General features: G+C 68.8%; 127 protein-coding genes, 1 tRNA gene, 1 other RNA gene and 1 pseudogene (2 of these 130 only partly in view). 62 read left to right on the forward strand and 68 right to left on the reverse strand.

Annotation, left to right across the window (positions count from 1 at the left end):
- The 5 genes from JMO03_RS07025 to hrcA all read right to left on the reverse strand — a co-directional run.
- Nucleotides 1-625, reverse strand: the 5' end (the start) of a protein-coding gene (locus tag JMO03_RS07025) for a sensor domain-containing phosphodiesterase (protein WP_202841920.1). 680 nt of this gene lie to the left of the window's left edge; only the first 625 of its 1305 coding nucleotides appear in the window; its start codon is at nt 623-625; the stop codon falls past the left edge of the window.
- Between the two features lie 167 nt (nt 626-792).
- Nucleotides 793-1926 carry a molecular chaperone DnaJ gene (dnaJ, locus tag JMO03_RS07030; protein WP_202841921.1) on the reverse strand — a complete coding sequence of 378 codons (1134 nt, stop codon included), beginning with the start codon at nt 1924-1926 and terminating at the stop codon, nt 793-795.
- Between the two features lie 123 nt (nt 1927-2049).
- On the reverse strand, nt 2050-3969 hold the full coding sequence (dnaK, locus tag JMO03_RS07035) for a molecular chaperone DnaK (RefSeq protein ID WP_202841922.1): 1920 nt from the start codon (nt 3967-3969) through the stop codon (nt 2050-2052).
- Between the two features lie 108 nt (nt 3970-4077).
- On the reverse strand, nt 4078-4584 hold the full coding sequence (gene grpE / locus JMO03_RS07040) for a nucleotide exchange factor GrpE (protein ID WP_202841923.1): 507 nt from the start codon (nt 4582-4584) through the stop codon (nt 4078-4080).
- A gap of 44 nt (nt 4585-4628) precedes the next feature.
- Nucleotides 4629-5690, reverse strand: coding sequence for a heat-inducible transcriptional repressor HrcA (gene hrcA / locus JMO03_RS07045; protein WP_202841924.1), 1062 nt, complete (start codon nt 5688-5690; stop codon nt 4629-4631).
- A gap of 248 nt (nt 5691-5938) precedes the next feature.
- On the opposite strand from hrcA, the gene recN reads away from it, so the two are divergent.
- The 4 genes from recN (at nt 5939) to JMO03_RS07065 (ending at nt 15714) form a co-directional block, all read left to right on the forward strand.
- Nucleotides 5939-7609 (forward strand): DNA repair protein RecN, encoded by a 1671-nt coding sequence (gene recN, locus JMO03_RS07050; RefSeq protein ID WP_202841925.1) that lies wholly within the window; start codon nt 5939-5941, stop codon nt 7607-7609.
- Between the two features lie 214 nt (nt 7610-7823).
- Nucleotides 7824-13268 carry a HAMP domain-containing protein gene (locus tag JMO03_RS07055; RefSeq protein ID WP_202841926.1) on the forward strand — a complete coding sequence of 1815 codons (5445 nt, stop codon included), beginning with the start codon at nt 7824-7826 and terminating at the stop codon, nt 13266-13268.
- On the forward strand, nt 13253-15028 hold the full coding sequence (locus tag JMO03_RS07060; protein WP_202841928.1) for a response regulator: 1776 nt from the start codon (nt 13253-13255) through the stop codon (nt 15026-15028). Before JMO03_RS07055 ends, JMO03_RS07060 begins: the two co-directional genes overlap by 16 nt.
- Nucleotides 15025-15714, forward strand: coding sequence for a HAMP domain-containing histidine kinase (locus JMO03_RS07065; RefSeq protein WP_202841930.1), 690 nt, complete (start codon nt 15025-15027; stop codon nt 15712-15714). Before JMO03_RS07060 ends, JMO03_RS07065 begins: the two co-directional genes overlap by 4 nt.
- A 41-nt stretch (nt 15715-15755) precedes the next feature.
- Here the strand turns inward: JMO03_RS07065 and JMO03_RS07070 are convergent, their stop codons facing one another.
- Entirely contained in the window at nt 15756-16160 is a 405-nt protein-coding gene (locus JMO03_RS07070; protein ID WP_149104457.1) for a Fur family transcriptional regulator, read from the reverse strand.
- A gap of 119 nt (nt 16161-16279) precedes the next feature.
- On the opposite strand from JMO03_RS07070, the gene JMO03_RS07075 reads away from it, so the two are divergent.
- Complete coding sequence (locus JMO03_RS07075; protein WP_202841931.1) at nt 16280-16669, forward strand: outer membrane protein assembly factor BamE; 390 nt, start codon at nt 16280-16282, stop codon at nt 16667-16669.
- On the opposite strand, the gene JMO03_RS07080 is transcribed toward JMO03_RS07075, so the two are convergent.
- Nucleotides 16666-16929 carry an RnfH family protein gene (locus JMO03_RS07080; protein ID WP_337926377.1) on the reverse strand — a complete coding sequence of 88 codons (264 nt, stop codon included), beginning with the start codon at nt 16927-16929 and terminating at the stop codon, nt 16666-16668. The two genes, JMO03_RS07075 and JMO03_RS07080, sit on opposite strands and share 4 nt — an antisense overlap.
- A 7-nt stretch (nt 16930-16936) precedes the next feature.
- Nucleotides 16937-17365 (reverse strand): type II toxin-antitoxin system RatA family toxin, encoded by a 429-nt coding sequence (locus JMO03_RS07085; protein ID WP_202841933.1) that lies wholly within the window; start codon nt 17363-17365, stop codon nt 16937-16939.
- Nucleotides 17366-17405: 40 nt separating this feature from the next.
- On the opposite strand from JMO03_RS07085, the gene smpB reads away from it, so the two are divergent.
- Entirely contained in the window at nt 17406-17900 is a 495-nt protein-coding gene (gene smpB, locus JMO03_RS07090) for an SsrA-binding protein SmpB (protein ID WP_202841934.1), read from the forward strand.
- A 129-nt stretch (nt 17901-18029) separates the two neighbouring features.
- Here the strand turns inward: smpB and JMO03_RS07095 are convergent, their stop codons facing one another.
- The 34 genes from JMO03_RS07095 to JMO03_RS07260 all read right to left on the reverse strand — a co-directional run bounded on the left by JMO03_RS07095 (nt 18030) and on the right by JMO03_RS07260 (nt 57812).
- Entirely contained in the window at nt 18030-20264 is a 2235-nt protein-coding gene (locus JMO03_RS07095) for a CHASE domain-containing protein (RefSeq protein WP_202841935.1), read from the reverse strand.
- Nucleotides 20265-20569: 305 nt separating this feature from the next.
- On the reverse strand, nt 20570-20776 hold the full coding sequence (locus JMO03_RS07100; protein WP_202841936.1) for a hypothetical protein: 207 nt from the start codon (nt 20774-20776) through the stop codon (nt 20570-20572).
- Nucleotides 20777-20910: 134 nt separating this feature from the next.
- Nucleotides 20911-31182, reverse strand: coding sequence for a PLxRFG domain-containing protein (locus tag JMO03_RS07105; RefSeq protein ID WP_202841938.1), 10272 nt, complete (start codon nt 31180-31182; stop codon nt 20911-20913).
- Complete coding sequence (locus JMO03_RS07110) at nt 31183-32109, reverse strand: hypothetical protein (protein ID WP_202841940.1); 927 nt, start codon at nt 32107-32109, stop codon at nt 31183-31185.
- Between the two features lie 332 nt (nt 32110-32441).
- On the reverse strand, nt 32442-34331 hold the full coding sequence (locus JMO03_RS07115) for a coiled-coil domain-containing protein (protein ID WP_202841942.1): 1890 nt from the start codon (nt 34329-34331) through the stop codon (nt 32442-32444).
- A gap of 21 nt (nt 34332-34352) precedes the next feature.
- Nucleotides 34353-35831, reverse strand: a complete 1479-nt coding sequence (locus tag JMO03_RS07120) for a hypothetical protein (protein ID WP_202841944.1) — start codon at nt 35829-35831, stop codon at nt 34353-34355.
- A 14-nt stretch (nt 35832-35845) separates the two neighbouring features.
- Nucleotides 35846-36352, reverse strand: coding sequence for a hypothetical protein (locus JMO03_RS07125; protein ID WP_202841946.1), 507 nt, complete (start codon nt 36350-36352; stop codon nt 35846-35848).
- A complete protein-coding gene (locus tag JMO03_RS07130) occupies nt 36349-37608 on the reverse strand; it encodes a hypothetical protein (protein WP_238345976.1) in 1260 nt (419 codons plus the stop codon). The genes JMO03_RS07125 and JMO03_RS07130 overlap by 4 nt, the downstream gene beginning before the upstream one ends.
- Nucleotides 37609-37864: 256 nt before the next feature.
- Nucleotides 37865-38344, reverse strand: a complete 480-nt coding sequence (locus JMO03_RS07135) for a hypothetical protein (protein WP_202841951.1) — start codon at nt 38342-38344, stop codon at nt 37865-37867.
- Between the two features lie 3 nt (nt 38345-38347).
- Nucleotides 38348-38827, reverse strand: coding sequence for a hypothetical protein (locus JMO03_RS07140; protein ID WP_202841953.1), 480 nt, complete (start codon nt 38825-38827; stop codon nt 38348-38350).
- An 8-nt stretch (nt 38828-38835) separates the two neighbouring features.
- A complete protein-coding gene (locus tag JMO03_RS07145) occupies nt 38836-40749 on the reverse strand; it encodes a hypothetical protein (protein WP_202841955.1) in 1914 nt (637 codons plus the stop codon).
- A complete protein-coding gene (locus JMO03_RS07150; RefSeq protein ID WP_202841957.1) occupies nt 40746-41360 on the reverse strand; it encodes a hypothetical protein in 615 nt (204 codons plus the stop codon). The genes JMO03_RS07145 and JMO03_RS07150 overlap by 4 nt, the downstream gene beginning before the upstream one ends.
- Before the next feature lie 186 nt (nt 41361-41546).
- A complete protein-coding gene (locus tag JMO03_RS07155; RefSeq protein WP_202841959.1) occupies nt 41547-42866 on the reverse strand; it encodes a hypothetical protein in 1320 nt (439 codons plus the stop codon).
- 2 nt (nt 42867-42868) lie between these two features.
- Nucleotides 42869-43537 (reverse strand): phage adaptor protein, encoded by a 669-nt coding sequence (locus JMO03_RS07160; RefSeq protein ID WP_202841961.1) that lies wholly within the window; start codon nt 43535-43537, stop codon nt 42869-42871.
- Nucleotides 43537-44058: a hypothetical protein gene (locus JMO03_RS07165; protein ID WP_202841963.1), complete on the reverse strand. Its 522-nt coding sequence runs from the start codon at nt 44056-44058 to the stop codon at nt 43537-43539. The genes JMO03_RS07160 and JMO03_RS07165 overlap by 1 nt, the downstream gene beginning before the upstream one ends.
- Nucleotides 44059-44119: 61 nt before the next feature.
- Nucleotides 44120-44593, reverse strand: a complete 474-nt coding sequence (locus JMO03_RS07170; protein WP_202841965.1) for a hypothetical protein — start codon at nt 44591-44593, stop codon at nt 44120-44122.
- 88 nt (nt 44594-44681) lie between these two features.
- Nucleotides 44682-45788 carry a N4-gp56 family major capsid protein gene (locus tag JMO03_RS07175; RefSeq protein ID WP_202841967.1) on the reverse strand — a complete coding sequence of 369 codons (1107 nt, stop codon included), beginning with the start codon at nt 45786-45788 and terminating at the stop codon, nt 44682-44684.
- Nucleotides 45789-46090: 302 nt separating this feature from the next.
- Nucleotides 46091-47074 (reverse strand): hypothetical protein, encoded by a 984-nt coding sequence (locus JMO03_RS07180; RefSeq protein WP_202841969.1) that lies wholly within the window; start codon nt 47072-47074, stop codon nt 46091-46093.
- Nucleotides 47074-49266: a portal protein gene (locus JMO03_RS07185; protein ID WP_202841971.1), complete on the reverse strand. Its 2193-nt coding sequence runs from the start codon at nt 49264-49266 to the stop codon at nt 47074-47076. Before JMO03_RS07185 ends, JMO03_RS07180 begins: the two co-directional genes overlap by 1 nt.
- Complete coding sequence (locus JMO03_RS07190) at nt 49266-49763, reverse strand: hypothetical protein (RefSeq protein WP_202841973.1); 498 nt, start codon at nt 49761-49763, stop codon at nt 49266-49268. The genes JMO03_RS07185 and JMO03_RS07190 overlap by 1 nt, the downstream gene beginning before the upstream one ends.
- Nucleotides 49760-51169 (reverse strand): terminase large subunit domain-containing protein, encoded by a 1410-nt coding sequence (locus JMO03_RS07195; RefSeq protein ID WP_202841974.1) that lies wholly within the window; start codon nt 51167-51169, stop codon nt 49760-49762. Before JMO03_RS07195 ends, JMO03_RS07190 begins: the two co-directional genes overlap by 4 nt.
- Nucleotides 51156-51968: a terminase small subunit gene (locus tag JMO03_RS07200; protein ID WP_202841975.1), complete on the reverse strand. Its 813-nt coding sequence runs from the start codon at nt 51966-51968 to the stop codon at nt 51156-51158. Before JMO03_RS07200 ends, JMO03_RS07195 begins: the two co-directional genes overlap by 14 nt.
- Nucleotides 51965-53668, reverse strand: coding sequence for a hypothetical protein (locus JMO03_RS07205; RefSeq protein WP_202841976.1), 1704 nt, complete (start codon nt 53666-53668; stop codon nt 51965-51967). Before JMO03_RS07205 ends, JMO03_RS07200 begins: the two co-directional genes overlap by 4 nt.
- Before the next feature lie 17 nt (nt 53669-53685).
- Nucleotides 53686-54129 (reverse strand): phage tail fiber protein, encoded by a 444-nt coding sequence (locus tag JMO03_RS07210; RefSeq protein WP_202841978.1) that lies wholly within the window; start codon nt 54127-54129, stop codon nt 53686-53688.
- Between the two features lie 12 nt (nt 54130-54141).
- Nucleotides 54142-54531, reverse strand: coding sequence for a hypothetical protein (locus JMO03_RS07215; RefSeq protein ID WP_202841980.1), 390 nt, complete (start codon nt 54529-54531; stop codon nt 54142-54144).
- Between the two features lie 3 nt (nt 54532-54534).
- The gene (locus JMO03_RS07220; protein WP_202841983.1) at nt 54535-54840 is read right to left on the reverse strand and encodes a hypothetical protein; all 306 of its coding nucleotides are present in this window, start codon (nt 54838-54840) and stop codon (nt 54535-54537) included.
- On the reverse strand, nt 54837-55049 hold the full coding sequence (locus JMO03_RS07225) for a hypothetical protein (protein ID WP_202841985.1): 213 nt from the start codon (nt 55047-55049) through the stop codon (nt 54837-54839). The genes JMO03_RS07220 and JMO03_RS07225 overlap by 4 nt, the downstream gene beginning before the upstream one ends.
- A complete protein-coding gene (locus tag JMO03_RS07230) occupies nt 55049-55186 on the reverse strand; it encodes a hypothetical protein (RefSeq protein ID WP_202841986.1) in 138 nt (45 codons plus the stop codon). The genes JMO03_RS07225 and JMO03_RS07230 overlap by 1 nt, the downstream gene beginning before the upstream one ends.
- A complete protein-coding gene (locus JMO03_RS07235) occupies nt 55186-55488 on the reverse strand; it encodes a hypothetical protein (protein WP_202841989.1) in 303 nt (100 codons plus the stop codon). The genes JMO03_RS07230 and JMO03_RS07235 overlap by 1 nt, the downstream gene beginning before the upstream one ends.
- On the reverse strand, nt 55485-55862 hold the full coding sequence (locus JMO03_RS07240; protein WP_202841991.1) for a hypothetical protein: 378 nt from the start codon (nt 55860-55862) through the stop codon (nt 55485-55487). Before JMO03_RS07240 ends, JMO03_RS07235 begins: the two co-directional genes overlap by 4 nt.
- A 9-nt stretch (nt 55863-55871) precedes the next feature.
- The gene (locus tag JMO03_RS07245) at nt 55872-56363 is read right to left on the reverse strand and encodes a hypothetical protein (protein ID WP_202841993.1); all 492 of its coding nucleotides are present in this window, start codon (nt 56361-56363) and stop codon (nt 55872-55874) included.
- A gap of 232 nt (nt 56364-56595) precedes the next feature.
- Complete coding sequence (locus JMO03_RS07250) at nt 56596-56937, reverse strand: hypothetical protein (protein ID WP_202841996.1); 342 nt, start codon at nt 56935-56937, stop codon at nt 56596-56598.
- 17 nt (nt 56938-56954) lie between these two features.
- The gene (locus JMO03_RS07255) at nt 56955-57425 is read right to left on the reverse strand and encodes a M15 family metallopeptidase (protein ID WP_202842196.1); all 471 of its coding nucleotides are present in this window, start codon (nt 57423-57425) and stop codon (nt 56955-56957) included.
- 310 nt (nt 57426-57735) lie between these two features.
- A tRNA-Met gene (locus JMO03_RS07260) sits at nt 57736-57812 on the reverse strand.
- Between the two features lie 197 nt (nt 57813-58009).
- Here JMO03_RS07260 and JMO03_RS07265 point away from each other — a divergent pair.
- Nucleotides 58010-58282, forward strand: coding sequence for a hypothetical protein (locus JMO03_RS07265; protein ID WP_202841998.1), 273 nt, complete (start codon nt 58010-58012; stop codon nt 58280-58282).
- Here the strand turns inward: JMO03_RS07265 and JMO03_RS07270 are convergent.
- The 18 genes from JMO03_RS07270 to JMO03_RS07355 all read right to left on the reverse strand — a co-directional run bounded on the left by JMO03_RS07270 (nt 58273) and on the right by JMO03_RS07355 (nt 67442).
- Nucleotides 58273-58557, reverse strand: coding sequence for a hypothetical protein (locus JMO03_RS07270; protein ID WP_202842000.1), 285 nt, complete (start codon nt 58555-58557; stop codon nt 58273-58275). The two genes, JMO03_RS07265 and JMO03_RS07270, sit on opposite strands and share 10 nt — an antisense overlap.
- Nucleotides 58558-58559: 2 nt before the next feature.
- Entirely contained in the window at nt 58560-59378 is an 819-nt protein-coding gene (locus JMO03_RS07275) for a hypothetical protein (protein ID WP_202842002.1), read from the reverse strand.
- Entirely contained in the window at nt 59375-59545 is a 171-nt protein-coding gene (locus JMO03_RS07280) for a hypothetical protein (protein WP_202842004.1), read from the reverse strand. The genes JMO03_RS07275 and JMO03_RS07280 overlap by 4 nt, the downstream gene beginning before the upstream one ends.
- A complete protein-coding gene (locus JMO03_RS07285; RefSeq protein ID WP_202842006.1) occupies nt 59542-59910 on the reverse strand; it encodes a hypothetical protein in 369 nt (122 codons plus the stop codon). Before JMO03_RS07285 ends, JMO03_RS07280 begins: the two co-directional genes overlap by 4 nt.
- Nucleotides 59907-61127, reverse strand: coding sequence for a DNA methyltransferase (locus tag JMO03_RS07290; RefSeq protein WP_202842008.1), 1221 nt, complete (start codon nt 61125-61127; stop codon nt 59907-59909). The genes JMO03_RS07285 and JMO03_RS07290 overlap by 4 nt, the downstream gene beginning before the upstream one ends.
- Nucleotides 61124-61363, reverse strand: a complete 240-nt coding sequence (locus JMO03_RS07295; RefSeq protein WP_202842010.1) for a hypothetical protein — start codon at nt 61361-61363, stop codon at nt 61124-61126. Before JMO03_RS07295 ends, JMO03_RS07290 begins: the two co-directional genes overlap by 4 nt.
- On the reverse strand, nt 61360-61629 hold the full coding sequence (locus JMO03_RS07300; protein WP_202842012.1) for a hypothetical protein: 270 nt from the start codon (nt 61627-61629) through the stop codon (nt 61360-61362). The genes JMO03_RS07295 and JMO03_RS07300 overlap by 4 nt, the downstream gene beginning before the upstream one ends.
- A complete protein-coding gene (locus JMO03_RS07305; protein ID WP_202842014.1) occupies nt 61629-62453 on the reverse strand; it encodes a hypothetical protein in 825 nt (274 codons plus the stop codon). The genes JMO03_RS07300 and JMO03_RS07305 overlap by 1 nt, the downstream gene beginning before the upstream one ends.
- On the reverse strand, nt 62450-62686 hold the full coding sequence (locus JMO03_RS07310) for a hypothetical protein (protein ID WP_202842017.1): 237 nt from the start codon (nt 62684-62686) through the stop codon (nt 62450-62452). Before JMO03_RS07310 ends, JMO03_RS07305 begins: the two co-directional genes overlap by 4 nt.
- Nucleotides 62683-63501 carry a hypothetical protein gene (locus JMO03_RS07315; protein WP_202842019.1) on the reverse strand — a complete coding sequence of 273 codons (819 nt, stop codon included), beginning with the start codon at nt 63499-63501 and terminating at the stop codon, nt 62683-62685. The genes JMO03_RS07310 and JMO03_RS07315 overlap by 4 nt, the downstream gene beginning before the upstream one ends.
- A 17-nt stretch (nt 63502-63518) precedes the next feature.
- The gene (locus JMO03_RS07320; RefSeq protein WP_202842021.1) at nt 63519-63749 is read right to left on the reverse strand and encodes a hypothetical protein; all 231 of its coding nucleotides are present in this window, start codon (nt 63747-63749) and stop codon (nt 63519-63521) included.
- Nucleotides 63750-63803: 54 nt separating this feature from the next.
- On the reverse strand, nt 63804-64211 hold the full coding sequence (locus tag JMO03_RS07325; protein ID WP_202842023.1) for a hypothetical protein: 408 nt from the start codon (nt 64209-64211) through the stop codon (nt 63804-63806).
- Nucleotides 64208-64738, reverse strand: a complete 531-nt coding sequence (locus JMO03_RS07330) for a DUF1064 domain-containing protein (protein ID WP_337926378.1) — start codon at nt 64736-64738, stop codon at nt 64208-64210. Before JMO03_RS07330 ends, JMO03_RS07325 begins: the two co-directional genes overlap by 4 nt.
- Nucleotides 64735-65268, reverse strand: a complete 534-nt coding sequence (locus tag JMO03_RS07335; RefSeq protein ID WP_202842025.1) for a MarR family transcriptional regulator — start codon at nt 65266-65268, stop codon at nt 64735-64737. Before JMO03_RS07335 ends, JMO03_RS07330 begins: the two co-directional genes overlap by 4 nt.
- On the reverse strand, nt 65265-66170 hold the full coding sequence (locus JMO03_RS07340) for a hypothetical protein (protein WP_202842027.1): 906 nt from the start codon (nt 66168-66170) through the stop codon (nt 65265-65267). Before JMO03_RS07340 ends, JMO03_RS07335 begins: the two co-directional genes overlap by 4 nt.
- Entirely contained in the window at nt 66167-66682 is a 516-nt protein-coding gene (locus tag JMO03_RS07345; protein ID WP_202842029.1) for a hypothetical protein, read from the reverse strand. Before JMO03_RS07345 ends, JMO03_RS07340 begins: the two co-directional genes overlap by 4 nt.
- Nucleotides 66683-66684: 2 nt before the next feature.
- On the reverse strand, nt 66685-67086 hold the full coding sequence (locus JMO03_RS07350; RefSeq protein WP_202842031.1) for a hypothetical protein: 402 nt from the start codon (nt 67084-67086) through the stop codon (nt 66685-66687).
- 71 nt (nt 67087-67157) lie between these two features.
- The gene (locus JMO03_RS07355; RefSeq protein WP_202842033.1) at nt 67158-67442 is read right to left on the reverse strand and encodes a transcriptional regulator; all 285 of its coding nucleotides are present in this window, start codon (nt 67440-67442) and stop codon (nt 67158-67160) included.
- A 74-nt stretch (nt 67443-67516) separates the two neighbouring features.
- Here JMO03_RS07355 and JMO03_RS07360 point away from each other — a divergent pair, with 74 nt between their 5' ends.
- From JMO03_RS07360 to JMO03_RS07625, 54 genes and pseudogenes are all read left to right on the forward strand, one after another.
- Nucleotides 67517-67975 (forward strand): hypothetical protein, encoded by a 459-nt coding sequence (locus JMO03_RS07360; protein WP_202842035.1) that lies wholly within the window; start codon nt 67517-67519, stop codon nt 67973-67975.
- Entirely contained in the window at nt 67932-68177 is a 246-nt protein-coding gene (locus JMO03_RS07365) for a hypothetical protein (protein ID WP_202842037.1), read from the forward strand. The genes JMO03_RS07360 and JMO03_RS07365 overlap by 44 nt, the downstream gene beginning before the upstream one ends.
- A gap of 106 nt (nt 68178-68283) precedes the next feature.
- Complete coding sequence (locus JMO03_RS07370) at nt 68284-68775, forward strand: hypothetical protein (RefSeq protein ID WP_202842040.1); 492 nt, start codon at nt 68284-68286, stop codon at nt 68773-68775.
- Between the two features lie 193 nt (nt 68776-68968).
- Nucleotides 68969-69187 (forward strand): hypothetical protein, encoded by a 219-nt coding sequence (locus JMO03_RS07375; protein WP_202842042.1) that lies wholly within the window; start codon nt 68969-68971, stop codon nt 69185-69187.
- A gap of 106 nt (nt 69188-69293) precedes the next feature.
- Nucleotides 69294-69578: a hypothetical protein gene (locus JMO03_RS07380; protein WP_202842044.1), complete on the forward strand. Its 285-nt coding sequence runs from the start codon at nt 69294-69296 to the stop codon at nt 69576-69578.
- Nucleotides 69578-69943 (forward strand): hypothetical protein, encoded by a 366-nt coding sequence (locus JMO03_RS07385; RefSeq protein WP_202842046.1) that lies wholly within the window; start codon nt 69578-69580, stop codon nt 69941-69943. Before JMO03_RS07380 ends, JMO03_RS07385 begins: the two co-directional genes overlap by 1 nt.
- On the forward strand, nt 69940-70260 hold the full coding sequence (locus JMO03_RS07390; RefSeq protein WP_202842048.1) for a helix-turn-helix domain-containing protein: 321 nt from the start codon (nt 69940-69942) through the stop codon (nt 70258-70260). The genes JMO03_RS07385 and JMO03_RS07390 overlap by 4 nt, the downstream gene beginning before the upstream one ends.
- Nucleotides 70257-70568, forward strand: a complete 312-nt coding sequence (locus JMO03_RS07395; protein ID WP_202842050.1) for a hypothetical protein — start codon at nt 70257-70259, stop codon at nt 70566-70568. The genes JMO03_RS07390 and JMO03_RS07395 overlap by 4 nt, the downstream gene beginning before the upstream one ends.
- Nucleotides 70565-70978: a hypothetical protein gene (locus JMO03_RS07400; RefSeq protein WP_202842052.1), complete on the forward strand. Its 414-nt coding sequence runs from the start codon at nt 70565-70567 to the stop codon at nt 70976-70978. The genes JMO03_RS07395 and JMO03_RS07400 overlap by 4 nt, the downstream gene beginning before the upstream one ends.
- A complete protein-coding gene (locus tag JMO03_RS07405) occupies nt 70975-71142 on the forward strand; it encodes a hypothetical protein (RefSeq protein WP_202842054.1) in 168 nt (55 codons plus the stop codon). Before JMO03_RS07400 ends, JMO03_RS07405 begins: the two co-directional genes overlap by 4 nt.
- On the forward strand, nt 71139-71507 hold the full coding sequence (locus JMO03_RS07410; RefSeq protein ID WP_202842056.1) for a hypothetical protein: 369 nt from the start codon (nt 71139-71141) through the stop codon (nt 71505-71507). Before JMO03_RS07405 ends, JMO03_RS07410 begins: the two co-directional genes overlap by 4 nt.
- 60 nt (nt 71508-71567) lie before the next feature.
- The gene (locus JMO03_RS07415; protein ID WP_202842058.1) at nt 71568-72401 is read left to right on the forward strand and encodes a DUF2303 family protein; all 834 of its coding nucleotides are present in this window, start codon (nt 71568-71570) and stop codon (nt 72399-72401) included.
- A gap of 258 nt (nt 72402-72659) precedes the next feature.
- On the forward strand, nt 72660-72854 hold the full coding sequence (locus JMO03_RS07425) for a hypothetical protein (RefSeq protein ID WP_202842063.1): 195 nt from the start codon (nt 72660-72662) through the stop codon (nt 72852-72854).
- Nucleotides 72854-73396, forward strand: coding sequence for an OTU domain-containing protein (locus JMO03_RS07430; protein ID WP_202842065.1), 543 nt, complete (start codon nt 72854-72856; stop codon nt 73394-73396). Before JMO03_RS07425 ends, JMO03_RS07430 begins: the two co-directional genes overlap by 1 nt.
- The gene (locus JMO03_RS07435; RefSeq protein ID WP_238345977.1) at nt 73393-74067 is read left to right on the forward strand and encodes a J domain-containing protein; all 675 of its coding nucleotides are present in this window, start codon (nt 73393-73395) and stop codon (nt 74065-74067) included. Before JMO03_RS07430 ends, JMO03_RS07435 begins: the two co-directional genes overlap by 4 nt.
- A complete protein-coding gene (gene csrA, locus JMO03_RS07440; RefSeq protein ID WP_202842067.1) occupies nt 74061-74258 on the forward strand; it encodes a carbon storage regulator CsrA in 198 nt (65 codons plus the stop codon). Before JMO03_RS07435 ends, csrA begins: the two co-directional genes overlap by 7 nt.
- Complete coding sequence (locus JMO03_RS07445) at nt 74255-74830, forward strand: 3'-5' exonuclease (RefSeq protein WP_202842069.1); 576 nt, start codon at nt 74255-74257, stop codon at nt 74828-74830. The genes csrA and JMO03_RS07445 overlap by 4 nt, the downstream gene beginning before the upstream one ends.
- Entirely contained in the window at nt 74823-75626 is an 804-nt protein-coding gene (locus JMO03_RS07450) for a hypothetical protein (protein ID WP_202842071.1), read from the forward strand. The genes JMO03_RS07445 and JMO03_RS07450 overlap by 8 nt, the downstream gene beginning before the upstream one ends.
- A complete protein-coding gene (locus tag JMO03_RS07455; protein WP_202842074.1) occupies nt 75619-76752 on the forward strand; it encodes a DUF5131 family protein in 1134 nt (377 codons plus the stop codon). The genes JMO03_RS07450 and JMO03_RS07455 overlap by 8 nt, the downstream gene beginning before the upstream one ends.
- Nucleotides 76745-76966 carry a hypothetical protein gene (locus tag JMO03_RS07460; RefSeq protein WP_202842076.1) on the forward strand — a complete coding sequence of 74 codons (222 nt, stop codon included), beginning with the start codon at nt 76745-76747 and terminating at the stop codon, nt 76964-76966. The genes JMO03_RS07455 and JMO03_RS07460 overlap by 8 nt, the downstream gene beginning before the upstream one ends.
- A complete protein-coding gene (locus JMO03_RS07465; protein WP_202842077.1) occupies nt 76966-77256 on the forward strand; it encodes a hypothetical protein in 291 nt (96 codons plus the stop codon). The genes JMO03_RS07460 and JMO03_RS07465 overlap by 1 nt, the downstream gene beginning before the upstream one ends.
- Nucleotides 77256-77852, forward strand: a complete 597-nt coding sequence (locus tag JMO03_RS07470; protein WP_202842079.1) for a hypothetical protein — start codon at nt 77256-77258, stop codon at nt 77850-77852. Before JMO03_RS07465 ends, JMO03_RS07470 begins: the two co-directional genes overlap by 1 nt.
- The gene (locus JMO03_RS07475) at nt 77845-78438 is read left to right on the forward strand and encodes a hypothetical protein (protein ID WP_202842081.1); all 594 of its coding nucleotides are present in this window, start codon (nt 77845-77847) and stop codon (nt 78436-78438) included. The genes JMO03_RS07470 and JMO03_RS07475 overlap by 8 nt, the downstream gene beginning before the upstream one ends.
- On the forward strand, nt 78435-78821 hold the full coding sequence (locus JMO03_RS07480; RefSeq protein ID WP_202842083.1) for an ASCH domain-containing protein: 387 nt from the start codon (nt 78435-78437) through the stop codon (nt 78819-78821). Before JMO03_RS07475 ends, JMO03_RS07480 begins: the two co-directional genes overlap by 4 nt.
- Entirely contained in the window at nt 78818-79402 is a 585-nt protein-coding gene (locus JMO03_RS07485) for a hypothetical protein (protein WP_202842085.1), read from the forward strand. The genes JMO03_RS07480 and JMO03_RS07485 overlap by 4 nt, the downstream gene beginning before the upstream one ends.
- Nucleotides 79399-79542 (forward strand): hypothetical protein, encoded by a 144-nt coding sequence (locus tag JMO03_RS07490; RefSeq protein WP_202842087.1) that lies wholly within the window; start codon nt 79399-79401, stop codon nt 79540-79542. The genes JMO03_RS07485 and JMO03_RS07490 overlap by 4 nt, the downstream gene beginning before the upstream one ends.
- Nucleotides 79535-79939 (forward strand): DUF7694 domain-containing protein, encoded by a 405-nt coding sequence (locus JMO03_RS07495; RefSeq protein ID WP_202842089.1) that lies wholly within the window; start codon nt 79535-79537, stop codon nt 79937-79939. Before JMO03_RS07490 ends, JMO03_RS07495 begins: the two co-directional genes overlap by 8 nt.
- Nucleotides 79936-80250 carry a hypothetical protein gene (locus tag JMO03_RS07500; protein ID WP_238345979.1) on the forward strand — a complete coding sequence of 105 codons (315 nt, stop codon included), beginning with the start codon at nt 79936-79938 and terminating at the stop codon, nt 80248-80250. The genes JMO03_RS07495 and JMO03_RS07500 overlap by 4 nt, the downstream gene beginning before the upstream one ends.
- On the forward strand, nt 80250-80531 hold the full coding sequence (locus JMO03_RS07505; RefSeq protein ID WP_202842093.1) for a DUF4031 domain-containing protein: 282 nt from the start codon (nt 80250-80252) through the stop codon (nt 80529-80531). Before JMO03_RS07500 ends, JMO03_RS07505 begins: the two co-directional genes overlap by 1 nt.
- Nucleotides 80528-81067, forward strand: coding sequence for a hypothetical protein (locus JMO03_RS07510; RefSeq protein WP_202842095.1), 540 nt, complete (start codon nt 80528-80530; stop codon nt 81065-81067). The genes JMO03_RS07505 and JMO03_RS07510 overlap by 4 nt, the downstream gene beginning before the upstream one ends.
- Nucleotides 81064-81321, forward strand: a complete 258-nt coding sequence (locus JMO03_RS07515; RefSeq protein ID WP_202842097.1) for an excisionase — start codon at nt 81064-81066, stop codon at nt 81319-81321. The genes JMO03_RS07510 and JMO03_RS07515 overlap by 4 nt, the downstream gene beginning before the upstream one ends.
- Nucleotides 81273-81374, forward strand: a pseudogene (locus JMO03_RS21075) (Arm DNA-binding domain-containing protein); the annotation flags it as partial. The gene JMO03_RS07515 and the pseudogene JMO03_RS21075, both read left to right, overlap by 49 nt.
- A 102-nt stretch (nt 81375-81476) precedes the next feature.
- A complete protein-coding gene (locus tag JMO03_RS07520; RefSeq protein ID WP_238345988.1) occupies nt 81477-82388 on the forward strand; it encodes a tyrosine-type recombinase/integrase in 912 nt (303 codons plus the stop codon).
- 169 nt (nt 82389-82557) lie between these two features.
- The gene (locus JMO03_RS07525) at nt 82558-82737 is read left to right on the forward strand and encodes a hypothetical protein (protein WP_202842100.1); all 180 of its coding nucleotides are present in this window, start codon (nt 82558-82560) and stop codon (nt 82735-82737) included.
- Nucleotides 82737-83030 carry a hypothetical protein gene (locus JMO03_RS07530; RefSeq protein WP_202842103.1) on the forward strand — a complete coding sequence of 98 codons (294 nt, stop codon included), beginning with the start codon at nt 82737-82739 and terminating at the stop codon, nt 83028-83030. The genes JMO03_RS07525 and JMO03_RS07530 overlap by 1 nt, the downstream gene beginning before the upstream one ends.
- A complete protein-coding gene (locus tag JMO03_RS07535) occupies nt 83030-83254 on the forward strand; it encodes a hypothetical protein (protein WP_202842105.1) in 225 nt (74 codons plus the stop codon). The genes JMO03_RS07530 and JMO03_RS07535 overlap by 1 nt, the downstream gene beginning before the upstream one ends.
- Nucleotides 83255-83285: 31 nt before the next feature.
- Nucleotides 83286-83561, forward strand: coding sequence for a hypothetical protein (locus JMO03_RS07540; RefSeq protein ID WP_202842107.1), 276 nt, complete (start codon nt 83286-83288; stop codon nt 83559-83561).
- 38 nt (nt 83562-83599) lie between these two features.
- Entirely contained in the window at nt 83600-83740 is a 141-nt protein-coding gene (locus tag JMO03_RS07545; protein ID WP_238345980.1) for a hypothetical protein, read from the forward strand.
- A gap of 95 nt (nt 83741-83835) precedes the next feature.
- Nucleotides 83836-84188: a transfer-messenger RNA gene (gene ssrA, locus JMO03_RS07550) on the forward strand.
- 162 nt (nt 84189-84350) lie between these two features.
- Nucleotides 84351-85574, forward strand: a complete 1224-nt coding sequence (locus tag JMO03_RS07555; RefSeq protein ID WP_425491811.1) for a tyrosine-type recombinase/integrase — start codon at nt 84351-84353, stop codon at nt 85572-85574.
- 66 nt (nt 85575-85640) lie between these two features.
- Entirely contained in the window at nt 85641-85910 is a 270-nt protein-coding gene (locus JMO03_RS07560) for a hypothetical protein (RefSeq protein WP_202842111.1), read from the forward strand.
- 27 nt (nt 85911-85937) lie between these two features.
- Complete coding sequence (locus tag JMO03_RS07565; RefSeq protein WP_238345981.1) at nt 85938-86213, forward strand: helix-turn-helix transcriptional regulator; 276 nt, start codon at nt 85938-85940, stop codon at nt 86211-86213.
- A 5-nt stretch (nt 86214-86218) separates the two neighbouring features.
- On the forward strand, nt 86219-86929 hold the full coding sequence (locus JMO03_RS07570) for a hypothetical protein (protein WP_202842113.1): 711 nt from the start codon (nt 86219-86221) through the stop codon (nt 86927-86929).
- A gap of 74 nt (nt 86930-87003) precedes the next feature.
- On the forward strand, nt 87004-87219 hold the full coding sequence (locus JMO03_RS07575; RefSeq protein ID WP_202842115.1) for a helix-turn-helix transcriptional regulator: 216 nt from the start codon (nt 87004-87006) through the stop codon (nt 87217-87219).
- Complete coding sequence (locus JMO03_RS07580; protein WP_202842117.1) at nt 87216-88136, forward strand: helix-turn-helix domain-containing protein; 921 nt, start codon at nt 87216-87218, stop codon at nt 88134-88136. Before JMO03_RS07575 ends, JMO03_RS07580 begins: the two co-directional genes overlap by 4 nt.
- Nucleotides 88133-88930 carry a phage antirepressor KilAC domain-containing protein gene (locus tag JMO03_RS07585; RefSeq protein ID WP_202842123.1) on the forward strand — a complete coding sequence of 266 codons (798 nt, stop codon included), beginning with the start codon at nt 88133-88135 and terminating at the stop codon, nt 88928-88930. Before JMO03_RS07580 ends, JMO03_RS07585 begins: the two co-directional genes overlap by 4 nt.
- A gap of 32 nt (nt 88931-88962) precedes the next feature.
- Entirely contained in the window at nt 88963-89172 is a 210-nt protein-coding gene (locus JMO03_RS07590) for a hypothetical protein (RefSeq protein WP_202842125.1), read from the forward strand.
- Between the two features lie 90 nt (nt 89173-89262).
- Nucleotides 89263-89535, forward strand: a complete 273-nt coding sequence (locus JMO03_RS07595; RefSeq protein WP_202842127.1) for a helix-turn-helix transcriptional regulator — start codon at nt 89263-89265, stop codon at nt 89533-89535.
- 61 nt (nt 89536-89596) lie between these two features.
- A complete protein-coding gene (locus tag JMO03_RS07600) occupies nt 89597-90205 on the forward strand; it encodes a hypothetical protein (RefSeq protein ID WP_202842129.1) in 609 nt (202 codons plus the stop codon).
- Nucleotides 90205-90678: a hypothetical protein gene (locus JMO03_RS07605; RefSeq protein ID WP_202842131.1), complete on the forward strand. Its 474-nt coding sequence runs from the start codon at nt 90205-90207 to the stop codon at nt 90676-90678. Before JMO03_RS07600 ends, JMO03_RS07605 begins: the two co-directional genes overlap by 1 nt.
- Nucleotides 90679-90849: 171 nt before the next feature.
- Nucleotides 90850-91068: a hypothetical protein gene (locus tag JMO03_RS07610; protein WP_202842133.1), complete on the forward strand. Its 219-nt coding sequence runs from the start codon at nt 90850-90852 to the stop codon at nt 91066-91068.
- On the forward strand, nt 91069-94272 hold the full coding sequence (locus JMO03_RS07615) for a phage tail tape measure protein (RefSeq protein ID WP_202842136.1): 3204 nt from the start codon (nt 91069-91071) through the stop codon (nt 94270-94272).
- Nucleotides 94269-94637: a hypothetical protein gene (locus tag JMO03_RS07620; RefSeq protein WP_202842138.1), complete on the forward strand. Its 369-nt coding sequence runs from the start codon at nt 94269-94271 to the stop codon at nt 94635-94637. Before JMO03_RS07615 ends, JMO03_RS07620 begins: the two co-directional genes overlap by 4 nt.
- A gap of 1597 nt (nt 94638-96234) precedes the next feature.
- The gene (locus JMO03_RS07625) at nt 96235-96999 is read left to right on the forward strand and encodes a hypothetical protein (protein ID WP_202842140.1); all 765 of its coding nucleotides are present in this window, start codon (nt 96235-96237) and stop codon (nt 96997-96999) included.
- A gap of 148 nt (nt 97000-97147) precedes the next feature.
- Here the strand turns inward: JMO03_RS07625 and JMO03_RS07630 are convergent, their stop codons facing one another.
- The 6 genes from JMO03_RS07630 to alr form a co-directional block, all read right to left on the reverse strand.
- Nucleotides 97148-97858 carry an SAM-dependent methyltransferase gene (locus JMO03_RS07630; RefSeq protein WP_202842142.1) on the reverse strand — a complete coding sequence of 237 codons (711 nt, stop codon included), beginning with the start codon at nt 97856-97858 and terminating at the stop codon, nt 97148-97150.
- Complete coding sequence (locus tag JMO03_RS07635; RefSeq protein ID WP_202842144.1) at nt 97855-99216, reverse strand: APC family permease; 1362 nt, start codon at nt 99214-99216, stop codon at nt 97855-97857. Before JMO03_RS07635 ends, JMO03_RS07630 begins: the two co-directional genes overlap by 4 nt.
- 381 nt (nt 99217-99597) lie before the next feature.
- Nucleotides 99598-100275, reverse strand: coding sequence for a YiaD family glycine zipper/OmpA-like lipoprotein (locus tag JMO03_RS07640; protein ID WP_202842146.1), 678 nt, complete (start codon nt 100273-100275; stop codon nt 99598-99600).
- Nucleotides 100276-100395: 120 nt separating this feature from the next.
- Complete coding sequence (locus tag JMO03_RS07645; protein ID WP_202842149.1) at nt 100396-101895, reverse strand: WS/DGAT/MGAT family O-acyltransferase; 1500 nt, start codon at nt 101893-101895, stop codon at nt 100396-100398.
- 48 nt (nt 101896-101943) lie between these two features.
- On the reverse strand, nt 101944-103374 hold the full coding sequence (locus JMO03_RS07650) for a cryptochrome/photolyase family protein (protein WP_202842151.1): 1431 nt from the start codon (nt 103372-103374) through the stop codon (nt 101944-101946).
- Nucleotides 103375-103407: 33 nt separating this feature from the next.
- Nucleotides 103408-104604: an alanine racemase gene (gene alr, locus JMO03_RS07655; RefSeq protein WP_202842153.1), complete on the reverse strand. Its 1197-nt coding sequence runs from the start codon at nt 104602-104604 to the stop codon at nt 103408-103410.
- A 120-nt stretch (nt 104605-104724) separates the two neighbouring features.
- Between alr and JMO03_RS07660 the strand changes: the two genes are divergently transcribed.
- Nucleotides 104725-105432: a hypothetical protein gene (locus JMO03_RS07660; protein WP_202842155.1), complete on the forward strand. Its 708-nt coding sequence runs from the start codon at nt 104725-104727 to the stop codon at nt 105430-105432.
- Nucleotides 105433-105445: 13 nt separating this feature from the next.
- Here the strand turns inward: JMO03_RS07660 and JMO03_RS07665 are convergent, their stop codons facing one another.
- Together JMO03_RS07665 and rplI are read right to left on the reverse strand one after the other, a co-directional pair.
- Entirely contained in the window at nt 105446-106846 is a 1401-nt protein-coding gene (locus tag JMO03_RS07665; protein WP_202842157.1) for a replicative DNA helicase, read from the reverse strand.
- An 802-nt stretch (nt 106847-107648) separates the two neighbouring features.
- Nucleotides 107649-107845 carry the end of a 50S ribosomal protein L9 gene (gene rplI, locus JMO03_RS07670; RefSeq protein ID WP_202842159.1) on the reverse strand. The gene runs 256 nt beyond the window's last position, so 197 of the gene's 453 nt are visible here — the last part of the coding sequence; the start codon falls outside the window, past its right edge — the gene reads right to left on this strand; it ends in the stop codon at nt 107649-107651.

Raw genomic sequence — 107845 nt, forward strand, 5'->3', positions numbered from 1 at the left:
GCTGGGCGGCGGCGTCCCCGCTGTCGCGATCGGCATCAGCGCCTGCACGGCCGGCGACTTCCGCCTCCTGGCGCGACGCTTCGACCGCACGGTGCAGGCTGGCACCGGCAAGCGTGGCCAGATGCTCGAGCGCGAGCGTCTCCGCCGGGCCGAAACGATGCGGCTCGCACGAGGCGACCTTGAGCACGCCGACCGGCTGGTCGCGAAACTGCAGCGGCACGACCACCATCGACCGCAGCCCGACGCGCCGGCAGGCGTCGCGGTCGACCCGCGCATCCTCCTCGCTGTCGTCGCAACGCAGCACGCACCCGCGCTCCATGCTCAGGCCCGACAGGCTGCCGGCGACGGGGATGCGCAATCCCAACCGCGCTTCCGCCATGCCGGACGCGAACCAGTAGACCATCGCGTCGCCGTCGCGGATTTCCAGGACAGCGCCTTCCGCGCCGGTCAGTTCCTGTGCGTACACGGTCAACGCGGCAAGCACGTCCGACGGACCCGGCCCGGACGCCATGATCGCGCCCTGCGCCTCGACCACCCGCGTCAGCAGCGCCAGCGCCTCGGCGTCGGACAGAGCATCCGCTCCCGGCGCGGCGCGGCGCCGACGCTTGTCGACAAGGAACTGCATGGCCGCCTGCTTCCGTGGCATTCTCCGCCCCCCCCTGCGGACACCATGCATACGGCGCCCATCGCGGACACGACGACCCTCCCACCGGCATGGTGGGCTGTCAAGTTGCAGGGCCGCATCGGCTGGCGCCCGCTCATCCCCCGCGGATCATGGCGCGGAGGGCTGCCTCAGGAGGTCATCCGCTCCCAGAAACCGCGGACGCCGTCGACGAAGGTGCTGGATTTTGGCGAATGCCGGCGGGCGCCGTCGCCGACGAAGGTGGCCTCGAACCTGTCGAGCAGGTCGCGCTGCTCCGGGGTCAGGTTGACCGGTGTTTCGACCACCACCTTGCAGTAGAGGTCGCCGGGCGCGCGGCTGCGCACCGACTTCACGCCCTTGTCGCGCAGACGGAACACCTTGCCGGTCTGGGTTTCGGCGGGAACGCGGATTTCCGCCTCGCCGCCGAGGGTAGGCACGCGCACCGTGTCGCCGAGTGCGGCCTGCGAGAACCGGATCGGCACCTCGCAGTGCAGGTCGTCGCCGTCGCGCTCGAAGATCGGGTGGGGACGCACCCGGACTTCCACGTATAGGTCGCCGGGCGACGACCCGGGCGGCCCGGCTTCACCCTCGCCCGCCAGGCGGATGCGGTCGCCGTTGTCGACGCCCGCCGGGATCTTGACCGAGAGCACCTTCTCCTCCTCGACGCGGCCATTGCCATGGCAGGTCTTGCAGGGATTGGCGATGGTCTGGCCACGACCATGGCAGTGCGGGCACGGCTGCTGCATCGAGAAGATGCCGCGCTGGAAGCGCACCTGGCCGCGGCCGTGGCAGGTGCCGCAGGTCTCGAGCTTGCGGTCCTCCGAACCGGTGCCGGCGCAGTCGCCGCATTCGGCCAGGGTCGGGATCTCGATGCGCTTGTCGAGGCCTGCCACCGCCTCCTCGAGATCGAGCTCCATCACGTAGCCGACGTCGGCGCCGCGGCGCGGCCCGCCGCGCGCGCCACCGCCGCCGAAGATGTTGCCGAAGATGTCGCCGAAGATGTCGCCCATGTCGGCGCCACCGAAGCCGCCCGGGCCCGCGTTGCCGCCGCCCATGCCGTGCTCGAACGCGGCGTGTCCGTGCTGGTCGTAGAGCCGGCGCTTGCCGCCGTCCGACAGCACCTCGTAGGCCTCCTTGCACTCCTTGAAGCGCATCTCGGCCTCGTGGTCCCCCGGGTTGCGGTCCGGGTGGAACTTCATCGCGCAGCGGCGATAGGCCTTCTTCAGGTCCTCCTCGCTGGCATCGCGCGGGACGCCGAGGGCTTCGTAGTAGTCGCGTTTCATGGAGACGGGATTCGTGATTCGTTATTGGTGATTCGGAACGGCGAAAGCGGACTCCAGGGGATCGTGACGGAAAAAGCGGAGCCGAAACCCCGCTTCTTCCGGTCGCCAATCACCGATCACCAATCACTGCTTCTTCTCGTCGTCCTTGACCTCGGTGAACTCGGCATCGACCACGTCGTCGTTGTTGTTGTTCGAGCTCGCACCGGCATCGGCGCCCGGCTGCTGCGCGGCCGCGGCGGCCGCGAACAGCGCCTGCGCAGCCTCTTCCAGTCCCTTGGTCTTGGCTTCGATCTGGCCCTTGTCGTCGCCCTTCATCGCGGTCTCGACCTCGGCGATCGCGCCTTCGACGCGACCGATGACGTCCCCCGGCACCTTGTCGCCGTTGTCCTTGATCGCGCTGCGCGCGCTGTGGATCAACGCATCGGCCTGGTTGCGGGCGGCGACCAGCTCGTGGAACTTCTTGTCCTCCTCGCGATGCGCCTCGGCATCGGCGACCATGCGCTGGATCTCGTCGTCCGACAGGCCGGAACCGGCCTTGATCTCGACCTTCTGCTCCTTGCCGGTCTTCTTGTCCTTCGCCGTCACGTGGACGATGCCGTTGGCGTCGATGTCGAACGACACCTCCACCTGCGGCATGCCGCGCGGGGCGGCATCGATGCCGGTCAGGTCGAAGCGCGCCAGCGACTTGTTGTAGCGGGCCTGCTCGCGCTCGCCCTGCAGCACGTGCACGGTCACCGCGGACTGGTTGTCCTCGGCGGTGCTGAAGGTCTGCGAGGCCTTGGTCGGCACCGTGGTGTTCTTCTCGATGATCTTGGTGAACACGCCGCCCAGGGTCTCGATGCCCAGGCTCAGCGGGGTCACGTCGAGCAGCAGCACGTCCTTGACGTCGCCGGCCAGCACGCCGCCCTGCACCGCCGCGCCGATGGCCACGGCCTCGTCGGGATTCACGTCCTTCTTCGGCTCCTTGCCGAAGAACTCGCTGACCGCCGCCTGCACCCTGGGCATGCGGGTCTGACCGCCCACCAGGATGACCTCGGCGATGTCGCTGGCGCGCAGGCCGGCGTCGTTGAGCGCGACCTTGCACGGCTCGATGGTCTTGCGCACCAGGTCGTCCACCAGCGCCTCGAGCTTGGCCCGGGTGAGCTTGATGTTCAGGTGCTTCGGGCCCGACGCGTCGGCGGTGACGTACGGCAGGTTCACCTCGGTCTGCTGCGCGCTGGACAGTTCGATCTTGGCGCGTTCCGCGGCGTCCTTCAGGCGCTGCAGGGCCAGCGGATCCTTGCGCAGGTCGATGCCCTGATCCTTCTGGAACTCCTCGACCAGGTAGTCGATCACGCGCTTGTCGAAGTCCTCGCCGCCGAGGAAGGTGTCGCCGTTGGTGGCCAGCACCTCGAACTGCTTCTCGCCATCGACTTCCGCGATCTCGATGATCGACACGTCGAACGTGCCGCCGCCCAGGTCGTAGACCACGATCTTGCGGTCGCCGCCGGCCTTGTCCAGGCCATAGGCCAGCGCCGCCGCGGTGGGTTCGTTGATGATGCGCTTGACGTCGAGGCCGGCGATGCGCCCGGCGTCCTTGGTCGCCTGGCGCTGGCTGTCGTTGAAGTAGGCCGGGACGGTGATGACCGCCTCGGTGACCTTCTCCCCCAGGTAGTCCTCGGCGGTCTTCTTCATCTTCTCCAGGATGCGCGCGGAGACTTCCTGCGCCGACAGCTTGCGGCCGTCGCTGGTCGCGACCCAGGCATCGCCGTTGTCGTGCTGGACGATCGCGTACGGCACCAGGTCGAGGTCCTTCTTGACCTCGGCGTCGCCGAACTTGCGGCCGATCAGGCGCTTGACCGCGTAGAAGGTGTTCTTGGGGTTGGTGACGGCCTGGCGCTTGGCGCTCGCGCCGACCAGCACTTCGCCGTCCTTGGTGTAGGCCACGATCGACGGCGTGGTGCGGTCGCCCTCGCTGTTCTCGATGACCTTGGCCTTGCCGCCGTCCATGATCGCCACGCACGAGTTGGTCGTGCCGAGGTCGATGCCGATGATCTTTGCCATTGTGGTTCCCTCTGGGATCTGGTTCTGGTGGGCGGCGCAGCCGCCGATGACGCGTATCTGGGGCTGCCGCGGCGGCGCTTCAAGCGTCGCCGGGCGGTTCTTTCAGCATCAGTCGTGCTTGGCCACGGCGACCAGCGCGGGGCGCAGCAGCTGCTCGTTGAGGATGTAGCCCTTCTGGAACACCTGGACAACGGCCCCCGGAGCCACGTCGGCGGACTCGACCGCGCTCATCGCCTGGTGGCGGTCGGGATCGAAACCGTCGCCGGGCGCGGGAGCGACCTCGACCAGGCCGGCGTTCTCGCAGACGCGGGTGAGTTCGCGCAGGGTCAGCACCACCCCGTCGCGCAGCGGGTCCTCCGCCGGGGCGGTGTTGAGCGCGGCCTCGAGGCTGTCGAACACCGGCAGCAGTTCGCCCAGCAGCTGCTTGTTGGCGAAGCGGCAGGCGTTGCGCACGTCGCGTTCGAGGCGTTTGCGCTGGTTCTCGATGTCTGCGCGGTCGAGCAGCGACTGCGCGCGGAGCTGTTCGAGTTCGGTCTCGAGGGCCCGGATCCGGCCGTCGCGGCCGTGTTCTTCTTCGGCCGCGGTGGCGGCGTCCTGCATGGGTTCGGTGGTCATGTCCTGGCGTGGGCTGGGCGGTCGTCAGGCCGCCGACCCGCCAGCTATGGGGCCGGCGGTTCCGGATTCAAGGCGGCACCGAGCACGTCGGCGGCCGCCTGCACCACCGGGATCACGCGCTCGTAGGCCATCCGGGTCGGGCCGATCACCCCCAGCACGCCCAGCACCCTGCCGCCGGCGCCGTAGGGTGCGGTCACCAGCGACACGCCCTCCAGCGGCGCCAGCCCGGTCTCCTCGCCGATGAAGATGCGCACGCCCGGCGCCTTGATCGTGCGCTCCAGCAACTGCAGGATCTCGCGCTTGCGGGCGAAGGCCTCGAACAGCTCGCGCAGGCGGTCGAGGTCGGACAGATCCTGGACCCCGATCAGCCGGGTCTGGCCGGCGACCAGCATGTCGTCGCTGTCGGCCGGGGCCAGCGCCTGCTCGGCCAGTTCCACGGTGTGCGAGAGCAGCGCTTCCATCTCGTCGCGCGCGGCCTGCAGCTCGTGCACCAGGGTGGCGCGGATCTCGGCCACCGGACGGCCGGCGAAATGGGCGTTCAGGTAATTGGCGACGCGCTCGAGCTCCGAGGCGTCGTAGGGACGGCGGGTCTGGATGATGCGGTTCTGCACGTCGTGGTCGGCGAACACCAGGATCGCCATCACCCGCTGCCCGTCCAGCGGCACGAAGTCGATGTGGCGGAAGGCGAACTGCTCGCGCCGGGGCACCGAGACCACGCCGACGAAGTGGGTCATCGCCGAGACCAGCTCCGAGGCGCTGCCGAGCAGCGACTGGGTGGTGCCCGACCCTCCGGCCAGTTCGCCGCGCAACCGCGCCATCTCCGTGTTGGCCAACGGCTGCACCTGCAGCAGCGAATCGACGAACACCCGGTAGCCCTGGGCCGTCGGGATCCGCCCGGCCGAGGTGTGCGGGGCCGACAGCAGGCCCTGGTCCTCGAGGTCGGCGAGGATGTTGCGGATCGTCGCCGGGCTCACGTCCAGCCCCGAGTGCCGGGCCAGGGTCTGCGAGCCCACCGGCCCGCCGTCGCGGATGTGCCGCGCGATCAGCGTGCGCAGCAATTGCCGCGCGCGCGGGTCGAGGTGGGTACCGGGCGGAGAGACGGCCATCGCCGCGATTAGATCGCCGATCGTCCGTGCGGAGCAAGCGACGGGTGATTCCGCCGTGCGCAGCCGGGCGGCAGCCGGGCGGCGCACGTCGAAGGCGCGGCGGGTGCGCGGCAGGGCGGGGCCCGGAGTGCGCACGACAGCCGGACGACCACGCGGCCTCGCCGCGCCGATCCCCGGCCTGGCGCGGACCGCGCGCGGCCCGCATTGCGTCTCGGCGGTTGAGAACGCGCGCACTACAATGCCCGACCATGCTCAGGCGCCTCACCCTTCGCGATTTCGCCGTCGTCTCGGCCTCCGAACTCGAGTTCGGCCCGGGCATGACGGTGATTTCCGGCGAGACCGGCGCCGGCAAGTCGCTGCTGGTCGACGCCCTCGGCTTCCTATCCGGGCTGCGCGCCGATGCCGGGATGGTCCGGCACGGCGCGGCGCGCGCCGAGCTGCATGCCGACTTCGACCCCGCCGATGCGCCGGTCGCGCTCGACTGGCTGCGCGAGCAGGAGTTCGACGACGGCCAGGCCTGCACCCTGCGCCGAACCCTGCGCGCGGACGGCGGTTCGCGCGCCTGGATCAACGGCCGCCCGGCGACCCTGTCGCAACTCTCGCAACTGGCCGGCCTGCTGGTCGAGATCCACGGCCAGCACGAACACCAGGCGCTGCTGGAAAAGTCCAGCCAGCTCGCCCTGCTCGACGCCTTCGGCCGCCACGACGCGCCGCTGGCAGCGGTACGGGAAGCCGCCGCTGGTTGGAGCGCCCTGCTGCGCGAACGCGACGCGCTGTCCAGGACCGGCGACGTGTCCGAGCGGATCGACTGGCTGCAGCACCAGCTCGGCGAGCTCGAGCGCGAGGACCTGCGCGCCGACGCGATCGACGCGCTGATCGCCGGCCACCGCCGGCACGCGCATGCGGCCAGCCTGATCGCGGCCTGCGACGAAACCCTGGCGGGCCTGGCCGGAGACGACGGTCCCTCGCTCGAACGCCGCCTGCAGCAACTGCGCGGCGGCCTGGCGCGCGAGCGCGCGCACGAGCCGAGGCTGGACGAGGTCGACGCCATGCTCGAGTCGGCCGCGATCCAGATCGACGAGGCGGCGCTGCTGCTGCAGCGCGTGCGCGACGACCTCGACCTGGATCCGGTGCGGTTCGAGGCGATGGACGCCACCCTGGCGCGCCTGCACGAACTGGCGCGCAAGCATCGGGTCGCGCCGGACGCGCTGGCCGACACCCAGGCCGCGTTCGCCGCCGAACTCGAATCGCTGCGCGAGGCCGGCACGCGCCTGCAGACGCTCGATGGCGAGATCTCCGCCGCCGCCGCCGCATGGCGCCAGGCCGCGGACGCCCTGGGCGAGGCACGCACCGCGACCGCCGCGCGCCTGTCGCACGCCACCACCGCGCTGATCGGCGAACTGGGCATGGGCGGCGGCCGCTTCGAGGTGGCGCTGGAGGCGGTCGACCGCGACCGGCCCGACCCGCAGGGCGGCGAGCGCGTCGAGTTCCTGGTCTCGGCCAACGCCGGCCAGCCGCCGCGGCCGTTGCGGCGGGTCGCGTCCGGTGGCGAACTTTCGCGCGTCTCGCTGGCGATCGAGGTCGCCGCGCTCGGCTCGGACGCGGTGCCGACGATGGTGTTCGACGAGGTCGATTCGGGCATCGGCGGCGCCGTCGCCGAGATCGTCGGCCAGAAGCTGCGCGCACTCGGCGACAGCCGCCAGGTGCTGTGCGTCACCCACCTGCCCCAGGTCGCCGCCCAGGGCCACGCCCACTACCGGGTCAGCAAGGCCGACCGCGACGGCCTCACCCACAGCGCGGTCCAGCGTCTCGACCCGAAGCAGCGCCAGGAGGAACTGGCGCGGATGCTCGGCGGCGTGGAGGTCTCGAAGGAAGCGCGCGCGGCGGCGAAGCGGCTGCTTGGCAACGCCGGGACCTGACGCACACCACCCGGGCCCTGCACCCGGTGCACGACGCACCATGCCGAGCGCGCCGTCGGTCCGCCCGAGACGGGCAGCGGTTCCGATCGTCGGCAGGCGTGCGGCACCCGGCCCGCCTGACTGCGCCAGCGTGATGGCTGCGTGAGCGCCGCCATGGCGGCGCACGCGTATCTTTTCCGGTTGAATGGCGATCCAGTCTGAGGGGGAAGGCGGGATGGTGAATCACACGACGCTGGCGCGCGACGGCGCGGCGGACGGGGATCCGGGTGCGGGCAGGTCCGACGCTGCGATGCGCAGCATGCTGGCGGCCCTCCAGGCCGTGGCCCAGGGCGACTTCACGGTGGAACTGCCGGGCCATTGGGAAGGCCTGGACGGCCGCTTGGCCGATGCGTTCAACACGGTGGTGCGCAGCAACCGCGGCCTGGCCCTGGAACTCGCGCGGGTCGGGGAAAAGGTCGGCCGCGAAGGCCTGACCCGGCAGCGCATCGCGCTGACCAATCGCCACGGCTGCTGGGGCGAGATGGAAAGCTCGGTCAACGACCTGGTCGACGACCTGGTGCGTCCGGTGGCGACCATCACCGAGGCCATCGCCGGCGTCGCCAAGGGCGACCTGACGCGCAGTGTGCCGCTGGAGGCCGAAGGTCGGCCCCTGCAGGGCGAGTTCCTGCGTTCGGCAACGATCGTCAACCGCATGATCGAGCAGATGGGCGAGTTCAGCTCCGAGGTCACGCGCGTGGCGCTCGAGGTCGGCACCGCCGGCCGGCTCGGCGGCCAGGCCCAGGTGGCGGGCGTGTCGGGCGTGTGGAAGGAACTCACCGACTCCGTCAACCAGATGGCGTCCAACCTCACCGCCCAGGTGCGCAACATTTCCGAGGTGACCATCGCGGTCGCCAATGGCGATCTCTCGCGCAAGATCACGGTGGACGTGCGCGGCGAGATCCTGCAGCTCAAGGAGGCCATCAACACCATGGTCGACCAGCTGCGCGGATTCGCCTCGGAAGTCACCCGCGTGGCGCGCGAGGTCGGCACCGAGGGCAAGCTCGGGGGACAGGCCATCGTGCCCGGCGTGGCGGGAACCTGGAAGGACCTGACCGATTCGGTCAACGCGATGGCCTCCAACCTCACCAGCCAGGTGCGCAACATCGCCGAGGTCACCACCGCGGTCGCGCGCGGCGATCTGTCGCGCAAGATCACGGTCGACGTGCGCGGCGAGATCGCCGAGCTCAAGGACACCATCAACACGATGGTGGACCAGCTCAACGGTTTCGCCGCCGAGGTCACCCGCGTGGCGCGCGAAGTCGGCACCGAGGGCAAGCTGGGCGGCCAGGCGCAGGTGCCCGATGTCGCCGGCACCTGGAAGGACCTCACCGACCACGTCAACTCGATGGCGTCCAACCTCACCAGCCAGGTGCGCAACATCGCCGAGGTCACCACCGCGGTGGCCAAGGGCGACCTGTCGCGCAAGATCACGGTGGACGTGCGCGGCGAGATCGCCGAGCTCAAGGACACCATCAACACGATGGTGGACCAGCTCAACAGCTTCGCCGCCGAAGTCACCCGCGTGGCGCGCGAGGTCGGCACCGAAGGCAAGCTCGGCGGACAGGCGCAGGTGCCCGGCGTCGACGGCACCTGGGCCGACCTGACCGATTCGGTCAACGCGATGGCCTCCAACCTCACCAGCCAGGTGCGCAACATCGCCGAGGTCACCACCGCGGTCGCGCGCGGCGACCTGTCGCGCAAGATCGCGGTCGACGCGCAGGGCGAGATCCTGCAGCTCAAGGACACCATCAACACGATGGTCGACCAGCTCAACGGCTTCGCCGCCGAAGTCACCCGCGTGGCGCGCGAGGTCGGCACCGAGGGCAAGCTCGGCGGGCAGGCGCAGGTGCCCGGCGTCGCCGGCACCTGGAAGGACCTGACCGACAACGTCAACTCGATGGCGACCAACCTCACCACCCAGGTGCGCAACATCGCCGAGGTCACCACCGCCGTCGCGCGCGGCGACCTCTCGCGCAAGATCGCGGTCGACGCGCAGGGCGAGATCCTGCAGCTCAAGGACACCATCAACACGATGGTGGACCAGCTCAACGGCTTCGCCGCCGAAGTCACCCGCGTGGCGCGCGAGGTCGGCACCGAGGGCAAGCTCGGCGGACAGGCGCAGGTACCCGGCGTTGCGGGCACCTGGAAGGACCTGACCGACAACGTCAACTCGATGGCGACCAACCTCACCACCCAGGTGCGCAACATCGCCGAGGTCGCGACATCGGTGGCCAGGGGCGACCTCTCGCGCAAGATCGCGGTGGACGCCCAGGGCGAGATCCTGCAGCTCAAGGACACCCTCAACACGATGGTGGACCAGCTCAACGGCTTCGCCGCCGAGGTCACCCGCGTGGCGCGCGAAGTGGGCACCGAGGGCAAGCTCGGCGGACAGGCGCAGGTGCCCGGCGTCGCCGGCACCTGGAAGGACCTGACCGACAACGTCAACTCGATGGCGACCAACCTCACCGCGCAGGTGCGCGGCATCGCCAAGGTGGTGACCGCGGTGGCCACCGGCGACCTGCAGCAGAAACTGACGGTGGAGGCCAAGGGCGAGATCGCCGAACTGGCCGACACCATCAACGGCATGACCGACACCCTCGCCATCTTCGCCGACCAGGTGACCACGGTCGCGCGCGAGGTCGGCGTCGAGGGCCGCCTCGGCGGCCAGGCCAACGTCCCCGGCACCGCCGGCATCTGGAAGAACCTCACCGCCAACGTCAACCAGCTCGCCGCCAACCTCACCACCCAGGTGCGTGCGATCGCCGAAGTCGCCACCGCGGTGACCCAGGGCGACCTCACCCGCTCGATCACGGTCGATGTCCGCGGCGAACTCGCCGATCTCAAGGACAACATGAACCTGATGATCGGCACCCTGCGCGCGACCACCGAGAGCAACAGCGAGCAGGACTGGCTCAAGACCAACCTCGCCAAGTTCAGCGGCATGATGCAGGGCCAGCGCGACCTGCTCACGCTCGGCCAGATGCTGCTCTCGGAGCTGGCGCCGCTGGTGAACGCGCAGCAGGGGCTGATCTACGTGGTGGAGGCGGACGCCACCCCGCGCGCGCTGCGGCAGCTGGCCCGCTACGCCGATGCACCCGGCGCGCCCCACCCCGGCACGCTGGCCTTCGGCGAAGGCCTGGTGGGGCAATGCGCCGCCGAAGGCCGGATGATCCTGATCGACGAGGTGCCGGCCGGGTCGGTGCAGATCACCTCGGGCCTGCTCAACGCGGTGCCGCGCAGCGTGATCGTGCTGCCGGTCCTGTTCGAGAAGCAGGTCAAGGCGGTGCTGGAACTCGCCTCGCTGTCCGGCTTCACCCCGTCGCAGCGCATCTTCCTGGAGCAGCTGTCGGGCAGCATCGGCATCGTGCTCAACACGATCGAGTCGACGATGCGCACCGAGCGCCTGCTGGCGCAGTCGCAGCAGCTGGCGGGCGAACTGCAGGCGCAGCAGGACGAACTGCAGCAGACCAACGAGGAGATCGCGCTCAAGGCGCAACTGCTGGCCGAGCAGAAGGCCGAGGTCGAGCAGAAGAACCAGCAGATCGAGCATGCCCGCCGCGAGTTGGAGGAAAAGGCCGCCGAACTCGCGCTCACCTCGCGCTACAAGTCCGAGTTCCTGGCCAACATGTCGCACGAGCTGCGCACGCCTCTGAACTCTATCCTGATCCTGGGCCAGCAACTGGCCGAGAATCCCGACGCCAACCTCAGCGCGCGCCAGGTCGAGTTCGCCAGGACCATCCACGCCGCGGGTACCGACCTGCTGAACCTGATCAGCGACATCCTCGACCTGTCCAAGATCGAGTCCGGCACGGTGACGGTGGAGAGCGAGACCGTGCGCTTCTCGCACCTGCGCGAGAACCTGATGCGCGCGTTCCGCCACGAGGCCGAGCGCCGCGATCTCGACTTCAGCATCGAGATCGACCCGTCGCTGGGCCCGGCCCTGAGCACCGACCCCAAGCGCCTGCAGCAGATCCTCAAGAACCTGCTGTCGAACGCCTTCAAGTTCACCCAGCACGGCAGCGTGCGGATGCGTGCCCGGCGCGCCGACGCGGGCTGGTCGCCGGACCACGACGTGTTGCGCGACGCCGCCACCGTGGTGGCGATCGAGGTCAGCGACACCGGCATCGGCATCTCCCCGGACAAGCAGCGGATCGTGTTCGAGGCCTTCCAGCAGGCCGACGCCGGCACCTCGCGCCAGTTCGGCGGAACCGGTCTGGGGCTGGCCATCAGCCGCGAACTGGCGGGCCTGCTCGGCGGCGAACTGCAGCTGGAGAGCGCGCCGGGCACCGGCAGCACGTTCACCCTGTACCTGCCGCTGCACTATGTCGGTGCCGACCGCGCGCACAGCGCGCGCGCGGTGCAGGCGCTGCGCGGCGCGGGCGCGATCGAGGCGCCCTCCCCGCCGGCCGAGGCGGTGGCCGACGACCGCGACCTGCCGCCGGACGGCGCGCCGGTCCTGCTGCTGGTGGAGGACGACGCACGCTACGCCTCGGTGCTGCGCGACCTCGCCCGGGCGCAGGGCTTCCGCGTGCTGGTGGCCGCGACCGGCGCCGAGGCGCTGGGGCTGGTGCACGGCTATCGCCCCACGGCCATCTGCCTGGACATCTTCCTGCCCGACATGCTCGGCTGGACCCTGCTGGCACGGCTGAAGCAGGACGCGGCCACCCGCCACATCCCGGTGCAGATCCTGACCGTCGAGGAGGGCCGACACCAGAGCCTGGAGCGCGGCGCCTTCGCCTACCTGGCCAAGCCGGCGACCACCGAGTCGATCGACGCATCGCTGCAGCGCATCCGCGACTACGCGCTGCCGCGGGTGAAGCGTCTGCTGGTGGTCGAGGACGACGCCAACGAGCGCCTCGGAATCGAGGCCCTGATCGGCCACGACGACGTGGCCATCGAGACCGTCGACAGCGGCGAGGCGGCGCTGCGGGCATTGGCGGGCGGCCGCTACGACTGCGCGGTGGTGGACCTGCGCCTGCCCGACATGGACGGCTTCGAACTGCTCGACCGCATCCAGGCCCAGCCCCCGCTGCGCGACCTGCCGATCGTGGTGTTCACTGGCAAGGAACTGACCGCCGAGGAATCGCAGCGGCTGCGGCACGCCGCCAAGAGCGTGGTGATCAAGGACGTGGAGTCGCCGGAACGGCTGCTGGACGAGACCGCGCTGTTCCTGCACCGGGTGATCGCCGACCTGCCCGCCGACAAGCAGCGCATGGTGGAGCGCCTGCACGCCTCGGACGAAGTGCTCGCCGGCAAGCGCGTGCTGGTGGTCGACGACGACGTGCGCAACATCTTCGCCATGTCCAGCGTGCTCGAGCGGCACGGCATGGACGTGGTCACCGCCGGCACCGGCCAGGAGGCGATCGCGAAGGTGGCCGCCGACCCCGCCATCGCGGTCGTGCTGATGGACATCATGATGCCGGGCATGGACGGCTACGAGACCGTGCGCGCCATCCGCCGCCTGCCGGCCTCGCGCGCGCTGCCGATCGTGGCGGTCACCGCCAAGGCGATGAAGGGCGACCGCGAGAAATGCCTGGAAGCCGGGGCGTCCGACTACCTCGCCAAGCCGGTGGTGACCGATGAACTGCTGGGAGTGCTGCGGCAATGGCTGCATCGCTGACCACACAGGCCATCGCCCGCGTGCCGGACGCGCGCCGCGATGCTGCCGCGGAGCCGGTGAACATCCTGCTGGTCGACGACCAGCCGGGGCGCCTGCTCACCTACCGCGCCATCCTCGAGCCGCTGGGCGAGCGCCTGGTGCAGGCGGGTTCGGGCCGCGAAGCGCTGAAGCTGCTCATGGAGGACGAGTACGCGCTGATCCTGCTCGACGTCAACATGCCCGACATGGACGGCTTCGAGACCGCCAGCCTGGTGCACCAGCATCCGCGCTACGAGAACACGCCGATCATCTTCGTCACCGCCGTCAACGTCTCGGACATGGACCGCCTGCAGGGCTACAAGCTCGGCGCGGTCGACTACGTGATGGTGCCGGTGATCCCCGAGATCCTGCGCAGCAAGGTCGAGGTGCTGGTCGAGCTGTACCGCAAGCGCCGCGAACTCGAGCTGCTCAACGCCAGCCTGGCGGCACGCAACCAGGAACTGCAGCGCGAAAAGGCCCGCGAGCTCGAGACGCTCAACGAGTCCCTGCGCCTGGCCAACGAGGCGCTGGAAAGCCGCAACGCCGAACTGCAGAACGAGGTCGCCGAGCGGACCCGCGCGGAGGAACGGCTGCGCGGCGTCGACCATCGCAAGAACGTATTCCTGGCGACGCTCGCCCACGAACTGCGCAACCCGCTGGCGCCACTGCAGAACGCGCTCAGCATCCGGCGCCTGCAGTCCGCCGGTGCCGGGGATCCGCTGCAGGAGACCATGGAGCGCCAGCTGGCGTTGCTGGTGCGGATGATCGACGACCTGCTCGACATCGCCCGCATCAGCCAGGGCAAGCTCGCGTTGCGCCCCGCCAGGGCCTCGCTCTCCGACGTGCTGGACGCGGCCGTTGAGATCGCCCGGCCGTGGCTGGACGGCGGCGGGCACAGCTTCCTGATGAAGCTTCCGCCCGCCGACGTGGTGCTGCATGCCGACCAGGCGCGCCTGGCGCAGGTGTTCGCCAACCTGCTCAACAACGCCGCCAAGTATTCCGACCCCGGCAGCCGCATCGAGCTCGAGGCCGTGCTGGACGAGCTTCGCGACGAGGTCGTGGTGGACGTGCGCGACAGCGGGATCGGGCTCGCCCCGGACAAGCTCGGGGAGGTGTTCGAAGTGTTCCGCCAGGTCGACACCGCGGTCGAGCGTTCGCAGGGCGGGCTGGGCATCGGCCTGACCCTGGTGCAGAAGATCACCGAGATGCACGCGGGCAGCGTGGAGGTGGAAAGCGCGGGCCTGGGTCACGGCAGCACCTTCCGCGTGCGCCTGCCGCGTCGCGCACCTGCCGTGGGGGATTCGATCGACGTGCCGGCGGCCGCCGGGGTGCAGGCAGTCGAGGCCGGCGAAGGCCCGCCTGGCAGGAGCCGCGTGCTGGTGGTCGACGACAACCGTGATGCCGCCGATACCCTGGCGATGATGGTGCGGATGCTCGGCCATGAGGTCAGGCAGGTCTGCGATCCGGAGCAGGTCGAGGCGGAAGTCGAGCGTTTCGCGCCGGACCTGCTGTTTCTCGACGTCGGCATGCCGGGCCGCAGCGGCTACGACATCGCCAGGAGCCTGCGCGCGCGTCCCGGGCGCGGGGCGCTGGCGATCGTCGCGGTCACCGGCTGGGGGCACGCGGAAGACCGCAACCGCACGCGCGAGGCCGGTTTCGACGAACACCTGGTCAAGCCGCCCCAGCTCGACGCGATCCGGCGGCTGTGCGCGGACGCCATCGGCAGGAACCCGACGCGGTGAGCGTCCCATGGGCGCACGACTGGATGGACCGCGTCGCCCACGACCTGCGGGGGCCGCTGGCGCCGATGCAGACGGCGGTCTACCTGTTGCGCGAACCGGGGCTCGGCGACGCCCAGCGCCACGAGTTGCTTGCCGTGCTCGAACGCCAGATCCAGCGCCTGGGCGGCATGATCGACGAGTTCGGCGATCTCGGTCGGGCGCAGATGGACCGGCTGGTGGGCCGTCGCGAAGCGATCGACATCGAGTCGCTGGTGGCGGACATCACCGAACGGCTGGGCGCGCGCCCTCCGCAGGTCAGCCTGGCCCCGGAGGTGCGGGGATTCGCGATCGAGGGCGACGCGCTGCGCATCGCCCAGCTGTTCCATGCCCTGCTCGGCGTGCGGCTCGCGCGCGGTGCCGTAGCGCCCGTGCGTGCCCGTCTCGAGCTCGCCGGCGGCTGCCTGCGCCTGACCTGCACGGCGTATTGCAGCGGCGCCACGAACGCGCTCGTCGGGGCCCTGCTCACTTCACCGCATCCGGATCCGCCCGACGACAGCCTGGGGCTGGGCCTGGTGCTCGCAGCCGCGATCGCGCGTGCCCATGGCGGCCGCATGCACGGCCGCGCGAGCGCGTCCGATACCGCGGAACTCGTGCTCGAACTGCCGCCGGATGGCGGCTCGTCCCCACAGGAACGGGCGCGGGGCTAGGCGGCCCACGCAACAGGAAGTCGGTGCACCCGCTCGTCCGTTCAGCGCTTCCTGCGCACGTACAGCACCAGGGAATGCTCGTCGAGCGCGTAGCCATGCTCGCCGGCGATCTTGTTGAGCAGCGCCACGATCTCGGGGCTCTCGAACTCGGTGATGTGGCCGGTGCCGACGTCGACCATGTGGTAGTGGTGGTCGCCGCGGTCGATCTCGTACAGGGCGTGGCCGCCCTCGAAATTGTGCTTGACCACCAGGCCCGCGGCCTCGAACTGCGTGAGCACTCGATACACCGTGGCCAGGCCGATCTCGTCGCCCTGTTCCAGCAACTGCCGGTAGATGTCCTCGGCGGTCATGTGCTGGCGCGGGGTCTTGAGTTCGAGCAACTCGAGGATGCGCATCCGCGGATGCGTCACCTTCAGCCCGGCCTTGCGCAAATCCATCGATTCCATGGGGTCTCCGTTCACGGGCGGTTTAGCGCCAGCTGCCTGGATGCCGGTCGCGATGCGCACGGGGGAGTGTATCATCGCGCCACCCCCAGCCGATCCTCGCAGGCCCCCGTTCCATGCCCATGTCCCGCATCGCGCTCGTCGTCCTGATCGCCGTGGCCACGGCCGGTTGCGGCATGCTCTACAAGCAGCCGATCTACCAGGGCAACCTGATCGAGAAGGCCGCGATCGACCAGTTGCAGCTCGGCATGGACAAGCAGCAGGTGCTGACCCTGCTCGGCTCGCCCTCGATCGCCGACCCGTTCCACCACCAGCGCTGGGACTACACCGCGACGCAGCGGACCAACCGCCGCGGCCACACCGAGGTCAGGAACATGACCCTGTGGTTCGAGAACGACCAGCTCGCGAAGTGGGAAGGCGAATATTTCGCCGAGCAGGACAAGGAGCTTTCCGAACGCATGCGCCGCTTCGGCAATCTGCCGAAGGAAAAGGGCGGCCAGCGGCGCCGCTAGGGCGGCGGCTTTCCCGCCTGCACGCGGGCACGTCGCCGGCGGTTGTCCTTGGGATCCGCCAGCAGCGGCTCCAGCAGTTCCAGCCTGTCCCCGTCGCGCAGCGGCGCGTCCCGTGTGGTCCGCTCCCCGTGGATCGCGTAGCCCGCAAGTCCCGCCTGGGTGATCCGGGTCGCCGCCAGCGCATCGGCGACGATCGCGCCCGCAGGCAGGTCCAGTTCCTGCGCCTCGAACCGCCCGTGCCAGGCACGGATCACCTGCACGCGCACGTCAAGCCTCGGTGCCGGCCACGCGCACGAAATCGTCGACCATGCGGTCGGCCAAGCCGCGCAGCCCCAGCGACAGCACCGGCAGCATCAGGCTGCTCTGCGGTTCGAACTCGAGCGACAGCGAGACCTTGCACGCGGTCTCGTCCAGCGCGTGGAACTGCCAGCGTCCACGCAACCGCCTGAACGGCCCGTCGCGCAGGTCCATGTCGATGTGGTGCGGCGGCGACAGCGTGTTCTCGGTGGTGAACCAGGTCCGGAACCCGCCGATCCCGAGTTCGAGGCGGGCGAGTACCCGCGCCTCCCCCGCCTCCAGCACCTCGGCGTGCTCGCACCACTCGAAGCGGCGGGGATAGGCGGCGATGTCGTTGACCAGGGCGAACATCCGGTTCACGGAGTGTTCCACCAGCGCGCTGCGTTCGATCGTGGGCATGTGGCTCGCGTACGTGACCGGCTTCGGGGACAATGGAAGGATGGGCAAGCAGAGCGGCAAGGATAAGGCAAACGGCGACCGGACCATCGCGCTCAACAAGCGCGCGCGCCACGACTACCACCTCGAACAGCGCTTCGAGGCGGGCATGGCGCTGCAGGGCTGGGAGCTCAAGGCGATCCGCGCCGGCCGCGCCAACATCGGCGAGAGTTACGCCGTGGTGCGCGACGGCGAGCTGTACCTGTTCGGCGCCCAGATCACGCCGCTGATCCAGGCCTCCACCCACGTCGTCGCCGATGCCCATCGCACCCGCAAGCTGCTGCTGCACCGGCGCGAGATCGACAACCTGATCGGCCGCGTGCAGCGCGACGGCTATACCCTGGTGCCGACCGCGCTGTACTGGAAGGGCAACAAGGTCAAGGCCGAACTGGCGCTGGCGAAGGGCAAGCAGAGTCATGACAAGCGGCAGGTGGCGAAGGACCGGGATTGGGCCCGCGACAAGCAGCGCGTGATGCGGGCGCACAACAAGCACGCCTGACCACCGGGTTCCGGACAAGCCGGTGTCCACGCGCGCGGCGGCGCGCGACACTCGCATCGCGCCCTGGGTCGCACGCGGCGCGGCACACGACAGGCACACCTGACCCGGTTCCGGGCAGGCGCGCGGCGCTCAATCGTTCGGGTGCGAACCGTCGTCCGGGTACGGGGCGTCGGCCCGCACCGGCAGCGTGAACCGGAACGTCGCACCCCGGCCCACCGCCCCCTCGGCGCGGATCGCGCCGCCGTGGCGCTCGACGATGCGCTTCACCGTGGCCAGTCCGATGCCGTGGCCTTCGAACTCGTCGGCACCGTGCAATCGCTGGAACGGCCGGAACAGCTTCGACGCGTAGGCCGGATCGAAGCCTGCGCCATTGTCGCGCACGAAAAACCCGACCGTGCCGGGCGGGCATTCGTCGCCGGCCGCGCGACCGAACTCGATGCGAGCGTGCTCGCAGCCGCCGGTGAACTTCCAGGCATTGCCCAGCAGGTTCTGCAACAGGTTGCGCAGCAACGCGGTGTCGCCGCCGGCCTCCAGGCCGGGTTCGACCACCGTCTCGACCCGGCGCGACGGCTCGGCCTGCCGCAGCTCGGCGAGGATCTCGCCGGCCATGCGACTGAGGTCCACGCGCGCGTGCTGCAGCGGTTCGCGCGCGATACGCGACATCTTCAGCAACGCATCGATCAGCTCGTCCATGCGGTTGGCGGCATTGCGCACCCGCGCCAGGTAGTCGAGCCCGTCCGGACCGATCGCGCCACCGAAACGCTCGCCCAGCAGCCGGCTGAAGCCCTCCACCGTGCGCAGCGGCGCGCGCAGGTCGTGCGAGACGCTGTAGGCGAACGATTCCAGCTCGTGGTTGGCCAGGGTCAGCTCGCGCGTGCGCTGCTCGACCCGCGCCTCCAGCGTGCGGTTGAGCATGCGCACCTCGCGCTCGGCGCGCAGGCGATCGGTCACGTCGTCCACCTGCACCAGCGCGGCGACATCGCTGCCGACATCTCCCGGCACCGGCGAGTGCACCAGTTGCACGAGGCGGATGTCGCCATCGCTGCGGCGGAATTGCAGGGTGACCGGCTCGGTGTGCTTGCCTGCGAGCACGGTATCGGTGACGGGATCGACGAACTGTGCGGCGAAGGCCGTGCCGGGCAGGCTCCCGGGCGGCATGCCGAAGGTCCGTGCCAGTGCCGGGTTCGCCTCGACGATGCGGCCGGCACCGTCCAACAGCGCGATGCCGCTGCCCGAGTAGAGCATCGCATTGCGGAAGCGCTGTTCGCTGCGCCGGTACGATTCGCTCATCGCTTCCGCCAGTCGTTCCGCCCGCGACTGGGTATGCGCCAGCGTCAGCACCACCGCGAACAGCAGCAGCGACACGATCAGGCCGGCGCCGACGATGGCCGGCACGCCGGAGGGCCGCCCTGCCGCGTCCGCCGCCGGCAGGCTCGACCGGAAATCCATGCGCCAGCGACGGCCGTACAGGGCGAAGGTCTCGCTGTGTCGAAGCACGTCGGCGTCGACGTCGTCGGTGAATCCGGCGTCCTCGTGGATCAGGGTTCCGCGCCCGCCGCCGTCGTCGAGATCGACGATGCGCACGATCTGGCCGGCGCCGAACGGTTCGAGCGCGCTGTCGATGAAGGTCCTGGAATGGAACGGTGCGTACACCCAGCCGGAAATGGCCGTGCGCCGGGCTTGCGGGTTGCCCGGCTGGATGCCGTTGGCGTAGACCGGGGCGTACATCAGCAGCCCGTTGCGCCGGCCGTCGTCGCCCCGCTGGATCAGGTCGATCGGAGCGGTCAGACGCACTTCGCCGGTGTCGCGCGCATCCGCCATCGCGTGGTGGCGGGTCGCGTCCGCGAACATGTCGTAACCCAGCACGCTGCGGTTGCCGATCGTCTGCGGCTCAAGCATCAGCACCGGTCCGTAGATCTCGCGCACGCCGTGCGGCCGGATCCGGAACAGCCCCTGCCCCTCCTCGCGCATCGCCAGTTGCAGCGCTTCCAGGTCCGACCGGCGCAGGTAGGGCACGTAGCCGAGCCCGAGCAGGCCGTGGAACTGGCGTTCGATGTCCAGGCCTCCGACGTAATCGCGCCACTGCCGGTGGGTGGGCCGCGACACCGACCAGTACAGCGACACGCCGCCGCGCAGGGCGAGTTCGTAGTGCAGCAGGCGTTGACGCAGCAGTGTCGCGATCTCGCTGCTCTGGGCGGCGAATTCGGCCTGACGCGCGCGTTGCTCGCGCGCGCCGGCCTCGCGCGCGTACAGCCAGACCATCAGCAGCGAGCCGATCAGCACCACCACCGCCAGCACGTAGCCGCGGCGCAGCGACGGACGGCTGCGATCGGCCCTGGCCTCCCCGGACGGACTACGCGACATGGCGCGCAGCATACCGTCCCGCCCCGGGCGGTCGCGCCTGAACGTGCTCCGCAGCGCCGCCGGGTCGCGCCTTGCATGGGCGCCGACCGCCCCTATACTGGCCCGGTCAGCGTGATCGACGCTCCCGGGGGTGCACTGTCTCCGCTACCCCCGCCGCACCTGAAGCGGCCCCGTCTCCCTTCCTTGCGTATCAGCAACTTACGTTGCCGGTCGCGGCGCGCCGTGCGCGCCGCATGTCTGGATTCGGTCTGTTTCTGTCACCGCGTGGTCGACATTTGGTCAGTCGGTAAAACTGACCACGGTGCTCAGAGCTGCGTCATGCCCAGGCGATGCCGGGCCATGAAGATCAACTTCAGCGAGGCGTTCGCCGCGGCATGCAGGTTGCGCATGGCCTCGTCGAGCACCTCCAGCGCCGGCGCCGGCTCCGGCATCGGCTTCGGCTCGGGTGGCCGCCGGCGCCTGTCTCGATAGCGGTCCAACGACACGATCTTGCTTTCACTTCGGTGTGGCATCCCATCTCCCCTCCCCTGTAACGCGACCTCGGGGGACCCCAGGGCGGGGAAGTCGCGGTTCGCCACCATGCCCGAATACTCCACGAGCCGGTGTAGGGGAACGGTGCGCCGCCGTGTAGGGATTGTCCTACAGCCTATTCCACGCCGACCTGAGCACGAATCTTTGCCGCGATCTTCGGGTTCAGGACGATGCCGGCCTCGGCCTTCGCGCTGTAGCGCGCGCGCGACTGCATCGAGCGGCGGATCGACGCCGGGGTGATGCCGATTTCCGGGTGCGTCCGGTTGAACTTGCCGATCGCCTCCATCGTCTCGGCACGGCTCTCGGGGTCGTTGAGCCGGTAGGCCATGGCGAGCGCGTTCATCAGGTGCTGGCGCCTGTCGAGGATGTGCTGCTCGTAGTTCTTCAGGGAGCGGTTCGTTTCGTACTGCTGGGCCACCTTGGCCGGCGTGAAGCCCTGCAACTGCAGCAAGCTCTGCCAAAGGCTCGGCTCCGCCAGCAGCGGGTCGCCACGCAGGTTGTTGACGCCCTCGCGACCGTAGCGCGCGGCCTTCATCATGTCCTTCAAGGACTTCGGCAGCATCGTCTCGACGCCGCGCCAGACATGCCCCTCGTCGATCATGCCCTTGCCGACCAGCACGTTCTTCAGCACCCCGCCCATGGGCCCGGCGGCCTGCTCCAGCAGGTGGTAGTAGTAGCCGCGGCCGTCGAGCTCGCGATCGGCATCCCTGAACCACAACTCAGAAAGGCTGACGCGGCTGTGGATGTCGGCACCGGTGGCCGCGTTGGTCGGGCCGGTCAGCACCACCTCCGCCGCCTCTCGGCCGAGCATGTCGGACAGCCAGGCCCGGAACTCCGTCTCGGCATCCCACGGCTCGTCATCGCCGCCGAAGCTGGCCGCGACCGCGTTCAGCACACCCATGCTCAGCTTCACCATGGGCAGGCCCAGTACGCCGGCGAAGATGCTGGCCATGCCGAGCACGCCGGCGAGGTTGCGCCGCGCGATCTTGCGTACCTCCGGGTCCTGCCCCTTCGTCGCCTGCCACGTGGTGCGAGCCAGGAACCACGTCATGTTCAGGCTGTACTGCCGGAACATCAGTAGCACCTTCGCGGTGCCGCTCTGCATGAACCGGGCGCGGTTGGCATTGCTGTAGTCGAAATGGGTGTCGTAGATCGCGTCGGCCGCCGTCTTGATCGCCTGCTCGAAGCTCTCGCCGGCGGCCCGGGCCAGACGGAAAGCGGCCATGCTGGTTGCCTCGCGGTTCACCACTTCCGTCTTGTGGAAGCCCCAGCCGATGATCTCCATCGCCTTCGCCCACTTCGGGTTGTAGCCCACCATCCCGCCCTCGGCGATGCCCGCGAGGTTGTGCGCCTGGGTCTTGTCGATCGCGCCCATCTGCTGCAGCACTGCGTGAGCCTGGCGTTCCACCGGGTCGGTCAGCGTGTTCTGGATGTTGCCGACCGTGCGCACGGCCGCAGCGCCGGCGCGCAGCAGCTCGTTCATCGACTTGACCGCGCCGTAGCGCGCGGCGAGCCATGGGTACGACACCATGCCGGTCTGGCTCAGGTTGACCAGCGCCGCCGCGGGCGTGGCGCCCAGGTACCAGGCGAAGCCGAACGACGACACCAGGTTCGTGGTGTTGCTGTCCTGCGGGTTGTTGATCCACTCGTCCCGCTTGTTCAGCTCTTCGATGATGGCGTCGCCGGCGGCGATCTTGCGCGTGTCCGCGCCTTCCTCCCTGCGCGCCGCGTCCTGCTGGCGCTTCAGCAGGTCCAGCACGTTCTGCATCTTGTGGCCCCAGCGCAACCGCGCGAGCTGGTGCGAGCCGTGGTGCATCGCATGGGCGTAGGCACGGACCGCGTCGGGGTCGAAGCCGGGCACCACCTTGCGGTGGATCGAGTGCTTGCGCATCGACAACTCGGGCAGGGTCTGCAGGTAGATCTGGTAGATCTGGTCCTGCGTGGTGTCCGACACGCCGGCCTTCCGGAGCTGCTCGATCACGTCCGCGACGAAGCTGCCACTCGGCGCGTCCTTGGCCTTGCCCTTGGCCTTCATCCCCTGGGCGGTGATGCGGAAGCCGCGGCCCTTCAGGTTCTTCACCGCGCGATCGAGGGCCGACAGGCTGCGGAACATCAGGAACGTGTTGCTGTCGCCCTTCTCGGCGGCGACGAAGTAGCGACCGTCACGACTGAGCGGAAAGTACACGCCCTGCAGGCGCTGGGTTTCGAACTGCATCCGGATGGTGTTGATGAGCTTGCGCTTCAGGTTCTCCGGGGCATCGGTGTCGTTGATCCGGGCGACCAGTGCCTTCTCGACCTCGTCGGAACGCTCCGCGTACGAGTCCCGGAACTGGCGGTAGATGGCCTTCGCTTCCGGCGAGAGCTCGTTCCAGCGCTCCACCAGCGTCGGGTACTTCGTGCGGCGGACGCGTTCCCGGGACGGCATTTCGCGGATCCGCTTCGCCTCGGCCAGCATGTCCTTTTTGTTGTCGCCACCGCGGCCCAGCATCTGCTCGCGGATTGCGCGCAGCGCGTCCTTGACGTTCTTCTGGGTTGCCTCGTACACCTGGCCGCCGTACTGGAAGCTCAGCGGCTTGTAGCCCTCGGCCGGGTCGACACCGTCGATCGTCGCCTGGTGCATTAGGTCGAACAGCCGGCGCGCCTCGGCGCGGTGCTTGCCGGCCCACTTCCGCGCGCCCTCGGCGATCGCCTCGGCCTCGGTCGCCAACGTGTTGCGGTCGGCCTGCTGCCGCGCGAGGAAGTCGCTGTAGTGCTGGATGTTCTGGAAGTAGTCCGCGCCAAGCTCGGTCAGGTGCCTGGTCGTCAGGGCGCCCAGCCAGGTGCCGCGCAGCTCGTCCTTGATCTTCTTCGGGGTCGCATCTTTCAGGAACTGCTTCGCGCGCTCGAGCAGGCCCTCGCGGTGCGACTCAGCCATCACCGCATCGATGTCCTCGAGCACCTCGGCCGGCGCCTTCGAGAACAGAGGCCGCTCCGCGCCGGCAGCGCGCGCGACCGTCTCGGGTACCGCTACGCTCCAGCTCGGGCGCTCGCCCTCGATCGGGTCGTTCAGGACTACCTGCCCGCCGGTGCGCGCCGCGGCTTCGGTCGCCGCGCCCAGGTTCGTGAAATCCTTCGGCCGGCCGGTGCCGTTCACCATGTAGAAGCGCCGGCCGACCTCGAGGAACGTTTCGCCGCCCAGCTCGATCCGCCGATCGCCACGGCCGTCCATCTGGACCTGCGCCGGTGGCTGCGAGAACGCCAGCGCGGCCGTCGCAGCGCGCGACTCGGCCTGCGGGCGCCCGGCACGAAGGAAGCTGTCCGCGGCGCCCAGGAGCGCGCGCACGTCGCCGTCGGTCCACTTCAGCGACGGCATGATCTTGCGCAGGTAGGCGCGCACGGCGGCGACCACGCGCGCCAGCAGGCCGTTCTGTGCGCCCTGCTCGGCCATGACCGCGATCGTCTCCCGGGCGAACGTCTCCGGGTCGAGCTGGCCATAGCGCTGGTGCACGCTGCGCATCGCGCGCTTCAGGCTTTCGGCGCCGGTGCCGTTGCGGTCGTGATTGCCGATCGACGAGACGATGCCGGTCCACTGTTCCGGGTCCAGGATGCTCTCTACGCCGTAGTGACCCACCGCCTCGTGCGCCAAGACCTCGGCCAGGCGCCTCTCCGTCGCGATCGCGCCGACGTTGACCCAGATCGTCTGGCGACCACCCCAGACCCCTTCCCCGCGGCGGTAGTCCGGGTCGACCTTGGCGAACTCGGGGAAGCCTTCGGCATCCTCCACCAGCACCACGTTGGGCGCGTTGTCGCCCCACTTCCCGGTGAGCTCGGCCTTGACCTTCATCGCGCGGTCGAACGTGAGCGTTCCCGCCTCGGCGCCCGCCGCCATCGAGAAGAGGCGCACCTGCCCCTCGGCGGTGTCCTCTGTCTTGATTTCGCCCAGCAGGGTGTCGAATCCCTCGTTGATCCGCTGCCGCTCGGCGCCCCGCGGGTACTGGTCGCCCTTCAGCAGCCCCGCCTCCTTCAGCGCCTTCGCAGCCGCCTCGCTCGGCTGGGGCCAGGTCAGGTAGTCGCTGCGGCGCTTGCCGCTGGCCAGCCGGTCGATGACATAGCTCTCGAACGCACGGGCGAACAGCTCCCACGGCGTGGTCCAATACCGCTCACCGGTGCCTCGCTGCGCCGACTTGCTCTCCAGCGCGACCGCTTCCTTCAGGTATTCGCTGCGAACCTCGCCCGTCTGGGGGACGTGGTCCTCGCGCTGCGCCGCCTGCTGGGCTTGGTATGCAAGCAACCCGGCGCGGCCGTCGGCTTCCAGGAGGTTGGGCAGCATGTAATCCATGGCCGCGCCGTGCTCGCGCAGCAACCCAAGCATCTGGCCAGCCACCTGCGACACTTCCTCGTCGACCCGGGTACGCGGCTTCAGTCCCTTCACCTTGCGGCCCGTCGGCACGTGTCCTTCGCCTTGGTCGCCGGCGCGCAGGCGCGCGGCCAAGTCATCGAAGTTGGCCAACGCCTCCGCATCGCTTTCCGGGATCTGCTTCCGCAGCGTTTCGAGTGCTCGATTCAGGCCAGCCCGGATCTGCTTGTCCGCGCGCTCCTGGCGCTCCGCGATTTCCTCCGCGGTCTGCGGGCGCTTCTCCATCGAGTTGACGATCGAGCGCACGGCCCGCGCGATTTCGGGCCGAACGCCCAGTTCGGCGCGCGTGTCTTTGCTGACCTGAGTCAGGTACGGGCGCTCTGCTCGTGCCGCGGCCTCGCCTGCCTGCACGGCGAAGTAGTGATCGAGCGCGTGCGCCCACTCGTGCGCGATCCCGCCAGCACCATTGGTGCGGGTCAGGTTGATTTCGTTGACCCCGGGCACGAAGTGCGCGGCTCCGCGCCCGCCGCTGCCCTGGGCGCCGAAGGCGAGTCCGAGCTTGCCCTCGAGGCTGATTGCTTTCGGCGGCAAGCCGGTGATTTCGGACAGGTCGAGCAGTGCGTCGTAAGCGTGATTCAGGTGGAGCTGGCGCTCGCGCCGCTTCGCCGCACTCTCGCCCTTCATCCAATTCCCGAAGTTCACGCCGCGGAAGCCGAACGCCTCCATCAGGCGCTCGCTGGTGATGTCCTCGTCGGGGCGCCGGTGCGCGGGGCCGACGCGCTTCGCTTGCTCCACAGCGCGCGCCTCGACGGCCATGGTGGTGTCGCCGGCCTTCCGGCTCTGCTCGTAGTGCGCCTTCGCCGTGGCCTCGGCCGCCTCGCGCGTCGGCAGGTCGCGCTCGATGGTCCGCCCAGCGCGCGCCACGGCGAACCCGCTGCCGTACTGGCGAATCTTGTAGATCCGCTGCCAAGCCTCCTGCGGCGTCGGCCAGCCCTCGCCGACCGCCTTGATCGCGGCGCTGAACTCGTCGATCCCGAGCTGGAGCGCGCCAACCAGCCTGTTGCCCCCGACCAGGTTGGCGGCCGCGTTGTTCTCGTTGGTGCTGCCGGCGGTTCGCCAGCGGCTGCTGCTGCCGTCCGGCATCGGGAAAACAGCATCGAGCAGGGTGGCGTCCTGCTTGACCATGCTCGTGATCGCGACGGTGCGCCCGGTCATCGCGGCCGCGCGGGCTACCACCGCATTCAGCGCCGCCCCGACCTTCTCGGAGTCGCGCACGAAATCGAACACGGCATCGCGCACCTTCGCGACCGTGTCGATGTAGGCCTGAAGCTGCTGGTCGGTCGGCACGCCGCGTACCTGCGGCTTGGTGGCCAGCTTGTCGTACACCTGCTTGACCAGGTGCGCGAACTCGGGGCGCAGCCCATCGGCGATCAACTGTTCGTAGTCCGGGCGCGGCCAGACCTTCGACTTCACGACCTCCTTCACCTTCAGGGTGTCGTTCAGCCCTTCGACGTCGGACCATTGCAGCCCGGCGCCAGTGCGGTTGCGCCGGTTGTACCAGAGCTCCTGGCCGGCGTCCTCGGTAGCGGTGGAAGCAGCAGCCTCGCCAGCGGGCGAGGCGGCGGGGTCTAGAACACCCTGACCTTGCTCAGGTCCGCCTTCTGCAGGCGCATCTCGTCCTCGTCCAGGGTCTGCCTCGAGTGCTCGAACTTCGGCTCGAGCTGGTGGCTCGGCGCGCGCGACGGCTCGGTATTCGGCTTCGTCGATGCGGCCTTCGGCGTATTCGGTGTCGAGGATTTCATGGAGCTTCTCCTTCAGGCCATTGTATTCCTGAACGGGCAACGCGTCCACTTTCCGGCCAGCGCGCGCCGTGTTGTCGTACAGGATGAAGTCCACCCGGCTGTCGCCGGCGTACTGCTTCTGCAGCTCCTGGATGGCCTTGTAGGCGCCCTCGTGGGTACGCGTGAAGGCGGTCAGGTTCACGAACCGGCCGATGCCCTGCCCGCGCTTGATCGACTCGCGGAACGCGTCGACCGGTTCCCGGAACACGAACCGGTAGCGCACGCCGCGCCCGCTGGCCAGCACCAGGTCGATGTTGCGCTTCGCCGAAGCGGCGTCGTACATGGTCGAGTCGTAGACGATGCCGCGCTCCGGCCGCATCGTGGACTTGCCGGAGCTGGTGCCACCTGCCATCAGCACCACAACCCGCTCCCCGTCGACCGGGGCTTCCTTCAGCCGTTCCGCGAACGCGTTGAACGCGATCTTGCTCGCCTGGCTGCCGACCTTCTCGTTGTTGTCCCGACGCGCCTCGTTGCTGGCGTTGTACTCGGGGAACAGCTCCTTCGCGAGGTCGGCGTTGTAGTAGTCGGGGTTGCCTGCCAGATCGGTGGCCAGCGCGCGGTACCGCTGCGTGTCCTCCGATGCAGCTTGCTCAGGCTCGACGCGTGCTGCCTGCCCTTCGATGACGTTGGGATCCGGCAGCGCCGCGCCCGCCGGCGGGGTGTAGACCGGCGTCGGGTCGTCGCGGCGGTTGCGCCACTCCGCGATGTTGCCCTCGTAGACCTCGCCCTTGGGGCCGATCCAGCCGACCGCGCGCCCGGCCTGGTCGATCAGCTCGACGACCGACATGCCGCCAACGTCGACGGCGGAGCGCAGCTCGCGGAACTTGGCCGATGCGTCCTCGTAGGAGTCCACCGGGTACTCGTTGCCGTCCATGCGAACGGACAGCGGCGGGCGGGCGACCTCGAGGGTGGTGCCCTTCGCCGGCGCGCGCGACACCCGATGGATGCCCACCCACCCGGTTCCGCGGCCGTCCGGCTTCGCGTCGTCCTGCGCCACCTTGAACGCGGTGCCCTGGTACACCGGGGCCGCGTTGGCCTCGATCTCCATGACCGTCGCCTCGTACTGCCCGCGGCGATCGTCCTGCACCACCACCCGCTCGCCCACGCGGATCCCGTTCGGGCCTTCGTTGACGAGCTGCCGCTTCGGCGCGTCGAGTTTCGGCTCGGTTCGGCCTTCAACTGACGTAGCCTTGTGCGCGCCGGCGGGCTTGGTCAGCTTGCCGGCTGGCTTCCGCGTCAGCTTCGGGTCGCGCACCCAGGCCTTGAACTCGTCCTGCGACATCTGCTTGATGCCGCCCAGGCCGGTCCAGCCCTTGCTGTAGTTGCGCTGATAGGTCGCGCGGGCCTCGGCCTCGTCGGCGGCCCCCATCACCACCTTGTGCTCGTCGAAGCTGCCGTCCTTGTTCACCTGGTCGACGATGAACACCGGACGCGCGGGATCCTGCGCGTTCTCGGTCATAAACACGTCCACGTGGTCCTTGTCCCTCCCGACGGTGCCCTTGATGTAGCCGTAATGGTCCTTCAGCGGCGGCCAATCCGGGTTGCGCCTGCTGCCGGCGGGGTTCTCGATGCTGATGTCGTGGCCGTTGAGCCGGACGTGGCCCTTCCGGTAGTTGCCCGCCTCCTGCCCGTCGGTCGGTGTCGGCAGGTCGTTCTTCGGGCTGGTCGCGGCCTCGTTTGCACGCGCGGCGATCTGCTCGGCCGGCGCGGCGGCAGGCTTCCGGCGCAGCACGAAACCGCGATCGTCTCCGAGCGGTGACACGTCGTGCGTGTCGGCGTGGCCTTGCTTGGTCGCGTAGGCCTTGGCCGCGGCCTCGGTCTTGAACGCACCGCCATCCCTGTTCGTGACCACCTCGAAAAGCGGGTTGTCCGCCTCGGCTGCCAGTTGCTGCGTCCGCTGCTCGCCCGTCGTGTCGATGTTTCCCCGAACGATCACGGCGTTGGGGCCGGTCTTGCGGGTGCCGTTCTTGTTGTACAGGCGCAGGTTCTGACGATCGCCGCTCAGGTCTGCTTGGCGAACGCGATGCGTCACGCCATAGCGGTCCTTCACTTCGACCAGGGCATCCGCCTCGGTTTGCGCGGCGTCAGCCACCGGCGTAGCCTGCGCCGATGCACCAGAAACAGCCGCAGGCGACTGTGACGTTTGACCCTCCGAAGCCAGAGTACCGGGGGGCGGCGGCGCTGCGCGTGCCTGGGCAGTCGGCGCCTGTTCGGCTGGCGTCGATTCGATTTCACCCGCCGCTGCAGGTGCTTCCTGAAGAGACGGTGGAGCAGGCCCTTGTTCGGCAGCCGCACGTCCAAGTTCAGGCCGAGCCGTAGGCGCTTGCACCGGCTGTTCACCCTGAGCGCTGGTAGCATCCGCCGCTGAAACCCCCGGAGCCTGCGCCAGTGCGCCTCCCTCCCCTCCACCTGCCGCCGCTTCACGATCAGCCGGTGCTGTCGCCAGCGCAGCGGGCGCTGCTGGCTGCGCATCTGCGTCGGAAGGCGCGGCCGCGGCGTCGGCCGCCGGCGAAGCGTCGGACCCAGTAGCGGCTGGTGCTCCGAGCCGGCGGCTGTTGCCCGCCGCGGCGTTCATTTCGTCCAGTGCGCGGTTGCGCAGCGCGCGCGCGGTGTCCTTGCTGACGTTGAACGTCGACGCGATCGCGGTGACGCCCGCGGGCTTGTTCTTGTTCTGGGCGGCCTGCGCCTTCAGCGCGCGCACGATCGCGGCAGGCTGCTGGTGGTCGGCAGCCAGTGGCCAGCGCTCGGCGTCGATGCCCAGTTCCTCGCCCGTCTCCTGGTCGAGGTTGATCGGCGTCGGCGCGCCCAGGTCGGTGTCCTCGCCGGTGGACACGTCCCGTTCCTCGAACGCGGCATTGCCCGTCTCGTCCGAGCGCGGCAGCGGCGCTGGTGCTGGTGCTGGTGCTGCAGCGGCCGGCATGTCCGGCATCGTGTTCGCGGCGTCGGACAGCGAGCCAGGCCGGGCGATCGGATAGCGCGGGGCGGTCGGAGCGTTCGGCGCCGCGGCCGGATGCTGTGCGCGCGCGGCGTTGACGTCCGGGGTCAGGCCCATGTCGGCGCGGCTGCTGACGAGGTCCGCATCCACCGCCTGGGCGCGCTCGTCCTTGAGCTGCTGGCGCCGGAAGATTTCCGACTCGTGCGCGGCCTTGCCGTCCGGGCGGACGCGGATCACTGGCGCCGGCAGCGCCAGCGGCTGGCCCTGCGCCGCGCTGGCCGCGGCCGGATCCTCAACAGCGCGCGCAGCGTCCTCGAGCGTGCCGGGCACCGGGATTTGCGGGCGCGCGATCGCGGCCGAGAATCCGCCCACGGGCCCGCCCATGGCGCCACCTGCCAGCAGGCCGGTCGCGGCCGCTTCGGGCACGCCCTCGCCCAGCGGCCGATCGAGCGCGAAGTTCTGCCACGCCTGTTCCTGGATGGACTGCGGCAGTTCCTCGAACACGCCCTCGGACACCGCGCCAGCGGCAGTGCCGCGCGCCGCGCGCATCGCGGTAGATCCCGGGCGCTGGATCAGCGGCGCCCCACCGCCGGCGGCGAGCACGTCGACGTCGGCGATGCCGAGCTTGCGCGCGAGGCCACCGCCGGCAGCGCCGAACGCGGCGGTACCGATGCCGGAGCCGACCGCGGCAGCCATCTGGCGCGCGGTGAGGTCGCCGTCCTGGGACTGTTGGCGGATGCTCTCGGCCGACTGGCCAGCGCCGATGGTGCCCTCGCCGATCGCACCGGCAGCGATGCCGCCGACGGCAGGCACCACGCGGCGCACGGCCTGGCCGATCGCGCCACCGCCGAGCATGGACGGCAGGGACTCGACCACGGTGCCCGCGATCGTGCTCGGGTTCTGGATCATCGCCTTGGCGGTACCGACGAACCCCTCGGCCTCCTGCACGCGCTGCTGCGCTTCCTTGCGCTCCGGCGAATACAGCTCGCCGATCATGCCCTTCGCGGTTTCAGGGTCGAAGCCGACCGCGTCCATCAGCTTGCCGGTGTTGCCACCGGTCGCGAGGTTGGACAAGCCGGCGACGGCCTCGCCCACGCCCACCACGCCGCGGCCGATGTCGACGGCGGAGTCGCCGAGCACGCGGCGCACGGCGCTCGACTTCGGGCGCTGGATCGGCGCGGCCGGCTGCGGTGGCGCCGCATTCGGCGCGGAAAACTCGCTCCACGGACCATCGGCTGCAGGTGCACCCGCGAAGTCCTTCCAGGGCTCGGCCATTTACTTGATCCTCTCCCACGAAGCGCGGTTCGACGGGTCCCCACCCTTGAACCTGTAGCCGGCGCGTTCGGTCCCCACCGGGATGGATGCGCCTCCAGCCGGCTGCTGCTGCGCGAACAGCGTACCGAACATCGGATCGGATCGGAGCGCCTGCTGCTGCAGGACCTTCTCTTCGGGCGTGCCCAGGCCTTCGTTGATCGCGCGCGACTGTTCGCTGTAGGCCTCGAGCAACGCGGCCGGCGTGATCTGCCCGGCCAGCGGCGGCTGCGCGAGCTGCACGCCAGCGCCGTCGGCACCGGTCACCGGCGCAGCCGTGGTGCCGCTGATGGACAGCAGATTGCCGGAAGCGTCCGCCTGCAGCGTCGGGCGTGCGATGTCGGCGGCCAGCGCCTGGCGCCGGTAGCCGTCGTCGGCGTTGAACATGCTCGCGTCGATCTGCCGGCGCGCAGCGCCTTCAGCCGCGAACCCCTCGCCCACTGCCCCCTGCTGCAACGTCGCGTTGCCGGCGGCCTGGCCCTGCGCGCTCGCCGCGTTGCGCGCGCCGAGCTGTCCCGCGATCGCTTCGCCAACGAGCCTGCGAGCCTGCGGGCTGCCCTTGTGGAAGTAGCTGCCCTGGCTGTTCTCCAAGCGCCGCAGGATTTCGGCGTCGGCGCTCATCGGGTTCAGGATCGAAGCGGCATCGGCGCGCGCGGTCTGCGTCTGTCCGCGCTGGCCTTCCAGCGCGCGCGCGGTCGCCTGCTGCACCAGCGGTGCGTTGCTCGGTGGCGCGGCCACGTTCGCGGGCTGCAGCAACGGCGGTTGCGCGACCGCCGGCGTGGCAGCCGCGGCCGGCGCGGGCTGGATCCGGCGCGTCACGCCGTTGGCCCCGGTAAACGTGTTCGTGTCGCCGGGCGCGACCGTCGCCACGTTGGCGAACGACGGGCGCACAGGCGCCGCAGGTTGCGCGGCTGCCGGTGCCGGTCCGATTGCAGGCGTGGGCGACGCGGGGCTCGCCAGCGGCGTTGGGAGCGCGCTGGCGGCCGCTGCAGGGCGTGCGGGCGCCGCCGGCGCGGCGGGCCGTGGAGCGGACGCAGGCGCGCCCATGCCCACGTTGACCGGCGCCGCGGGCGGAGCCGATGGTCGCGCCACCTGGAAGTCGCCGCGCAGCGCGCGTGCCGCGAGGGATGGCTGACGCGGCGCGGCGAAGTCCGCCGGGTACTCGCCCGTGAATCCGAACGGCTTACGCTTTTTCTGTTCGTCTGCCATGGTCCTGCCCTCGGTTAGATACCTGCGTCGGCGATTTCGCCGGCGAAACTGAAGTTCGCCGAGCACGAGTTGCTGCGGCTCTTGGAGCTGCCCACGCTGGCGCTGTAGCCGACGGCGGACATGGTGCTGGCGGCGAGCTGGCTGGCCACGCGCGCCTTCGCCTCGGCGATCGCGATGGACTGGTCGATCAGCCCCTTGAACTGGGCGATCATCTGCTGGCCATAGGCCAGCCGCCCCTCGAGCTCGGCCTTCGCGCGCTCGAGGCCAAGCTGGTAGGACCGGTCAGTCGCCGCGGACGCGGCCTGCTCGACCGACGCGTCGGCCACGTACAGCCGCGTCTTGGCGTCCTCGCGCGACGCCACTGCCGCCAGCCGCGCCCGCTCGGCATCCAGGAACGCGGAGAAGCGGCGGATCCGACTGTCGAAGGCCTGGAGCTGCTGGCCATGCTGCTGGATGCGCAACCGCTCCTGCTCGATCTGCTGGTTGTTCGTGGTCGCCCAGGCGTCGACCTTCTTCATGCGGCCGTCCATCAGGGTGCGGAACACGTCGGCGCGTTTGCCCTCGGCCTCGATGCCGGCTCCCCATGCCTGCATTTCGGCCACGTGTGCGCGCCAGCGACTGTCGTAGGCGTCGACCTGGGCCTTGAACCGCTCCACCACGTTGCGGTCGACCTCGGTCTGCACCTTCACCGCGTTCACGCGTTCCCGGTAGAAGTCGGCCATCACGCCGAGGCCGCGCAGCAGGCCCTCGTACAGGCGCACGCGCTGTTCGTTGACCTGGCCCTTCGCCAGCTCGCCCTCGATCTGGGCCCGGTACAGCTCGATGGTGGCCATCGACGCGCGGATGCGCGCCTCGAGCACCTGCGCGTCGGTCGCGTAGGCCTGCTGCCGGGCGTTGAACACGCTCAGCCGGACGTTCAGGACTGCGATCGCGGACTCGCGCAGGAACGTTGCCGCCTGCAGGGCGTTGCGGTTGTCCTCGATGTGGAGCTGGATGAACACGCCCTCGAGCGCGGCCCCCTGCACGATCGCGAAGCGCAGGTTGGCCAGCGTTTCCTCGTACTGCTTGATGACCGCGTCGCGGTTGAACTCGGCGATGCGGTTCTGCCCACCCTGGCGGATCTCGAGCAGGCGCGCGGACAGCATGCCGGCCGGCTCGGAGAAGCCGCGGTTGGCGAACTCGGCGTAGGCCTGGTCGACCTCGCGCTGCGTCTCGACCTCGGCGCGGCTGCGCCCCTTCTGGAAGATCGCCGATTCGATGTGCTCCGGCAGTGCAGGGTTCGACTGCAGCATCGGGTCCAGCGCGGCGACCAGGCGGTCGAGCATCACGCTCTCGTAGGCCTGCGGGTCGAACGCCCACGTCTCGGCGAACGGCGGCTCCACCCAGACCGGGCGCTCACCCTCGAACTCCGGCAGTTCCAGCGTCGGGACGGTCGGCAGGTTCAGGCTCTCGAACGTCGGCACCGGTGGCAGCTCGTAGTCCGGCTCGATCGGCATTTCGATGTAATCGGGCGGCGGCGGCGCGATCGGTAGCGCAATGTTCGGCGTGTTCGGACGCGGCCCGTAGGTGAGCACCGGTTCGGGCAAGTCCAGATCCGGCGCGGTGGTGAAGGTGAGCGGGTTTCCGACAAAGCCCGGTGCAGCCCCCGGATCCGGGGGCTGCTGGAGGGTGAAGTCGGTTGTGTCGAGCGTCGGTCGTCGAGGTCGGATGAACGGCGCCAGCGACTGGTCGAAATCGAAGCTGACCGTGTAGTCGTAGGGCGACAGCGGGATGTCACTCAGGTCGTTGAGCGCATTGATCGCGGTGTTGTACGTCTGCGTGCCACGGTTCATGAACAGCGTGTGCGCGTTGTCCACAAGGATCGCGGCAAGGTCGCCGGACAGATCGGGGCACCAGGTCGCCATTGTTCTGGATCTCCGAAGGGATCAGCCGCGCGTGCGGCGGTCGAGGTAGAGGGGGCGAAACTCGATGCTGCTCAGGTCGAAGTTCGCGCCATCGACGTTCTCGATGACGAAGTCGAAGTCGACGGCCCGCAGGCCTCGCCCGACCTTGAAGCGGTTCTCGCGCTTGCTGCCAGCCGCACGCGGCGACAACCGGTAGATCGCGGCCTCGCGCTCCCCGCTTTCCTCGTCGGCGCGCACCACCCATAGCAGCAGCGTGCCGTCGCTGGTGTAGCCGACGAAGGCCTCCGGGATGCGCTTCAGGCGCCGGCTGCCCAGCGCGTCCAGGCCAAGGCGGATCCGCGCGTCGATCGGTGTGCCGTTGTCGGTATCGGCATCGAGCCAGTGCAGGCCGTCGCTGGCGCACCCGACGTAGCGCCCGCCGAGCTGGCCGAAGCTGTTGAACGGGTACTGCGTGTACCGGCTCATCGCCTTGGTCTGCGTGTTCATGACCCAGGCGATGTACTCGCCGTTGTCGATCGACAGGGTCATCGAGAAGCCGATGGAGTCGCGAATCAGCGCGACCAGCTCGGCGGCGTGACTCAGGTCGACGCCCAGCAGCAGCCGCTCCTGCACCAGGATGGTCGCAGTGTGCGTTCCAGTCGCCGGCGCGGACAGAAACACTCGGTCCAGCAGCCGCGCGAACGCGGTGTAGAGCGATTCGATGTGGCTGCTCAGCAGCAGCGTCTCGGCGGCCTGGCCGTGGTGATAGGCCTCCACCAGGGCGTTGAACACCAGCCCGTCGACCAAGGCGGCGATCGCTTCCGGCAGGTTGCGCGCCTGCCCCGACAGGATCAGCCGTTCCAGCGCGCGCGCGATCGCCAGCGACTGCGTCTCGATCGAGGTGCCCAGCAGCACAACGTCCGCGGCGACCGCATAGATCAGCCAGTTCGGGTCATCGCCCAGGGCAATGGCGTCGGCGATGGTGACTTCGCCCTCGAACACCCCACGCCGCACCTCAAGTAGCGCTAGCACCTCGCGCAGACGGACGGTCGGACGCGTGCGCACGGTTTCACCGAGCACGATGCCATCGAATATCTGCTGGAACAGGATCCCGCCGTAGGCGACCATCAGGGGGGCAGGCTCGGTGAAGAACCCGTAAGCCACCATTGGAGGCAGTTCGTACGCCGAGCCCCGGTATCCAACACTGCCGCCGGCTACGCCCAGCATGTCGATCCCGAACGCGGCCCCTCTGAACCCTGTGCCGCCATCCGCGATGCCTGGCTCGTAGACGAAGCCAGTCGCCTGCATCCGGTAGCCCGTGCTGCCCGCCGCCATCGGCGGCAGCTCTGGCACCACGTCGTCGTCCTCCTGGAAGAGCTCCGCGCTGCCGCCGTAGCCGGTCACCCCCGCGGCAACGCCGAACTCAAGCCCCAGGCCGTAGCCGCCTCCGGTGAAGCCAGACCTGCCGGCGACGTTGCCCTCGGTAACGACTGCCGCTAGCTGTTCGAAAACGATGGGCACGGTCGGCTACTCGGTCAGGGTGCGGGCTCACAGCCCGTTTGCGAGACGCGGACCAGGTCGGTCCAGAAGCACGATGCAGGCGGCTCGGGTCCGCCCTCGGCCTCGATGTTCGGGGAGCCGGTGGTGAGCACGGCATAGGACAGACCAGACTCGGCCAGTGGGACGAACTCGCCGGTCGCGACACCGGTTTCGACCTCTAACGTCAACGCGAAATTGCCGAGCTGCGTTCCCCAGTCTGGTCCGCCGCCGACGCGGATCTCGACGTCGCTGCTGACGGCTCCACTGAAAATCGCGGCCGTCTGGTCTGTGCCGTTGGACAGATAGATCGTCGGCGTACCGGTGAATCCAGACTCCCCCCGCAGCAGCACGTTGTCGTAGAAGCCCGCGGTGTCAATGTCAGCGTCAACGACGCGGAAGGTGCGACCAGTGAAGCCGCTGACCTGCAGCCGGAAGTAGTTCGCGCCATCGTTGAAGGCGGCGAAGAGCACCGCGGCGGGATAGCCGACCGTTTGGATCCTCATGGCGCGCTGTCCCCCGTCGCGTACAGCGCCGTGCCGACCACGACCGGGCCCGTGCTGGAGACGCGCGACTGGTAGACGACCACGTCGTCGATCAGGTAGCTGACCGCACCACCGACGCGTCGAATCTCGTACTGCGCGGCCGCGACATGCGGCATCGGGCTGGAGACGGTCTTGCCCGCCTCCATCACCGCAACGCGGAACTGGCCGGCCGCGGTGGCGTGGAAGTAGAAGGCATGGGTAATGCGCGCGTAGGTGCCGACGTCGTCGCGCGAGCCAGCGAAGCCGAGGACCGTACCGACCCCATAGCCCTGGTCGAACACCACGTGCAGGTCCCCGTCGAGCTCGGCGACGCTGTTGCCTCCGGCGTCCCACTGGAAGGTGGACTCGAACTCGATGCGCGCCGGAATCTCGGGAATCTCGGGCACTGCGGGGATGTCGACGCACTCACCCGGCGGCAGCGCCACGACGACGTCGCGGACGCTGATGTTGAATTGCCCCGGGAGCGATGGGTCGTAGAGCGGCTCGCGCAGATTCACGTGTGGTGAATCGCTCACCCAGACGTGCTCGGAGCCTCCGGTAAGCCCGCGCAGGCGGAAGGTGGCGACACCCTGGGCGTTGGTGAGCGCGGTCGCGCTTGGACCGAAGGTACTGGTCGCGCCTCGTACTTCGGTCCGGCCGGCGCCGCTGCGCATCGCCAGCAGCAGGCCGACGATATTCTCGCCATCGGCGTACGCCACGTGCACCTTGACCTCGACGATGCTGCCGACCTCGACCTCTGCAGGTGCCTCGACCTTCCATCGCGGCTTCGGGCTCACCAGCAGGGTGAACTCCGTCAGGACCGGATACGGGATGGAATCGGATTCACGCCTGGTCACGAAATTGGTGCTGTAGAGCCCTACCCACTCCTGGCTGCCGACGACGTTGAAATCGCCGAAGAGCGGAATCGCGCCGATCGGTCGTCCCGTATCGGCTCGCACCATGTCGAACGTTCGGCTCAGCCCGGTCAGGATCTGTGACGGCTGGGGGTAGCTGCAGCCTTGCAGACCGACAATCTCGATGGCGCGCCGGATGGGGCCAAACACCTGCCCCTTGATGGTCCATCCGCGTATCACCTTGCCGGCCAGCGCCTCGATCGCTGCAGGCGTGCCGATGCGCCACAGGTTGATGCCGTTCACCAGCCTGCGGTCCTCGGACCAGTTGGTACCGTCGGGCGAGTACCAGCGCGTGGTGCCCATGGAGGCCTTCGTGGGCGCCATCGTCATACCCTCCGACAAACGGGTATGCCGCACATGTAGACCGGGCTCCCATCGGACTCGGTACCGACCACAATGCAGGCGCTGCTGCAGACCGTCGTGCCGCCGCCCCCGCCACTGCCGCCACCGCCACCCCCGCCGATGCCTCCATAGGACGGCGGGGGTGGCGAATAGGGCGGGGTGCAGATTGTGGTCGCGGGCACGCCTGGCCGGCCCGGCACGGGCGGGATGAAAACCGGCGCTGGCACCTTGCGCAGCATTACTGCAGTGGCACCAGGGAGTACGTGAACCCGGCCAGGCCAGTTTCGGCGGTGCCGTTGTCGGTCAGCGTATCGCTGGCCAGGCGCGCAACCGCAGTCGAGTTGGGCCCGCCTGCGGTGCACTGCAGGCGCGGCGTGTCGGCCGCCCCCTGCCCGTCGTCGCCAGGTGGACACCAGCGGATGAAGGTGGGCGCCAGCGAGGACTCAGCGGCTTGCGCGCCGGAGAAGCTGATGAGTCCGCGCCACGACTCACTGGGGTTCTTCGCAATGGAATGGTCGTCGGGGACGTCGAAGGTGAGACCGGTGGTGCCGTCGCCCGACTCGGTCAGGATGGACAGCAGCGTGTGGTCATTGACCATGTCGAGGGCGTCGCCCGCGCCGGCAGGCAGGGGGCCGGAGAACACGTAGCCGAAGCTACCATCGAGCTCGGCCTTGAAGGCGTCGAGCATGGGTTCGGCAAGGCCGCGGGTCATGCGCATTTGTCACTCTCCAGGCAGCGGTGGCGTTGCGAGCCACCAGTAGTTGATGTCGATCGAGAAGTCGGCACTGATGCCGAGGGTTGGCAGGAAAAACTGGGCGTCGGTCAGGGCGCCGATCAGGTCAATCGCGCCGTCGATGCGTGGCAAGGACAGGCTCGATGTGCCGGGATCTGCGACGGGGCCGACCAGACGCGCCCAGCCGGCTATTCCGGTGGCGCTGCCGATCAGGCGCCACGCGTCTGTGAGGCGCTTCATCACCTGGCGGCCTGATGCGTCGAAGCGCAGCCCAGCCGTGGGGCTGCCGGGTGTCCAAACCGCGCCGTTGCGCGTGATATGCCCGATCAGGTCCCCGGTCACTGGCAGGTCCGCGCTGGTCGGCTGCGTACCGGTGCGGACCTCGAAGCAGCCCCCATCGAAGATGGAAGCGAAGGAAGCGCCAGCGTTGCGGCGCGCGAGGTAGCCGGTGGACAAGCGAACGGACATGGGTGCTCCTACGCCGCGCGGCGCCGCGCGCCGAGCAGCCAGACGGGGTGGTAGCGCGCGTCGTTGCCGAGAATGGTGTTCTCGGTGGTGTCCTCGCCGGGCACCCCGGTCACAGCGCCGAGCGACGAACCGGTGATGTAGTCGAGCTTGATCCGGCGGCCATTGATCCCGCCGTTGGTGCTGTAGCTCAGGACGCTGTAGCCCTTGTACGTCGCGAAGCCCGGCAACGTGGTGTGGCCCAGACCGTCCACCTGGGTGTTCGCGCCGGTGTTGCGCGCGACCGCGGCCTTGCTCTGCAGGTTGCTCCATGCGCCAGCAGCAAACGCGAAACGCGTCTGGCCGGCCGTGGCCGAGATCCGGAACGGCAGCCAGTAGTGTGCGTGGAGCAGCGACACCTGGGCGTTGTGCACGCCCCCGGGCCAGCCCCCGTCGACCGCCCCGTACGCGTTCAGGTGGGCAAGCGCCAGCGGCGCTACAGCGCGCGTGGCCGTCTCGTTGAGCATGAAGCGCACCGCGTCGTAGCTGCCGAGGGTCACCACTGCAGTGGCGTCGCCCCAAGCCACCTGCTCGGTGCCGTTGCTGCACAGCCTGAAGCTCAGGTCGAACATCCACTCGCCGGCCTGGATCGAGTCGGCCAGCAGCAGCAAGGTGCCCGCGCGCAGGTCGGCCCAGACAATCTGACGACGGTCGTAGCGCAGGGTGTCAGGCGCCTCGGTGACTGCCATGGCCAGGTAGTCGTGCTCCCCGATCCGGTAGAACAGCGCGTTCTCGAACCCGTTGTAGGGCTTGCGCACGATCGCGAGAGTGGCCTCCCCGTCCTCGGCAATGACGGCCGGCGCGTTCGCGCTCAGGGACACTACTTCCGTGAGTAGCTCAGCCTCGGCGCCCTCGATCTCCAGCATGTGGCGCAGGTGCGACTCGCTGGGATAGATCACGCCGGCGCCGCGCTGGGTGAGCTCGAGCGCTGCCGGCGCGATGTGCGCAACCGCGGTGGTCACGTCCGGGCTGAAGTGCCACGGCGCGACGCCACGCGTGATGGTCCCGGCCCACAGTTCCTCGTGGCTGTTCCCGGGCACCGTGTATTGCATCGGGTCGGGCGTCGCCGGGTTGTGCACCAGCAGGAAGCGGCGAAGCGCGACCGAAATCGCACCGGCCGGCATGCTCGGAGACGACCACGAATCCGGCGACTGGCTCGCTGTCGCCGGCGGTGAATCGACGGAAATGTTCTCCGGCAGGTCGGCCAGGACCACGTACAGGTGCGTCTGCGTCATTGCGGCACCCAGCACCCAGCGCTCGACGAACGGCTCGTCGAGTTCGTTGGCGTAGGCCTCCACGTCCAGCAGCACCTGGCCCAGGTGAAACACGTGAACGCCGTACTGCGCGCGCGGCAGGCGCCAGTCGTCGTACCAGTAGCGGCTGCTCGGGCCGTACCAGCTCAGCCGCTCGCCTGTGCTCGGCCGGACCCAGTCGATGTTCCCGGCCAGCAGCAGCCCCTGCGGGAACATGCCGCCGTAGGTGCCCTTCTCGCCGGGGAAGGCCTCGAAGCCGTCGACGCCGGAGTCGTTGAAGAACGTCGTCCATGCCGGACGCAGTATCTGCTGCGGCCTGTCCGCGTCGATGCCCGCCGGCAGCGCCGTGGTGCGGGCCCAGACCACGAAGTCGTCGCGTACCACCGGGGGCGGGATGGTGGGGACCGGCGGCGCGGGCGTGATCGTGATGCGCGGGATCTCGCCATGCTTCTCGGCGGTGATGATCGTGCCGTCCTCGAGCTCGCGGTGCATCGCCAGCACGCCCAGCTCGTTGCGCGCCGCCTCTTCCATGACCTCGCCCAGCAGCTTCCTGCCGTCCGCGACGTACGGCGCCGCGGCTTGGCGGTCGCCGTTGACCCGGATGTGGGTCCAGTCGATGTAGCGAGCTGTCACGCGTCGGATTCGTCGATCGCGGCCAGGGCGTACTCGAGCGCCAGCTTGCCGCCGGCGGCCATGCCGGTCAGGTCGGCGTCGAACCTCGAGGCGGCGAACAGGATCCCGGTACCGGCCGACTTCGCCGACGCCTCGGCCAGCGCCGCGCCGCGCACGGTGTACGGGCCGCCCGCGGCGAAGGTGATGGTTGAGGCCGCCAGCGCCGCGGCGTTGGTCAAGTTCTGCGCGGTGGACGCCACGGTCGTCCATGGCCGGCGTGTCGACTCGGTGTAGGCGGTGAACTCCGTCGCGGCCGCCACCCAGGTCGCACCGGTCCACGTCGCCGGCGGCGCCACGTCGCCACTGAACGGAGCGATGTACAGCGCTGCCGACGTGGCGTGGCCCGGGATCAGGTTCAGCACCTTGTTCAGGCCCTCGTTGACCACCCGGTTGGGCTTGTCGAAGGTCCAGGGCAAGACGATGCCTTCCGGCGTCGTGTACTGGTGGGAGAACGCGCCGCCGATGAAGGCGCGGGCGCTGGCGATATACATGCTGCCGTCCTCGGCAATCTCGTGCGCATTCATGCGCAGCGCGCGGCGGACATCACGGATGAAGGCACCGATCAGGTTCATGTTGCTGCTCCAGTTGAGGGTTACCACTTGCCTTTTGGACAGCTCTCGCTGGCCAGCCGAACCTTCACAGCGAGCAAGCACACGCACTCGCTGCAGAAGAGCTTTAGTGACGGGGTGGGGCCGGTCGCGTTTGGGCACGCCCTGCAGATCGCTGCGCGCTGGTCCGTGAGCGCAGACCGGGCCCGCTTAGTCCGGCGCCGCGTCGCGGGCGTCATAGATCACGTGCGCGATCGCGCGGTCACGAATAGCCAGCCCCTGCGGCCGCGGGTTGCGCAGCGCGGCGATGTACTGCTGCAGGCCGTCGCCCTCGCGGAACAGCACGGCGGCGCGCGATGCGTCGTCGACCACGTGCCGCCCCTGATTCGGATTCACGATCACGCCGCCCATGCCGCCGACGCACACCTGGCCGTCTCTGGCGATCCAGACAGGCACGTCCTCGGCCGTCTCGAAGCCCAGCGCGGGGCCCGGGATCCTGCGGAAGGACGCCGGCAACGCGCCGCTGGCCTTGCGGATGTTCTGGCCCCATGCCGCGGGGTCCATGCCTTCCAGGAAGTGAGTGCGCTTCGCCGCCGCCACATACACGCCCGATGCCTTGCCTTCGGCCGTCGGCGCGAACAGCTCGATGTCGCCGCCGAACCGGATCACGTTGCGCAGCGGGTCGGTCAGCCCATAGCGCAGGGGCGGCGACCAGCGCAGGTAGCGCCCGTCGGCCACGAACTGCCGGCCGTTGAACAGCCCGACGATCTGCCCGGCCGGCATCGGCACCAGGAACTGCGTCTCGAGCTTGCGGCCGACCGCCGGCGTGCCCACCAGCAGCGTGCTCGTGCCCTGTAGAAGGGTCGAGTGCATCCGCAGGACCTGGTCGTTCGCGTCGCTCAGGTAGAGCGCAATGATCGCGGTGCCTGCCGGCTGCGGAATGCTGCCGAGCGCGATGCCGTTGCCTTCGGGCACGTCGATCACGGCTGCTTTCGGCGTGCCCGACTCGCGGCCGAGCGCGTCGATGAAGGTGACCGCCACCTGGTACCTGCCCGCGGGCAGTGAAAGGCCGGGCGCCAGCGACAGCGACGGCTGCCCTGCCGGGCACTCCGGGCCCCAGTCCGAACGCTGCAGCGCCATGTCGACCGTGCCGCAGGCCGTGGCGTTGGTGTAGAACACGCGATCGTTGATCCACTCGTAGCTCAACGGTAGGTTGCCCACCGTCACGCCGAGCGGTTCGACGTCGCCGGGCCCAAATGCCACCATCAGCGCGCCGTCGTCCACGAACAGGCCGAACGGGCAGCGCGAATCCGACCAGTACGAATGCGCGAGCGTGGCCTCGTAGAAGCGCTCGCTGCCTGGCCGGCGGCGCGGGGTGCCGTCGTTGCGGATGTCGACGTTGTCGGCCTCGCGCAGGCCCAGCATGGGCCCGTCCTCGGAGCGCGGCATCGCGTCCTCGTCCACCGCGTTGAGCATGCCCGCGGGCCAGGGGCCCGCCTTCCACAGGTCCTTGTCGCGGACGCCGGCCATGGCTAGATGAACTCCGCCGGCACGCCGACGACGGGCTGGATGCCCCACAGCCGGACCTCGGTCATGTTGGGCAGCCGGCCTACCTTGGCCTCGAACGTCTGCAGGTGCGTCGCGGCGCGCTTTTCGTCGCCGAGCTCGCTGTCCTTCATGCTGAAGGCGCGGTATGCGGCCCAGTCCAGCAGGTCCTGGTGGTAGTGCTCGGCGATGATCGGCGAGTCGCCGTCATCTTCCATCTGCTCTGCCTCGAGCGGCATGCGCCAGACGCTAAGCTTCAGCGTGCGCGCGATGTCAGTCGGGCGGTCGAAGTAGAGAAAGCCCTCCTGGTAGTCCGGCACCCAGTACCGCGGCGAGCCGGGATCGGACATGTCCCAGTCGGGATCGCGCTTCAGCAGCCGCTTCGCGGTGGTGCCGGTCAGCGGATGGCAGTCGTTGAGGCGCGCGAAGCGCACGGCGAGGATCGCGGGGTTCAGCCGCACCCGCTGTGCGCCGATCGGCAGCTCGAACTGCGTGACCGTCGATGTGCTGTCGATCAGCGCGCGCTTGCGCAGGCACACCTGGCGCTGCGCATCGTTCAGGAAGCCGTTGAGCGCGTCGTCCTCGTAGAGGTAGGGCGGAGTCGCGTCGTCCAGGTAATCCCGACGCAACTCCGTCCTGAGCGCCTTGCGCTCCATCAGCCTTCAGCCCCAAGGTGGGCTTCCACCACGGCAATCCAGCTCGTGCGGGGCTTGTCGTCCTTGCGGTCGCGCTCGATCGCCAGCGCAGCGCGCAGGGCGGCGGCGTCGTAGGTGTTGACCTTGGCCTTGAGCTCGCGAACCGTCAGGTCGCGGATCTCGTCGACCACCTTGGCGTCGACGTCAGCCGCAGGCGGTGGCGGTGGCGCCGTGGTGGTGTCGCCGGCGGGCGGGCCCGCTGGAGGCGCTGCCGGCGGCGCGGGTGGCTGCTTCGGCGGGATGACGACGCCGCCGCTGGCCGGCACGTCGGCCTTGGCCTGGCCGTCGGGCACGACGCGGTAGACGTCGGGCTGCGACAGGAGGCGATGCAGGTGCATTTCCTCGGTGACTTCCGCGACGTGCGGCGCGCCGGGCGCATCGCTCTCGGGCTTGAAGTGGTAGTGACCCGCGGGCCACTTGTCGTTTGCGTCGAACGACACCTGCGAGCCTTGCGCTCGCCGGATCAGGCATTGGATTTTCATCTGAGCTCCAGAAAAAAGGCCGCCCGAAGGCGGCCATAGGTGGCGGCTGGCCAGACTGCGATCAGCCGTCGATCGTCACGTCGTAGGGACGCGTGACCTGCTCGAACACCAGCACGCCGGTGGCCGCGATCGTGGCGTGTGCGGCCACTGCGGACAGGTAGATCGGCGTCGGCACGTCGCGCGCTCCGATCGGCGTCGCCGGCACCAGGAAGTCCTCTCCGGTAAGCACGACGGGGGTTTCCGATGCCGCGGACGCCCGCAGGGACGCCGCCGCACCGGCGATGCCGAGCGAGTAATCGCCGGTCGGGGAGCCGGCGGTGTCGAGCTCCGGGATGTCCATGCGGCACAGGTGCGGGACCAGCACTTCGCCGGCGGGGACTTCGCCGACCTGGATCCGGTCGGAGCTCGCGTTGGTGAACGTCGCCGGCGCGTAGGACGCGGCGAAATCGAAGGTGAAACGGTTGTAGGTGAGCTGGCCCGCATCCTCGCTGGCGCGGACGTTCTTGCTCACGCCGGGGTTGGCGTATTCGGTCATGGCGGTAGCCTCTTGGATCGTGCTGTGTGAACGGTGAACTGGGTGGGCTGGCGATCAGCATCGCCAGCCCGACGCGGCCCCAGATCGGTTATTCGACTTCGGGCGAGTACACGTCCGCGGCGATCGAGCCGTAGCGCTCGTTGTTGAACACGGTCGCCTTCACGCCGCTGATGCAGCCGGTGGTGATGACGATTTCGTTGCCGCGGTCGTCCGTTTCCTCGTTCCACTCCATGCGCAGGCCGTTACCCGGCGAACCGAAGGCCTGCACCATCGCCTGCATGCCGATGAACAGGTTGCGCGCTGCGGGCAGGTTCACGCCGACGCCGTAGTCGTCGAACCGGATCACGCCCTGGTGTTCGTGCAGGATCACGTTGTTGTACATGCCCAGGCCGCCCTTGAAGATCGGGTTGTTCTTCCCGTTCGCGGCGGCCGCCGCCTTCTGGATGTCGAGCCACTGCCCGACCGACGTACCGCCGCGCAGGCGGAACTCGTCGGCCGGCGACATGAGGTACACGTACCGGTTCTCGCCATCGATCATGATCGGCCGGATCTTGGGCTGGCGCTTGCTGCCACCGCCCATCGTCTTGGCCTTCGCGACCAGGCGATCGATCAGGGTCAGGCTCACGAAGTCCGTGTTGACCATGCTCGCCTTCGACGTCGCCGAGCCACCGTACAACTGGTGGTTCGCATCCGGCGGCTGCAGCGGGTTGCCGGCGAAACCGGCCCATTCGGTGTCCTCGATGAAGTCATCGTTGATACCGCGAGCACCGGCGGCGTAGACGTTGATCGCCTCGTCGTTCCAGCGCTGCCACCAGTCGGAGCTGAGCCGGCGGCACAGCATGCGCAGGTCGTGCAGCACGCGCTTGCGCGTCATGCGGCCACCGGCCGAGACGCTCGAACGCACCTGGTCGATGCTCAGGGAGTCGGTGAACTTCTTGAGCTCTTCTTCCTTGCCCTTGATGCGGTCGTCGCCGTAGGTGGCGCGGCCGCGGAGCTGGGCGAACAGGTCGAAGCTGATGGTGTCGCCGGCGTCCGATTCCAACTCGGTCAGGATCTGGATCGGAACCTCGGCATCCCTGCCCTTCTTGGCAAAGCGGTTGTCCCAGTAGGACTTGCGCGCCTTGTCGACGAACAGCATTGCGGAAAAACGCTTGACGGCGCTGGGATCGCCAACGCCAAAGACGGTGCGGGCCATTACGGCTCTCCTTCTTCGGTGTGGCACTCATGCGCCTGGGGTTGGGTACGCGCTGGTCGCGCGCCGGCACTCTTGCGCCGTGGGATCTGCTACCGCGGCCGCTTGATTTGCGGCTCGCTCGCGCGCTCTGGCGCTGGTGATGCGTGGCCGTTGACCCTGGCTGGGTCACGGGTGACTCGATAGTCCGACTCGATGCTCACCCGGGTACGGCTCCCCGATTTGGATTCTACACGCAGGACGGTACCTGTCCCGATGCGGAGCACGTCGCCGGGTGATAGATCGAGCTGGAGTGCCATGCCGTGTCAGCCCCTCGGGTTGTCCAGCAGGCCGCCGACTGCCGTCTCCAGGAAGCGCTCGACGTCCGCTTCCGGCATGCGCGCGAGCTGATTCTCGAGCTCGTCGACGTCGAGGTCATCCAGGTGGGCAAACTCGTTGCCGGCGCGGTCGTTGTCGAAGCCGGCTGCCGGCGCGCGCGACAGGTCCGGTGGCGCGGCCGTTTGCTTGCGCGCGGCGACCGCCTCGGCGGCGATCTGTGCGGGCGTTTTCTCGGGCGGCGCCATGTTGAACGCCTTCATGGTGCGGTCGCGGGCCTCGTTGAGCATTTCCGCGTACGTCGCGCCCGGCTTCTCCTGCGCGACCGTGGCCAGCACCGCGTTGAAGGCGTGGACACGCGTCTGGTCGGACAAGAACTTGGCGTTGGCTTCCACGCCCATGAACGCGGCCATGCTCGTGTCCCACTGCCGGTTCAGATCCGCCTCGGTTCGACTCTGCGCTTCCTTCTGCTGCTTCTCCGTCCACTCGTTCATCAGCGCGGTGGCCTTCTGCTCGGCCCGCCATTCCGCCCGCCGCTCCAGCAGAGCCTCGCGCTCGCGCTCGTACTCGTCGTCCTCGAGGTCGCCATCGTCGTGCTTCTGCGCCAGCGCCTTGCGCTCCGCTTCCCAGTCGGGCTCCACCGGTGCGGCGGGCGCTGGCGGATCCTGCGGCGCGGGATCTTGCGGCGCGAGGCGATCGGTCACCTTGGCCAGTGCCTCGGCGGTCCTGGCCTGCGTCTCGGCCAGCTCGCGCATCGTAGCTTCGTGCGGATCCGCCTCGGGCTGTGCTGCCGGCGCTGCTGCCGGCGCTGCTGCTGGTGCAGCCGGGGCTGCGGGGGCTGCGGGGGCAGCCGCAGGATCCGCGGCGCCAGTCGGCGCACCGCCGGATTCGGTGTCGGCCGCGAGCTCGGCGCGCTCCTGTTCGGTCAGGCCGTCGTCGTGCTCGAGGTCGGGGGTGTTCGGGTCGTTCTGCATCACTGGGGCTCCATACCGGCACCGGGGCCGGTTCCAACGGGTGGTGGGTATTCCGCGAGCCGGTCGGCCGCGGGGGCGAGATGGACCGCGGACTGCAGCACGCCGGCGACGCCAAGCGCCTCGCCCTTCGTCTGCACCGCGATTTGCTGAGCCTTCGCCCGCAGGTTGTCCGCGGTGGCGAGGTCCTTGGCGGTCTGGGCTTCAAGCCGCCGGTTCTGGACGTCGGCGGCCTGCTGCTGCGCCTGCTGCTCGGCCGCCGCTGCCTGTTCCGCTGCCGGATCAGGCTCGGGCGTGGGCTGGCCGACGCCGTTGATCTGGCGGATGCGCGCGACCAGTTCGGCGCGGTTCGGCAGGTCGGTCAGGTCGATCGCCAGGTCGAGCAACTGCAGGCCGACGGCCGGATCCAGCTTGCCGATCGTCTCGAGCAACTGCTCGGCCATCGCCATCCGGATCGTCTCGTGGTGGTTCTGGCTCTCCACGACGAAGTCGGCTTGCGAGGCGAGGATGTCGTTCTTGAACACGACCTCCCCGGTGAGCGGGTCCACCTGGGGCTGGTTGATTGCGACGAAGTGCACGCCCTCGGGGCCGACCACCCGGATCTGCATGGGCATGCTGACGTACTGCTCGGTCAGCGAAAGGGTCTTTTCCCCGGAAATCTGCAGCGCGCGCCGGTTGTTGTCGAAGATTTCGGCCGTGCCGACCGCGCCCTGCTGCTGCTTGGCGATGATCGCCTTGCCCGACTTCGCATCGCTGTCGAGTCCAAGGTTCTCGCGGGTCACGCCCGACGCCTCGAACATGTGCCGGGCCGCGCCTTCCATCAGCGTGATATGCCCGGCGGCAATCTCGCCGCCCATCTCGATCTTGATCTTCTGCCCTGCCAGCGCGCCCGACGCCAGCTTGAGCTGGGCGTTCGGCTTGGGCACCTCGGCCAGGAAGTCCTCTTCGTCGACGCCATTGGCGATGGCGTCCTCTTCGTACATGACCCGGTTCGTGCTGAGCGCGAACAACGTCTTGGAGCGGCGCTTGTTGTACTCGTCCTGGGGGTCGCGCAGGCCGCGCATGACGCCGTAGGGCATGCCGTCGCGGTCGCGCCGGTAGCACCAGGTCGGGGTGAGGCTGAACCGACCGTGCCGATACGGGATCGGCTCGTGGAGGCACATGATCGTGGTTTCCGGCACCCAGATCGCCACCCACATGCGCTCGACCGGACGGTCGTCGACGGTGATGACCTTGCGGTCGATGTAGTCGCGCAGCGCCGGGTCCTTCTCGTCGAACATCATGTTCGACAGCTCGGGGTAGTCGTTGGTCAGCGCGCGCACGCGCTTCTCCACCACCACCCGCCGGTACTCCGTCTCCACCAGCTTCAGGCGCGAGCGGCGGCGCTTGTCCGACCGCACGGACCCGCTGAACGTGCCCGACCGGATCCGCTGGCCATGGAACATCTGCGGCACCACCAGGTCGTCCTCGACGTACTCCATGGCGGCGTCGACGAACTGCTGGCTCACGCGCCGCAGCTCTTCCGCCTGATTCGGGAACATGGCGATGCCGTAATCGAGGTCGATGTACCGGTCGATGTTGATCGCGCGGCAGTCGCGCAGGTCGTCGGCGCGGCTGAACTCGTCCCAGCGCACCGCCTTCCAGTCGGTGTGCTGGAGGGAGACGGGCAGCCGGTCGTGATCGATCTGGGCGAACTCCCGGACCCAGCCAACGCCCACCTTCACCGCGTCCTTGAACGCCCGGCTGCGCTCCCACGTGGCCTGGTTGGCGTCAGAGACGAACTTCAGGAGCTGCGTCTTGACCTCCGCGCTCTCGAGGTCCTCGGGCCCGCGCGGATGCACCTTCCAGTCCTGCCGAGTGCGGCGCTCGGTGCCGGTGATCCAGTCCACCACCGCATGCGTCAGGTCGAAGGTGAGGGGGGCCTGGTTGCGCGCCTCGAGCGTGCGGCGCGTGCGCTCGTCGATCTGGTCGAGGTCGTAGTAGTCGGCGTCGAGGATCTGCTCGCGCCGGTTGTCCAGGTGCGCATCCACCTGGTCGGAGTACCAGCTCTGCAGGGTGGAGATGACCTCTTCTTCCTGCTGCTTGGCGGTCTTGCCGCGCAGCGGCTTGGCCTGTCGCGTCTCCAGCCCGCCGATGTTGTCGAGCGGGAACGGCTCGTTCCGCTGCGCCGGCTGGAACTCGAGCTCGAGGGCCATCAGTTCACCGCCTTACCATCGTGGCGGATCGTGAACCCGTCCTGGGCGAGCGCGGCCAGCCAGTCCTGCGTGCCGAGTTGCTTGGCCGGGAGCGCCTTCTGCAGGTCCTCGCCGAACTCCAGCAGCGCGTCGCAGATCAGGTCGACGTCGTACTTGGTCACGAAGCCGAACAGGCGCGGCGCGAGCTCGCGCGCGGCGCGCACTACCTCGCGCGCGGCGCCGACGTCGACTGCCTGGAAGAGCTGCGACAGCAGCACGAAGGCGTGCCGGTTCACCGGATCCCGGGTGTTGGCCAGCAGCATCGCTGGCTCTTCCTTGAGCGTCTCCGGGTTCATCGCCTGCGTGAGCACGATCGCCAGCGGGCCCTTGCGCCCGATGGTCTTGTAGCGCTTCAGGCCGAGCGCGGCCGCTTCGACCGAAGGCAGCATTTCGGCGGTCTTGGGCCCCGACTTGAGCGGGTCGATCGCTCTGAAGCCCGGGAGGTTGTCGTTGCTCATGCTGTTTTCCAGTTGTCTGAACCGCTGGCGCGGCGCTTGCCGCTGCCGGAATTGGCGGGCATGACGAAGCCCTGGCCCCACTGCCTGAACGCGTCGGCGTAGTTCGAATACCGGTCGTGCACGTGGGAGTTGTCGAGGAACACTTCCTGCTTCGGGTCCCACTTCTTCCGGTAGGCGTCGAGCGCCGCCACCAAGCCGATGCACTCGTCCGAGTCGATCCATGCGCTGGCGAACGCCGCGCGGGTCTGGTCGATGCCCGTCTTGAGCTGCTCGGTGCGCTTCACCACCACGAACCGATGCCCCGGCAGCAGCTTGCGCAGGGCATCGAGCGCCGACTTGCCGGTCTGCAGCGACTTGTTCTCGGCGTCGTGCGGCAGGTAGTGCGTGCCGTACACGTAGCCGCGCTCCTGGCTCATCTGCAGCAGGTACGCCGCGTAGTGGGCCAGGCTCTCGCCGCTGTTCTCGTAGGCGTGCAGGAATCTGTTCTGCAGCGCCGCGAACTGGTGGAACACGATCGAGGTCGTGTCGTTGAAGCCCAGGTCCCAGAAGGTGTTGACCGTCGTCCCGCCCATGTGCGGCACGTTGGTGAGCCGCCCCTCCTGCCGGAGCTTGGCCATTTCCTTCTGGTACCAGGCCCCGCGCACCCGGTTGCCGATCCACCGGCCCAGCAGCAGGGCGTCGCGATCGTCAGGTGGCAGCTCCGCGAACTGCTCGCGGTAGCCGGTGCCGGCCAGGTGCGGGTTGTCGCTCAGGCGCGCCGGGATGAAGCGGCGGCGCACGGTGCGCATGACCTTGACGATCGACCCGTCCTCGGCGAGCTCTTCGAACTCCCGCTGAAAGGCTTGGACGGTGGGCCCGCCTTCCTCGTCGATGCCCCAACGCTGCATGACCCAGCTCTGCCCCGGGCCGTCGGGGTTGGTCGTCGCGCGGATGTACTTGGGCAGCGTGCGGTCGACGGTGCGACAGCGGGTCATCAGGTAGACGTAGGGCACGTCCGAAGGCCACAGCGTCAGCTCTTCCCAGCCCAGATAGTTCCAGTTGCGGCCGCGGTACTTGAACCGGTCGGCTTCGTTCTCGAGGTAGGCCAGCTCGAGCTTCGCGCCCGCCGGCGTGGTGAAGATGTGCTCGGTCTTGTTGTAGCGGATCTTCCGGATGAACCGCGGGAACAGGTCGTTCGCGCGGTCGATCAGGTCGCGCAGGTCGGTGAACGACTTGCGGAAGATGACCGCGCGGTGATTCGGGTTGCTGGCTCCGTTGTGCTGCAGGCACCACGCATCGATCAGCATGGCGTCCGACTTGCCGCCGCCGGCGGCGCCGCCATACAGGACCTCCCAGTCCGGGCAGGTCAGGAACTGCGTCTGCTTCTCCGACGGGGTCCAAACGACAGGCGGGTTAGCCGTCTCCATCGCCGCCCGCGGCCTTCGCCGGGATCATCACCACGCCGACCTCCACCGGCGCATCGCCCTCGTCGCCGCCGGCGTGCTTCACCTTCTGCGCGAACATGCCCAGGTGCTTGCCGACGTTCAGCAGCGCGTCGGTCGGCGACGTGATCCGGATCTTCAGGCCGTGCTGCGTGACCTCGACCCCCTCGAACAGCAGCGCCGCGTCCGGCGGCAGGTCGCGCGTGTCCTTGAACACGACGCGTTCCTTGCCATCGCCGAAACATTCCGGGCACCGCGGGTTCGGGTCGGTGCGCGGGTTGTACCCGACGCCGCCCTCTTCGTTGTATGGCAGCGGCGGCTTCTTCTCCGCCCTGCGCACCTTGTTCTCTCCGGCGTGCTGCTCGCGCCGTTCCCGATCCTCCTGGGGCGTGAACTGGTACCGGAAGCCCTTGCCCCAGCAGTAGCGGCAGCAGCCGCGGTGCAGCTCTGTCAGCGCTCGCGGATCCGCGGTGGCCTTGGCCAGCATCCGGGCCAGGACCATGTCCTTGGTCGCCTCGTTGCGCGCCAGGAACGCGGCATGCGCGATCTGAACGCGCTCCTGCACGTCCGGCCTGGCCAGCAGCTCGGATGCCTTCTGCCGCGCAGATCCCGGGCTGAAGCCTGCCTCGCGCGCGGCGCGGGCGCCGTTGAAGTGCACCAGGTACGCGGACACGAACTGCTCGAGGCGCAGCGCCGCCGCGTCGACCTTCTTGGCTGCAGCTTTCTTCGTCGCCTTGGCGGCCCTCTTCGCCGGCGCTGTTCGTTTTTGTTCTGTTCTGTTCATGCTTCTCGGGCTGCTATCAGCAGCGTGTTTCTCGGACGCGGCGCCAGTCCGACCGGGTCCTGCGGGCGGCCGACCTCGCCCAGCGGAACGTGCGGTCGAGGCGCGATCAGCACGCCGGGCTCTGCGTCCCGGTTGTTGACCAGCGCGCCGAAGGTGAGGCTGGCGGTACCGCGCAGCAGCGCGCGCTGGCGCAGGCTCGCGGTCACAGCGATGGTCAGCGAGGCGGTACCGGACAGCGCGCCCGCGCTGCGCAGGTCGCCCGCGGCGCCGAACGCGAGCCCGGCGGCGCCGGCCAGCCGCACCTTGTCGACCACGCGCCCGGTCGCGGCGAACGCCAGCCCGGTCTGGCCCGCGAGGCGCGCACGCGCGCGCAGCGCACCGGTGGCGGCGATGCCCAGACTGGCGCTGCCGGCCATGGTGACCCGGGTGCGCAGGGCGCCGGCGGCCGCGAAGTCGAGGGACGCCGCTCCGGACAGCTCCGCGCTGGTGGCGAGCGCTCCGGTCGCGTCGATCGACAGGCTCGCGCCGCCCGACAGCAGGAGCCGGGTGGTCAGCGCACCCGCGGTCGTGAAGCTCAGGCCCGCGGATCCGGTCAGCTCGTCCTCGTTGGCCGGCTCGATGTAGACGGCATACGCCGACAGGTCGCCGTTCGCGCTGCTGGCGGTGCCCGGCCACGGGTCGGACGGCGCGATCGCCAGCGAGCTCCCCTCGGCTCGGCGCAGGTTCCCGGACGTTCCACCCTCGGCCGGTGTGGTCGAGTTGATGGTGAGGGTGAAGCTGCTGGCCTGCGTGCCCAGCCAGTACGTGCCCGGGGCGAGCGTGACCGACATCGGCGCGCTCTGCCAGCGGCCGGCGCCGGTGGTGGTGGCGACCGACGACACCGCGATCACGTCGCCCGGCTCGCCGGCCACGTCCTCGAAGATGATGCCGATCCAGTCGATGCCGCCCGGGTCGCTGCCGCTGTCGTCGGCGCCGTACCCAAAGTGCTGGAAATACTGCGTGACCTCGGCCGGCTCGGAGAGCACGAACTTCGAGGCCATGATCCGGCCTTCGTTGCCGCTCCACACACCTCCGATGCCTGGGAAGGTGTTGCCGAACGTGTTCTGCGCCAGCGCTCCGGCCACCGCAAAGCTCAGGCTGGCGGTACCGGCCAGCGGGACCACGCCGGACACGGACAGGGCGCCCGTGGTCGTGAACCCCAGCGAGGCGGTGCCAGACAGGGTCTCGGCCGGCGCGCCGGTGCTGTAGTCGGCGTAGATGACGATGTTGTAGCCGGATGACCCGCCCCCGCTCCATGGGTTCGGCGGGTTGTCGTACGCATCCTCGTCAGGCCCGGCCCATTGCGACCAGCCGGTGCCGCCCTCGTCGTCCGTGCGCAGGTTGGACAGGTGATCGGCCGTGGTGGCGCCGAGCCAGTAGTTTCCCGGCGACAGCGCCTCGCCGTTGCACGTCGAAATCGCGAAGTCGCCGTTGATGACGGCTACCTCCGCGCCGACGGCGACCAGCGCGCCCGGAGATCCCGCGTTGTCGGCGTAGACCAGCCCCTTGACCAGCCCGCCGCCGGTCGAGGTCGAGTAGATCGCGACGTGATTGAGCGTCCCCGCCTCGGACAGCGTGAAGCGCGTGAACCACGCCCGCCCGGTGGTGCCGGGCAGGTCGGTGTCTGCGATCGCGGGGTTTTCGTTGCCGAAGCGAGGCACGGCAGGCTACCCCGGGTTTAGCTGACGGTGACTTCCAGCGTCTCCGCGGGGAACTCGGGCACGGAACCGGTGCTGATGACCCGGCTGGCGGCCAGCGTGCCGCGCAGGAACAGGTTGCCGTTGCCGGACGACGCGCTACCGATGCCGAAGTGCGTCACGGTGCCGCCCGTGCCGCCGGTCGACTCGGCGAACAGGATCGCAGCGAGGTTCGTACCCACCCCGGCCGCGACTTCCCACTCGGTATCGTCGCGCGGCACCGGGATGCGGGCGTAGCTGGTGTAGGAAATCTCGTTGGTGGACTGATTGCCACCCGCGCCCGGGTCGGCCGTGTGCAGGCTGATGTACAGGTTGCCATCGGCGGACGAGGGCAGCAGCCCGGTGGCGTCGCCGACGTTGGCGAGGCCGGCGTTCTGCAGGATGTGCTGCAGCAGGGCGGTGGCGAAGGCGGTGGATGCGGACATGGTGCTCTCCTGCTAGGTGTCCCAGGTGCGGGTGATGGATGGCAAAACGGTCACGCGGCCCGCGAACGCCGCCTCGTACTCGCCGGCTGTGCGCTCGATCAGGGCGTCGAAGGAGTACTTCCACCGCTGGTGGCCGTTCTCGGGAAAGCTGAGCGTGTCCGCGGATGACACGTCGATGTCGATCAGGCCAAGCCCCGGGTTCGCGATCGCGAGGCCGGAGCCGACTTCGAGCTGAAGCAGGATCGGACTGTCGACCTGCTCGCGGATGCACATGACGAGCGACACGATGCCGGCCAAGTCGACGGGCTCCCCGGTGTTCTCGTCGGTGAGCTGCACCTGGTCCTGCCAGCGCGTGCCGCGCACGATCCGGACAGTCGGCACCTTGGCAAAGACGATGCCCATGGGTCATTCCTCCACGCGGTAGATGCCGCGCTTCTTCAGGCTGCCCAGGAAGTCGGTGCAGGCCTGCCGCGCGCGTTCGCAGCGCAGCAGGCGGCCGGCGAGCTGGCCTGTCGTGTGCTCGCCCAGTGCGTCCCACGTTTCCGCGGACTCGGGATCTCCCTCCCACCGGACGCCGGTATCGGTGAGAGAGGTCGTGCAGGGGTCGTAGCAGATCGCGTCCGCGTCTCCGATTGGAGCGTTGCCGCGGCGCTGGCACGTGGCACCAGCAAGCACCAGCACCAGCACCGCGGCGAACAGGAGGCGGATCACGGCGACTCAGCATCCATCGCGGCGACGACCTCGCGGGCCTTGGCGTCGCGGTACTTCATGTCCGCCAGCCGCATGCCCATCTTCGGCCAGACATCGTCGAGCGCCATCTTGCGTGCGTAGTGCCTGCCCTCCGCGGCCGTGAAGTAGTGCTCGCTGGCGATCTCGGCCTCGATGTCCTCGGGGGTGACGCTCGTGCTGCGCGCGTCCATCAGAGCGCCACCACGAACACGCCGACAACCAGCGCGAGCGCGCCGATGCTGACGAACATGAAGGCCTTGCAGCGTGCTTCGACGATCCCCGCGCGCATGGCCTCGATCTGCGCGGATTCGAGCTCTGGCGAGAGCATCAGAGCGTCAGCCGGTCCAGCATCGACACGATGCGCGAGTTGACGCGGACGACGTCGGTGGCTTGGCCCATCAGCGCCCCGTGCAGTGCGGATTCGTGCAGCGTCTTGCCCGGTTCGTCGCCGACCGGGTGCGGGGGAATCTGGCGGAGGACCTGGCTCAACCGCTCTTCGAGCCTGTCGAGCAGGTTGTGCACTTCCTCGGTACCTTCGCGCAGACGAATCATTTCGGCACCGATGGGCGACTGCGGTGCGGGTGATGCGGCGCCGGCTTCGCCGGTGTAACTGTGGGACTGACTGTTCATTGTTCACCTTCGATTGGTGCGCCCAGGGCGCGGTTGACTGCGTCCATACGGGCTTGGCCCGGGGCGCATTGGGGATGGGTGAGCGGGCGCTCGGTGCGAGCCCTGCGGTAGTCGCGGGCGCCGCCCTCGAGCTGGTCGGCAGCAGCCGCGGCGGCGGCGGCCAGTCGGGTGGCGCTCTCTCGCGTCGCGGCATGAAGGGCAGCGCTGTCCTCGAGGGCGGTATCCAGTGCGTGCACCTGGTCGCGCAGCGGCGCGGTGATCGCGCGGCGGTGCTGCCAGTAGTTCAGGTACAGCGAGCCCGCCAGCGCCGCGGCGAGCATGGCGACCACCTTCCATGCCGCCCACCACGAGGACAGTCGAGCGGTGACGGACATGGCGGCGGCTCAGTGCGCCGTGTCGGGCGCGGCGATCGCCATCACTAGGCCAATGACCGCGCGGCGCTTCTCCGCGGTCGACCCGTAGTAACGATCCCACTGGCAGGCCATCAGCTCGGTCGCCGCGGTGCGCCAGTCGCCCTTGCGCATCGCGTCCCACAGCGGGTTGGCGTCGCGCAACGTTTCAGCGTCCAGCAGATCCCCGACGGCGTACAGGTACGGCAGGCGATCCGAGGCTTCCGGGTGCAGCGCCAGCAGCTCGAACACGCGACCGCGCAACACCTGTTGCACGTGGACCATGTCCGACTTCAGCCAATGTAGGGCGGTCGCGGTGCTCACCGGCCGGCGCTGGATCGGACGGCCGTGGCCGAGACGGAGGATGCCGACCTCGTCAGGCTTGGCCGTTGGCTGGAACGGGAACAGCTCCTGCACGATGTCGATCGCGCGGCGGCCTGCGCGGACTTCTGCCAGTAGCAGCGAATGGTCATCGAGGTCTGTCACAGCCACAGTCCCGGCGCTCCAAGGCCGCGACGCGCCGATCCAGCGCGTCGATTTCGCGGTCGCGTCGATCCGGCATCACAGACGCGCGCGCATTGGCTTCGGCATTGCGGCGTGCTTCCGCGTACCAGCCACCGCCCAGGGCGATGGCTAGGGCCACGATTACGCCGGTGTGTGCTTCCCACCAGCGCAGGGGCTTGTGTGGTGCCACGGCTTCCCGCCCTCGCCACGCGTCTTACGAGCTGCGGGGGATGGGCGGCAGTCGCAGCTCGGGCGCGCCCTGCCCCTTCATGCGCAGCACGAAGAAGATGGCGCTCACGATCTGCAACGCCTGGCCAGCAGAATCGGCCGCCAGCAGCTCCCCGAACTGGGACTGAAACGGTTCCCAGAAGCTCGCGACATAGCGCAGCAGGTCGACGATGTAGGCGCCCAGCACGAGGCCGACCGCGCTCAGCCAGCCGGTGTAGCTTTTCCAGGCAACCGCCAGCGGGACGGTGCCCTTCTTGCTGAACTTGAAGAAGAACACCGCGGCGAAGACCGCGACGAGCAGCAGCAAAGTGAACAGGATCGTGTTCATGGCGTGTCTCCGGTTGGTCAGGGGTACAGCGAGGCGGGCAGCTCGAAATGCGGGCCGTCCAGGAATGCCTTGCGCTTCTGCGCGCGTCGCGCCGCGGTGTAGGCGGCGACCTTCAGCTCGATGCCGCGCAGGCTGTTGCAGTCGTTCAGCAGGAACCACCCGCCGCCCCAGCGCACCGGGATGCCGAGCTCGAGCGCGGCGCGGCGCATGGCATCGGCGATCGGCGGGTACAGGGCCCATTCCCACTGCACCGAGCCGGCGACGTACGCGCCCAGGTCCACGGCATGGCCGGTGATGTGCCGACTGTTCATGGTCTGGCTCGCACCCTTCGCCACCAGCTCTCGCTGGCGCTCGACACTGCGGCGGCCCTCGATCACGCTGAAGTCGATGGGCGTGATCTCGATCGCGCGCGACACCACGCGGTAAAGGTCTGGGTGCACGCCGAGATTCAGGCGCTGCCTGCTGCGGGTTCCGAGCTCAAAGCCCATGTCTCTCTCCAACTGGCGGATCGGCACGCCGGCCGTGCGTCCCCCGAACGGCCTCGTCGCGTTACCAGCGAGGTCGCGGACACCGCGGCGCGTCTCCCGACGGCCAGCCATCGAAGGCAGCGGGTACCGGCGGGCGTGACTACCGATCCAGAAAACGGTGAGCCCCCGGCCAGGACGTGCCTGACCGGGGGCTCCTTCCTCTCGCTGCCTACCTGCCGCCCCCGAGTTCCGGGACGGTGGACTGCCGGATTCACGCACCACACTGTGGGTGCGGAGGGTCCAGCGCGGCGCTTCGGCTGGCGTGTATCGGTGGTAGCGCGGGTCCGATTCGAACGGACGACCTGCGGCTTATGAGACCGCCGAGCTACCGGACTGCTCTACCGCGCATCAGACGCGGCCGCATCAGAGACACGACCGCACGCTGGCGTTGTACGGGGGTCCCGGGTTCCCGCGCAAATCCGCGCCACATGTGGGGCTTCACGCCACCCACACAACGCTGAATTCCTCCACATGTGGAAGCGCACCGACCACATGTGGAACGATGGAAGTCCGCCCCGCCGACCGTTCTCACGGACTGAGATTGCATGCCACCCCAGCATTCCCCAGCACGCACGCTCCCGGGCAGCTTCCGCTGGTCCGACTCCGACACCGGCTCGGTCCTGTTCCTGCGCTACGGCGCTGTCGCCTCGGTCACCGTCGACGGACACGTGACACTGCTCGGCGGCAAGCGCGTAGAAGGCCCGGCAGCGAGCCTGGCGCAGGGGAAACGTTTCGTGGAGCGCTGGATCGCTGCCAACGGGCCGCCGATGACAGCACGGATGTGGGAGATTCGAGAGCGCCTGCGCGCTCAGGACTGACGCGCTATCGACCAGGAGCTGCGGCGGTACGGGCAGACATTCGATCCATGCCCGGAGAGCCAGCGTGCGAAGAGGCGGCGCTTTGCAGGCCCGAAGTTGTAGACCACGGCCGTGCTCAGGATGACCCAGTAGATCCCATTGCTGGCCGAAGGCGATGCGATTGTGATGCGCTGGCGGCCGTTGCTCCCGGGAAGCACGGCGACGACGTATGCGTCGATGTCGTTGCCGTTCCACTCGGCGATGATCGCGTCTCCAATCTCCACCGGTTTGTTCACGCTCAGCCTCGCGTCAGCTTCTCGCGCAGATCGCTCCGCGCCGCGTTCAGCGCTTCCTGCAGGACGTGCGTGGCGCATCGATGCACCACGATGTAGTCGCGCTTGCGCATCTTCGCGCGGCGCGCGAGCTCCCCGTATGGCGTCCGCTTCTCGGGCCAGACCAGCTCGTGCGCTGCATCGAACAGCGCCAGCCGCAGCTTCCAGCGGTCCGCAGCCCGGCTCAGCTTCAGTGGCACCGGCCGCTGCAGCAGTACCTCGCGGCGCACGCGCCAGCGCGCCATGTCGGTCAGGCGAGCGATCGAGAGCTCGTCGGCACGGGTCACCACCGCCATCGCCACCGCCTTGCCCAGGCGCGAGCGCATGAACCCCACGGCCGCGGCCACGTCCGACGTCGTGAGGCCCGGCCTCGAGCTGCGGCCTTCCACCGGCACGCGGTAGCTGCTCGGCACCAGCATGCGCGCCAGCAGCTCCAACGGATCCCGCTCGTCCTTGAGCGTGCGCCGCTGCTGACGCGCCGACGGCGGTGGCGCGCGCTGGGGCGCCGGGCCGATCAGCGGGGCGTGATTCCAGTGGTGCACCGCGGCGTCGATCGCCTTGTCGCTGGAGGGATTCGGCATCAGCAGGTGCTGAACGCCGAGCTGGGGCGGCGAAAGCGCCTCGTACTGCTCGACGGTCAGCGCCACGAACGCCGGCGTGACTGCGCCGCAGGCCATGCACATGACCAGGTGGACGGGGCCATGCATCCCGCGCAGGCGCCGGACCCGCGCCGCATCGACGCCGCACCAAGAGCATTCGCGCGGGGGTTGCAGCACTTCATTCACTTCCGGTCCTTCCCCCACTTCGCAAGCTCCATGAACCCACCATCGAGCTCGACGCAACGGATCCCGTTGATGACGACCTCGCGCGGTGGTGTGTACTCGTAGGCCGGGTTCGGCTTCAGTTCGGCCGGGAAGCGGCGCACCTTCTCGGCGATTTCCTCCGGCGTCATGCCGCAGCTACCTGCACACGCCGCCAGCGCACCTTGGGGCTGCAGTTCGATGACGCCGCAGAGCCGAACCCGTCCTTCACGATGTGGCGCTTCGACGCGGCGCTGCGCGCGACCGAGCCCCAGCTCCGCTTGTCTGGCGGCTCCGGTAGTCCGCGCGCCTCGGCCCAGGCTCGCGCCTCTTCTATCAGGAACGGCCCGGACTGCTCGCTCGCGAACGCGATCAGCATGCCCAGCGCCTGGCCGGTCCATTCACTCTCGACGCGATTGGCGTGCTCTGCCGCGCGCTGGACGCCCAGGTCGCGCGCCTCCATCGCCGCGGCGAAGTCGATCGCCACCGTGCGGTTGTCTCGTGCTCGAATGCTCATGCGGGAAGTCCTCCGTTCATGGTGAGCGGCCCGAGCGCCAGCCCCGGCTGCATCGCTCGGATGCGCGCCAGCGCGATCGCGGCATAGGCCGGGTCCAGCTCGATGCCTTCGAAGGCGAAGCCATCAGCGACCGCCCCGCGGCCTGTGCTGCCGCTGCCTGCGAACGGGTCTAGGATTCGGCCACCAGGTGGTGTCACCAGCCGGCAGAGCCATCGCATCAGGTCGGTCGGCTTTACGGTCGGGTGATTGTTCTCGCTGGCGCGGCGCGTGCCCTCGGCCTGAAAGGTGCCCGGTGACTGCGTGCCGGACGACCAAAGCAGCGGACGCGCTTCCATGCCATCGCAGCCGTCGTTGCGGTCAGCGCGGCTGGCCTTCGCGCAGTAGAAGAACCGGGCCGCGCTGCCGGTGTCCGAGCGAGGCTCTGGCGCCTTGGTCACATGCCGCAGTGCACCGAACGTGCTATTGCTCTGCGCCTCGCCGTCGTTCCGCGCACGCGCCATTTGCCCAGGCGCCTGCGGAAACAACGCCAACACCTCATCGCTGCCGTCGTGGATGACGTTCGCGGGCCACCGGCCGGCTGCGTTCGCGCTCGCTCCGCCCGGCTTGAGGTCGGTGGCGCCGCGCTGCTCGTGGTCACGGGTGCCGGCGTGGCCACGGTCGCCCGAGCAGTTGCGCGCGTAGGCTTCGTCCTCGACCGGCACGCGGCACCCGTCGATGTTCAGCGCACCGGTGCCCCACTTCCGCCAGTTGGCCTCGACGGTCCCTTCCAGCGGCTTGCGCGCCAGCGTGATCGGCTCCCATGCCGGCTTCAGCGCCGTGCCGCCCCACTCGCCGTTGTACGACTTCGGGAAGCCCGACCCGTAGACCCACATGGCCGTATCGCGGATCTCCCAGCCGGCATCCTCGATCGCGCACACCATCCGGTGCGATGTCCGGGTGCCGCTGAACGCTGCCAGCCAGGCGCCAGGCTTTGCGACCCGGAGTACTGCGGCCCACGTCTCCGCACGCTGCGCCACGTCGCCGCCGTCCCAGGCCTTGCCCATGAAGCCGGTGCCGATACGAGAGCGACCTGCCGGGCTATTCGGATTGTCGGACGCTGCACCCGTTCCTCCCTTTTTGCCGGTGGTCAGGTGATAGGGCGGGTCCGTCACGATGCTGTCGAAGCTGTTGGCTTCCAGCGCGCGCATGACCTCGAGGCAGTCGCCGACATGGATCATGCGGGGGCGCCCTCCCCCATCGCTGCAGCCACGCGGGCGGCAATGGCCGGGCTGGGCTCGCCGTCGCGCATGCAGTCGAAGTCGCGGCAGATCAGCGGCCTGGTCGCGTAGATCCCGCAGCGGTACCGGTCGCCCTCCGTCTCCAGGTGGCGGCAGGACACCAGCTCGCCGTCGACCACCGCCGAACAGCAGGCGCCGCAGCGCTGGCACAGCTCCTGGGTGATCGCCTGCGTCATACCTGCCAGCCTTCATGCCGGGCCGCGAGGCGATGCAGGACAGGTGGCTCGAGCTCGAGCGCCTGGGCGATCTTCGTTACCTGCCACGGCTGCAGCGCGCGCTTGCCGCGGCTGATGGACAGCCTCGCCCGGATGCTGCTCGGCTTCAGCCCGGCACACTTCGCGAGCGCCGACAACGGGATGTCCAGCGCGTGCGCACGCAGCTTGATCGCCCCCTGCAGCGTTTCCGGATCCAGTGCGGCGTGGGCAGTCGCAGAACGGGCCATCAGGTGGACGCCTCCGCCTTGGCTGCTTCGAGGTCCAGCACAGCGCGCGCGCTGGCCAGAGCCGCGGCGTAGTGCTCCGGGTGCTGCTGGTCGAACTTCGGGATCAGGTCCGTCTCGACCCATTGGCCGCGCTGTACGCCGGACTTCAGCCAGCGCTGCGTCCAGTTCGACGGGCTGCAGCCCTCGGCGGCGATTTCCTTCGCGGTGATGCTGCCCTGCACGCGCAGGCGCGCCAGCACGCGCAACGCGGCCTGCTTCCATGGGGTGAGCTGGACCGGACACGGCACGCCGGCGGCCACCAGCGGCGGCAGGTCGGGCAGCGGCACCCGCGCCGGCGGGTTCCAGTCGAACAGCGCGTTGTGCCAGTGGTAGCCGAACCGGTCGACCGTCGCGCATCGATCATCCTGCTGGAGCTGCTGCTCCACGTCGAAGCGCGGCACCAATTCATACTCGAAGCGTGCGCCCGGCTTGCGGTGGTGTGTAAGGCGCGGCGACCAGACCGGGATGCCGAACATTTCCAGCATGCGCGCGATGCCGGCGTTGGCCTCGGTGATGCTGGCCACGATCACCAGCCGGTGGTCCGGGCCGTGCTTGCCGTGCAGTTCTTCTCCGTGGCTGGGCAGGATCTGCTGCGCCACTTTCGCGTTCAGCCGCAGCTTCGCCTCGACGCCGATCTGCCGCCCCGTCTCGTGCGCCACCAGCACGTCGAAGCCGCCCGTCTCCGGGTAACACGTCCAGCCGGGCTGTTCATTGAACTCCCGGACGAAGAGCTCGCACAGCGCGCGCTCGGTCGGAAAGAACCGCTGGATGTCCGCCGGCTTCATGCCTGCACCCGGGCGCTGTGCGGCGCGACATCGGCGCCCCCGTGCTCGGCCACGTACGCCCAGAGCTCGAGGCTCGGCGGGCTGACGACGTGGAAGGCGAAGCCGTCGGGCACGGTGCGGAGCTGCTCGAGCTCGGTCACCACCACCATCGGCGCGCGGATCAGGCTGCGCTCGGCGAAGCGCTTGCCCTCGTAGGCCTCGGCGCAGATCACGTACAGCGGCTGCGCGTTCATACGCCACACATCCCGTCGCACTCGTCGTCCCAGAGGTTGGGCTGCCCGTTTTCAGCCGCCGTCGACAGGTCGACCAGCTCCAGAGGGACCATCGAATCGTGGACGTAGCACTCGCCGACCAGCCGCCCATAGCCTGGGGAGCGGATCGCGCGGTCGATGTCCACCGCACGTTGGAAGTCCTCCGGCGCTTCGTCGCGCAGGCGCCGCCACTCCACGTTGCGACGGTATGGACAAAAGACGCATGCCGACTTCGGCGGCATCGGGTAGCCGAACCGCTCGCACCAGTTCTTGGCCAGCCACCGCTCGCATTCCCAGCGGCTGATGCGGCGGTCGACCAGCGGATACTCGTTGGTCTGCCACTTGTCCTGGCTGACCTTCATGCGACCGGCTTCGTCCAGCGATATGCCGATGACCTGGGTCACCATCACGTCCGCGGGCACGCGCCGGCCACGTTCGACCCCCAGCAGCTCGCGCACGCGCTTGCGGATCACGTCGATCTTGTAGTCGCCGGTGCACTGGCGGCGAAGGATCCCGCGGGAGCCATTCGGGTTCTTCACGTAGAACGGCGGCCGGGCATCGTTCCTGCCGGCCCCGGCCGTGGCGGCCAGAATCTCCGCACCGAGGTCGCCGGCGCTGACCACGTCGGTGGGGAATGGCAGGCGCGGCAGCAGCCGGTCCAGGTGCCGATAGACTTCGGCCGGCTCCGCGTGAGTGTCGGCGAAGATGGCCCGATCGGCTGGCGGAATCTCGCCGTTCGCCATCATCAGGGCAATGGTGGACGACTGCACGCCGGCACCCAGGCTCAAAATTCGCAAGAGCGGTGTCGGACTGGTCAAGGCGCACCCCCGGTCACCAGGTGCCCGACCAGACTGCCGACGACGCTCCCCAGCGCAGCGCCGCCTGCGTAGAAGATCCGGTCCACCCCATCGCCGATCGCGATGCGCTTCACGTTGGACGACCAGATCCACGAGATTGCGAAGGCGGTGAGCAGGTTGCTCAACATCGCCGACTGGGTGATGAAAACCGTGTTCATCGCAATGAACACGACCTGCAGGAACCCCATGCCGGCCAAGCGCCAGCGGGAAGGGTGTGTCTGTGCCACTCCGTCTGCCATTCCCTACCCCTTCGCGTTGGTCTGGCCGCGCGACATGCGCCAAGCCACCGATGCGCACTTGCGCGTCACCCGCCACCACGCACGCACGAACCACCAGGCACGCGCCCAGCTCGAGACGGCGAACAGCCCCGGGTTCGTGAGGAACACCTGGTGCCCGTGGTCGTCGACCAACCACCAGAACGCGGGCCGCTCGCCGGTCGCTGTGGGATCGGTCCCGACCAGCCAAGCCGCGTCGATCAGGTTCAGCGTGCGCACGTGGAGCGGTGGGGAGCCCGGGAACGACGTGTGGAGCCAATCGATTTCGCCGCCTCGCAGCCAGCCGGTGGCGACGAAGTCCGGATCCCGGTTCGGCGGGCCAGCGGCGCGCGCGCGGCGGGCGCGTACCTGCGCGAGGTCGTGAATCTCGGTCATGCGAGCTCAATCTCGATCGGGTAGTGGTGCTCGACCTCGCGCTTCTTCAGCCGGAAAACCGGCGTCTGGCGCCCCTTCACGTCGACGTAGCGGATCCGGCCGTCGGCCTCGGCGATCAGGAAATCCACCACCAGCTTCGTGCCGCCGGGCAGGTGGATCGGCACCTGGCGCAGGAAGTACAGGACCTCGCCGGCGGCCACGCGCAGCTTCAGCGCGGAGTAGTAGTTCGCCTCGCGCTTCGAATCGAAGCGGATGCCGTCGACGTAGGTCACGATCGCGCCGTACTTCGATCGACGCCGTTCCTCGACCTCGGTGATGGTGAAGGTGTCGCCGCGGTGCACGCCTTTCACGGTCGTCTCGACATCGCCAGCCAGATCCACGCCCAGCACCTGCGGGGTGAAGTCGGCAACGTGCTCGAGCTTGATGCTGGCAACGTCGTTGAGCAGCTTCATCGAAGACTCGAACGCCGCGCGCATGCCTGGCGGCATGTCCTCGACTTTGGGGTACCGAAGCGAGCCCTTGCTCACGGCAGGCGGTCCTCGAGCCCGGCGGCGACCAGGCGCTGGCGGATGCGGCTGCAGACATCGGCGGTGCGCTGAAGCGTCTGCAGGCTCTCCTGCTGGGCCCGGGCAAGTTCGAGCAATGCGGCGTCGCCGGCCTCCAGCAGCGCGTAGAGCTGCGGCTTCGACAGGTCGTCGTACGGGTTGGGGGCAGGCTCCGGCGTCGCCGTGCGGCTTCCGCGCGGTGGTGGCTCTGGCAGGGTCACCCTCTTCGCCTCGGCCGGGCCCAGCGCGTAGCGCCATGACGGCCTGGGCACGCCGGCGCGCTTGTCGCGCTTCGGCTCGCCCTGCACCACCAGCCCCTCGTTCTCCAACCGCTTCAGCACGCCGGCAACCGCGGCGGCGTCCAGCCCCTGCGTGCAGTGGGCGGCGTGTTCCTCCCCTTCGGCGAGCGTGCACATGAACTCCGCCAGCTCCGCCGACATCATCGGCTCGGTGCTGTTGGCCAGCGCGTAGAGCGCGAGCTCCCGGCGGTAGGTGCGCATGTTCTCGTTCATGCCGCCTGTTCCTCCGGCTTTGGCTGCGGGTACTTGGCGCGGGCTTCATCCATCAGGCGATCGCGTTCCGCATCGGCAGCCTCGCCCTCGCCGTACGCACCGAACGCGTGCTGATTGCGGATGTGCGCCAGCGCGTGCTCGAGCGGTGATTCGGGGTAGGCGTGGGTGTCGCGCGGCTTCGCCGTTCCACGTGGAGCTGCTGGCGCCGTGGCTGTGCCGGGCTCGGTATGGATCTGGTCGGTCCAGCGCTCGTCCTCGAGGTACGTCAGCGGGTCCGGTGCGAACCCCGCCTTCCAGCGCGCGCACTTCGCCTTGCGGTTGAGCACGTCGGCGATCAGCTCGTCGGCGCGGGCGTCGAGCCGCTGTGCGATCCAGACTTCCTCGCACCGCTTCCGGCTCACCCGCTTCGGGTACACCTCCCAGAAATCTGGGAAGCGCGCCGCGCAGCGGTGCGCAATAGCTTTTTCTGTATCTGTATCTGTATCTGGGGGCGTTACTGAAACGTTTCCTTCCCGTTCCGTATCGAAAAGGCCTGATTGCCTTAGCTTTTTCACCCCTTCGCGCTGCTTCCGGACGCGCTCTCGATGGGCCCTGACACGCTCCGTTGAGCTGTCGGATTGGAACTGCTGTTCGTTCCATGAAACAGGCTGAAACGTTTCAGGGTCGATCAGTCCGAGCTCGCCCAGGCGCAGCGCCAGCGCCTCCAATTCGCTCGGCGCCAGACCCAGCTTCACGCCCAGCCGGCGGCGCAGGAGCACCGGATCCGTCTCGGTGTCCTGTATACCCATGCCCTTGCAGCACTGCAGCGCCACGTAGTGCCAGCGGTCCTCGAACGACAGCAGGCGCATGCAGTCGTCGTCGATCAGCTTCACGTACAGCCGGAACCAAGGCAGGTTGCTCACAGCGGGCCGATCCTCTCGACCGCGGTGCGCGCCTTGTCCGTGGGCTCGGTGCCCATGCTGAAGTGCGGCTTGTGCCCGGGCAGCGCTGGGATCGTGCGGTCAGGCGGCAGCGTGGCGAGGCGCTCGATCTGGGCCCGGGTGTCGGCGAGCTCTTCGGTCAGGCTGTCCAGTCGCTGCAGGTTCGCCAGCAGCAGCGCCTGGCGGCGTTCCTCGGTCGGGATGGGCCGCAGCTCGAACCCCATGCTCTCGGCCATGCCTGCCAGCAGGTCGTGGCGCTGGAAGCGCACCATCAGCGCCCAGACCTCGCCGATCTTCCAGAACTGCTGCTTCGTCGGGTTGCAGTTGTCGTTGAAGCGCGCGACCGCGCTATCCCACGACAGCGTTCCCGGATCCCAGAAGCCCTCGTCGAACAGGAACTGGATCATGTCGCGCTTCGTCGCCTGGTCGACGTCGAGCGTCTCCTTCAGCGCGCGGTGCGCCTTGCGCAGCCATGTCTCGTCGATGAAGGACATGGTCAGAGCCCCCCGCAGCGATCGAGCAGGCGCACCACCCACCGCGGCAGCAGGTCGCGCCATGGGCGTCGGGACATGCCCAGCGACTTCCGAACCGTCTCGCGGCGCACGCCGCGCAGGCGCATGTAGTCCTCCTGCAGCAGCTCGGCGGCGAGGCGTCCGGCGCGCTTCGCGCTCTGCTCGGGGGTGGCCGGCCTGGGCATGTCATCGTCGTCAGACGACACGCTCGGCGCGTTCGGCGCGTTCGGTCTGGAATTAACGGCGGTTTCCATGCTGCGCACCACCTGGGCGGCGAGCTTGCGGCGATCCGCCTCGCGCCTTTCCAGCTCTGCGACGCGCGCGGTCAGCTTCGCGAGCGGGTCGGCAGCCTTCTTCCGTGCCACGGGCTTGGTCTTCTTTGCCATGCGGGGTGCTCCGTTTGAGCGGCGCCGGGGCGATCCCGGGGGCGAGGGTTGTCGGGGATTGCTGCGGCGCGTCACGGTGGCGCCTCGAACGGTTCGATCCGGCTGTCGCCTTCCGCTTCAGGCTCGGCAACCGCCTGGTCATTCGCGGCAGGCGCCGGGCCGAACACGTCGGGGCGCAAGTCGTGGACGGTCACCTGCCCGCCCGTGGCCTGCTCGATGGCGCGGCAGCGCTCGGCCGGGACGGCGCGGTTCTTCCACTCGGTGATGGAGGGGGAGCGGATCCCGAGGGCGTCGGCCAGCGCTTGCTGGGTACCGACAGCCGCGATCGCTCGATCAAGGGCGGTGGGGGTGTCCATGCCCGACAGATTAGGGGCGTCCTAATCTTCGGTCAATAGGGCAAACCTAACCCCCATTTCTGGATGATTAGGGAATGCCTAAGCGGTCGAAAACAGCGGGGAACGCGGCGGAAATGGAGGCCTTCGGGCGCAGGCTGGTCGCGATCCTTCAGGATGCCGGCCACCCGCGCCGCGGCGCCGGGCGCTACCTTGCCGACCGGTACCGCGTCTCCACGGTCACTGCGAATGCCTGGCTCAACGGGGAGCACCGGGCCGAGGCCACGCTGGCGCGCCGAATCGCCGAGGACCATGGCAGCAGCTTCGACCAGCTCTATTTCGGCCGGGCAGCGCGCGCAAACGGCGGCAGCGCGGATCCGGGTCTTTCAGCCGCAGAGCGTGCCCTTCTCGATCGGTATCGCGGCACCGACGACGTCGGTCGTAGGATGATCGATGAGCTGGTCGGTGTCGTGCTCAGTCAGCAGCAGCCCCAAGACACAACGGAGTCCGTCAGTGCGCCACCTCGCAGCACAAAACCCGTCCACGTACGTCGGTGAGCCCGATATTGCGCCGGCCAGCGACGCGCCTTCGAACGGCGTGATCCTGCTGGGCGTCGTCGTGCTCTACGCCCTCGCCTTCTGGCTGATTTTCAAGGGACCCTTGCGTCATTGGGCTGCCGAGAACACTGGCGGCGCCTGGGCGGTACTCGCGTTCGGACCGGGCCTGGTCGCCCTGCTCTTCATCTACGCCACCCGGTAACCGCTCGTCGGGTCGGTTCAGCTTGCGCGTAGAAAATTAGGTTCCCCCTATTGACATGTGGATTAGGGGCGCCCTAATCTGAATGCCCTTGAACCAGGGCACGGGCATGAAACAGGACTTCAGCCGCACCAACCGCCTCACCCTCGCGCAGTGCGCGGGCCTCTACCTCGCAGCCGCCATGATCGTCATCGGCTGCACCCCGCCCCCCGGGGCCAACCTGCGCGCCGAGCCGTCCGGGGACGCCGGCGCCCCCACCGTCACCGATACCAGGCTCTGCGCCGCGGTCGCGACCTACTCCCTCGCCACCGGCGACCACTGGGACCAGCGCGCGGCGATCGCGAACGCCACCCTCAACCGCTTCCGCAAGCTGGGCATGGTCCCCGACTGCGGGCCCACCCTGACGCGCATCGTCGGCGCCGGGCTCAACACCTACCGCTGGCAGGCTTCGCTGGACGCGGTCGACAGCATCCGCTCCGGCTCCTACCAGCTCCCCCTCGCATGCGTGCGGGCCGACACCGTATCCCCTGCGGTGGCCGGCTCGGCCCGCACGCACTGCGTTATCGCTGACCTCGCCTTCCACGAAGGCGGTGCGCGGTGACCGCGCCCGGCAACGTGTTGGCGGTAGTTCGCCTGGGCCCCATGGCTATCGCTCGCAAGGCCGCTATCCGCAGGCGGGCTATGAAGCGGTGGCTGCGCGCGAACAGCGTCCCGTACAGCGTCAGCGACATGTACAGCGAGGCAGCGCTACGGAAGAAGGTGCGCACCGCCATCGCCCGCGTAGGCGGTGCCGCATGAACGCGCCCCTCGAGCACTACGAAGCCGGCGGCCTGGCCTGCTGGAAGATCCTCGCCGGCGCGGTCGTCATCGCGACCGTCTACTGCAGCGACGACGCCACCGATGCCGAAGTCGCCGACGAGTGGCGCGCGCGCACCGTCTCCCACGGCTACAACGCGCCTGAGCATGTGCGCGCCGAGCGCTACCGGGGCGAGCTCGCCCAGGAGGCCGCATGAACTGGTCCGACCGCCTCAACGACGCCCTCTCCTGGCTGTTCGTTACCGCCGGTGCGATTGCCGCCAAGACCATGAACACGTGGGACAAGATCCGGGAGGCACTCCGATGGTAGTCGTCTACAAGGATCCACCCCCCTCGCCGATCATCCACGGCAACGCCGACATCGAGCATTCGATGATGGCCGAGCACGTCCCGGTGCAGGAGAAGGACATCGCGCCCGAGCGCGACGACATCCTGACCGACCCGGAGCTGCTGCTGCTCGCCCACGGCTACCGGCTGGTGCTGCGCTCGATCCCGTTCCCCAATCCCATCGACTGGGATCACAGCGACCTGCCCGGCGACTGGGACGAGGCCCGCGACCGCGCCGCTGCCAAGGGCGGGCCCTTCTGATGGCAAACATCTACGTCCCCGCGGGGCGCGGGCTGGTGCTCTCCGTCTCTCGCGACGACGACTACGCCGCCCGCTTCCGCCTGGTCCTGTGGCGCGCACCGTCCGCCGCGGAGCGCAAGCGCGGCATGCAGGCGAAGGACATGGTCGCGTTCGTCAGCGCGGAAGCGGGCGTCACGCCCCGGCTGGAGCCGGCCGGCGACGAGCAGTCGACGGCCTGCGTCTGGCTCGGCCCGGCCAGCTTCGATCTCCCCGACAAGTCGCTGACACGCCTGGCCGAATGGCTGGCCGCCCTTCCCACCCGTGACGCACCGACCGCATCCCCCGCGGCGCGCGCACCCCTGCTCACCACGGAGCTCTCTGCATGACCACCATCGGCAATCTCGCTGTCACCGACACCGGCGGTTACGTCGGCGGCGTCGAGCTCTCCCTGACCGCCTTCGAACTGAAGCTGCTCCGCCGCCTGGTCGAGGCGAACGGCGAAGTGGTGCCAGTCGCGGACCTGCACGAGGCGCTGTACGGCACGCCCGGCATCGCGCGCGACTCCAACGTGCTGCAGGTGTTCGTCGGCCGGCTACGGCTGAAGCTCTCGCGCGCCTGCGCCCACGTCGCCATCGCTACAGCGCGCGGCAAGGGCTACGCCCTGGGTGCGGTGGCCCCGATCGACGAGGCCACCACGGCATGAATGCGCAGGCCTCGATCGAAGTCCAGTTCAAGCCGTTCCGTCTCTCGCTGATCCGCGGCAATGACGGCCAGTGGGTCGCGGCCCTGTACCGGATCGGCGACGAAGCAGTGCCTGTCGTGGTCGGCTACTCCGTCATCGGCGAGCCCGGCACCGGCGCGCGCGTCACGCTCTCGTCCGGCACCCCGCGCCTCGCCGTGGGCACCGCCATGTTCAGCCTTCCGACGAAGCAGCTCCAGCGCGTCCGCGACTGGATCGAAGCGCAGAACACGCTGGTGCTGGACCACGACCAGATCACGGCCGACCTATGAACATCGTCCTGCTCGGCGGCAACCTCGACGCCATCCTGCTGCGCAACCCGTTCGAGCAGGACCTGTTCGACCACCAGCGCACCCGGCTCCGCTTCGAGCGCTACTACGGCGCGCGCGTGGAGCTCGCCCGCAAAGGCGTGATTGAGCCGCACTACTCGCTGCGCCACCGGCTCGGAGAGAGCTACCAGCATGCGTGGCGGCAGGGCATCCGCCCGAACTTGCGCTTCCAGGACGTGCGCCGCGCCAGGCTGACGCCAGCGCCGGATCCAGCGCGCGAACGGCGGCGAGTGATCGAGGCGAGCCACCACCTGCCTACACAAGGCACCCGCGCCGCGCTGGCGACCATCGTCGGCGTCATCGCCGCCGCTGCCGCTGGCTACGCAGCACGTGCCGTGCGGTGGCTGCCGTGAGCGGCTGGACCGTGCAGATCCCGGGAATCTCGGTCCCGCACGAGAGCTACGCCGAGGACCGCGACGAAGCCGTGCGCGAGGCGCTCGATCGCTTCGGCCTGCACTTCGCCCCCGAGGGCACCACCGTTACCCCGCTCGACGACACCAACGGAGATTCCCGATGACCGAACAGAAAACCGATGCCCCGCGCTCGTCCGCGGCGCCCCCCAAAACCGACTTCGTCGGCCTGCTCGACGAACTCAATGCAGGCATCTTCCTGCAGCAGATCAACGCGGCGTTGTCCGACGTGGCGCTGGGCACCGCGCTGTACGGCGACAAGGGCAAGGCAGGCGAGGTCACGATCAAGATGAAGCTCACTCGCATCGGCGAGTCGAGCCAGGTGGCGATGAAGCACACCCTGAGCTTCAGCAAGCCGACCACGCGTGGCAAGGCCAGCGAAGAGGCTTCGACCGAGACGCCGCTGTACGTCCACCGCGGCGGGAAGCTCGCCGTCATGCCCGAAGAGCAGGGCAAGTTCGATTTCGGCTGATCCAACCACTGGCGCCTCTCTCCCCGCCGCGCCTGACCCTTTCACCCTACGAGGCCTACCATGGACCACGATGCACTCAAGCTCCTGTTTCAGACCGCCATCGGCGACTACAACGGGAAGCAGGAGCGGCTCGCCGACACCGGCATGATCGCGCTCCCCGACAACTTCAAGCTTCACGACCTGGAGAAGTACCGCGACCTGCGCCGCCGCTTCCGTGGCCACCTGCAGACCAACAGTCTCGCCGACCTCGTGCAGTACACCTTGCGCCAGGCCGCTGATCCGACCGCCGAGAGTGACGTTCAGGTGTTCATCGACGCGGACAAGCTCGCCGCGACCGCGTTCTACGACCTGGGCACGACCGCCGCGCCCGAACACGGCGAGCACACCGCGACGCTCTCGCTTGAGGCCACCGCGCCCTATGCGGCGCTGCTGGCGATCGACGGCAAGCGCCTGGACCAGCGCACCCTGATCGACTGGATCGAGGACTGGGCGGAGTACCTGTCCCCCTACGGTGCCGACCCCGGTGACCCGAAGCCGTTCAGCGCAGCGCTTGCTGCCATCCGCGAGGTCAAGATCACGCAGAAGCGGGAGACGGACAACAACGTCGGCGATTTCAAGCAGTCGCGCAGTGTGCTCGAGGACGTTGAGGCCAGCTCGAAGCAGGGCCTGCCGGGTGGGTTCCTGTTCCGCACCGAGCCCTACACGGGCCTGCCTTCGCGCGAGTTCCGCGTCCGCCTCGCGCTGCTGAGCGGAGACGAGTCCAAGCCGCTGCTGAGCCTGCGAATCATCCGGCTCGACCTCGAGAAGCAAGAGATCGCCAAGGACTTCAAGACGGAGTTGTTCCGCGAGCTCGACGGCAAGGCCGTGCTCACCATCGGCACGTTCAAGGCCTGACGTCATGGGACCACGTCCCCGTTCCGCACTCGTCGCCGCACTGTTCGGCGTAGCCGCCAGCGTCGCTTCCGCTGGGAGGTCCATCGCGATCACCAGCAGGCAGGCGCTCGATGCCCTTTTCGTCGGATCCCCGGAGCGCTCTTTCAGCGAGCGCTACGGCAGCAACCCGAAGGCGACGAACGGCGGCACGCGCTCCGGCGCCGCGGCGATCAAGCGTGCTGCGCGCCGGCGCCGCAACGTCCGCGCGCGGGCGCCGAAGTGATTACAGCCGCCGGGCGCGAAACGCTGGAGAAGGTCGCGTTCCCCGTGCGCGACCCCGGCAAGTCGAAGCTCCCGACCCTGCTGCGCCAGCAGCGCCGCCGGGCCCGCTTCATCGAACTGAACCGCCTGAGCCCGCGCGAGGTCGCCGACCACATTGCTTGGGACTACGACCCGGGCCCGGAGTACGACTGATGCGTCAACGTATGGCCCAATTTTTCTGGGAAGCCGTCGCTCTCGTCATCACGAGCAGGCCGATTGCGCAGTGGCTCATGCGCCGCGCCCAGCGCACGCCCTACTTCCACCTGACCGGCTACATGAACCGCTGGTGGCTGTTCAACGGCTACCCACCAAAGGGCGACGATGGGCGGGACCGGCAGAGCGAGAAGCGGTTTCCGCGGCTGCCATCCATCCGCGTGCACCAGATCCTGCGTGCGGACCTGGCAGACCATCCCCACGATCACCCGTGGGACTTCCGCACCTTCATTCTCTCGGGCTGGTACATCGACGAACGACCCGGCCAGCCGCCCGCCTGCCGCGGCATTGGCGACACAGCGGCCATCCGCTTCGGCGAATACCACCACGTCTCGGTGGTCGACGCGGCCGGCGTCTGGACGTTGGTGATCCTGTTTCAGCACCGCGGGAAGTGGGGCTTCCTGGTGGACGGCAAGAAGATGTCGCCGCGCGACTACGTCGCCACCTATCCGCAGCGCCGCACCGAGGAAGCCGAGTCGTGAGCAGCCATATCCCCGCCTACCCCCTCGCCTGGCCTGCCGGCTGGAAGCGGACCGCACCGGAGCACCGCACCCACGGCAAGTTCAACCGGAAGGAGCGGAAGTCGACGACGCACCGGCGCGCCGACGGCTCCACGTACGAGTCGAGCTGGCAGTCCAGCCGCGACCTGACCATTGCCGACGCCGTGGAGCGCGTGCTGCAGCAGCTCCGGATGATGGGCGTGCACGACGACGATCTGGTCGTCAGCTCGAACCTCGAGCTCCGCCTCGATGGCCGCCCGCGTTCCGGCCAGCGCACGCCGGCAGACCCCGGCATCGCCGTCTACTGGTCCGATCCGTCCACCCCGGGCAATCCGCCTCGCTGCATGGCGATCGACCGGTACGTCGGCGTGGCAGACAACCTGGCCGCGGTCGCGGCCACGCTCGAGGCGATGCGCGCGATCGAGCGCCACGGCGGCGCCACCATCCTCGAGCGCGCCTTCTCCGGGTTCACCGCCCTGGCCGGGCCCGCGGCCGTCGACTGGCGCGAGGTCATCGATCCAGCGGATCCCGAGGGCAGCTACCGGCGCCTGCGCTCCGAACACCACCCCGACCGGCCCGGCGGCAGCGCCGAGGCCTTCCAGCGCGTCCAGCGCGCGTACGAGCAGTACCAGCAGGAGGCAAAGCAATGCTGATCCTCACCCGGCGTGTCGGCGAAACCCTGAAGATCGGGCACCAGATCGACGTGACCGTGCTCGGCATCAAGGGCGGACAGATCCGACTCGGCATCACCGCGCCGAAGGACGTCGAAGTCCACCGGCAGGAGGTCTACGACCGCATCCAGGAGGGCGAGCCCTCGCGCGTCGCCGGGACTGCCAAGGCATGAACCGGATCCTGTTCTACGACACCGAGACGTCCGGGATGCCGCTGTTCGACCAGCCGTCGAGCGACCCGCGCCAGCCGCACCTGATGCAGCTCGCCGCGGCGCTCACCGACGCCGACACCCGGCGCGACCTCGCCGCGGTGAACCTGACCATCCGCGTCGAGGACTGGGCGGTCGACGCGGAATCAGCCGCCGTGCACGGGCTCACCATCGACCACTGCAACGCCTGCGGCGTCTCCGAGCGGCACGCGGTGCTCACCCTCCTGGACCTGTGGCGCTGCGCGGATCTGCGCGTCGGCCACGTCGAGAGCTTCGACGCGCGGATCATCCGCATCGCGCTGAAGCGCTACTTGAGCGACACCGAGGCGGACACGTGGAAGGCCGGCGCCGCCGAGTGCACGAAGCGGATCGCGAGGACCAAGGTGCCCGCGCTGGCGCGGAAGGGTTCCGGGGACCTGCAGAGCGCCCACCGCCACTACCTCGGTACCGGGTTCGACGATGCCCACACCGCCGAGGCCGACATGCGCGCGGCGCAGCGCGTCTACTTCGCCATGAAGGATCGCGGCCATGTCTGACGAACAGCAGCGGCTGGAGATAGAAGCGGTATTCGAGCCGCGGGAGTTGACCGCCGTCGAGCGCGCCATGCTCCGTCCCGGCATCGAAGATGGGGCGGTGGCAAGCGTCGCCACATTCCGGTTTCGGGCGCCATGCGCTGGAACGCTGCGGCGTCCCGGCTGCCACGATCTGATCTTCGAAGCCGGCGACGAGCTCAATCTGAACGTCGATCGTGTCGCGCCAGGCAACGTGGTCCCCGGCGTCATGCACTGCGCGAAGTGCAAGTTCCGGTTGGTGCGTACCAATCTGAACATGCGGGACGGCACCGCGACCGCCGGTGACAACACCACCGAGCCTTGCCCGAACGGCTGCGGCCCGCTCTGGCCGGTGACGTGGGAGCAGGAGGCGCGCGAGTGCTGGGAGCGGCTGGAGGAAATGGCGCCGTTCCAGAATGCGTTCTTCGAGATTTCGTCTGCGCTCGACATCGGCGCCAAGCCCTACTCCCCGATGCAAGCGATGGAGCGGGACATCCTGCCGCGGATCGCCACGCTGTCGCGACAGGCGACTCTGCCGACGCTGGATGACGAGCTACGCGACATTCTTGGTCGGCCCAACTTCGCCTGCATTGAACTGGCGAACACCCTTCGCCAGTGCGGCCACGACATAAGGCGGCGCGCGGAGGACGAGCAGGCCGCGGTTATCCACTGGTGCCTTGGCCTCTACCTGAAGCACGGCTCGAAGTGGCGAGAAGCTGGAAACGAAGAAGTGCGCCGCGCCTATGCCCGTCAGGCAGGCAATGAGGCGCCCGGTGGCTGACCATACCGCCATCGAGTGGTGCGACTCCACCTTCAACCCGTGGATCGGCTGCACCCGCGTGTCGCCGGCTTGCGACCACTGCTACGCCGCGGTCAGCACCCCAGCGCGCGCCGGCGGCATCGAGTGGGGCGCTGGCCAGCCGCGCCAGCGCACGTCGCCCGGGAACTGGAAGCTGCCGCTGCGGTGGAACGCGTCCCGCTTCTGGCAATGCACGACATGCGGGCTCCGCGGCGACGATGCCACCTTCCAGAAGGCCGGCCACCCGCTGCCGGCCTACCCGACGCCGACGTCCCGCGTCCCGGTGCCGTGCTACGAGACGGTCGAAGCCGCCCTCCGCCGCGTGTTCTGCGCCAGCCTCGCCGACGTGTTCGACAACGAGGTAGACCCGACGTGGCGACGCGACCTGTTCGAACTGATCCTGCGGACGCCCGACCTCGACTGGCTGCTGCTCACGAAGCGCATCGGCAACGTGCCGGCCATGCTGGAAGAGCTGAAGCAGCGGGCGCGCTACCACGCCGAGTGGGCGCTCTTCGACGACTGGCTGAGCGGCCGGCCGCCAGCGAACGTCTGGCTCGGCGCCACCATCTGCAACCAGGCCGAGGCCTCGCGCGACATTCCGAAGCTGCTGGCGATCCCGGCCGCGGTGCGCTTCCTGTCGATCGAGCCGATGCTCGGCCCTGTGGACTTGAGCTATGCATTCGCCATCCCCACCGGCGCGGGCAAGGGCTCGTGCCCGATGCACCTATCGACCATTTGCCCAGAAGGCTTGCTGCCGCTGGGTGAACAGCATCTGCACTGGGTCATCGCCGGCGGCGAGAGCGGCACGGAAGCGCGCCCCATGCACCCGAGCTGGGTGCGGGCGCTGCGCGACCAGTGCGCCGCCGCCGGCGTCCCCTTCCTGTTCAAGCAGTGGGGGGAGTGGGCGCCACACAGCGCGCGCGCCGGCGGCGATGAAGGCGGCGGCCTGCGCCGCGGTCACGTCCGCTACCTGACCGGCGACGGCCGAGAAGCCGACGGCCACTTCCGCCGCGGCGATGCGGCGGTCGTGCGAGTCGGCAAGAAGGCCGCCGGCCGCACCCTCGACGGCGTCGAGCACACCGCATTCCCGGAGATCCACCATGTTTGAGGCACCGCACTATCAAGGCGCGCGGTCGCCGCCGGATCGGCCCGACCTGGCCGGTGCTGCTGAAACCGTCTGCCAGGTGCTGCAACTGAATCCGTTCGAGCTCGTGCCCGGGCCCAGTGGCCCGGTCGAGCGCCGTGTCGCAATCGCCCATGACTGCGCCTTGGTGCTGCTTATCACTAGGGCACTCGTAAGCCATGGGCTGGAGGTTCAGTGATGAAGCGCAAGGACGTGAAACCCTGCAAGGGCTGCGGCAAGGGCGTCGCGCACGCCGGTCCCGCCTTCTTCGCCATGAAGGCGCGCTACTGGGGGCTGGATCCGCGCGGAATCCAGCAGACCCACGGCCTCGAGCTCCAATTCGGTGGCGGCCAGGCCGGCGCCGTGATGGCGAACATCATGGGCGCCGATCCCGACCTCGCGCAGCCCCTGTCGGACGAGGTCGACGCGTGGGTCTGCCTGGACTGCGCGACGCGGCTGCCGCTGGCCGTGCTGTTGGAGCGCGACTGATGGGCTGGTCGATCGGCTACGACGAGAAGTGGCAGCGCGACGTCGGCTACGGCGTGCCCGCCTACTGCGACCACCCCGGGTGCACCGCGGTCATCGATCGCGGGCTCGCCTACGTCTGCTGCGACTACGAGCCCTACGGTGGAGAGCATGGCTGCGGGCTCTTCTTCTGCCCGGAGCACGGCGGCGGCGAGTGCGAGCACGAAGGCTTCGTCGCGACCCCGGACCACCCCGACTGGATGCGCCACAAGCTGCGCGACGCGAGCTGGGGTCCGTGGCGCAAAGAGAACCCCGACCTGGTCGCGCCCATCGGGCTGCACCTGGTGATCCGCGCTGCGCGTGACGCGCTCTGGTGGGTCGAGTACGAGGCTCCCGCTGCCATCGAGCGGTCGCTTCCTGAGCGCATCAGGCTACGCGAGCTGCCGATCTACCTACCCTTTCAACGGCACGTGGAGTTAGACGAAATTGCCGACGTCCCCGGGCAGGGCTACTGCTGGGAGGAAGCATGCGGGCGCTTCACTGCGCCGATCGGGCTGAATCTGATCTACGCCGCCGGACGCTGGTGCTGGCTGAAATGGCAGGACCGCCGCCATGCGTGAGCGCCCCATCCCGTTCACGGCACCGATGGTCCGCGCCATCCTCGCCGGCCGCAAGACGCAGACCCGGCGGTTGGTGAGGCCGCAGCCCCACCCTGACCGGCCGCCGAGGATTGCCGTCGGAGTGCGCGGCTGGGATGGCAACCAGTTCACCACCGTTCGCAGTCCCTACGGACTCGCCGGCGACCGGCTGTGGGTGAAAGAGACGTGGCGCCCGCGGGCAGCCGACTCACCCTGGGACCTGGTCGTGCGGTACGCGGCGGACAAGCAGGACCGGTGGTTTTACGACGAAGAGTTCGGCGACAAGGACTGGAACATGCCCAAGGCCGCGGCGCGCGGCAACGTGTCTCCGCGGTTCATGCCCCGCTGGGCATCCCGCATCACGCTCGAGGTCACCGGCGTCCGCGTCGAGCGCCTGCAGGACATCAGCGAGGCCGACGTGCAGGCGGAAGGCTGCATGGGATCGCCGTTGGGGCCCGGGGCCGACGCGCTGCTGTTCCCCACGCTCTGGGATCAGATCAACGGCGCCGGCGCCTGGAACGCCAACCCGTGGGTCTGGGTCGTCGAGTTCAAGCGGGTGACCGCGTGAGAGCGCTCAGCATCCTGCAGCCCTGGGCCTGGCTGATCGTCCACGGCCCCAAGGACGTCGAGAACCGCGATTGGCGCACCGGCTATCGCGGCCCGATCCTGATCCACGCCGGCAAGAAGTGGGGCCCGGAGCAGCGCGACGACCTGGCGCGCGTGCGCGAGGAACACCCCGAGATTGCCCTACCCGACGAATTCAAGCGCGGCGGCTTCGTTGGTGCCGCCACGATCGTCGACTGCGTCGATCGCATGGACAGCGCGTGGTACGTGGGCGAGTACGGGTTCGTGCTCGCCGACCGCCGACCCATCCCCAAGTTCATTTCCTACAAGGGTCAACTCGGCATCTTCCACGTGCCGCGTGAGGCTCTCTCGGAGCTCGCCCCATGATCGCCACACCCGCCCAAGAGCTCTGGCTCGGCTGCAAAGCCACCGAAGCGCTGTTCACTGGCATGCACGGCGCCGGCAAGACGTGGGCGCTGCTAGTCGGCGCGTTCGGCACGGAGCGGTCGCTGATCGTCGCGTCGCACCCGCGGGAGGCCAGACTCCTTCTCGACCAAGCTGGCGACATCGCGCACGCCATGGGCATGCTGCCCAAGGCGAACCTCTCCCGCTTGGCCCTCACGCTCAACCAGGGCGGACGGGTGGAGTTCGCCTACGGCGTGGAGCCTCGAGACTTCGAGCGCGCAATCCTCGGTCGCCGCTTCGCCTATCTCGGCGTCGACCGCATCGCAGAGATCCCCAGCGAAGCCACCTACCGCACCCTGCTCGAACACGTCGAATCTGGCGGCCGCGTCCGCGCAACGCATGCCACCGCCCCCGCCGGCTGGATACAGGACCGCGGCCCGGGCACGCAGTGGGTGATGGAGCGGTTCATGGGCTATGGGCTGATGGTGCCGGCCACCAGCTTCGCTCACCTGCCGCCGGACTTCAGGGACCGACTCCGCCCGTTCACGTGGAGGGAAGTATGAAGCGCACCATCGACGACTTCGACCCCTGGGCGTGGGTCGCCCTCCTGCTGCTGGTGGTGCTGGTCAGCCACGGCGACCCGGACCTGCTCGACGTGCTCGAGGCCTGGTGCAGGCAGTACATCGAGGCGCGCCGTGGCTGAAGGCATCCACGCCAGCAGGCAGCAGCGCAAGGCGCTCGAGCGCGCGAACCGTGACTGGCCGGAACGGCTGGCAGAGATTCCGCGCGGATCCCTGCCGCCGCACCAGTCTGAGAAGTTCGTGCGCGCCCTGCGCTCGCGACAGTTCCTGGTGCAGGAGTTCGCCGAACCCGGCGACATCATCCGCCTGTCCGCCAGCAGGACCACGCTGCGCGGCGACGGACGCTGGGACGACGGGATCTCGTGGGACGAGCTGCAGCGCCTGAAGGCCGAGGCCGGCTATGGCGATCGCTTCGCCGTGGAGGTCTACCCGGCCGACGTCGACGTGGTCAACGTGGGGAACCTGCGGCACCTGTGGATCCTGCCGGCGGCGCCGCCGTTCGCGTGGAGGCGCGAGTGAAGCGCCGCGGCGGCACCCGGTGGACGGTCGACTGGATCCGCGAAGCGCCCCCGGAAGTCGGCCAGGTGGTCCACCGAATGACCGCTACCAACGCGTGCGGCGGATGGTGGCGCATCGCGAGCGTTCGCGCCGTGCGCATCCGCAAGCCGCTGGATCCGGGCTACACCGGGCGGTACGCGGTCGCCGCGGACTACCTGGGCGACAGCGCGCCGGATGCGCCGGCCGACTGGACGCTCTACGCGCACCCGCGTCAGCGCCCGTGGCCCAAGCCGCCCGATCGCTTCAGCCCCCTGCTCGAGGCGGATTCCTGATGGCCGTCTACGTCGACGACATGCGCGCGCCCTTCGGGCGCCTGGTCATGTGCCACATGATCGCGGACACCGAGGACGAGCTGCTCGCGATGGCCGACCGGATCGGCGTGGCCAGGCGCTGGCACCAGTACCCGGGCACGGCGCGATCGCACTTCGACATCGCACTGTCGAAGCGAAAGCTGGCCGTCGCCGCCGGCGCGGTCGAAATCACGTGGCGCGAGCTGGCCGAGCGGACCTATGCGCGGCGCAAGGCGGCCGCGGTCGGCCTGAACGCGCCATGATCGATCCCGCCACCGACCCGATCCATGCACGGCTGGTCGCCGCGGTCGAGAAGCCGGAGCGCGCGCAGCTCTGGTCGCCAGCCGACGCGATCACGTTCACTCCGCGCGTGTTGCCGAAGGTCTATGGCGACGGCAGGGCGCTGTTCGCGCTGTCGACCATCCACCAGCGGCCGGCGTACTGGGTCATCCGCTGCTGCAGCACATGGGGCAGCGACCTGGACCTGCATGAGACGACCCGGCCGAACTTCCGGGAAATGACCGACGAGATCCTGTCGGACCTCGAAGAAGCGTTCGGGAACGGGCTATGCGGCTATAGCGGCAACAGCCTGTTTCAGCCCAGGCGCTATCGAATGCGCATCTGCCAGTGCGAGGACTGCTCAGACCGCTTCGTCGCGAAATGGCCAATGGTGCGCGGGGACGACGGTTGTAGCTGGGGCCGCATGGCTTGGCCGGAGGGCTTCGCCACCGAGGACGCGCACCGCCACCTGCTAACCGCCGCCCAGTCCGACCCCCGACGCGAGGGTTGCCCGGGATGACCCGCTTCGTGACGATCAAGCGCTTCGGGGAGCTGACCGGCTACAGCGAAGAGGCCGCGCGCCAGAAGATGAAGCGCGGCGATTGGCTGGAAGGCCGGGAGTTCCGCAAGGCGCCGGACGGGCGCGTGCTGATGGACATGGAGGGGTACGAGCAATGGGTTCTGGGCGCAACACCGGCGGGGTTCGACCTGCAACCGAGACGAGCATCGAGCTCGACTTCTACTACCGCGGTGCGCGCTGCCGCGAACGCCTGAAGCTGGAACCGACGCAGCGCAACATCCGCTGGGCAGAGAACCTCCTGGGCCAGATCCGCACCGAAATCGCGAAGGGCACGTTCGACTATGCCGCCCACTTCCCGAACAGCAAGCGCGCGCGCAAGGTCGCCGATCGGCCGGCGACGCTCGACGACATGGCCACCGTGCTCGAGCGCTGGCTGAAGCTGAAAGAGCGCGAGCTCGAGCACAGCACGTACACCGGCTACCGCCGGATCGTGGAGAACGTGCTGGTGCCGCGCATCGGCAGCGCGCGCCTGCGCGACTTCGATCGCGCCGCGGTGAAGGACCTGGTGGCCAGCTTCGGCCCGGAGACGAGCGGGAAGCGGATCAACAACGTCCTGGGCCCGCTGCGCGGCGCGCTGGACGAAGCCGTGCACGACGAGCTGATCGCGACCAACCCGCTCACCGGCTTCCGGGTGAAGCGCCGTGTCGCGTCCGTGGAGGCGGAGGAAGTCGACCCGTTCAGCCCCGCGGAGGTCCGCGCCATCCTCGGTGCGTGCGACCTCGAGCAGATCCGGAACTACGTCCAGTTCGCGCTGGCCACCGGGCTGCGCACGTCCGAGCTGATCGCCCTGTGCTGGTCCGACGTCGATTTGAAGGCCGGCACCGTGAAGGTTCGCCGGGCGTGGGTCATGGGGAAGATGAAGGTGCCCAAGACGAAATCGGGCAGGAGGACCGTCGAGCTGGTCAGGCCAGCGATCGAGGCATTGAAGGCGCAGCGCGCGCTCACCGGCCTGGCCGGCGAGTTCGTGTTCCACGACCCGCGCACTGGGGCCCGGTGGGGGTCGGATCAATCGCTGCGCGCCGGCGAGTGGCGCCGGGCACTGGTGAAGGCGGGGGTCCGGTACCGGTACCCGTACCAGATGCGGCACACCTTCGCGAGCCAGGCGCTGAGCGCCGGCGAGAACGTCATGTGGGTGGCCAAGCAGATGGGCCACCACGACTGGACCATCACGGCCAAGAAGTACGCCCGCTGGATCCCGTCGATCGTGCCCGACGCGGGCGACAAGGTCGCGGCCGTCTGGGCCAGCGGCACCGGAGGCTGACTATGAAAGCGAGATTGCGATTCTGGAACGGGAAATGGTGGTGTCGGCGCATGGGCTGCACCGGCTGCGGCGACACGATGGAGGACGCGTGGAACGACATGTGGAGCCTGTACTGGGCGGCCGTGCGGCCTAGGACGGAACACCTGTCCTCGTCGGCGCCGCGCGGCGCATGACGCCGGTCGACGTCATCGCCTACCATCGGCGCCAGGCCGCAGGCTGCCGCGACGCCGCCGCCATTGCCTGGGCCGGCTACAACTCCGGCTGCGACGACGCCTTCATCGCCTTCGAGGGCTACCGGCAGCAAGCCGACGAGCACGACCGAATGGCGGACGCCCTGGAGAACCCCTGATGGACACCACCGACATCCTCGCAGGCCTGAGCCCAGAGACCAGGTCGGCGATCACCAGCGTGGCGGCGCGACTTAACGCCGAGGCGGAAGGCAACACGCGCACCTTCACCGTGGACGGGGCGTCGTACGTTGCCAAGGGCGAGACGGAGGTCACTCGGGCGTTCTGGGGGGGTGCCGACGATGGCTTCGCAGACTACGAACATATCGACGTCGAGGCAGGCGTCCTGACGGTGCTGGCGGTGCTGGGGCGGAATAGAGTGAACGCCCTGATCGACGCCCTGGAGAACCCCTGATGCCACTGGTCGCCGACGGGACCGACGGCTGGGCCCTGAACCGGATCAACCGCGGCCCGCCCTATCACGTCGAGGAAGTCGGCCCGTACAAGCTGCTGCAGGTCGAGGACGCCGGCGGTACCTGCGCGCTCAGCGGTCCGGATGGGGCGGTGTTCTGCGCCGACGTCGACCAGGCGAACGCGCTGTGCGAGCAGGCCAACGCCGGCACCCTGCCGGTACGATAGATCCCATCCTCGATGTCCCGGAGAACCCCTGATGCCACCTGAAGCACCCCCGATGCCGCATGCCGCGCTTGCGCCGACCCTCGGTGCGACATTCAGCCACGACCCTATGCCTGCCGAATACCGGGGCACTGCGAAGCAGTGGGCCACGCAGGAGCTGGTCGCATACGGCCCGTGGGGCGCGATCGTCAGCTTCGTCCAGCCCGGCCCGGCGCACCGTCCCGAGCAGTACGCCGGCACCGTCTGGCTCGAAGGCACCTTCACCGCCGACGAACTCCGCCGCATCCTCGACGCCCTGGAGAACCCCTGATGCCCGACCGCGGCCCAGTCCTCACCCCCGAACAGCGCATGCGCGAAGCATGGGACGCGGAAGAGGCCTGGCGCGAGGCCGTCAGGGAAGTATTCGGCGCCGAGGGCTATGCCAAGGTGCAGGTGGTCGCCGCCCAGAAACGCCAGGAGGCGGAGACGCGCCGGCGGCAGTCCGAGTAGAATGGCCGGGCCGTTCAGGGTGTCGCGTGTATAGTCTGAACGGTCAGGATTTGGTCAACCGATGCTCTAGAACCCGCATCATTCCTAGGATCACCGGGGGTGCACTGGCTTCGACGGGGGTCGCGAAATCACCTGGTGCATGCCGAGGGGGCAGCTTTCCTCGTTAATCCAGCGGCAAACACTTAGTTGCCAACGACGACAACTACGCTCTCGCCGCTTAAGGCGTAAGCCCCGAACCCACTTGTGCCCGTACTCGTGGATGTAGGGTCATCATTACGGGAACCAGCCGCGGTGGCCGCCTGTCTGCCGTGGTTGAACTCACAGGCTGGTTCCCTGGCGCGCTTCGCACGCCGTGCTGCCAGGGGACGAGATCCAACGGCGAGCTAAGCATGTAGGACCGGGGATGGAGTGCCTTCGGACGCGGGTTCGATTCCCGCCACCTCCACCATTTATTGTTCCAAGGCGTACCACAGAGACCCGGAAGATCCTGATTCGCAAGGGCTTCCGGGTTTTTTGTTTCTGTGGGACTCCACGGAACCCCTTGCAATCCTCGCAGCGGCGGGGGCATCGTTGGGGGCACGCGGCCTCTGCCGCGGCCTGGATGCCCCCAATGCCGCTTACTGAACTCGCCGTCCGCAAGGTCTCCCCATCCGACAAGGTGCAACGTCTGTTCGACGGCGGCGGCCTCTATCTTGAGGTCACGCCGGCCGGGGGCAAGCTGTGGCGCCAGAAGTATCGGTTCGGTGGCAAGGAGAAGCGCCTCGCCCACGGCACCTATCCCGACGTGGGCCTTGCCGATGCGCGCGAGCGCCGTGACGCCGCGCGCAAGCTGCTTGCCAACGGCGTGGATCCCAGCGAGCACAAGCGAGCCGCCAAGCTCGCCGGCGCGGAGCGCGCAGGCAACAGCTTCGAGGTCGTTGCGCGCGAGTGGCTGGAGAAACGCGACTGGGTGCCAAGCTACAAGGCGAAGGTCGTGGCGTGGCTCGACAACGACGTCTTCCCGTACATCGGGGCCCGGCCCGTCGCCGAACTCACCGCGCCCGAATTCCTGCGCGTCGGTCGGCGCATCGAGGACCGCGGAGCGATCGAGAGCGCGCACCGCGTTCTGCAGAACTGCGGCCAGGTGATGCGCTACGCGATCGCCACCGGCCGGGCGGATCGCAATCCGGTCTCCGACCTCAAGGGCGCGCTCGCGCCGGCACCCGAGAAGCACCATGCCGCCATCGTGGATCCCGACGGCATCGGTGCCCTGCTCCGCGCCATCGACGGCTACAAGGGCGGCCACGTCACGCGCTGCGCGCTGCAACTGGCGCCGCTGGTCTTCGTGCGTCCCGGAGAGCTCCGGCAGGCGGAATGGGTTGAGATCGACATGGATGCCGCCGAGTGGAACATCCCCGCCCACAAGATGAAGATGCGGCAGCCGCACCTGGTGCCGCTGTCTCGGCAGGCCGTGGCGATCCTGGAAGAGCTGCAGCCACTAACCGGCCACTTCCGGTATGTCTTCCCCGGCGGCCGCAGCCCTAAGCGCCCGATGAGCGACAACGGCCTTACCGCCGCGCTGCGGCGCATGGGATATGCGCAAGGCACCATGACCGTCCACGGGTTTCGCGCGATGGCCCGCACTCGCCTAGACGAGGACCTCGGCTTCAGGCCCGACTTCATCGAGCACCAGCTGGCGCACGCGGTGAAGGATCCGAACGGCCGTGCGTACAACCGCACCTCTCACCTAGTCGAGCGCCGCAAGATGATGCAGGCCTGGGCCGACTATCTCGACCACCGCCGCGCCGACACCGGCAAGGTACTGGAGTTCAAGAAATCCGGCCGACGCCGGTAAAGCGCCCGCCGCCGCTGCTGTAACAGCGACGACGGACTTCCACCACCGTTCGATAGGAGAACGATCATGGCAACCGAAATTATATCGCCCCCCGACGTCGCCCTCGCCATCAATGTCGGCGAGGAGCTGTCCATTCCGATGGTGAAGCTCGAGCAGGCCACCTCCGTCGTCAGGCTCATGGCGAGCCTGGACGACAGCGCCAACGTACAGTCCGTCTGCGAGGCGGCCACGCACCTCCATCGGACGTTGGAAGATGTACGCCGGGACCTAGACGTCGCACAGGAGCGCCTCCTGGAAGAGTTCGGGAGGTTCAAGGCGGCGCGAGAGGAAGTCTGACCATGGCCGCGCACGCAAATTCATCGGATGGAATCCATGCCTACTGAGCGGATTGTGGAAGGCGGCGTGCCGTACCAGCACGAGGGGGGAACTCCCCTCGTGCTCCTGCCCCGCCGTGAGGTGGAGCGCCGTGTCGGTCTCAGCCGGACGACGATCTACCAGCGGATGGCGGCTGGTACGTTCCCGGCGGCCGTGCACGACATCGACAGCGCTACCGTGTGGTGGCTCGAACACGAGATCACGGGATGGATTCGGGCGCGGGTCGAAGCGCGCGATCGCGCACGTATGCAGGCGCCGCCGTGACGCACTTGGACCTGTTCCCCAGTGAGTTCTGCGCCGGCACCAGCCCTGCGTGGCAGGCGGCCTGGAAGCACGTGGACGGCCGGGTCCGCGGGCGAAGGCAGGAGCGACAACGCGCGGAGCTTCGGCGCCTGATCCTCGACGCGCGGATGGTGCGGGTGTACCGATGGGTGGACCAGCAGCTGGATCGGGAAGTCTGGTCGACGGTCGACCGGGGCCAGCTCCGAGGTCGCCTGTGCGCCGAGTTCCTGGCCGCAGCGGTATGGAATCCAGTCCGTAGCCCGGCAGAGATGCGTGTTGGACGAACCGCGTTGGCTCGCGATCTCCTTCGCGCGGCCGCGGCGCTTCGATCCATGGAACTTGAAACGGGTCGGCCAGGCTTGGAGGCTCCGATTGAAGCGCTGGCCGCGCAGTTGCTCGCCTCGACGCGGAGGCGCGACCGCGCTGACTACTCGCCGCTGGCCCCTTTTGACAAGCTGAATGAGCGCACACGGGACGCGTGGGCATGTGCGCAGCCGCGCTCAGCGCGTGCCCGCGCCAGGCGATGTGAAATGGTGGTGGCGGCGCTGCTGGCGAAGATCTGCTACCCGGTGTCGGTGGACTTCGAACTGGCCGCTTCTCTCGTGGACGCCGTAACCGGTGCCAGGCATGGAACCACGATCCCCGCCGACTATCGCGAGCGTGCCCGGAAAAACTTCAGCAGAATCGGAGCGAATTAGTCCCGGTTCCTGCTACACCGATCGTCAATAGTTTCCCCGAGCCGCCCCATAGGGCGCCAAAAGGAAACCATTGAATGAACGCCGCCGCGGACCCCGCTCCCGCACGCTTCCTCACCGGCCCCGAGACCGACCGGCTCGTCGGCCTGAGCAAGACCGAAAGATACCGCCGCATCGCGGCTGGAACGTTCCCCAAGCCGATCCACCTGGGTCCACATTCGCCCCGGTGGTGCGAAGCGGAAGTCGTCGCGTGGATGAACGAGCAGCGCGCCCGTGCCCGTGGCACCGCATGATCATCAGCCGCGCGCTGCGACAGGCACGGGCGCGCGCTGGAACATGCCCTGCGCTGCCCACCTTCGCGAACAGCTGCCGGAGATCGGCGCGCATCTCGCTGCTGCATGCGAAACGTTGCATCGCTACCCGAACCCCGACGCCGCCGATCACCTGGCGCGGACGCTCGAAGGCGCGCGACAGCATGCCCTGGCCCTGGCAGACGCTCTCCGAAGGGGACCGCCCGATGGCTGAAAGGAACAACGCCCCGGCGGACCGGGGCGCGAGTGCAGAGCTTGGCGGCGACCTGCAGCGGAATCATACAGGAAGGATCAGCCCGGTTCTCGAGGTGCAATTGCTGCGCGCTGCCGCGTGCGATTGGCGCCTTTGCCGCGGCGATGTCGCCGTGCTCGCGGTGATTCTGGAGCACTGCAATGAGGTAGGCGAAGCGTTCCCGGGCCCAGCCTTGATTGCCAAGCGTGCGCGCTTGGCGACGACCAACGTCAAGGCGCGTCTGCGGAACCTGGAGCGGCTCGACTACATCACGATCCTGCGCCCCGGTCCACGGAAAGCGAACCGTTACGTGGTCATGGCCAGCCCGCGAGTCCCGACTCCCGATGAACGCGAAGCCCGCGCCCAACTAGGTATGCCGGCATACCTAGCACTAGGTATGCGCGCATGCCCAGAGTCAGCCATCAACTCCGACCCGACTAGGTATGCCGGCGTGCCTTCAACTAGGTATGCCGGCGTGCAGCAACTAGGTACGCCGGCGCGACAGGAATTCGCTTTTGAATACACCTCTCCTGAATTCGCTGCTTCGCAACAGGGAAAGCGGGCGAGGAACAACGAGCAGGAACACACCGCCCGCGAACGGGAGATCTATGACCGGGCGCACGCCCGCCGGATGCAAGAACTCAAAGCTGCTCTGGAGAAATCATGAACCAGCTCTCGATCGCCGACACCACGATTCGCCGTGATGCTGACGGCCGCTATTCACTGAACGATCTTCACCGGGCCAGCGGAGGCAAGGCCAAGCACAGGCCTTCGGTCTGGCTGGCGAACAAGCAAGCCCAGGAGCTGGTCAGCGAGGTGGAGCTGGAAGCCGGAATCCCGGCTTTGGCGAAGACTCGCGGCGGCACGCGCGCTGGAACGTATGTCGCGGAGCAACTGGTTGTGGCGTACGCGGCATGGATCGACGCACGCTTCCACCTGCACGTCGTGAACACCTTCCTGCAGAGCCAGCGCGCCGCTCGCGTCGCCGCGCAACTGGCGCCGCTCGACGACCCAGCCGCCCTGCGCGGGATGCTGCTGTTCCGCACGGAGCAGGAGATCGCGCTTCGCCAGAAGCTCGACGAGCAGTCGACGCACGTCGCCGCGTTCGATCGCCTCGCCGAGGCCCGGGGCAGCGTCTCGATCACCGCGGCCGCGAAGACGCTGAGCATCCCGCCGGCGGCCTTCTTCGCCTGGCTGCAGCAGAACGGCTGGATCTACCGCAGTAGCGAGCACGGCAGCTGGCTGGCGTTCCAGCCCCGGCTCGACCGTGGCCAACTGAAGCACCGCGTGGTGACGGTCGAGAGGAGCGACGGCACTCCACGGATCGTGGAGCAGGTCCTGGTAACGCCGAAGGGCCTGACTCGCCTTGCCGAGTTGCTCGAGCTGGCGGCACCCCTCGCGCGACAGTCCGCCGCGGCCAACACCGCGAAGCGCGCGCCGCGCCGCACCAAGGGGGCCTGACCATGCCGCATCCGCCCTCATTCGGGTTTCCCGTGGAACTGGCCAGCCCCGGCGGGCTGTTCCGGGTCGCCTACTTTCCAGGCACGCACATCTTCGGCGGGAAGGCCGACACGGGCTGGCACTACGCCCGCATGCCCTTCAGCGATGCCACACGCCTTGTCGGCGAGGTGAGCAACAAGGGCCTGACCTTCGACCCCGCCAGTGTCGCCGACTGGATCGACGCCGTCCTGGAGGAGTTGTAGCCAGGTGAGCACCATGACCCGGGAGGCACGCGACGAGAAGGCGATCCGCGAACTGCGCGCGCTGGGCCACCACGACACGCCCGCCGAACGATGAGCGACGGAACCCGCAACCGTTGCGTCAGTGAGCGAGGCCGCCAGGTAATGGCAGAGATGCGGTTGGCCGACCAGCACGTCACGGCCGATGGCCGACTGACGACGGTCGGAGCCGCTGCCTTGATCGGCATTAAGCACGACACGCTGAAGAACTGGAGATCGCAAGGGAAGGGCCCCCCGCACTTCCGTGCCGGCCAGGTGTGGTACCGGGTGGATGACGTGTTGGATTGGATCGACGAGCAGGAACGCCGATGCACGGAAGGTCACTGAACGTCACGGAAGGTAATTTTCCGCTCTCGACGACTTGCGCGCGCTGCCGGAGCATTGCCGCATGGACATTCGACCCGATCTGATCTCTGCAATGAGCCGCGGCAGCGTCACGCTCGCCGCCCTGGAGCCTGGTGATCTTCCCGACGTGCACCGCGACGAGGTGAAAGTCATCGAGATGGAACTCCGCGCCCAGGCTGCGAACGGGGCCGTCCTTCGCATGGCCGAAGAACGGCGCGGCCTTCTGGAACAGCGGCACGTTCAACTCGCCCGCCTCAATGAACTGCACCGGGGGATCTACAGTGATCCACACATCAGAGAAGAGGTCCGCCGGCAGACGATTGAGGAGTTGCAGCGGCTCGCGCTGACAATGAAGCGTCTCGAGATCCTCGAGATTCTCCACGACAAGCTGCAGGCGGACTGGTCGCCATTGGCCACCCTCGCGGCCGAGATGCGCACGGTCCTCAACAACCGTCCGAAGCCCGACCCCGGACCCCCAGTCCAGGAGATGACCGGTGAAGTCAGGCACCTTCTCACCGATTACCACGACGGGCTGGCATCCAACCCGAATCCGCCTTCCGCTGCACCGGCCAAGTTCGTGCAGCTGCAACAGGCGCCGGCTGTCCAGCAGGCGGAATGGATCACCGGTCTGCACGCCAAGAGGAAGAAGTGATGGCGGCCGACCACCAGAAGAAGGTCGCTAAGCTCCGTGACCAGATCGCCGAACTGAAGCAGCGCCTCAGTGACAACGCGACGCCGCCGCGGCCACTCGGGGAAGCGATCCGCCTTGCAGAGGAGTACGTCGACAGCCGTGCAGAGGATTTTCGCCTCGACACGACCGACCTCATGTATTCGGGTGGCTTGTTCAGGCTGCCGATCCATGACGCACGCGATCTCCTCGAATTCATGGCTTGGATGGATCCGGAGGCGATGAAGAAGCGGTTTCGCGACACGTTGGAGGCGCAGTACGCCGAGCGAGAGGGTCCGGTCGACACTGTCGACCTCCGCAAACAGGTCGAGGAGTGGAAGCGCGCGCTGTTCAATCTCGAGGTCGAGGAAGAGCGCACGGTACTCGCATCTGAGGAGGCCGGCTCGCCGGTGCGCCGCCGTAACGACGCGGACCCCGAGGCGGTCATCGCAGCCTAGCAACCGAGTCCATGGTGGTGCCCTCGCACCAGCAAGCGCCCAGCCGGCGGTGGCGCCAACAACACCGGCAGCCGACGTTCTGCGACAGAAACGTGTCTTAGGCCTCATCGCTTATTCCGCACGTCCTGTCGGGGGTGAGTCGGCATTCATCCACTTCACCTAGGGATTGCAATGGACAAGATCATCAGCATCACCCAGGCCCCGGGCCCCGAGTACAAGGCTGTCTTCGAAGAGAGCGGGCGGACGGTCACCCGGCCAGTTCTCATGTGGGCATTGGTGGAAGCCGAGGACGGCACCACCCGCATCACCTCGTTCTCCATGGAACACGATTCCCCGGACTGTCTCTCGCTCGCGGACGACAGGCGCGAAGGATTCGCGGGCTGGCACTAAGTGGCCACGCGCAACGTCTACGAAGAGGTCCTGCGGTTCCTCGTTCAGACCGAGGGTGGCCGCGAGCTCACCGCTCTCGCCGGCCAGCTGACGGCGCTCGGCGAGAGCGGTGACAAGTCCGCCGACCAGGCGAAGGCGCTGGTCGGCGAGCTGCAGCGGCTCCAGGACACCACCAGCAAGATCAAGGATTTCACCAGGCTCAAGGCGTCGCTCACCGAAACGGGAACGGCGCTGGACTCCGCGCGCACGCGCATGGCCGGCTTGGCGGCGGAGGCCGACCGCACGCAGACCCCAACGGCGAAGCTACAGCGGGAGCTGGGGCGCGCTGCCGCCCAGGTTGAGAAGCTGTCAAAGCAGCAGAACCGCCAGCAGGTGGAGCTGCAGAAGACGTCGGCCAGCCTACGTGCCGCCGGCGTCGATACGGAGAAGCTGGCGGACGCCAGCGACAGGCTGCAGGGCGAGCTACTCGGCGTGGCGCAGCGCGGCGAGGCGGTCGCCGGCTCAGCCCGCAAGGCAGGCAAGGACACGCGCGCTGCAGCCGGCGGCGTGGGCACCCTGGACAAGGCGGCCGGCGGTTCGGCCAAGTCCCTCGGCGCCCTGGCACTACGGCTGACCGCCATTTCCACTGCGGTCACCGTGGCGCTGAAGGGATTGGCCACGCTCAGCGGCACAACGCTGTTTGCGGGAGGGGTGCGGTCGGCGACTGACTTGGAAGACGCCCTCACCGAGGTGAAGGCGGTCACCGGAGCGACGGCGGAAGAACTCGCCGCCATGAAACAGGCAGCCGAGGCCGGCGGCGCCGCCACCAGGTTCAGCGCGCTGGAAGCCGCTCAGGGTCTCGGCGAACTCGCCCGAGCCACCGGTAGCGCTCAGACTGCGATCGCCGCGCTGCCCGCCACGCTCGACCTCGCGCAGGCAGCCGGGCTCGGCGTGGCTCAGGCGGCGGAGATCGTCACCACCACGCTCACCCAGTACGGCCTGGCCGCCGACAACGCCGGGCGTGTCTCCGACGTGCTTGCCATGGCCGCGAACGCCACGACCGCCGATGTCGAGGGCCTGGGCAATGCGTTGTCGTATGCCGCCCCCCTGGCCAAACTGCTGGGGATCGACCTTGAGACCACGGTTGCCATTCTGGGCGCGTTGGCCGACCAAGGCTTCCGGGGTGAGCGTGCCGGTACCGCGCTGCGCAACGTCTTCAGCGAGATGCTCGATCCCGCCAGCGACTTCGGGCGCGCGCTGCGCGAGGCCGGTATCGAATCCAGCGACTTCATAGAGGTAGTCGAGCAACTCGGCAAGAAAGGCCAGGAGGGGCAGGAAGCACTGCTGAAGCTCGACGCCGCGGCACGCCCGGCGATCCTTTCATTGGTCAACTCGGGCAGCGCCGCGCTGCGTCAGCTCGACGGCGACCTGCGAAACGCGGCCGGATCGGCGAACGAGACGGCCCAGACGATGGGCAACTCGCTCAGCGGCGCCGCCGAGCAGATCCGGGACACCTTCGACCAGACCAGGCGCTCGCTGGTCGAGCCGCTGCTGGAGCCACTGAGAAACGAGCTGGTCGCCCTCGCTGGCGAGTTGGAAGAGTTCGCTCAGTCGCCGGAGTTCGCAGAGCTCAAGGTCGCATTGCAGGAGACATTCATCGAGGGTGCGGCCGCCGCGCGAGAACTGTTCGAGGAGATCGACTTCCACCAGCTGGCTCGGTCGATCCGCGAGGCCCTGGATGATGCCGGCGACACGATCGACGGCTTCAAGGATCAGCTTGAGATCATCGTCGGGGCCGTGACGCTCATCGGTCAGACCTTCGCCGTGGTGTTCAACGCGGTGCAGACCGCAATCCTGGGCATCGCCGCTGCGGTAGCCAAGATCGCCTCGGTCTTCTTCCAGGTGCAGGACGCGTTGACCGGCCCGGCGCGCGCCATCCTCGAGTTCTTCGGCATCATCGAGGAGGGACAAGGATCCGTCGAGCACCTTGCCGGCGGCCTCGGCGCGGTCGCGGATGAGTTCGGCGGGCGAATGCTGACCAACATGGGCGAGACCGCCGATGCGGCAAAGCGCCTGGGTGGCAGCATGACGGACGCCGGCTCTGACGCCGAGTCTGGCATCGGCAAATTATCGGCAGCTGCAACGGACCTCGCGGGGGCGGAGCAAGAGCTGGAAGGCGCCGCCGAGGGCGCCACCGCCGCCCTCACCGCGCAGGGAAGCGCGGCGACCGCCACCGCCACCGTCGTCGATGCCGCAGCGGAGAAGGCCAAGGCGGCCGGCTTGAAGCTCCGGAACGCCTACGCTGACCTGGGCATCGAATCCCAGGCAGACCTGCAGCGCACCGCGGCCGCAGCGCGCACCAGCTTCGAAATCGTGCGTGAGGCCTTCGGGCGGGGCGAGGCGTCGATCGAGGATGTACGCCGCGCGCTTGAGCGCTACAGCTCAACCGCGCGCGCTGCAGTGGCCGAGAGCGAGCCCGCGGCGAAAGCCCGCGTCGAGGCGGAGCTGGCGGTGCTGGAGGCCATCTTCGACGTCAACGACGCCCTCGACGAGCAGGTCGGCAAGTATCGAGGCCTGGGCGGCGCCGCGGAATCCGCGGCCAAGGCGACGGGCAGGGTCGACGAGAGCAGCCAGAAGGCGGGCAGCTCGATGCAGAAGTCGTCTGGTGCCGCCCAGGGGTTGAAGGTCGCCCTGCAGGGAATGTCGGACGCGGCGGTCCAGACCCTATTCTCGCTCAACCGGCTCGCCGGAACCCAGCTGTGGCTGCCGGCGTGGAACCGGCAGATGGCCCGGATCGAAGAGCAGCGCGCCGCCCTCGCCCGCGTCAACGACGAACTCGACAAGCAGCTGGCGAAGATGGATCCGCTCGAAGATCGGATGGAGAAGCTGCGGGCGCAGTACAGCCTGCTCGACGCCGAGGCCGTCCGCGCGCTCGCCCAGAAGCAGGAGCGCGTCGACCAGGAGCTCAAGCGCAAGCGCGAGGAAGCCTTGCAGGAGCGGCAGCGCATTCTCGATGAAGCACGAGGGGAAGCTGACCAGGCGACCGGCGGCGCCGCGACCGCCACGCGTGCGGCCATCGGGTCGAGGCTGGTCACCATCAGGGTCGAACTGCCGACAGGCAGCGAGGAGTTCGAGACCACGCCGGAAGGCGTCGAGGCCACGCAGCGCATCCTGGACACCCTCGCGCGATCAGCGGCCAGCAGCCAACTGCGGCGGCGAACATGAGCGAAGTGATCCAGCTTCCCCCAATCCCCGATGAGCTCGAGCTGCGATCGCTCGATGGCACCTTGACGGTGAGCTACTACCCGACGCATTGGATACTGCACGTAGAACGGGGCGACGTATCGTTTTGCATGCGAGCGCGGCCGAACCGGCTCATCGAGATACTCGAGAAGGTCTCGACGGCGACGCACAAATGGATCTTCAGCGACGATTATCTCAAGGTCGAGATAGTCGAGGAGGTTTGGCCCTCGGCGCCCACACTGATCTTCGGCGAAACCGCCTGGCGCGAGTGGCTCGCGACCGCGCGGCGCCACCTCGTGCGACAGGGCGGCGCCCCTGTGGATAAGTCGGCCAGCGGGGGCCCCTGAGCACCTGACCCGCGACCGCGGGGGGGAGTGGCCGCGGTAATCGACAAATTTTCGGCGCGCCATGGGACTCAGCAGCAGATGGAGCACCACCCTAGAAATCAAGGGGTGAGAGCGTGCGGAGGGTGAGGCGCAAGCGGAAGCTACAGGCTGAGGAAAAAGGGGGGTGGTGAAACACCACCCCCCCTGCTTCCCAGTCGCTCGACTAGTCGAACAGCCGGCCTTGGCGTGGCCAGGATCGCCAGTGCTCGCAGACCCACTCAAAGCTGTCGAGCCTGCGACGTCGGTACCGATTCACGTGAACTCCCTTTCCCTGCCTCTCGGCGGGAATACACGATTCAGGATCGTTCATGGCATGCACCGTTTTTCGGTGCCGCGCTGGGCGGACCACCCATCCGGAACTAGGAATCGGCGGTTGCTTATGCCGATCCGCATGGGTCATGATCGCCGTTACCGGGTTCTCCAATTCGGTACGTCGACATGAACGCGGCGTTGTGGGACCCGCCCCTGCCTGGCTGCAACCAGGTGGGGGCTTCTCTTTTCGGAAGTGCTGCGGGCGTGTTGCTCCAGTGTAGCGAGCGGCATCAGTTGTAGGTCCCGGGATAGGGGTTGTCAACACGTTGGCAGGGAGTCGCGTAGTACATGCGTCCCTCCACAATCACCCTGCGTTCGATCACTCTCTCTGCAAGGCCTTCAAACCCGCTTTGAACACGGTTTCAAGGTGTTTGAGCACGGCTCTCCGTAAAAATCCAGCCGCCGAATCGGTGAGCTTCTTGCGATCGCAATGGGGCGTCCTGGGAGGCTCGCGACCCCCAAATGCGCACTCCAACAATCATCCTTTGGCCCTCCCCGAACCAGGTGCCAGCCGCGCCCCTTAAAAGGGGCGCACGCGCGAGGTGGAGCTCCGCAGGTGTGGCCGCGTCACCCGCGCGCTGCTGGCGGACGCAGGATATCGCGCCCGAGCTGGCTACCATTTAGTCGCGCTGAGCTACGCTCGCTGAGAAGACGTCGACGGGCACGAGGCCTTCGAAGCTGCTCAGGGCGACTTCTTCGCGGGTGTTTATTGGAGGCTCCATCGGTCAAGGATGCTGAGCGTACCTAGCCGACTTGCAAGCAGCATCAAAGCAGGTTGCGCCGCGCACTCTGAAGCCAGCGCCCGCCGGGGGCACTTATGGGGGCACGAGTCCTCCTATCGATGCGCAAAGTTCGCGCATTTCAGGTATTTGGTCACGCTTTTCGATAGCCGCCACCCCACCATACAAACCCTGTAAGAACAGACGCTTGGGCCGCCTCGTCGCGGCCCGAGTCGTCTGTGCGAACAGAAATGCGGAAACGGGTCCGGCCGCACGGCGCAGGCCGGCCGCGATGATCCACGCCACTGAGCGCGTTCAACGCCTTCGACCGGCCCCGCGCCTGGATCCCCACCACGCCGCGACGTACCGGGGCGCCCATCCCCGTCGGGTCCTCCGGGGTACTGCCGTGCCACCAGCCGACCGTCGCTCTGCGACCCCGTCCGCCAACGACGCGCGCGGCGAGCAACGGGCCGATGCCATCTCGGCTGGCATCATGACGCGATATCCATGACGCGGGTCCGACCGTGATGAACGTGCCGGCGGTACTGATTGCCGCCCTGCTGACATCGAGCGGCTGCGGGAGCTCCAAACCTTTTGGCGCGCCCCTCTTCCAAGGGGTTGCGACGGCCGTCGCGTCGGAATCCGGATCGCACGGTCTCGCGGGCGCAGCGGTGGCGCGCAAGAGTATCCGCGGCGACAGCCCGGTGTTCCACTACACGAACTCGAATGCGAGGGTCACCAGCCGCGGCACAAGGTTGACGACCACGGGCCCGGACATCGTGGCCGCAGGCTTCGTCGAGACCCCGATCACGGGGCGAGCCTACATCGAGGCCGTCGTGTTCCACGGCGGACAATACGCTGCGGGCGTTTCCCTCTGGGGCGGCTCTCCCGACAGCCTGAGCGACGCTGCGCATCCGGGCCGCGCGTACGGTGGGCCAGGAGCGTCGGTACAAGCGGTCTCCGCGTGGTCAGTCGTGGCCTACGCGAACTATGGTCTGCCGCTCGACACGAAGGTCGACGTGGGCTCGCTGACCGGCGCGCCCGGACAACGCATCGTCATCCAGCTTGCGGTCGATGCAGCGACCCGCGCGGTATGGGTCAAGCTCTCGACTGCCAGAGGCTGGGTCGGGGGCGGCAATCCCGCAACTGGCGCTCGCCCGAGCCTGTTTCTCGCCGGCACCAGCCCGATCCTCGTGGGTGGCAACGCATCCCACCCGGGCAACTTCGTGGAGCTTGTCGCGCCTACACACCATCGTGGATCTCCGCCCCCAGGTTACGAGCCGTTCGGTTGAATACACAGTGGATCCGGCAATGTCCCGGACCGAGCAGCCGGCGCGAGACGAGGCGAAAAGGCCGGAAGTCCGAAGGAGGGATTCCGGCGTTTTTCGTCGCATGCGACGGGCTCCGGCCCGCCGGACGGGGCCTCGCCGGCAAGGCGGCTCAGCGCTCCGGTACCGTCCACATGTGGATCACGCTGCTGTCGACGCGTCGCGTCTGCTCCGGCGGCCAGTCATCGCCCATGTCGAAGGCATGGCTGACGATGCGGGTGCCGGGTTCGAGCTCCGCGAGCAGCCTCGGCCGCAGCTTCTGGTTCAGGCTCGGAAGCAGGTACAGCGTCACCACGGTGGCCTCGCTGAAATCGGATTCGAACAGGTCCTCCTGGCGGAAGCTGACGAGATCGGTGACGCCCGCGGCGCGGGCGTTGGCGTTCGCCTCGCGGATGCGCACCGGCTCGATATCGATGCCGACCGCGCGGATGCCGAACCTGCGTGCCGCAGCGATCGGAATGCGGCCGTCGCCCGAGCCCAGGTCGTAGAGCACGTCGCCCGCGCCGACGCCGGCCAGCTCCAGCATCGCCTCCACCACCGGCTGCGGGGTCGGGACGTAGACCACGTCGGGTTCGCGATAGCCGGGCGGGCGCGCTTCCCGCGAATAGGAGTCGCGATAGGTCAGACCCGGTGCGGCATCGTCCTCCGCTGCCTCGACCTCGGCGCTCGCCGCGGCGTCGGCAGCGGAAACGGCGTTTTCCTCGGCCGGCGGCGCGGTGCCGGTTGCATGCGACGCGCGCACGCCGTCGGGCGAGTTCTCGGCGCAGGCGGACAACAGCGGCGCGCAGATCAGCAGTGCGGCAAACGACTTCGTTATGGTCATGGCGAAGACTCCCGTTGCGGGTGCGGAGGGTCGAGGAACGGTAGCAGCAGCGCGCCTATCGCCAGCACGGCGACGCCGACCAGCGCGCCGAGCCCGGTGTGGGCGAGGCTGGCGTACAGCAGGAAGGCGCTGGTCGCGCAGAACAGCAACGGCAGCACCGGATACAGCGGGACCCGGAACGGGCGCGCGGTATCGGGGTCGCGTCGGCGCAGCACGAACAGCGCGATCCCCACCAGCAGGAAGAACAGCCAGAACACCGGCGCAGTGTACTCCACCGCCATCCTGAACCCGTCCAGCGCGGTCGCGGCGAGGCCGACCAGCCCCAGCGACAGACCGCCCTGCAGCAGCACCGCCGCCCTCGGCGAGCCATGGCGCACGTCCCAGCGGCCGATGGCGGCGAGCGCGCGGAAGTCGCGGCCCACCGCGTACACCCCGCGCGCGCCGGTGATCAGGGTGGCGTTGGCCGAGGTGAGCGCAGCGACCACCACGATCGCGCTCATCAGGGTCGCACCCGGTCCGCCGAAGACCGCCCGCATCATGTCCGCGGCCACCGCGTCGGACGCCGCCATGCCGCCCATGCCGAGTATCCGCAGGTAGGCAAGGTTGGCGAGCACGTACAGCGCCGCGATCACGACCAGGCTCAGGCCCAGGATGCGCGGCATCCAGCGGCGCGCATCGCGTACCTCCGCGGTCAGGTACACCGCCTCGTTCCAGCCACCGTAGGTCAGCAGCACGAACACCAGGACCAGACCGAGCGAACCGCCCTCGGCATCGGCGGCGGCCGCCAGGGCGGGCACATCCGGCGCGAACAGCAGGCCGGCCGCGATCACCAGGCACAGGCCCGGGACCTCGACCACGGTCAGCACGTTCTGCAGGCCAGTGCCCTGGCGCACGCCCAGCCAGTTGCAGACGGTCAGCAGCACGACCGTGGCCGCGGCGTACAGCGAGGAGGACCACGCGCCGAGGTCGACGATCTGCCGCATGTAGTCTCCGACCACGTAGGCCAGCAGCACGATGGACCCGGTCTGGATGACCGTCAGTCGGGCCCATGCGTAGAGGAACGCGAAACGCGTGCCGTAGGCGCGGCGCAGGTAGGCATAGTCGCCACCGGCCTGCGGATAGGCCGTGGCGAGCTCGGCGTAGCACAACGCGCCGATCAGCGACAGTACGCCGCCCGCGACCCACGCCAGCAGCATGGCCAGCTCGCCGGGGGCGGCGCCTGCGACCAGCGATGGCGTGCGGAAGATGCCCGCGCCGACCACGATGCCGATGGTGACCGCGAACGCCTCGCGTCTGCCGAGGATCGGGCGCGGCCGTCCGGAAACGCTGGCGGGCGTTGTCTGGGCTCGTGGATCCATGCGTTGCGTGCGTCACGCGAGGCGCGTGGCGCATCGCATGTCGCCGGATTGAAGCAACCGCGGCATTCGCATCGCGTGAATACGTACGCGTCGGCGCGATGGATACGAGGTGCGCAGTGCGCAAGTCCGGGACTTGGCGCCAGACGCACGCGCATGCACGTCGGCCCCGCCGCAGCCGGCAGGCCCGCTACGACGCGCGAACGTGGACAATGCCAAGCGGACGGGCGACAGTCCCCGTTTCGCCTCGCGCCCGCCGACCTCCCCCTGGGCCGGGCGAGGAGCCCAAAAAAAGGGCCGCTTGCGCGGCCCTCTTTCTCGTTGCGTTCTACTCGTTGCGTCGCGGACGCTGTCGGTTCGCGTCGCGCCTTTCTCCAGACGGCATCAGGACTTGAGCGGCACGATCCGGACCTCGACGCGACGGTTCAGCGCGCGGCCCTGCTCGGTGCTGTTGTCGGCCACCGGGTAGCGGTAGCCGAAACCGGCGACCTCGAAGCGCTCGCGCTGCAGGCCCTGGCCGATCAGGTAGGTGGCGACGTTCTGCGCACGTTGCTCGGAGATGCGCTGGTTCACCGCCGCGCCACCGACGTTGTCGGTGTGGCCGCTGACCTCGACGATGGTCTGGTTGTACTCGCGCAGGGTCGCGGCGACGTTGTTGAGCGCCGGGTAGAACTGCGGCTTGAGCTCGGTGCGGTTGAAGTCGAAGGTCACGCCATCGGGCAGGTTGAGCTTGATGGTGTCGCCGTCGCGGACCACGTCGATTCCGGTGCCGGCGGTCTGGCGACGCAGCTCGGCCTCCTGGCGGTCCTGGTAGGCGCCGACAGCGCCACCGGCCAGTCCGCCGACACCGGCGCCGACGAGGGCGCGCTGGCGCCGCTCGGTGGCGTCGCTGCCGCTGAGCAGTCCCGCAACGGCGCCGATGCCGGCACCGATCAGGGCGTTGTTGCGGGTGCGGTTGGGGTCATCCGGCGCGTTGGTCTGGCCGGTGTAGCTGGCGCAGCTGGTGAGCAGCATCGAGCCGGCGAGGACAGCCGATACGGCGATCGCGTTCTTGTGGCGCATGGTGCGGTCTCCTGGGGCGCGGGAGGGGCCCGCGCGGATGAATGGGTCGACAGATAACCACGCGCTCCGCCAACGGCGGGTGACGGATCGGCACGGCTGAGGTCGCGCGTCCGGTCTCGTTCAGGATCCAGCCATGCCACGCTCCAGCAGGCCGTCCGCATCGACCGAAGCCAACGCCCGCTCCCAGTCCCCCATCATCGCCAGGTACAGCAGCTTCTCGAACTCGGGCCGGAAACGGCCGATCACCGCATCCGGATCCGGCACCAGGCGACCGTCGGCGATCAGCCCGAAATGGACGCGGCCGTCATAGCTGAAGATCGAGATCCCGAGCCCGATCGACCCGGTCTGCGGCACCCAGAACATCAGCTCGGCGACGCGGCTGCCGGCCATGTACAGCGGCTGCTGCGGGCCGGGAACGTTGGTCGCCACCGCGGTGGCCTTGCGGCTCAACAGGTCCAGTGCCGGCCCCTGCAGCGCCTGCGGGGCCATGCCCAGTGCCGCCAGCAATCCGTAGGCCACCACCGCCTGGCGCGAGTCCTTCAGCCGGTCCATGCATTCGGCCACGCATTCCAGCCGGCGCACCGGGTTGCCCTCGCCGACCGGCAGGTCGAGGAACACCAGGCCGAAATGGTTGCCCAGCTTCTTCGCGTGTTCCAGCGGACGCAGGTTGACCGGCACGGTCGCACGCAGACGCATGCCGTCGACCGCCTCGCCGCGCGCGAGCATGTAGCTGCGCAGCGCGCCGGCCGCGGCCGCCATCAGCACGTCGTTGACCGTGCAGTCGCAGGCGCGGCCGACCGCCTTGACCTCGTCCAGGTCCAGCGGTTCGGCCCAGGCCACGCGCTTGCTCACGCCAAGCGAGCCGCGCAGGATCGACGGCGGGTCGTCCGGCAGCGCCAGTGCCTGCAGCAGTTCGCGCGCGATCTCGCCGCCCTCGCGCGCGAGCATGGCGGCCAGGCCCGGGTCCTGCACCATCTCCATGCCCTTGCCCAGCACCTTGCCGCCGAGCCGACGGTAGCGCTCGACCGCGCCGACGCGGCGCGCGACCTGCGCACCATCCTGCCGCAGCCAGGCGCGGGCGAGCGCCTTGTCCGGGGCCGGATCGCGCGCGGTATCGGTCAGCGACAGCAGCACCTGCACCAGTGCGATGCCGTCGGCGTAACTGTGGTGGATGCGTGCGACCAGCGCCGAGCCGCCCCGGTAACGCTCCACCAGGTGGAACTGCCACAGCGGGCGCGACGCGTCGAGCGGCGTGGACGCCAGCTGGCTGACGAACCGCTCCAGGGCGCGCTTCTCGGCCGCCTCTGCACGCGCGCCGCGCCGCGTCTCGCGGCCCGGCAGGGCGGACAGCCGTACGTGCCAGTCCAGGTCGAAGTGTTCGTCTTCCTGCCAGGCCGCACCGGCAGCGCCGTCCACCGCCCGCTGCCGGAAGCGCGAGTAGGCCAGGAAGCGGGTCTTCACCACCTTGCGCAGCTTCGCGATCGTCAACGGCTCGGCGAGCATCAGCACGCCGGTGATCATCATCGGATTGGTGGGACGCTCCATGCGCAGCCACGCCGTGTCCACCTTCGACATCGGCTCGCGTCGCGCCGCGCGGCGCTGTGGGTGTGTTGCGGCCATGCGCCCTCCCGTGCGTCGGCCGAGTGAATCACGGCACCGTCGCGAGCGTCAATTTGGCCCGGGTTGGCGCATTGCGCTATAGGCCGTCAGCGCGGCATCGCGGCCGCCGGCGAGGTCGGCGATGGGCTTTGCCGGATAGCCGGGGGCGAGCCGTCGCAAGCTCGCCGGATCGGTCCAGGGCGCATGCCGCAGCGGGGTCGGCAGCCCGGCCAGCTCCGGCACCCAGCGGGCCACGTAGCGGCCATCGGGATCGAACTTCCCGGCCTGTGTCACCGGGTTGAACACACGGAAGTACGGCGCGGCGTCGGCGCCGGTCCCCGCGACCCATTGCCAACCCAGGGTGTTGTTGGCGAGGTCGGCGTCGACCAGCGTGTCCCAGAACCAGCGCGCGCCCTCGCGCCAGTGCTGGCGCATGTGCTTGCACAGGTAGCTGGCGACGATCATGCGCACGCGGTTGTGCATCCAGCCGGTGTGCCACAGCTCGCGCAGGCCGGCATCGACGATCGGCACCCCTGTGCGGCCCGTACGCCAGGCCTCGAGTGCGCGACGGTCCGCCTTCGCCCAGCGGAAATCGTCGAAGCGCGGGTTGAAGTTGGCATCGGTGCTGGCGGGGAAATGGTGCAGCAGGTGGTGGGCGAACTCCCGCCAGCCCAGTTCGCGCACGAAGGCGTCGATGTCGGCGGCGGTTTGCGCGCGGCGTTCGGTTTCCAGCGCCGCCACGATCCTCCACGGCGCGATCTCTCCGAAGTGCAGGTGCGGCGACAGGCGCGAGGTACCGACGCGATCGGGCCGATCGCGCCCGTCGCGGTATCCGCGCAGCGCGCCGTCGACGAACACCTCCAGGGCTTCGCGCGCACCAGCCTCGCCCGGCGTCCAGTGCTGCCAGAACGGCGCGTCCCAGCCGCGCGCGGGCCGCAGCCTGAGGGTATCGAGCGGGATGCCGTGCGGATCGTCTTCCAGATCCGGCAGCACGGTAGGCGCATCCGTCAGCGGATGCGTGCGCCAGTCGGCCAGCGCCGTGCGCCAGAACGGCGTGAACACGCGGTACGGGCCGTCCTGCTTCGTCGACAGCTGCCATGGCTCGAACAGCAGCGCGCCGTTGAAGCTTTCCGCGTGCAGGCCCTGCTCGCGCAGCGCGCGCTTGATCGCGGTGTCGCGGCGCTCGATCTCCGGCTCGTAACGGCGCGTCCAGTACACCGCCTCGGCATCGCAGGTTGCGGCCAGCGCCTGCAGCACCGGGAGAGTCGGACCACGGAAGATCCGCAGGCGCGAACCGCGCGCGCGCAGGTGCGCATCCAGCGCCGCGAGCGATCGCTGTCGCCACGCATCGGACGCCCCGCCAGGCGACCAGTTGCCCTCCTCCTCCGGCGCGTGGATGTAGACGCACACCGGCACCTGCCGCGCCGACAACGCCGCCTGCAGCGCCGGCTGGTCGGCCAGCCGGAGGTCGTTTCGGAACCAGACGAGGGCATTGGCCATGGCCCAGTATCAGGCCGCCGGGTCGAGTCCGCGTCAATCGCGGGCGGGTGGGTCCGGCGACACCTGGATCGCGCCCCGGTATTCGCGCGGGATGCGTTCGTTGAGCTGCACGAGGATCTCGTAGGGGATGGTGCCGGCGGTGCGCGCAACCTCCTCGACCGTGATCGATCCGCCGTCCTGTTCGCCGACCAGCACCACCTCGTCCTCGTTGAACGCGCTGTCCTCGCCGATGTCGACCATGAACTGGTCCATGCACACCCGGCCGACGAGCGGATGGCGTCGCCCGCGGACGAGCACCTGCCCGCGCGACGACAGCGCCCGCGGCCAGCCGTCGCCGTAGCCGATCGGCACGGTGACCAGGCGGGTATCGCGCGGCGCCGTCCAGGTCGCGCCGTAGCCGACCGGAGCGCCGGCGCGGACGATCTTGAAATACACCACCTGCGAGACCAGCGACAGCGCCGGCCGCACCGCGACCGTCGGCCGCGAGGCGGGATCGGGCAACACGCCGTAGAGCAGGATGCCCGGGCGCACCATGTCCAAGTGCGTATCCGGGAAATGCAGCACCCCACCGGAATTGGCGAGGTGACGCAGCGGCATCGGCGCGCCGAGCCGGTCGAAATGCGCGCAGGCCTCGAGAAAACGCTCGAGCTGCAGCGCGGTCATCGGCGAATCCGGATCGTCGGCGCAGGCCAGGTGCGAATACACGCCGCGGACCTCGCACCAGCGCGAGCGCACCGCGGCCTCGATGAAGGGCCCGGCCGAATAGCCGTGCACGCCGATCCGCTCCATGCCGGTATCGATCTTCAGGTGGATCGCCGCCCTGCGCCCCGCCGCTTCCGCAGTCGCTTCCACCTGGCGCAGCTTGGACAGCGACGACACGGTGATGTCGAGATCGTGCGCGAGGAACTGGCCGACCTGGTGCCCGAAGATCCCGCCCATCACCAGGATCGGCACGCTCACGCCCGCCCGCCGCAGGGCGACGCCCTCCTCCACGAAGGCCACGCCCATCCGGTCTGCGCCGACGGCCTGCAGGTGGCGCGCCACCTGCACCAGGCCGTGCCCATAGGCGTTCGCCTTGACGATCGGCATCACCGGCACGCCGACGTGCGCCTGGATGCTGCGCAGGTTGCCCGCGATCGCTTCGAGGTCGACCACGATGCGCGTAGGCCGCTGGGTGAAGGGCGCGCTCATGCGGTCGACATCCTCGCCGGTGTCCGGGATCGCCACCATGTCGTGGCTGCAACCGGATTCTAGCGACAGCCGCCCTCGTGCGGCCGCGACGCACCGCCTCGAACACGAACCGGAAAACGCGGTAAGCTGGGCACGAGGATCTCAGGAGGAGACCGGAACATGAAGGGATTCACCGCCACGCCGTGCATGGCGCTTGGCTTGGCACTCGCACTCTCACTCGGCATCGCCCAGGCCCGGGATGGGGGCTTCGCGGAGTTCGTCGACGGCGCAGCGTACGACGTCCGGCCAGGGGAATGGGACGGCAGGTTCCGTTTCAAGGACGTCTATTGCGCCACCTTCCCGTTGCCCGAGCATGCGACGCGCCGCGTGAGCGCCCTGCTCAACGGCAATGCGGTGTCCCTGGCCAGGGTGGAATACGACCAGCCGTTCGAAATCTATCTCGTGTCCTCGACCATGCCGGCCGGGATGACCGCGGACGAGGAGCACCGCGAACAGGTGGCGCGCGCGCAAGCAGCCGCCGACGCGACCCCCGGCCTGTACCGGTTCGACACGACCCCGTCCCCGATGGGGCCGGTGATCCGGCGCCAGCTGACGAACGTCACCCATGGCTCCGCCGAACAGGGCCAGAACCCGTTTCCACTGGATATGCGCTTCTTCGACTCGCCCGATGCCATCCGCACGATCGCCGAGACGCGCCTGTTCTCCCGCGTGCCGGACCGGTTCGAGGTCGCCGTGCTGGCCGCAGTGCCGGATAACGCCAGCGATCGGGAGGTCTCTCTGGTGCGGCAGGTCATGGCATCGTTTGCCGACGACGTGACGGCGTTGCTCCAAGACTGCACGGCGACCATGCCGGCGCGCCGGCCATGAGCGCGCGCCAGGCCTATTCGAAGCTGCCGACCGAATCGTGCGCGAGGTTGTCGAAGCGGGTGTACTCGCCGAAGAACTTGAGCTTGAGCGAGCCGGTGGGGCCGTTACGCTGCTTGCCGATGATCACCTCGGCCAGGCCCTTGTCCGGCGAGTTCTCCTTGTTGTAGTACTCGTCGCGGTAGATGAAGATGATCACGTCCGCGTCCTGCTCGATCGCGCCCGACTCGCGCAGGTCGGCCATCACCGGGCGCTTGTCGGTGCGCGTTTCCAGCGAGCGGTTGAGCTGCGAGAGCGCGATCACCGGCACGTTGAGTTCCTTCGCCAGGCCCTTGAGCGAGCGCGAGATCTCGGAGATCTCGGTGGCGCGGTTCTCGCTGTTGCCCGGCACCGCCATCAGCTGCAGGTAGTCGATCACGATCAGGCCCAGGTCGTGCTCGCGCTTGAGCCGGCGCGCCTTGGCGCGCAGCACGTCGGGCGACAGCGCCGGGGTGTCGTCGATGAATATCTTGGCGTCCTTGATCAGGCGGATCGCGCTGGTCACGCGGCTCCAGTCCTCGTCCTCCAGCTGCCCGGTGCGCAGGCGCGTGGCGTTGACCCGGCCGACCGACGAGATCAGGCGCAGCGCCAGCTGGCTGGCCGACATTTCCATCGAGAACACCGCGACCGCCTTCCTGGTCTTCATCGCCGCGTACTCGGCCATGTTCAGCGCCAGCGTGGTCTTGCCCATCGACGGTCGCGCGGCGAGGATCAGCAGGTCGGTCGGCTGCAGGCCCGCCGTCATCTCGTCGAACTCGGTGTAGCCGGTGGGCATGCCGGTGATGCCCCCGCCGCTGGCGAAACGCGTCTGCAGGACGTCGAACGCCTCCTGCATCGCCTTGTTGACCGGGGTGAAGTCCTGGCGGCCGCGCGCGCCCAGCTCGGCGATCGCGAACACCTCCTGCTCCGCCTTCGCCAGCAGCTCGCTGCTGTCCCGGCCCTCGGGCTGGAATCCGTCGTTGACGATGCCGGTGCCGACCTCGATCAGCTGGCGCAGGATCGCCTTGTCGCGGACGATCTCGGCATAGGCCTTGATGTTCGCGGCGGAGGGCGTGGTGCTGACCAGTTCCACCAGGTAGGCGCCGCCCGCGACCTGCTCGGCCAGCCCCTGCGATTCGAACCATTCGCCCAGCGTCACCGCGTCGAAGGGCTTGTTCTTCTCGGCCAGTTCGCGGATGGCGCGGTAGATCAGCTGGTGGTCGCGGCGATAGAAGTCGCCATCGGCGAGCAGGTCGGCGATGCGGTCGAACGCCTCGGGCGCGAGCATCAACCCGCCGAGGACCGCCTGTTCGGCCTCCACCGACTGCGGCGGCAGGCGCAGTTGCTCGATACGGGCGTCTTGGCGGCCTTCCTGGCGGAAACCGGGGCGTGCGGACATCAGCGGTGTGACTCCCAGCGACGGACCTTGGAAGCGGTCCTGTTGTTGTTCTCGAGCGCTCATCGTAACGGCGGCGGCTGTGGGTTCGCGATGGAACAAGCTGTGGATAAGGCAGCTTCTACCGCAGGCGTGTCGCAGCAGGCGAGATCGCCGCGACGTGGGTTCGGATCTGGCGCTTCATGGAGTGGCGCGCCCGGCCGGTGCGCGAAGCCGGCCAGCCGAGTCGGGCCCGATCCTGCTGGGATGCCCCGCTTCCCTGGCCCGGCCCAGACCTTTCAGAGCAACTTGCGCGGTGCGCGGGATGGAAAACTTTCCGCACTCATCAAGGAATAAAGCACTGCGTCCGCCTGGCTCGCGCGGCGTCGGGCGCGGACGCCCTTGGGTACGAATGTCCCCCGGCGTGGGCCTGCGGCCCCCGCCTCCTCCTTGATTTCGCAAAGGACATCCGCACCCGACGTTCTGAATCATGGCGATTCCCGGAGCGGAACCCGGAACGTCGCGCCACACTCGATCGCCGGAGCTGCCCGCAAGCCGAGCCCCGCCGAGGCCGGCAGGCCTTCGCGGCGAAATCAAGGAGGAGGCATGCGTCGCAGGCGGACGCCGGGGGACATTCGCCGCGAAGGCCTGCCGGCCACGGCGGGGCCCGTCAGGTCGCAATGAAATGGGAGACGCAGTGCCCTCTGATCGCGACCCGACGGACGGAGCACATCAGCAGACTCCGGTATCGGCTACGAGGTTCCGCTAAAAGCCAAAAAAACAGGCGCCTCGCGGCGCCTGTCGGGACTGCGTGCGGTGCCCGCGATCAGGCCGCTTCGGGCTCGACCACGACCTTGACCGTGGCTTCGGCGTCGGCGTGCAGGTGCACGACGACCTCGAACTCGCCGGTGTTGCGCAGCGGACCTTCGCCCATCACCACTTCCGACTTGTTGACCGGCATGCCGGCCTTGGTCAGCGCTTCGGCGATGTCGCGCGGGCCGACCGAGCCGTACAGCTTGCCCT

Source organism: Luteimonas saliphila, assembly GCF_016774335.1.
Classification (GTDB): Bacteria; Pseudomonadota; Gammaproteobacteria; order Xanthomonadales; family Xanthomonadaceae; genus Luteimonas; species Luteimonas saliphila.

What these genes read in the sequence shown, in the direction of transcription:
- dnaJ (WP_202841921.1), bottom strand. Translation starts at nt 1,926, where the DNA reads ATGAAACGCGACTACTACGAAGCCCTCGGCGTCCCGCGCGATGCCAGC.
- dnaK (WP_202841922.1), bottom strand. Translation starts at nt 3,969, where the DNA reads ATGGCAAAGATCATCGGCATCGACCTCGGCACGACCAACTCGTGCGTG.
- grpE (WP_202841923.1), bottom strand. Translation starts at nt 4,584, where the DNA reads ATGACCACCGAACCCATGCAGGACGCCGCCACCGCGGCCGAAGAAGAA.
- hrcA (WP_202841924.1), bottom strand. Translation starts at nt 5,690, where the DNA reads ATGGCCGTCTCTCCGCCCGGTACCCACCTCGACCCGCGCGCGCGGCAA.
- recN (WP_202841925.1), top strand. Translation starts at nt 5,939, where the DNA reads ATGCTCAGGCGCCTCACCCTTCGCGATTTCGCCGTCGTCTCGGCCTCC.
- JMO03_RS07055 (WP_202841926.1), top strand. Translation starts at nt 7,824, where the DNA reads ATGGTGAATCACACGACGCTGGCGCGCGACGGCGCGGCGGACGGGGAT.
- JMO03_RS07060 (WP_202841928.1), top strand. Translation starts at nt 13,253, where the DNA reads ATGGCTGCATCGCTGACCACACAGGCCATCGCCCGCGTGCCGGACGCG.
- JMO03_RS07070 (WP_149104457.1), bottom strand. Translation starts at nt 16,160, where the DNA reads ATGGAATCGATGGATTTGCGCAAGGCCGGGCTGAAGGTGACGCATCCG.
- JMO03_RS07075 (WP_202841931.1), top strand. Translation starts at nt 16,280, where the DNA reads ATGTCCCGCATCGCGCTCGTCGTCCTGATCGCCGTGGCCACGGCCGGT.
- JMO03_RS07085 (WP_202841933.1), bottom strand. Translation starts at nt 17,365, where the DNA reads ATGCCCACGATCGAACGCAGCGCGCTGGTGGAACACTCCGTGAACCGG.
- smpB (WP_202841934.1), top strand. Translation starts at nt 17,406, where the DNA reads ATGGGCAAGCAGAGCGGCAAGGATAAGGCAAACGGCGACCGGACCATC.
- JMO03_RS07095 (WP_202841935.1), bottom strand. Translation starts at nt 20,264, where the DNA reads ATGTCGCGTAGTCCGTCCGGGGAGGCCAGGGCCGATCGCAGCCGTCCG.
- JMO03_RS07100 (WP_202841936.1), bottom strand. Translation starts at nt 20,776, where the DNA reads ATGCCACACCGAAGTGAAAGCAAGATCGTGTCGTTGGACCGCTATCGA.
- JMO03_RS07105 (WP_202841938.1), bottom strand. Translation starts at nt 31,182, where the DNA reads ATGGCCGAGCCCTGGAAGGACTTCGCGGGTGCACCTGCAGCCGATGGT.
- JMO03_RS07115 (WP_202841942.1), bottom strand. Translation starts at nt 34,331, where the DNA reads ATGGCGACCTGGTGCCCCGATCTGTCCGGCGACCTTGCCGCGATCCTT.
- JMO03_RS07125 (WP_202841946.1), bottom strand. Translation starts at nt 36,352, where the DNA reads ATGAGGATCCAAACGGTCGGCTATCCCGCCGCGGTGCTCTTCGCCGCC.
- JMO03_RS07130 (WP_238345976.1), bottom strand. Translation starts at nt 37,608, where the DNA reads ATGGCGCCCACGAAGGCCTCCATGGGCACCACGCGCTGGTACTCGCCC.
- JMO03_RS07135 (WP_202841951.1), bottom strand. Translation starts at nt 38,344, where the DNA reads ATGCGCATGACCCGCGGCCTTGCCGAACCCATGCTCGACGCCTTCAAG.
- JMO03_RS07140 (WP_202841953.1), bottom strand. Translation starts at nt 38,827, where the DNA reads ATGTCCGTTCGCTTGTCCACCGGCTACCTCGCGCGCCGCAACGCTGGC.
- JMO03_RS07150 (WP_202841957.1), bottom strand. Translation starts at nt 41,360, where the DNA reads ATGAACCTGATCGGTGCCTTCATCCGTGATGTCCGCCGCGCGCTGCGC.
- JMO03_RS07155 (WP_202841959.1), bottom strand. Translation starts at nt 42,866, where the DNA reads ATGGCCGGCGTCCGCGACAAGGACCTGTGGAAGGCGGGCCCCTGGCCC.
- JMO03_RS07160 (WP_202841961.1), bottom strand. Translation starts at nt 43,537, where the DNA reads ATGGAGCGCAAGGCGCTCAGGACGGAGTTGCGTCGGGATTACCTGGAC.
- JMO03_RS07165 (WP_202841963.1), bottom strand. Translation starts at nt 44,058, where the DNA reads ATGAAAATCCAATGCCTGATCCGGCGAGCGCAAGGCTCGCAGGTGTCG.
- JMO03_RS07170 (WP_202841965.1), bottom strand. Translation starts at nt 44,593, where the DNA reads ATGACCGAATACGCCAACCCCGGCGTGAGCAAGAACGTCCGCGCCAGC.
- JMO03_RS07175 (WP_202841967.1), bottom strand. Translation starts at nt 45,788, where the DNA reads ATGGCCCGCACCGTCTTTGGCGTTGGCGATCCCAGCGCCGTCAAGCGT.
- JMO03_RS07180 (WP_202841969.1), bottom strand. Translation starts at nt 47,074, where the DNA reads ATGCAGAACGACCCGAACACCCCCGACCTCGAGCACGACGACGGCCTG.
- JMO03_RS07185 (WP_202841971.1), bottom strand. Translation starts at nt 49,266, where the DNA reads ATGGCCCTCGAGCTCGAGTTCCAGCCGGCGCAGCGGAACGAGCCGTTC.
- JMO03_RS07190 (WP_202841973.1), bottom strand. Translation starts at nt 49,763, where the DNA reads ATGAGCAACGACAACCTCCCGGGCTTCAGAGCGATCGACCCGCTCAAG.
- JMO03_RS07195 (WP_202841974.1), bottom strand. Translation starts at nt 51,169, where the DNA reads ATGGAGACGGCTAACCCGCCTGTCGTTTGGACCCCGTCGGAGAAGCAG.
- JMO03_RS07200 (WP_202841975.1), bottom strand. Translation starts at nt 51,968, where the DNA reads ATGAACAGAACAGAACAAAAACGAACAGCGCCGGCGAAGAGGGCCGCC.
- JMO03_RS07210 (WP_202841978.1), bottom strand. Translation starts at nt 54,129, where the DNA reads ATGTCCGCATCCACCGCCTTCGCCACCGCCCTGCTGCAGCACATCCTG.
- JMO03_RS07215 (WP_202841980.1), bottom strand. Translation starts at nt 54,531, where the DNA reads ATGGGCATCGTCTTTGCCAAGGTGCCGACTGTCCGGATCGTGCGCGGC.
- JMO03_RS07225 (WP_202841985.1), bottom strand. Translation starts at nt 55,049, where the DNA reads ATGGACGCGCGCAGCACGAGCGTCACCCCCGAGGACATCGAGGCCGAG.
- JMO03_RS07230 (WP_202841986.1), bottom strand. Translation starts at nt 55,186, where the DNA reads ATGCTCTCGCCAGAGCTCGAATCCGCGCAGATCGAGGCCATGCGCGCG.
- JMO03_RS07235 (WP_202841989.1), bottom strand. Translation starts at nt 55,488, where the DNA reads ATGAACAGTCAGTCCCACAGTTACACCGGCGAAGCCGGCGCCGCATCA.
- JMO03_RS07240 (WP_202841991.1), bottom strand. Translation starts at nt 55,862, where the DNA reads ATGTCCGTCACCGCTCGACTGTCCTCGTGGTGGGCGGCATGGAAGGTG.
- JMO03_RS07250 (WP_202841996.1), bottom strand. Translation starts at nt 56,937, where the DNA reads ATGAACACGATCCTGTTCACTTTGCTGCTGCTCGTCGCGGTCTTCGCC.
- JMO03_RS07255 (WP_202842196.1), bottom strand. Translation starts at nt 57,425, where the DNA reads ATGGGCTTTGAGCTCGGAACCCGCAGCAGGCAGCGCCTGAATCTCGGC.
- JMO03_RS07265 (WP_202841998.1), top strand. Translation starts at nt 58,010, where the DNA reads ATGCCACCCCAGCATTCCCCAGCACGCACGCTCCCGGGCAGCTTCCGC.
- JMO03_RS07280 (WP_202842004.1), bottom strand. Translation starts at nt 59,545, where the DNA reads ATGACGCCGGAGGAAATCGCCGAGAAGGTGCGCCGCTTCCCGGCCGAA.
- JMO03_RS07285 (WP_202842006.1), bottom strand. Translation starts at nt 59,910, where the DNA reads ATGAGCATTCGAGCACGAGACAACCGCACGGTGGCGATCGACTTCGCC.
- JMO03_RS07290 (WP_202842008.1), bottom strand. Translation starts at nt 61,127, where the DNA reads ATGATCCATGTCGGCGACTGCCTCGAGGTCATGCGCGCGCTGGAAGCC.
- JMO03_RS07295 (WP_202842010.1), bottom strand. Translation starts at nt 61,363, where the DNA reads ATGACGCAGGCGATCACCCAGGAGCTGTGCCAGCGCTGCGGCGCCTGC.
- JMO03_RS07300 (WP_202842012.1), bottom strand. Translation starts at nt 61,629, where the DNA reads ATGGCCCGTTCTGCGACTGCCCACGCCGCACTGGATCCGGAAACGCTG.
- JMO03_RS07305 (WP_202842014.1), bottom strand. Translation starts at nt 62,453, where the DNA reads ATGAAGCCGGCGGACATCCAGCGGTTCTTTCCGACCGAGCGCGCGCTG.
- JMO03_RS07310 (WP_202842017.1), bottom strand. Translation starts at nt 62,686, where the DNA reads ATGAACGCGCAGCCGCTGTACGTGATCTGCGCCGAGGCCTACGAGGGC.
- JMO03_RS07320 (WP_202842021.1), bottom strand. Translation starts at nt 63,749, where the DNA reads ATGGGGTTCCTGCAGGTCGTGTTCATTGCGATGAACACGGTTTTCATC.
- JMO03_RS07325 (WP_202842023.1), bottom strand. Translation starts at nt 64,211, where the DNA reads ATGACCGAGATTCACGACCTCGCGCAGGTACGCGCCCGCCGCGCGCGC.
- JMO03_RS07335 (WP_202842025.1), bottom strand. Translation starts at nt 65,268, where the DNA reads ATGAACGAGAACATGCGCACCTACCGCCGGGAGCTCGCGCTCTACGCG.
- JMO03_RS07345 (WP_202842029.1), bottom strand. Translation starts at nt 66,682, where the DNA reads ATGTCCTTCATCGACGAGACATGGCTGCGCAAGGCGCACCGCGCGCTG.
- JMO03_RS07350 (WP_202842031.1), bottom strand. Translation starts at nt 67,086, where the DNA reads ATGGCAAAGAAGACCAAGCCCGTGGCACGGAAGAAGGCTGCCGACCCG.
- JMO03_RS07355 (WP_202842033.1), bottom strand. Translation starts at nt 67,442, where the DNA reads ATGGACACCCCCACCGCCCTTGATCGAGCGATCGCGGCTGTCGGTACC.
- JMO03_RS07360 (WP_202842035.1), top strand. Translation starts at nt 67,517, where the DNA reads ATGCCTAAGCGGTCGAAAACAGCGGGGAACGCGGCGGAAATGGAGGCC.
- JMO03_RS07370 (WP_202842040.1), top strand. Translation starts at nt 68,284, where the DNA reads ATGAAACAGGACTTCAGCCGCACCAACCGCCTCACCCTCGCGCAGTGC.
- JMO03_RS07375 (WP_202842042.1), top strand. Translation starts at nt 68,969, where the DNA reads ATGAACGCGCCCCTCGAGCACTACGAAGCCGGCGGCCTGGCCTGCTGG.
- JMO03_RS07380 (WP_202842044.1), top strand. Translation starts at nt 69,294, where the DNA reads ATGGTAGTCGTCTACAAGGATCCACCCCCCTCGCCGATCATCCACGGC.
- JMO03_RS07385 (WP_202842046.1), top strand. Translation starts at nt 69,578, where the DNA reads ATGGCAAACATCTACGTCCCCGCGGGGCGCGGGCTGGTGCTCTCCGTC.
- JMO03_RS07390 (WP_202842048.1), top strand. Translation starts at nt 69,940, where the DNA reads ATGACCACCATCGGCAATCTCGCTGTCACCGACACCGGCGGTTACGTC.
- JMO03_RS07395 (WP_202842050.1), top strand. Translation starts at nt 70,257, where the DNA reads ATGAATGCGCAGGCCTCGATCGAAGTCCAGTTCAAGCCGTTCCGTCTC.
- JMO03_RS07400 (WP_202842052.1), top strand. Translation starts at nt 70,565, where the DNA reads ATGAACATCGTCCTGCTCGGCGGCAACCTCGACGCCATCCTGCTGCGC.
- JMO03_RS07410 (WP_202842056.1), top strand. Translation starts at nt 71,139, where the DNA reads ATGACCGAACAGAAAACCGATGCCCCGCGCTCGTCCGCGGCGCCCCCC.
- JMO03_RS07415 (WP_202842058.1), top strand. Translation starts at nt 71,568, where the DNA reads ATGGACCACGATGCACTCAAGCTCCTGTTTCAGACCGCCATCGGCGAC.
- JMO03_RS07430 (WP_202842065.1), top strand. Translation starts at nt 72,854, where the DNA reads ATGCGTCAACGTATGGCCCAATTTTTCTGGGAAGCCGTCGCTCTCGTC.
- csrA (WP_202842067.1), top strand. Translation starts at nt 74,061, where the DNA reads ATGCTGATCCTCACCCGGCGTGTCGGCGAAACCCTGAAGATCGGGCAC.
- JMO03_RS07445 (WP_202842069.1), top strand. Translation starts at nt 74,255, where the DNA reads ATGAACCGGATCCTGTTCTACGACACCGAGACGTCCGGGATGCCGCTG.
- JMO03_RS07450 (WP_202842071.1), top strand. Translation starts at nt 74,823, where the DNA reads ATGTCTGACGAACAGCAGCGGCTGGAGATAGAAGCGGTATTCGAGCCG.
- JMO03_RS07460 (WP_202842076.1), top strand. Translation starts at nt 76,745, where the DNA reads ATGTTTGAGGCACCGCACTATCAAGGCGCGCGGTCGCCGCCGGATCGG.
- JMO03_RS07465 (WP_202842077.1), top strand. Translation starts at nt 76,966, where the DNA reads ATGAAGCGCAAGGACGTGAAACCCTGCAAGGGCTGCGGCAAGGGCGTC.
- JMO03_RS07470 (WP_202842079.1), top strand. Translation starts at nt 77,256, where the DNA reads ATGGGCTGGTCGATCGGCTACGACGAGAAGTGGCAGCGCGACGTCGGC.
- JMO03_RS07475 (WP_202842081.1), top strand. Translation starts at nt 77,845, where the DNA reads ATGCGTGAGCGCCCCATCCCGTTCACGGCACCGATGGTCCGCGCCATC.
- JMO03_RS07485 (WP_202842085.1), top strand. Translation starts at nt 78,818, where the DNA reads ATGATCGCCACACCCGCCCAAGAGCTCTGGCTCGGCTGCAAAGCCACC.
- JMO03_RS07490 (WP_202842087.1), top strand. Translation starts at nt 79,399, where the DNA reads ATGAAGCGCACCATCGACGACTTCGACCCCTGGGCGTGGGTCGCCCTC.
- JMO03_RS07505 (WP_202842093.1), top strand. Translation starts at nt 80,250, where the DNA reads ATGGCCGTCTACGTCGACGACATGCGCGCGCCCTTCGGGCGCCTGGTC.
- JMO03_RS07510 (WP_202842095.1), top strand. Translation starts at nt 80,528, where the DNA reads ATGATCGATCCCGCCACCGACCCGATCCATGCACGGCTGGTCGCCGCG.
- JMO03_RS07515 (WP_202842097.1), top strand. Translation starts at nt 81,064, where the DNA reads ATGACCCGCTTCGTGACGATCAAGCGCTTCGGGGAGCTGACCGGCTAC.
- JMO03_RS07520 (WP_238345988.1), top strand. Translation starts at nt 81,477, where the DNA reads ATGGCCACCGTGCTCGAGCGCTGGCTGAAGCTGAAAGAGCGCGAGCTC.
- JMO03_RS07525 (WP_202842100.1), top strand. Translation starts at nt 82,558, where the DNA reads ATGACGCCGGTCGACGTCATCGCCTACCATCGGCGCCAGGCCGCAGGC.
- JMO03_RS07530 (WP_202842103.1), top strand. Translation starts at nt 82,737, where the DNA reads ATGGACACCACCGACATCCTCGCAGGCCTGAGCCCAGAGACCAGGTCG.
- JMO03_RS07535 (WP_202842105.1), top strand. Translation starts at nt 83,030, where the DNA reads ATGCCACTGGTCGCCGACGGGACCGACGGCTGGGCCCTGAACCGGATC.
- JMO03_RS07540 (WP_202842107.1), top strand. Translation starts at nt 83,286, where the DNA reads ATGCCACCTGAAGCACCCCCGATGCCGCATGCCGCGCTTGCGCCGACC.
- JMO03_RS07545 (WP_238345980.1), top strand. Translation starts at nt 83,600, where the DNA reads ATGCGCGAAGCATGGGACGCGGAAGAGGCCTGGCGCGAGGCCGTCAGG.
- JMO03_RS07555 (WP_425491811.1), top strand. Translation starts at nt 84,351, where the DNA reads ATGCCGCTTACTGAACTCGCCGTCCGCAAGGTCTCCCCATCCGACAAG.
- JMO03_RS07560 (WP_202842111.1), top strand. Translation starts at nt 85,641, where the DNA reads ATGGCAACCGAAATTATATCGCCCCCCGACGTCGCCCTCGCCATCAAT.
- JMO03_RS07565 (WP_238345981.1), top strand. Translation starts at nt 85,938, where the DNA reads ATGGAATCCATGCCTACTGAGCGGATTGTGGAAGGCGGCGTGCCGTAC.
- JMO03_RS07575 (WP_202842115.1), top strand. Translation starts at nt 87,004, where the DNA reads ATGAACGCCGCCGCGGACCCCGCTCCCGCACGCTTCCTCACCGGCCCC.
- JMO03_RS07580 (WP_202842117.1), top strand. Translation starts at nt 87,216, where the DNA reads ATGATCATCAGCCGCGCGCTGCGACAGGCACGGGCGCGCGCTGGAACA.
- JMO03_RS07585 (WP_202842123.1), top strand. Translation starts at nt 88,133, where the DNA reads ATGAACCAGCTCTCGATCGCCGACACCACGATTCGCCGTGATGCTGAC.
- JMO03_RS07595 (WP_202842127.1), top strand. Translation starts at nt 89,263, where the DNA reads ATGAGCGACGGAACCCGCAACCGTTGCGTCAGTGAGCGAGGCCGCCAG.
- JMO03_RS07600 (WP_202842129.1), top strand. Translation starts at nt 89,597, where the DNA reads ATGGACATTCGACCCGATCTGATCTCTGCAATGAGCCGCGGCAGCGTC.
- JMO03_RS07605 (WP_202842131.1), top strand. Translation starts at nt 90,205, where the DNA reads ATGGCGGCCGACCACCAGAAGAAGGTCGCTAAGCTCCGTGACCAGATC.
- JMO03_RS07610 (WP_202842133.1), top strand. Translation starts at nt 90,850, where the DNA reads ATGGACAAGATCATCAGCATCACCCAGGCCCCGGGCCCCGAGTACAAG.
- JMO03_RS07620 (WP_202842138.1), top strand. Translation starts at nt 94,269, where the DNA reads ATGAGCGAAGTGATCCAGCTTCCCCCAATCCCCGATGAGCTCGAGCTG.
- JMO03_RS07625 (WP_202842140.1), top strand. Translation starts at nt 96,235, where the DNA reads ATGAACGTGCCGGCGGTACTGATTGCCGCCCTGCTGACATCGAGCGGC.
- JMO03_RS07630 (WP_202842142.1), bottom strand. Translation starts at nt 97,858, where the DNA reads ATGACCATAACGAAGTCGTTTGCCGCACTGCTGATCTGCGCGCCGCTG.
- JMO03_RS07635 (WP_202842144.1), bottom strand. Translation starts at nt 99,216, where the DNA reads ATGGATCCACGAGCCCAGACAACGCCCGCCAGCGTTTCCGGACGGCCG.
- JMO03_RS07640 (WP_202842146.1), bottom strand. Translation starts at nt 100,275, where the DNA reads ATGCGCCACAAGAACGCGATCGCCGTATCGGCTGTCCTCGCCGGCTCG.
- JMO03_RS07645 (WP_202842149.1), bottom strand. Translation starts at nt 101,895, where the DNA reads ATGGCCGCAACACACCCACAGCGCCGCGCGGCGCGACGCGAGCCGATG.
- JMO03_RS07650 (WP_202842151.1), bottom strand. Translation starts at nt 103,374, where the DNA reads ATGGCCAATGCCCTCGTCTGGTTCCGAAACGACCTCCGGCTGGCCGAC.
- alr (WP_202842153.1), bottom strand. Translation starts at nt 104,604, where the DNA reads ATGGTGGCGATCCCGGACACCGGCGAGGATGTCGACCGCATGAGCGCG.
- JMO03_RS07660 (WP_202842155.1), top strand. Translation starts at nt 104,725, where the DNA reads ATGAAGGGATTCACCGCCACGCCGTGCATGGCGCTTGGCTTGGCACTC.
- JMO03_RS07665 (WP_202842157.1), bottom strand. Translation starts at nt 106,846, where the DNA reads ATGTCCGCACGCCCCGGTTTCCGCCAGGAAGGCCGCCAAGACGCCCGT.